The sequence below is a fragment of the Acinetobacter sp. ANC 4973 genome (assembly GCF_002135275.1).
In the GTDB taxonomy this organism is placed as follows: domain Bacteria; phylum Pseudomonadota; class Gammaproteobacteria; order Pseudomonadales; family Moraxellaceae; genus Acinetobacter; species Acinetobacter kyonggiensis.
On sequence record NZ_NEGM01000006.1, the window covers coordinates 115,343 to 214,249 of the forward strand.

Here is a 98,907-nt window from a genome sequence, read left to right on the forward strand (position 1 = left end):
AAAACGTACCGCAATTATTGGCTCAGGTTATATCGCGGTTGAACTCGCGGGCGTTTTAAATTCTTTAGGTTCCGATGTTCAACTTTTTATACGCAAACATTTGCCATTACGCAGTCTAGACCAGTTTTTAGGTGAAACCTTATTAGAAAGCATGCGCAGTGATCACATTCAAGTTCACACACAAGCGACTCCAGTTAAAGTGTCCAAACTCGAAGATCAGTCTTTGCTTTTACAGCTTGAGGATGGCACGCAGCATATAATTGATTGTCTGATCTGGGCGATAGGAAGAGAGCCCAATACGAAAGCGCTTAAATTAGAGCGCACCAATATTCAATTGAATGATTCAGGCTACATTCAAGTTGATCAATTTCAAAATACCACCCAATTCGGTCTTTATGCGGTAGGAGATATTACTGGAAAAGCAGAATTAACGCCTGTTGCCGTTGCTGCTGGTCGCAAGCTTTCAGAGCGCTTGTTCAATGGCAAATCTGAAGAATATCTAAATTACGAAAATATACCGACAGTTGTGTTTAGTCATCCCCCTATTGGGACTGTTGGTTTAACCGAAGAACAAGCCATTGCCCAATTTGGTCAAGATCAAATTAAAGTCTATAGCTCGTCTTTTACTTCTATGTATACGGCAGTCACGCAGCATCGACAAGTGTCAAAAATGAAATTGATTTGCTCTGGCACAGAGGAAAAAGTTATTGGTATTCATGGTATTGGTTATGGGATGGATGAAATCCTGCAAGGTTTTGCCGTCGCCCTGAAAATGGGTGCCACCAAAAAAGACTTTGACGATACAGTCGCCATACACCCTACTTCAGCCGAAGAATTCGTCACCATGCGTTAGTTTATCTTGGATCATAATATGGCTGATCTCGTATAGCGGATGCTAGGCATTTTAACTGGTTTCGAACAATTTCGGTTTTGTCTTCAGTCAAATTAACGCCTACATCAGATGCAACTTTTGCATCATGGATTATCCTAGCAATTGTTATACATTTAATGAAATTTGTATGGGGACTATAATTAGTCAGCATTGGACAAGTCAAAGCGGGAAGTAAATTCAGTTTGGTCATTGAATTTTACTTCCCGCTATTTTTAAATAACAAAGGTCAACAGATGCTTGCTAATTCTCAACAGACCCTAGTTATTCTCGTGAAATTCCTCAGGTTCTATACGTTTGCCATGAGTCAAAATCCATGAACGTTGCACGTATTTTTTACTCTTGTAGCGATAAGCAATAAAGAGTCCGATGAACCACAAAGGTGAAAAAGCCAAAGAAATCATGGTGTCATGATCTAATGCCAAAATCGCAACCACAAAAATCAGAAAAGCCAAGGTAATCCACGCCATAAAGACCCCACCCGGCATTTTATAAGCAGATTGTTGATGTAATTCTGGTGCTTTTTTGCGATATGCCAAATAAGACAAAATAATCATCGCAAAGGTGAAAATACACAAAATGGAGGTAAAGGCAGAGATAATAATAAAGGCCGTCATCACATTCGGTACAACAAATAAAATGGATGTACCAATCACCACACACAACATCGAAAACAACAAACTAAGCACAGGCACTTTGCTTTTTGACAAGCGACCAAAGCTTTTAGGTGCATCTTTTTCAACCGCCAAACCATATAACATACGACTGGTGGCAAAGACGCCGCTGTTTGCCGAAGACATTGCTGAAGTTGCGACAACAAAGTTGACAATACTGGCCGCAGCAGGCAAGCCAATGAGGGTAAACATTTCCACGAACGGGCTTTTATCTGGAGCAATATTCGCCCAAGACGTTACCGCAATAATACATACCAGTGCGCCAACGTAGAATAATAAAATTCGTAAAGGAATAGAGTTAATCGCACGTGGTAAAGCCGTATGCGGATCTTTGGTTTCTGCTGCCGTTGTCCCAACCAATTCAATACCGACAAAAGCAAAAACAGCAATCTGGAAGCCCGCTAAGAAACCACTGACACCATAGGGAAACATGGATTGCCGATCTACAACATGTGCCAAAGAAGCCTTAACACCATCTGGAGAGACAAAACCAACGGTAACCAAATAAATCCCCACCATCAGAAGCAAGATAATCGCGAGAATCTTAATCAGGGCAAACCAGAATTCGACTTCACCAAACAATTTCACCGCAACAAAATTGAGCAAGGTTAAAATAACAATGGAGCTAAAAGCCGGTATCCATGCGGGTAAATCGGGATACCAGAACTGGGCATAGCCACCTATCACAATCACATCCGCAATTGCAGTCACAATCCAGCTTAGCCAATATGACCAGCCTAAGAAAAAGCCTGCCCAAGGCCCTAAATAAGCCGTGGCAAAATCAGCAAAAGACTTATAGTTGGTATTGGAAAGCAGAAGCTCTCCCATCGCGCGCATGACGAAGAAGAAGAAAAAGCCAATAATTAAATAGGTCAAAATAATCGAGGTGCCCGACACAGCCAGTGTCTTGCCCGATCCCATAAATAGACCCGTGCCAATGGCGCCGCCAATGGCGATCATCTGAATATGACGGTTCGTTAGTGACCGCTCTAATTTTTCTTCTTCAACCGACTCATAATGATGCCCGCCCAGCAAATCACCTTCCAGCGCTTCATTTGATCGATTGTTCTTGTTGCCATTCATCATGTTTATTACTCCAATTTACAACACATCAGGTTGTAAATATGGGATTACGCAGAAATCAATCATTGATTTTTTGCAATCCAATATTCAGCCACACATATTTTTAATACACTTATTCTGCATATTATTCAGGCACAAGATTCCATATCCTTAAAATCTAGAGTTGCCTGATATAATTGTCGCAAGATGCAACATACATGCTAAAATAAAATTATTTTCTATTAAAAAACATGAGCTTAAATAAAACACGATATAAACCTTCCCGCTGAAGATTAATATAAGAATCATCTTCGCGTGAATATATTAAATTTATATTGTTAACAATATCCATATATTTAATTCCATTTAAAAAGTTAACCAAAACTATGCAGCCTAAAACTATAATTTCACCATTTTAAAATATGACACTTAAAAATAAATTAATTGACTTCAGTTAAAATGAGGCCTGCCCTGAGACCTTTTTTCACCTGAGGATTGGGAAATAAAATCCAGATCTGCTGCTGCGCCACCACATAAGGTTTACCCTGCTGTGTGGCAATCACTGCACCAGACTGGAACACTGAAAAATTAGGTGCGGAATCTGCAACATTAAGCTGAAAATCATCTTCCGTTTTAATGATGGAATCTGCGACCTGAAAGGTTTGCATCGCCTTTTTCTTACGCATTGGCAAATCTTGTGCGCTCAGTACAGTCCGCAACACCTGATCGATGGCGGAGAATGCCGATAAATCATTTTGACCAAAAGGCTTGGCATGTCCCAGTTCCAAGGTGGCACTTGCCGCCTGAAATTTTGAACTGGTGAAATGTGTGAAGGTTTTTCCTACGGCATTGTGATACACAACAGCATCAAGCTCCGCCGCATTCAGGCTGGCAAGCAATGCAGCATCATAGGCATGAGTTTGATACGGAAATAAAGCAAAGGTTGGCAGCAATGATGGGCGAATAGCCGTATGCAGGTCATAATGGTAAAGCTGCGCTTGCGCATGGCTATCCGTGAAGAAATCCGTCACGATTTGCTCCAGTTCTACCACGCGCTGTGCTTCTGTCGTTGCCACAAATTGCTGCTGCACACCGCAAAACATGCGGTTCATGTCATTTTCAATATAGCGTTGACCTGAACGAATCGCTTCAGGGTTGCCTAAGATCAACAGCAAGCGAACCTTCAGCTCCAACTGTCCCGTAAAAATATCCTGACTCAACCGTGCCAATAATTCGATTGGCGCAGTTTCATTGCCATGTACACCTGCTGAAAGCACCACAACTTTTTCATAGGCCTGTTTCGGGGTCAAAGATAAAACCCCTTCAGCCAGCCATTCCCATGTAAAACTGTCTAGCACTCCCCGCGATAACGCGGGTTGTTTTGCTTCTAAAACCAGACCTAAGAAATCAATCATGCGCTTTCAACTCGTGTGCTGAACTATTGCTGGAAGTGGTAAACTGAACCCAATCCAAGGATTTGGGTTAATTCATCCAATGCCGTACGGCTTTCGATCAGCAACATTGGGTCGGCCAAATCTTGCTGAGTCATTGCATCACGGTAATGTTGATCTACCCACACATTTAAGCGATTGAACAAATTGTCATTCATCAACACATTCGGGTTGATGGCTTGCAGTTCTGCTTCATTTACCGCAACACGCAGACGTAAACAAGCTGGCCCACCGCCATTGCGCATACTTTCTCGCAAGTCGAAGACTTTAATGTCATCAATCGGTGTACCCATCTGGATCATGTCACTCAGATAGTCCCACACCGCTTTATTTTGACGCGATTCTTCTGGTACAACGATGCTCATACCGCCATCTGGACGAGTCAACAACTGACTGTTAAACAAATAGGTATTCACCGCATCTTGCACCGACACACGCTGCTCAGGCACTTCTATCGAAATAAAGTCCTGTTCTAAATGCGCCATCTTTTGGCGGATTTCAGATAACGCTTCGGTCTGATTTAAGAAGGCTTGCTGGTGATGGAATAAGACCTGTTGGTTGCTCACCGCAATCACATCATTGTGGAAGACACCTTGGTCAATCACATCGGGATGCTGCTGTACAAATACAGTTTGTGCAGGATTAAGCTGGTGTAGGCGTGCAACGGCTTCACTGGCTTCAAGCGACTGACGCGCAGGATAATGTTTCGGGCCAATACCGCCACCCAAAAATTGCTGCCCATAAACAAACACTTGTACGCTGGCTTGATCATAAGCACCGCCTAAACGGTTATGATTGGCAGCACCTTCGTCACCAAATAATGAAACAGGTGGCAGTGCAGCATGATGAGCAAAATGACGTTCATCATTAAACATCGCAGCCATAACACGTGACGTGGTTTCATGTTCAATCGAACGATGGAATTTATTATTCAAATTGGCCGCAGTAAAATGCACACGTCCATCCGCACTGTCTGCCGAAGGAGAAACCGTTGCCGCATTTGCTGTCCACATACATGACGCTGAACTCAGTGCAGACAACAACGCAGGAGAGGTACGCATCGCCTGTTCAATCACACTGTGATCATCACCGCGAAAGCCTAACTTACGTAAAGTCGGGACATGTGGACGTTCTTGAGGTGCAAATACGCCTTGCTTCAAGCCCATATCCGACAAAGCCTTCATTTTTAAAAGGCCTTGCTTGGCAGCAAGTTTTGGATTGGAAACATTATTTCGGTTTTTGGTCGATGCTTCGTTCCCGAACGACAATCCCGCATAATGATGCGTTGGCCCAACTAAACCATCAAAATTAATTTCATAGCCTGACATTTTAAACTCCCTATCCTTGAACTACAGCACAATGCCTGGCGATAATTTCTCAGGTAAATTCACCTGATCACTTTCAAGCGATGCCATTGGCCATGCACAATAATCTGCCGCATAGAAGGCACTTGCACGATGGTTGCCCGATGCACCAACGCCACCAAAAGGTGCTGCACTTGAAGCGCCAGTTAAGGGTTTGTTCCAGTTGACAATGCCTGCACGTGCTTCAATTAACAAACGCTCAAACAAGTCACGATCTGGAGAAACTAAGCCAACAGACAAACCAAAACGTGTTGCGTTGGCAATTTTCAGTGCTTCATCAAAGCTGTCATAGCGATAAATACAGCTCAGTGGTCCAAAGTATTCTTCATCAGGCACATTGCTGACACCGGTCACTTCAAGAATTCCAGCGCTTAATAGACTGCTATTCGCATCTGGCTGCGTCACTGACAATAACGGGGTTGCACCTAAATCAATCAAACGCTGCTGTGCTTGCAAAATTTGTTGCGCAGCAGTTAAGGAAATCACACCGCCCATGAAAGGTTGTGGCTGTGCATCCCATTGACCGACCACTAGATCTCGCGTCACTTCAAGCAAACGCTGGATAAAGGCATCGCCTTCTGTACCGTTTTTAATAATTAAACGGCGTGCACAAGTACAACGCTGTCCCGCAGAAACAAAAGCCGATTGAATGGTCAAATTCACTACAGCATCAATATCGGTAATTTCATCGATAATCAGCGCGTTATTGCCACCCATTTCAAGGGCCAAAATCTTTTCAGGCGCACCTGCTAACTGCTGGTGTAAGTGATAGCCAGTATTGGCGCTGCCCGTAAACAATAAGCCATCAATTTCACTTGATTGTGCCAAGGCTTCGCCTGTGCTACGCCCACCTTGAACCAAGTTCAACACACCATCAGGTAAGCCCGCGGCTTGCCATAACTTCACGGTTTCTTCTGCCGTCCACGGTGTCAACTCACTCGGCTTAAACACCACGGTATTGCCTGCGATCAAGGCAGGAACAATATGACCATTGGGTAAATGACCCGGAAAATTGTACGGCCCAAATACAGCCAATACGCCATGTGGGCGGTGGCGCAATGATGCAGCCCCATCCGCCATTTCAGTCAGGCTTTCCCCAGTACGCTCATGATAAGCACGAATTGAAATCGCTACTTTACCCATCATCGCCTGAACTTCAGTGAGCGTTTCCCAAAGTGGTTTGCTGGTTTCACGACTAATCACCGTCGCTAACTGCTGTTTGTTCTGTTCCAATAAAGTGGCAAAGCGTTGAATAATTTCAAGACGTTCTGCCAAAGGACGACGTGCCCATGCTGCAAAAGCGTTACGTGCAGACTGACAAGCCTGCTCTACTTCGTCCGCAGTTGCTTCAGCACCTTGCCAAATTGGTTGTTGAGTCACCGGATCAAGCTTGTTCCATACTGCGCCATGCGCAGGAAACCATGCTCCGTTAATATATAAATTTCCTTGTGACATTATTATTTCTCCATGATATCTAAAGGCAGCAGACGAACGCACTGCCCAGCCTGTACACCCAAGGCCTCGGCCTGTGCGACAGTTAAAGGCAAGCTTGCGTGATCCGCCTGATTGCTGACAAGAATGGCGCGGTAATGCTGATAGCAGTCATTGGCAACCAGATAGCGGATGGTTCCTTCTGGTACTTCAGGCACCACCTTCACCTTACAGACGTGGCTGTTCTGAACAGCGCGCAAATCTTTAATTTCAGCTTCCAGTGTCGGGCCAGCATCAAAAATATCGACATAGCCCTGATAGCGTAGCCCTTCAGTTTCCAACACATGCGCTGCTGGCAAAGTCTGTGGATGCACTTGCGCAATCACTTGCTGTGCAGCGGAAGGAAGCAGGTCGATATACACTGGAAAACGCGGCATCAGTTCTGCAATAAAGACTTTTTGCCCGATACCACTTAAATAGTCTGCGGTGGCAAAGTCCATATCAAAGAAATGATGACCTAGCGCATCCCAGAATGGCGAACGCCCATTTTCATCTGAGTAACCACGCATTTCAGCAATCAGCGTATTTTTAAAGCAGTCCTGAAAAGCCGCCATAAACAGGAAGCGGATTTTGGACAAAAATTTGCCGTTCTGATTTTTGCGGAAATCAGGGTCAAGAAATAAAGTGCATAGTTCGCTGCAACCCGTATGGTCATTGCTTAGAAACAGCGTATTCAATGTCTGATAGACATTCAGCGCTTGTGATGCATGTACTTGCTTGCCCACGTGATAATTATAAAACGGTTCAGTCAGACCGACAGAAACCTCTATTGCGCTGACCCCCACCACACGTTGTAATTCGGTATCTTCCAAGACAAAAAGATAGCCCTGTTCACTTTGGGCAGCTTGGCCTTGCAAGGTATTTTGGGTGCGTAAAATACGGGCAGACAAAATTTCTTTATTTTGCGGAAGAGAGGTCAGGCCAATGCCTGACTTCCCTGCCAAAATATAGATATCGTCGAGGTCTTTATGCTCTGCATGTCTAACAATCATCATAGCGAGAAGCCTATTTCTCGTTAACGAAACGCGCTAAAGCACGGTCAAAGCGCTGTAAGCCTTCTTTAATCTGCTCTTCAGCAATGATTAATGACGGTGTAAAGCGCACGACATTCGGGCCAGCCACCAAAGCCAACAAGCCTTCCTGACCCGCAAGGGTAACAATGTCTTTGGCCTTGCCTGCATATTCAGCTTTAAGTACGCAGCCAATTAATAAGCCTTGACCGCGAATTTCTTCAAACAGGCCATAGCGTACATTCAGCTCATTTAAGCCTTCGGCAAAAATCTGTGCACGAGTACGTACACCATTCAAAACTTCAGGGGTATTAATAAACTCAAATACCGCGCTTGCCACCGCAGACGCCAGCGGGTTACCGCCATAAGTCGTACCGTGATCACCCACCACAAACATATTGGCGTATTTGTCTGTAGCAATCATCGCGCCAATGGGGAAACCACCGCCCAAAGCTTTCGCTGTGGTTAAAATATCTGGTGTCACTTCAGTATTCATGTAGGCATACAGTGAACCTGTACGACCCACACCTGTTTGCACTTCATCAAAAATCAGTACAGCACCATGTTGATCACACAATTCACGCAAGCCTTTCAAGAACTCAGGCGTTGCGGTAATCACACCACCTTCGCCCTGAATCGGCTCGACAATCACTGCGCAAGTTTCTGCGTCAATGGCAGCGCGTGCAGCATCTAAATCATTAAATGGCAGGTGCTGGATACCTTCAGGTAGTGGTGCAAAATCCTGTGAATATTTTGGCTGACCACCCGCAGTCACAGTAAATAATGTGCGACCATGAAAGGCATTTTGAAAAGCGATAATTTTATTTTTATTGGCAGAACCTGAAAGCAAGCCCACCTTACGCGCTAATTTCAATGCCGCTTCATTGGCTTCTGCGCCTGAATTACAGAAAAAGACTTTATCGGCAAAGGTACTTTCGACCAATTGTTTTGCCAAATTCAAAACTGGTTCATTGGTATAGCCATTGCCAATATGCCAAAGCTTTTGCCCTTGTTCGACCAAGGCTTTAACCGCTACAGGATGTGCATGCCCCAAAGCATTAACGGCAATACCACCAGCAAAATCGATATATTCTTTACCTGCCTGATCCCACAGACGAGAACCTTCGCCTCGTACAGGAATAAATTGTGCAGGTGCAAAAACAGGGACCATATACTGATTGAAGTCTTGGCGATTCGGATGAATATTTTGGCTCATGAGATCCTCTTCCTTACATAAATAAGGCTTTATTTTTACTTAAACTAAATGGTGAACAGTGGCGAAGCGACGATTAGCCCGGGAAAATTCCGCGTTCTTTACGTGCTTTCAAGATGCGTTCACATGCCAAAATGTAAGCTGCGGTACGCAAGCTGCATTGTTTTTCCTGCGCTTTACTCCAAACATCTTCAACCGCTGACATCATGAGCTTGTCCAAACGTTGATTAATTTCATCTTCCGTCCAGAAATAGCTCGCCATGTCCTGTACCCATTCGAAGTAACTGACCGTTACCCCGCCAGCGTTGCACAATACATCGGGTACAATACTGATCTGACGCTGTAATAAAATCTCTTCAGCTTCTGGATAAGTTGGGCCGTTGGCACCTTCCAAGATCAGTTTCGCAGTAAGATTTTGCGCACGTTCTGCGGTAATCTGACCTTCCAAAGCAGCAGGAATCAGGATATCCATCTCGATAGTCCAAAATTCTTGATCATCAATCATGCTTGCTTCTGGGAAACCCGCGACACCTTGATGCTTCGCTACATGCTCTTGCAATTGTTTAACATCTAAACCTTGCTCGCTATAGATCGTGCCTGTATGGTCTTGTACACAAACCACTTTGGCATTGGCTTTATGGAATAAGTAAGCCGCTTCACTGCCGACATTACCAAAGCCTTGAATTGCCACACGGCTGCCTTCAATTGACAAATTTATTTTTTTGGCAACTTCTAGGCCTGTCACAAACACGCCACGACCCGTTGCACGAACACGACCCAATGAACCACCCAAGTGCACTGGCTTACCCGTCACTACGCCAGTTACGGTATGACCTTTAATGCTGGAATAGGTATCCATCATCCAACCCATAATGTCGGCATTGGTGCCTACATCCGGTGCTGGAATATCAGTTTGTGGGCCAATAATCGGGCTAATTTCGCTGGTAAAGCGACGCGTCAAACGCTCTAACTCACGAGGAGACAATTTACGTGGATCGACGCGGACTCCGCCTTTGGCACCACCATAAGGTAAATTCAGTACTGCCGTCTTGATGGTCATCCAAGCAGCCAATGCCATAACTTCATTCAGCTCAACATCTGGATGATAGCGAATCCCGCCTTTACCCGGGCCACGCGATAGATTGTGTTGAACACGGTAGCCTTCAAAATGCTGAATAGAGCCATCATCCATCACAATCGGTACATCTACGATAAGCGCACGTTTTGGTCGCTTTAACGTATTCACAAAAGGAATTAAATCTTCTTCTAAATAAGGAGTAACCTGATTAATCTGCGCAAGATAAGTCTGCCATGCTCGGCTATTTTCCATTTCATACGACAAAGACATAGATATTTTCCCTTGTAAAATTCGTTTGATCAAATCCATTAAAAAAACAGGTGACACCATACAACATGGTCTTTATCTATCCAGACAAGCTTCCAAATGTCATGTATGCGTCCATAGACATAGTATGAAAAATCAAATTGACTCAAAAAAGTTGTTATTTTAATTAAAATGAAATAAATTTTATCAATTTGCTAAGTGACAAAATCAAAATGAATGATACCGACAGCCAAATCCTTGGTTTACTGCGTGACAATGCCCGAATGTCGATTACCGATTTAGCCAATAAAATTCGTGTTTCACGCGCCACCGTTCAAAAACGAATTGAATATATGGAAATGAATGGCATCATCATGGGCTATACCATCCGCATTAAGCCCAGTGCCAACCAAAATACCATTCGGGCTTGGATGAATATTATGGTCGAAGGCACCCAAACACGTGCTGTTGTTAAAGCATTACGCCTAGATTCGGCAGTACAGACTTTACATACGACCAATGGCAAGTGGGATCTACTGGTAGAATTAGAGTCAGATAGCTTAGAAAGTTTTGATAAAATATTAGAAAGAATACGAAATATATCAGGAATTTATAACACCGAAACCAGTATTTTATTGTCCACCTATAAAGCATAAATTCTGATTCAATAAAAATAATGAAATAAAAATTAAGCCTTAGCGCATTGTGCATAGCAGACCTGATCATCTCGAGTCAGGTTTGCCTTTTATTCTTCATCTGACACATTCCATCTATGCTTCAAGATAACGCTGTAACAACGCAACATGGTTATTCTTTTACTGATACAGCAGAAGCCTCTTTACCTAAAAATCTTAACCCCACACCAGGTTCCGTCGCAATATATTGAGGATGAATGGCATCATCCTGTAATTTACTTCGCAATTTCGCCACTAAAATACGTAAATAATGCGTATCGTGCTGATGTGTCGGCCCCCATAACTCTTTTAAAATTTGGGGTTGGGTAATCAATTGCCCACGATGTTGAGCAAGTAACATCAAGAGTTGAAACTCTTTACGGGTTAAAGATAATAGCGCGTTGGATAAAAACACCTGCCGCTGGGCAAAATCAATTTTTAATACCCCATCATCAAACATAGCGGATTCTGTTGGTTGTACAACCTGATTCCTCAGCATGACCCGTATACGCGCCATCAACTCTTGTACACTAAAAGGCTTGGTCACATAATCATTCGCCCCAGCATCCAACAAGGCAACTTTTTCAGTCTCATCCGCACGTACTGAAAGTATAATCACCGGGACTTGTGACCAAACTCGAAGCTCTGTTAAAACCTCTTGCCCATCTAAATCAGGTAGACCCAAATCCAAAATGACCAAATCGGCACCTTGTAAGGCAAGTATTTCCAGTCCCCTCTGGCCAGTTTCTGCCAAAAATGTTTTATAGCCCTGCGCACGTAAAGCAATATCCAAAAACTTACGGATTTGTGGTTCATCATCAATGATTAATACATTCACGGCATTGCTTGGAATATTTAAATCATTCATTTTCATTCATTTCTCATTTATGCCATGTTGTATCGGCAATACAATGCGAATACAGGTTCCGCGCTGATTTTTTGCTTCAGTGGCTGAAATCTGTCCCATATGTGCCCCAATAATGGCTTTTACAATGGTCAATCCCAAACCAGTGCCGTATTGTCCACGATCGCCACGTTGCATGGTATAGAACATATCAAAAATACGATTGCGTTCATCTTCAGGTATCCCTAAACCCTGATCACTTATCGCAATTTGTACCTGCTCATCATTCACCTTTTTAATTTCAATTTCAACGGCTTCATCTTCAGGTGAAAACTTCGCTGCATTTTCCAAGACATTAAAAATGGCTTGTTCAATTAAAGCAGCATGTACAAATAAACTCACCACCTCTTCAGGCATGCTAATGCGTACCTGAACTTTCGGTAAATATCGGTTTAAACGACGCACGGCTGACCCAACCAATTCATCAATTCCAATCCAGTCCCGTTTTAAACTTAAGCCTTCATGTCCTAAACGAGTCATATCCAATAAATTTTGGATATAACGATCTAAGCGTTCACCTTCCAAATGAATCGCCTCTAGTAGACTGTCTTGATCTGCCTCATCCATCGCGTGTCGATAATGACTTAGCGTCTCTGCGGCTCCAATCATTGAAGCTAAAGGTGAACGTAAATCATGCGATACGGAAGATAACAAGGCTGAACGTAGCTTTTCAGTTTCAGACGTCACATTGGCAATTTCCAAGTCTTTGCTCAGTTGGGTTCGTGAAATGGCCTGCGCAATATATTCAATCATGGTTTCCGCTAAACGCTTTTGTTCAACACTCAGCATTTGCATATCATGGGTAAACTTCAAGCCAACCACACCCAAACATTGTTTCGATGCCAAAAGCGGTAAAAACCACCATTCATTTTCTGTCAAAGTCTGGGTAAAACGCCCCGAAGGTTGCTGATTAGAAATGCTCCATTCTGCCGATATTTTCTCTTTATCTGAAAGTGCCGAGTCAGCATGATCATTACCCATCAAGTCTTGGTAAGGACAATAGAGTAGGACATCTGCTGTAAGATTTTTTTCTAAACTTTGTGTTGCAATTTCATTGACCTGTTCACTATTTACAGCAGTCGATAACTTCTGTCCTAAATCCTGCATAATGCTGTTATAGCTATTGGCTGCTTTTAATGCGGTCACTTGCTCACGTAAACGAGATGCCAAACGACTTGCAATCAGTGCCGCAGCTAAAAATGCCACAACGGTAATCACCCCCTGATGTGCCGAAATCTGGAAAGTATATTTAGGTGCAATAAAGAAAAAATTATACGCAAGGAAGAAAATAATCGCTGAGCATGCGGCTGCAATCATGCGGGTTTTAGATGCAACAAACACAACAGCAGTAATAAAAATGACGGAAAGTTCTTCAATCCCTAGATATCTCTCCCCCAAACTTGCCATGATAATACTGACAATGGTGGTGAACAAAACCAATATTGATTCTTTAACGCTGAGAAATAAACGGATTTGAGTGACAGGATGCAGCGTTTTTTGTTTCGATTGAATCGGAACAATACTCAGCTCAAAATGCGGATGATGTTTTAAAATCTGCGCAATTAAATTGGATTTAAAGTTGAAGCTATATTTTTTAGGTTGTGCCTGCGCCAGCACCAAAGTTGAAATGCCCCGTTCAAGCGCAAATTCTGACAGTATTTTGGCATGTTGCTGACCGTATAAAATTTCGGTCATCCCACCAAGTTGCCGACATAAATTCAAAGCCCGTTCTATTTCCCTGCTTTGTGCATCTGTTTGATGGGTCTGTGGATTATCTTTTTGCTGCTGATACTGATCATCCATAAAAGCAACCACCGTCCAAGTGGCTAAACGGTTTTCAGCAAGACGGCATCCCGCCCGTACCAAAGCTTCCGATTGTCCTAAACCATTAATCATAATCAGCAGATGATTTTTGAGCGGAATCGGGGTCAGCCCTTGCAAGGCAAAATTTTCACGCACATCGCTATCGACATGACTGGCAACTGTTTGCATAGCCAGTTCACGTAAAGCGGTTAAATTTGAACTATTAAAAAAACCCTGTAGCGCATGTTGAACTTGCTCGGGAATATACACTTTACCCTGATTTAAACGCTCTAATAATTCATTAACAGGCAAGTCAATTAAGCGAATATCTCGAATACGTTCAAACACTCGATCAGGCACGGTTTCTTTCACCCGAATCCCTGTAATTTGATAGACCACATCATTCAAGCTTTCCAAATGCTGAATATTCATGGTGGTAAAAACATCTATGCCAGCATCAAGCAGTTCATTAATGTCTTGCCAACGTTTTTCATGCCGACTGCCGGGCATATTGGTATGGGCAAATTCATCGACCAAAACAATTTGTGCTTTCTGTTCTAAAACAGCATCTAAATCCATTTCCTCAAGCTGATGCCCTTGATAGTGCATTTTTTTTCGGGGAATACAGGGTAAACCTTCTATTAAACCTTCGGTTTCCGCACGACCATGTGTCTCGATATAAGCAATAACAATATTTTGCCCTTGCTGAAATAAATCACGTGCTCGAACCAGCATGGCATAGGTTTTTCCGACCCCCGGAGCAGCACCTAAAAAGATGGTTAAGCGCCCCGATTGATAGCGCTTGGCATGTTGCAATAAAACATCTACTTTATTCTTTCTATTTTCAGTCATAGATTAATCTTTAATTAATAAAACCATTAAACTTAACCAGTATAGTTTAATGATTTATCTTGATTTTTATTGGAACGACGGAGTCGTACCGTTTAAGTTTTAATGGAAGGAGCTCAAATGTCACTTTTCTTTCGGGATGAGTAACGATGTTACGCAAGAGCAAAACCATTTGTCATGGCAAAACTAATAAACGGATCCCTACCATAAACTTTATATGATAGGACTCCGTCGTAAAAAGATATGACCAATAATTTTTGAAATATACAGAAATTACTCTCTAATCTGATCTAAAGCCAAATTTAACTCAAGCACATTAATACGCTGTTGCCCCAACACGCCAAAGGTTGGCTTTAAGGTATATTGCTGAATCAGCTCAATCACCTGCTGATCAGATAAATGTCTAGCCGCTGCAACACGTTGCACCTGAATCATGGCCGATTTCAAACTAATTTCAGGGTCAATTCCACTGCCGGAAGCAGTCACCAAATCACTCGGAATTTGACGACCATCAATATGGTCCCTAGCTTCAATATCCGCTATACGTTGCTCAATGATTTTCGTCAATTCAGGATTGGTTCTCGCCATATTACTGCCTGCCATGGCCATCGGATCATAATTGGCTGCCGAAGGTCGAGCCTGAAAATACTTCGGATCAGTAAAGGGCTGCGCCACTAAACTGGAACCTAAAATTTTTCCATCCAATTCAATCAAACTGCCATTGGCTTGAGCTGGAAATAAAAGCTGTCCCAGTCCTGTCGCCGTGGCACTATATAAAAAACCACATAAACCCAAACCGACGATAGTCAGCCCAATTGAAGCACGAAGCAATGAGGCATATGAAGGTTGTAATAAATGTTCTGTATGTACAGTATTCATGTTTCGCTCCTTAAACGACCAATATTTGACTGATCACCAGATCAATGGCTTTGATTGCAACGAAAGGTAATATCACGCCCCCAACACCATAAATCAGCATGTTACGGCGTAATAATTGTGTCGATGTTGACGGTTTAAATTTCACACCACGTAAAGCAATGGGAATGAGTAATGGAATAATAATGGCATTAAAAATTAGTGCAGAAAGGATGGCGCTTTCTGAACTACCCAACTGCATAACATTGAGCACACTCATTTGTGGGATGGCTGCAACAAAAAGTGCAGGTAAGATTGCAAAATATTTTGAAATATCATTGGCTAAAGAGAATGTGGTCAATGCACCACGGGTAATCAATTGTTGTTTTCCAATTTCAACCACCGCCAATAATTTAGTCGGATCAGAATCTAAATCCACCATATTGCCTGCTTCTTTGGCCGCTTGCGTACCCGAGTTCATCGCCAAGCCTATATCTGCCTGAGCAAGTGCTGGTGCATCATTGGTGCCATCACCCACCATTGCCACTAAATGCCCTTTGTTTTGTTCATCACGAATACAGTTCAATTTATCTTCAGGTCTGGCTTCGGCAATATAGTCATCCACACCTGCTTCTGCCGCAATGGCAGCAGCAGTCAGCGGATTGTCCCCTGTCACCATGACCGTTTTAATCCCCATTTCACGTAAACGAGCAAACTTTTCTTTAATGCCCGATTTAATCACATCTGACAGTTCAATCACGCCCAATAGGTTTTGACCATAAGCAACTACTAAAGGCGTTGCCCCTTTTGATGCCACTTGCTCAACACGGGTTCTGAGTTCGCTATGACGGGAAATATCCTGTGAGGTAAATTTTAAAATCGCATCCAAAGCACCCTTACGAATTTGCTGACCATTGAGCAGATTCAAACCTGAAATACGGGTTGAAGCATTAAATGGAATAAATTCAGCTTGTTCAGGTTCATGAATTTTTTCGCCCTGTTCTTTCGCCAGAGCAACCACAGATTTTCCCTCAGGCGTAGGATCTGCAAGTGAGGTCAATACCGCGGCTTGACGAAGTTCCGATTCTGATACACCAGCTAATGGATAAAATGCCGTCGCCTGACGATCACCATAGGTAATGGTTCCTGTTTTATCCAAAAGTAAAACATCAATATCCCCTGCAACTTCAACTGCTTTACCTGATTTTGCAATCACGTTGGCTTTTAACGCACGGTTCATTCCCGCAATACCAATGGCAGGCAATAAACCGCCAATCGTGGTTGGAATCAAGCACACCAATAAAGCCACCAACAGAATCGGATTGATGGAAATATTCAGAAAATGACCAATAATCGGCAAACTAATCACAACAATGATAAAAGTCACCGTCATCACGGTCAGTAAAATACCCAGTGCAATTTCATTCGGTGTTTTTTGACGATTTGAACCTTCGACTAAGGCAATCATGCGGTCTAAAAAGCTATTGCCTACTTCTGCGGTCACTTGCACGATAATACGATCGGTTAAAACTTTGGTTCCGCCAATCACACCTGAACGATCCGTTCCTGCCTCACGTAACACAGGTGCAGACTCGCCTGTCACCGCAGCTTCATTGATGGTGGCAAAACCATGAACAATTTCACCATCTGAAGGAATCAGTTCACCTGCACGCACCTCGATCAAATCATTGAGCTTTAATGCAGCCGCAGCAATTTGCACACCATCAGTATCGTGTAAATTTACAATACGTCTTGCGATTAAGTTTTGACGTGCCTGTCTCAGTGAGGAGGCTTGACCTCGTCCTTTGGCTTCGGCAATGGCTTCTGCATAATTGGCAAATAAAACCGTAATAAATAAAATTAGGGTCACAAGCAAACCAAAAACAAAGTTCGCTTTGCCTAAAATCGTACTGATTAAAGTAATAATTGTACCGAGCCACACAATTGCCATAACAGGATTTTGCATGGCATGTTGTGGAAGCAATTTAATAAAAGCATTTTTCCATGCTTCAGCTTGAAAAAGCGTTGAAGTATTTTGTTCAGACTGTACTGAATTATTCATGAATTTCACTCCTTAGCCTTGAACCAAGAACAAATGATCAGCGATTGGCCCTAAAACTAAGACAGGCATAAATTGTAATAGGGTCAACATCACCACAATGGCAATTAGAGTTAAAGCAAAGGTAGGCGTTTCTACTTTTAAGCTACCGTGACTTTCAGGTGCCTGACGTTTAGCGGCTAAACGTGTCGCAATAATGAGGGGAATAATTAAAGTTGGAAAACGTCCCAGCAATAAGGCAATGCTACAGGTGACATTCCACCATACGGTGTTATCTGCTAAACCTTCAAAACCTGAACCGTTATTGGCAAATGCCGAAACATATTCATATAAAACCTGCGTAACGCCATGATATGCAGGGTTACTGTTACCTGTGAGTTCAGGAAAAAATAAGGCAATTGAGGTCAATCCCAAAATCACAATCGGCTGAATCAGAATCACCACAGCAAGCAGCTTGATTTCACCCGCTTCAATTTTTCGACCAAAAAGCTCAGGGGTACGCCCAGTCATTAAACCTGCAATAAACACAGCCAAAAATAGATAGATAATGAATTGCTGTAAGCCGCAACCGATCCCTCCCCAAATGGCATTAATCAGCATATCGGACAGCGCAACCAATCCAGTGAGTGGCGATGCAGAATCATGCATCATATTGACTGAACCATTATTCACTTGTGTGGTTAATGCGGCCCACAGCGCAGAAGATGATTCACCAAAACGCATTTCTTTACCTTCCATCGCAGAAATTTGCGATGCAGTTTGAGAAAGACTTTCAGACCAGATTGCACTTGATGCTGAAATCACCGACATCAACAACATTGAGCCAAAAACAAAGGCTGCAAATTTTGCACGTTTGGTGAAAAACCCCAACATGAAAATTACACTGATTGGAATCAATAAAATTGCCAGCATTTCCATAAAGTTAGAAAATGGCGTTGGATTTTCTAAAGGTACAGCACTGTTTGGGCCATACCATCCGCCACCATTACTGCCCAGTTGCTTAATGGCAACCATCGGTGCAACGGGGCCGAGCGGGATTTTTTGTACTTTTAATTCCGCAGTCTGATCAACAACTTGAACTTCAGGCCCACCCTGAAATGTGGCTGGTACACCTTGGCTGTTTAAAAATAATGACCAAACCATACACAGCGGGATCAAGAAGCGAAAGGTTGGACGAATCACATCTGCCCAATAGTTTCCAACATTGATACTTTTAACTTTTTCAGTAAAGCTTTGATTCGATAAAGATGATGCTGCTGTAGTTTGATCATTTGAGCGCTCAAAAAATAAAGCACGAACAGTTGCAACCACCATTGCCAAGCCCATCATTGGGGTAATGACTTGTAACCCAACAATTGCAACCATTTGTGATAAATAAGAAAGCTGTGCCTGACCTGAATAATGTTGCTGATTGGTATTGGTCAAAAAGGAAATCATGCTATGTAAAGCCAGATCCCATGACATATTAGGTGCATGATTTGGATTGAACGGCAACCATGCCTGCACCATAAACAAGCTCCATACCGCAAAACCGATGACGATGCAGCTGAACACAAAACTCAATATATACGTTTTAACATTCATGCCTTGCTTAGGATTGGTTCCCAAAATTGCATAAATTGGTTTCTCGATCCAATTGAATAGTGGATCAATTTTCATTGCACGGTTATGCATAATGGCAGCAAGATATTTTCCGAGCGGAAAAGCCAAAAGCGTGACAATCACTAAAAGTAGAATGAGCTCTAACATGACATTTCTCCTCTCGATGAAATGCCTCTGTTCGTCAATGTTATATTTTTAAATGTCTTGCATTGTAAGCATCTAATTTGCTGCTTTACGTGTTGATGAGCTATGTTTTTAGCGTCCATCATTTCCATCCTAAACATCGGGGATATTCCAGAATGTAGTATGAAAAACAACAACGTAAACTCTCTATCATGGAAATGATCTTAGGCGTAAAATTTGCGTAAAATTCTCAATCAAAATAGCAACGTGATCATGCTCTGAACGTTTAAAATTTTGAACAGCAAGTCAGCTTTTCAAAGCTTAAATATTCACACTCCATTCACGTCCATCGCTCTAAAGTATCAATATAAGATTCAAGATGGATAATGATCATGAAATACCGTAAAACAATAGTAAGTTCTTTGCTGGCATTACTGTGTTTATCTGGATGTAAAAGTATCCCCAGTTATTCCGCTGATTATCATAGCGCCAAGAATAATATGACTGGCATCATGCTAAATGACGCACAAGCCTTAGCGATTGGTACACGTTTTACCTCGACTTTTAATACCTTGGGCACGCCCGAATTTGTAAATCAAGCCAGTGCGCTGTATGCAGAGCAGCTTTTCATTAATGACACATTGTCTCAGTTTTCATCACGACAAAATTTAGTTGAGCATTTCAAAGGCATGAATAAACGTGTCAGTAATGTTACGGTCAAATTATTAAGCACAAGTTATCATCAAGACTCCGCGTATGTGCATTGGTATATGGCTTATGACTTCAAATTTTTAGGGACTCATCAAAAGATGGCTTCACACGGAATAAGTGAAATTAAAGTGAATGCTGCCCAACAAATTATTTTCCAGCAAGATTTTTGGGATCCAGCAAATGGTTTATATCGTTCACTCCCCTATGTTGGAGGTGTTTACTCATGGTTATTACCATTCAAAAAATCGTCTTAAGCCTTATTTGCCTGACCAGTTTATCGGTCAATGCCTTAACGCTCGACACACCTGTACAACAATGTGCAACAGCACCGCTTTTAATTGGCAAAAAACAGGTCGGTCAAGCCAGCTATTTTGCCCAGTCTTGTAAGAAACCTTGGGATAGTCAAAGTATTCAGCTGAATTTTGCTTATACTCAAGATATTCCAGAATGGGCATTTAAACGTGCAGCCACGCATTTTTTAAAGAAAAATATTGCCGATTTTCAAGAGAACTCGGCTCTGAATCATATTACACAGCTCTATAAACCAGTCAGAAATGGCGATTTATACGCTTTGCTATATACACATCCATCAAAAACATTAACCCTGTCACTGAATCAAAAAAAATTAGGTCATATTCAAAATGATCAAGCCAATCAGTATTTTAAAATTTGGCTAGGCCCACAGCCTTTTAATGCTAAATTGAAGCAACAACTCTTAAACTAAAAATCAGAATTAATTGTTATGACCAAACATTTTATCCTCATCGTCGAAGACCATTACGAGCTTGCCTCTACCCTGTGTGAGTTTCTAGAAGAGCATGGTTTTGTCATAGATCATGCACGTAATTTAGATGTCGCACGCAATTTATTAAGCCAGCATCCGTATCATATTCTGTTATTGGATATTAATTTGCCAGACGGCTCAGGTTACGATCTTTGTGCATGGTTAAGGACAGAACAAAGCTTAGACCTGCCTGTACTGATGCTGACCGCACGCGATACCTTAGACGATAAATTAAAAGGTTTTGCTTCAGGCACCGATGATTACCTAGTCAAACCTTTCGACTTTAATGAGCTGGTAGTACGTGTTCGAGCTTTAATTAAAAGATCATTGGGTGAGGTTTCAAATAGCCAATTGCAAATTCATGACCTCATTTTAGATAGCGCTCGTCAAAGTCTAAGCCGTGCAGGTCAAAGCATCGAACTCCCTCCAATTCAATTTAAACTCTTAAAGCTGTTAATGCGCAACTCACCCAAAGTGATGAGTAAACAAGAAATTGTCATGGCTTTATGGGGAGATGCCGAACCTGAAAGTGATGCGCTACGCAGTCATATTTATAATCTACGTAAAATGGTCGACAAACCTTTCAATCAGAAACTGATTCATACCGTGTCTGGGGTGGGCTTAAAAATTGCAATTGAAACAGATTTACCCTAACTTAAACTAACTAAGATACACCACCACAATCAATCCCGTTGAAGGCTTTAAATCAAGATCGCTCTGGAGCGTTAAATAATATTGACGATCAAACAACTCCACACGCCAGCCCAATTGCATACACAGTTTTTGTACCAATTGCAGTCCAATACCATGCCCTTTGGTTTCTAGTTTGAGTTGCCGACTCGACAATTCCTGTACTTTCACATCGTTGGGTAAATTGATGCCAATGCCGTTATCGGCAATTAACACTTTATTTTTTTGCAAAATAATATCAATTTCTGAACCTTGCGAATAATTTAAGGCATTACGCAAAATATTGCCAAAGACCATTTTGGTCATAGAGGGATAAAGTTGACGCATCTGTTCATCCCCATGCTGTTGAAGATGGATCTGTATGCCTTTGACCTGCCCCACACTGTCTAAATCAACTTGTAATTCCTGTAAAATATTGAATAGTGATTGATATTCTGGGGTCAGTGTATTGGTGGTATTACGTGCAATTGCCAACAAGGTATCGACCAATAACTGCATATCTTCAATGGTATTGCCCAAACGCGTAAAAGCTTTGTTATCACCATAACGTGCTTGGCAAAGTTGCACATTGCCTTTTAAAATCGTCAACGGTGTCCGAAGCTCATGACTGACATCACCACTAAACTCGCGTTCACGACGAATAAACTCACTTAACACCTGATGATATTTCTCTAGTGCTTGTTTTAAATATTCCGCTTCCATGTTGGCATCCGTGCTGATGCCCTGAAACGGTGACGCTTCTGTATTCTGATGTTCCCAGTCGATATTTTCTAAAGCATTGGCCAGTCGGGTAATTGGAGAAAAATATCGCCGCGCACGACGATTCCACCACCACAGCACACTATAAAGGATAAATAAACTAAACATTAATGGTGCCAAACCAAACAACCAAACCAGCTTATTGACGTTACTCTCACCAAAAACTAAAAGTACATGCTGTCCATTGCGTTCCCCATAAACGGTCATGCGCTCTTTGCCATCAATAAAATGACGGTCAATGCCTGATTTTAACTGCATATTTTGAAACTTGCTTGGTCTAACCCCGTTCCATCGGTAACCATACAAATTTTTCGTATCGGGTAAATCTGCCTTTGGATTACGCTCAACACGCATCCAATAATGTTCCATTTCCTGTTCAAGCGCCGTTTTCAGCAATGTGCCTTTAATCACCCATGCACTGCATGAAATACCAATCACAATCGATAACGCAATCAGTCCAATTTGCAACCAATAGTAACGATTAAAGACTTCACCCAAGGGATGAGCGCGGTTGCCCTTAAATAGCTTCAACATAGACTCATCCCTTACCTGACCAACGACATGTCAAATTCAATTTAGATTATAGGACTTTCTTCTTAAACAAAAAGTGACCAATCACCCATTCTTGCCCCTGCTCAAAACCAAACAATTCAGCACAGGCCATAAAGAAAATCCTCCAGCGTTGCCACCACGCTGCGGCAGCTTTACCATAGGTTTTTTCAAATAAAGGTTTTAAGCGTTGCTCATGCCGATCCATATTTTCCAGCCAAGCATTCGCAGTCCGTTCATACTGTGTCCCTGACCACTGCCAATGCTGCTCTAACTGTAAATGATCTTGAAAATGCAAGAAAGTTGAAGCCGATGGCATGAGTCCACCGCTAAAGAAATATTTTGACATCCAATCATATTCATTCTTAATTTCAAATGGATAATGTAAAAAACGATGACAAAAAATATGACACCAGAGTAATCCTTCAGGCTTCAGCCAAGTATTTATTTTTTCAAATAGTTTTTGATAATTACGTACATGTTCAAACATTTCCACCGATACAACTCGATCAAATGTACTACTTTCAAGTTCCAGCACATTCACATCACAAGTGATTACACTCAAATTGTTAAACTGTCGTAATTTGGCTTGTTGTTGAATATATTTACGTTGCGTTGCAGAATTCGATACCACGGTGATGCTTGCATTTGGATAGTGCTCCGCCATCCATAAACTTAAAGATCCCCAACCACAACCGATCTCTAAAATATGTTGACCATCTTGTAATTGCGCACGTTGACAATAGCTCGCTAAAGCCAAGTCTTCAGCTTCATCTAACGTAGTTTGAGCATCGGCAAATAAACTTGCACTGTACTTTAAGCGTTTCCCCAGCACAGCCTGAAAAAACTCAGTCGGTAACTCATAATGCTGTTCATTGGCCTTATCGGTTTCGATGGCAATTTCACTGTGTTTAAGCATGTTCAGTACGTCCATATAACGCTGGGCGCCCTGTTCAGGATCATAACGTCCTTCTTGAATTAAGCGTTTTTTACTTAAGCCCCGTATTGCAGCACGAATCGCCTGATCTGGAAGCAATCCACTTTCGACAATTCTTAGCGACTGTTGAATAATAAAATCCATAGGTTGTCCTACTCTTTAGGTTGCCAGGGAATAAACATTGACGTGCGTTGTTGATAATCTCGGTAGTTTTGACCGCGATGCCGTAATGCTTGTTGTTCACTAAACGGAATACCGGTGATGTAGTACAAAAACAACCACATCAATACGGGATAAATCCATAACACATACAGCCCAGCCGCAAGACCTAAAATGGGATAGGCAAACCAGTGCAGCCATTCAAAGAAATAATTTGGATGCCGTGAATATTTCCATAAACCTTGATCCATGGTTTTACCCTGATGGGCAGGATCTTGTTTAAACCGATACAGTTGATGATCGGCCAGACTTTCCCCCATAAATGCCACCAACATAATCAGTGCGGCAGCGCTCAGTGCCCAACTGCTCCAGTCATTCCACTGCATCTGTGTGGCACTCAGTAGCGACAGCATCGGATATGAAAATAGAATCGCAAGACCCGCTTGAAAAATAAAAAAAGCTAAAAAACCAAGATGCTGGAATGCCCCCATAGCACGGCGCATATTGGCATAACGCCGATCTTCTTCGGTTTCATGCCAATAACGACGCAATAAATGCCAACTCAGGCGTAAGAACCAAATACTGCTTGCAAGACCAATGAAAATTCGTACTGCTATAGGCGCAGTATCAAGCACACATGCTGCCCAGATGACATTGAGGGCAATACTAAAACTCCATGCAACATCGACTAAACCTGCACGGTGGTTATAAGTCACAATGACCCAGCAAAACAGCATAATGAAAACGTCAAGCAACAATACATCTAGCAGCATTTCGACTCTCCTTGACAGGTTCATGCAGAAGATTCAAATTTAATATGCACTGACCTCAAACAACATATGCACATCACTAATCACGCCTTCCTTAAAACCACCTTCGCAATAGCACAAATAAAAATCCCACATACGGATAAAGTTTTCGTCAAAACCCAGTGCAAGGACTTGTTCACGTGCAGCTAAAAAGTTTTTTCGCCAACAATGCAAAGTTTGTGCATAACTTTGTCCAATATCTTCTAAATGTTTTAAACGTAATTGTTGTTCTGATGCCGTTTGAGTTAAGACACTAATACACGGAATGAAACTGCCGGGGAAAATATAACGCTTAATATAATCCACCGTATTCAACGCTTTTTTATAGCGTGCATCTTCAATGGTAATGGCTTGAATCAAAGCCAAACCCTTCGGTTTTAATAAATTGTGGCACTGTTTAAAATAGGTCGATAAATATGCTTCACCCACGGCTTCAATCATTTCAATGGAAACCAGTTTGTCGAATTTTCCTTCAAGCAAACGATAATCTTTCAACTGTACATCGACACGATGCGCCAAACCAGCAGCCTCTACACGTGCTACGGCTTCATCATATTGCGCTTGTGAAATGGTAATGGTGGTGACTTTACAACCATAATTTTGTGCTGCATAAATTGCAAACCCGCCCCAACCACTGCCAATTTCCACCAAATGATCCATCGGCTTAAGCTGTAATTTTTGACAAATCAGCTCTTTTTTATAATTTGAAGCTTGTTCTAAACTCATGCTTGGCTCTTGAAATACAGCACTGGAATACATCAGTGATGGATCAAGAAACAACTTAAAGAACTCATTACTCAGGTCATAATGATCAGCAATATTTTTTCGACTCCCGTCGATTGAGTTTTTACGGGTTTTGTACCATGCCTTTAAAAAGATTTGGCTGGCTTGAGAAATGATATTTTGATTAAGTTTATCTAAGACATCTCGATTACGCGCCAAAATTTGGATCAGTTCGACCAAATGATCCGTGCTCCAATAGCCGCGAATATAGCCTTCGGCTGCACCCAATACACCATTTTTAAAAATCAACTCCATCAGTTGTTTATTATGAACTCGGACAACAACACTTAACTCAATACTGTCTCCGACAAAACCATTCCAAACCCCTTGAAATATAATTTGACCGTGACGCAACTTCAATAAACTACGTAAAACCAAAGGTAGAGAATCTTGTTCACTGGAAATGAGTGTTTTCATAATATTGTATTTCCCTTGTTTTTCTTGGGATGCCGATAAAATGGAACTTTTTTCGTCCATAAACGAAAAGCGTTCCAATAAATACCCGCCATCATTTTAAAAGGTTCAAAGACAGAGGAAATAGCATAGCGATAGTGTTGTGAAGGAACTGTGATGGGACGCAGTGAAAAGCGCATTGTGGCATCAAATTGCAGTACATCCTGTTGAAACAACTGCATATGGATGACATTTTGCTGTTCTGAAAAATTAAAGCGCCAACAATAATCCATATCCATCGGCATAAAAGGTGAGACATGAAATGATTTTTCAAACTCGAACGAATAGCTTTGAAAATGTGAATGCTGAACTACTTTATCCCGACAATCGTGGATATAAACCTGACGTTCATTCCAAGGAGTATTGGTGATTTCACTCAGAATAAAGATCGGATGTTCAGTGCTATCCAAAATAAAATAAAAGACCACCGAGTTAAAATAAAAACCCAAAGTGCGTGGTAGTGCCAACACACGAATTTGTGTATCTGAAGCCAAGATAATATTGGCTTGTTTAAGGAGTATTTTTTTAATTTTTTCCCGAATTGAACCATGCTCTGCAATTAAAAAATCATCTGAATCTAAGCGCAGAACACTCCAATGCTTCAATGACCACAACCATGATTGCTGCGTAATGGAATCCACCTGATCGGGGTCAAACCATAAGTAGCTTAATTGCGCGTCAAATTCATGCGACTTCGGTAAATAGCGACGATGCCTGATCATGGCAGGCGCAACCGCAAGTGAGGTCATCAACATACCATGCTCCTAAGCAGGCTCGGCTACAAACTGCGCCAATTGATCCACCACTTTCGCCGCACTGCGCGCACCATCTTCATGAAATCCCCAACCCCAATAAGCCCCACAATAGGAAGTACGATTTTGTCCATTAATTTCTGCCCAACGCGCCTGCGCCGCAATGGCTGCTGCATTAAAAACAGGATGTCGATACTCACGTTCAACCCAAATATACTTGGAGTTAATAGGGAAATTGGGATTCAGCGTGGCAAAAATTTGGGTTTTACAGGATAAATTTTGCAGCTTGTTCATCCAGTAGCTAAAACCATAATGAAGCTTTGCATGCTGAAATACGGCTTCAACATCAGATTCAGATTCGGTGACATGCACATGCCAGCTCGCCCATTGAGACTTGCGTTTCGGCATGATACTGAGGTCGCTATGTACCACCATTCGGTTATCTTGATAAGAAAACTTTGCCAGTACATTTTGTTCAAGCGCTGTCGCATCCGCTAAAAGTTTTAAACTATCATCGGCATGGTTGGCAAAAATCACCCAGTCGAACTGCTGGGTATCCACTTCTGTTTGAACAATTACCTGATCGGATAAGCGTGACACGCTGGTGACAGCCAATTGCTTAAACTTAATGTTGGGGGACTGTTGCTGAATGGCTTGAACATAACGCGCAGAACCGCCTTTGACTGTTTGCCATTGTGGTCGGTCTTTGAGCTGTAACATTCGATGGTGCTGAAAAAAACTGACCACAAATTTATAAGGAATTTGTCCCACTTGCTCAAGTGGGCATGACCAGAGTGCACCGCACATCGGATATAAATGCTCTTGGCGGAAGGCCTCTGAATAGCCATTTTGGTCTAAATAATCTTCTATACTTAATGTGGTCTCACAATCATCGACCATAACTTCTTTATTGGCTGCATAAAATCTAAATAGATCGGCTAACATTACTCTAAAATTAGATTTCAAAAAATTCTGTGGTCGGCACAGTAATGATATTTTTTTCGATGGATTATATTGTAGCCCCGTCACCTGATTATTCACAGAAAAGCCCATATCACTGCTTTGAGCTTTGACCCCAAGTTCCGTAAGCATTTGACTAAAGAGAGGATAGTTATAGTCGTTAAATACGATAAAACCACTATCGACAGCAAGCATCTGCCCCTCTATTTCTAGATCATGCGTATCTGTATGACCGCCAAAATAATTATTTTTCTCAAAAACAGTTACTTGATGTTGCTTTGAAAGTTTCCATGCCGCATATAACCCAGAAATACCCGAACCAATAATGGCAATTTTCATGAAGACTCCCCAGTTTGAATATTTTTTGTGTTGGTCTTAATTAATTTTTTTGCTGGTACGGATGATTGCGCTATTTTACTCACCTCATAAACCCGTGCTGGAATCGGTTTGAATCCCCAGACCAAGCCAAACCAAGACATTATTTTTAAAAGGTAATAAGTAATATCAATTTGCCACCAATAAAAGCCTTGCCGTGTACTGCCTGCATAAAAATGATGGTTATTATGCCAACCTTCACCTAACGTAATAATGGATAAAAATAAATTATTACGGCTTTGATCTTGGGTTTCAAAGTCACGACTGCCGTAGAGATGGGCAAGTGAGTTAATACACAAAGTCGCATGAATCAGTAATACAGTTGAAACGACAAATCCCCAGACCAATAGTTGTACACCCGATGTTCCAATTTGAGGATGTGCAATAGCCAACCATTCCCCTAATGTATAAATTGCCCCAGCAGTCATGAATACAACGATAAGGCTAAATCGGTCAAGCCAAATAAGTTCAGGATATTTCAACCAATCTTTAATCACTTCTTTGCGTGTAGCAAAGTTATATTCATTTAAAAACCACCCTACATGGCTATACCAAAAGCCGTGGCTAGATGAATGTGGATCTTGCTCTGTATCAGTAAATCGATGGTGATAACGATGGTGCGCTGCCCACCACAAAGGTCCGCGCTGAGCACTCATCGTGCCAAGCAAGACAAAAATAAATTGCACCATTCTTGAAGTCTGAAAAGTCTTATGTGACAAATAACGATGGAAAAATGCAGTAATCGAAAACATACGAATCAAATAAAAAATCAGCATGAAGGCAACTGCAAACCATGACACCCCCACCCAAAATACGGCAAGACAAGCAATATGCAGAATGATAAAGGGTAAAATCCGCAACCATTGAATTTTCTTTTTCTCAGATAAAATGGTCTCTGCCTGAACAGTTATGGACCAACTATCTACCCATCGCATAAGACTTTTGAACATGGGCTAATCCTAATCTCAAAATTATTAGATTTTGTTTGAATGAGTTTAATCGAGCCGACATGAAATTTATGTGAAGCAGATGATTTTTAGCAGAGTCGTGAAAATAAACCGATATGCCATAAATTTCGCGTTAAAAATATAGATCACTTATTTAATCTTTACTGAAATGGCCTATTTGGACATTTCCCATATGGCCAGAACCTGCAGAAGTCATAGCTTAAACAATCAATATTGTCTGCAATATCGACCACCGCAAGCTAAAACACACTGCACACAGGCATTCATTTTCACAGCTCAGTCTGAATTTGTTGCTGGCTTATTATTTAAGTACAAGCTTGGAGCATTATGGCAATCCTGCTTTGCACACTTTTCCATTTGTCTTAACCATTTTTCACGTTTCAGTTCACTTGAACCACGAACAGAACCGATATACACCGTTTTGATCTTTTTGACACCGCAAAACGCTAAGGTCGTTTTTTTCAGCTGCCGAGTACTCGGTTCAGCAAAATACCACTTATAGACCCAGCCTGGTTGATCCAATGTGGTAATTATTCTGGCTGTTTTATTTAATAAATGGCCTTTAATACGATTACTGTTTTCATAATAACTAAAGGCCATACTTGGTAAAAATACACGATCAATAAAACCTTTAGTCACTGCTGGCAGTCCGCCCCACCATACAGGAAAAATCCAGACCAAATGATCCGCAAGTTCAATTTTTTTCCAAGCTGCAATTAAATCTGGCTCTAGCTCCATTCTCTTTTCATAGCCATTTTTGAGATTAGGGTCAAAATGCAATTGCCCCACTTCAATCAAATCGACCTGAACGTTGTACTGGGCGGCGTAAGTCATATAGGCATCGACCAATGCAGCATTAAAGCTGCTTTTTGAAGGATGCCCATTGATAACAACTATTCGTTTATATGCACTCTGGCTCATAATCATCTCTAAAATTAAAATATTTATTCTTTCAGATTACAATTGATATTTGAAAAATAAGTAGCAAAGTTATCTCATAAAATTTAAGATATCAATTGTTATCTCATTTATTTTACTTTCATGAATTCAAAAAAATTATCACGTGATGAAAAACAGCTTAAAACCCGCCTAGCCCTTATTGAGTCTGGATTTTCTTTAATTTCCAATCACGGTTATGGTGCTGTTTCTATTAGAAATATTTCTAAACATGCCAACTACACTCAAGGTGCTTTTTATTCAAATTTCAGTAATAAAGAAGATTTTTTATTAGAATTAATGCGACTGCAATTTGAGAAAGAAAATCTTCAGCTGCAAAATATAATATCCAAAGAAGACTTAAATATTAATCATTCAATTGAAAAACTCCGTGTCTGGCTAAGCGATTTTTTTAATAACGTTGAATGGTTAAAAATATCAATTGAACTTCAATTATATGCAGCGCGTGACGAATCTTTTGCATTGGAATATCAAAAAGTTTGGCAGACGCATAAAGATGAAGTAGCCAAAATTTTAATCTGCCTCATTCCAGCAGTACAACCTGTAGATCAAAACCAGATTGAGACGATTACTGCTGAGTTAATTTCATTAAGTTATGGCTTAGCATTGCAATATATGATTTTTAAAGATGATGTTGAAAAATATATCAATATTATTATTCAAAGTTTAAATCATAGGATTGAAACAGTAAGCACGGTCATACCATAAGTTGCAGTGACATCCAAGCTATGCGGGTTTTGATACTAAACAAAATTATAAAATTTATGGAATGATGCTCCCTCATCCCTCATCCCTCTAAACTCTTAAAGATTTCTGCTCAACATTTTTAGGGCTTAAACAATTCTTTGCAGAATACTGTGTTACCCGAATTATAGTAAATTTCAATCTATTCAAATCAGACAGCATTCGCTTCTTTTTGAGTAGAAAACACGCGGTTATATACACAAAGTTTTATTCTGACTAGAATTATCAACACCTAATTTGTAGATCTATACCAGTTCAATCAATGAGCCAAAAAGAGGAAACCAATGGTTTAATACTGCATCTGGAGCATTGCTCCGCAAGGCCAAAATCGTCATGATCCAATGCACTAAAACATTATCTTGATGCCACCAGGATACTTACTATTAAATAGTGTGATCAAAACTACAAATAAACATTCTATTCCTCATAATAAACGATTATTTTATAACCAAATAAAAAACAAAACCAAGTACCATTGGTTTTTATTTATTTAATTAATTTTCAATAACTTAAAACAAAAAAATTAATAAATTTTAGACAGAAAAATCAAATACATAGTTTTTTACCCTTAATTTGTTTTTCTAGAGCATTTACTCTTTTTTTTATTGTGCTATTTTTGTCACATGGAGTAACAAATCATATCAGGTTTAAAAACCGATGTTGCCAAAAATGAATACTGAACATAAATAACAGCAATTTCAGTAATAAAATTTGTACCTCAAGGAAAGATACAGCATGAAATTAAAAACACTTACCACAGCCATTATCCTTGCAACCGTACCAATGACAGGTGCATTCGCAGCAGCTTTAGACCGTTCAGGTCAATCAATCGCGGCATTTTTACAGCCAGGCAACTATTTTGAAGCAGGTCTTTCTGTATTAGACCCAACTGTTTCAGGTAAAACCAACGTTACAGCTACCAATGCTACTAGCCAAGAGACAGGTGACATGGCGGGAGACTATTACTTCCCAAGTGCTGCTTTAAAATTACAGTTAAATGATAATTTTTCAGTTGGTTTAATTTATGACCAACCATTTGGTGCAGATGCTGAATACACTTCTTCAAATATGTTTACAAGCCCGTTGGGCAATACAAGTGTTGAAGTCGACACACAAAGTTTATCTTTAATTTTTGGTTTCCAGCCGACTGTAAACTGGAATATTTATGGTGGTGGTGTATACCAAACTGTTAAAGGAAGTGTAGAGCTACAAGGTACAGCATATAGTGGTACTGCTTCACCTAGTACAGGATTTGCAGGTTACAAAGCCAATATTGACGAAGATGGTGCGGCAGGTTGGCTAGCAGGTGTTGCTTACCAAATTCCTGAAATTGCTTTAAAAGCATCTCTTACTTATCGTTCTGAAATTGAGCATACTATAGATGTTAAAGAATCATCTATTGGCACAAATTTAGCAGCTCTACCAGTACCAGGTCTAATTAACCTTAATGCAAACAAAGGTTCAACTGACATTACAACACCTCAGTCTGTCAACTTAGATTTCCAAACTGGCATCATGGCAAATACCGTTGCATTTGCTAACGTTCGTTGGGTTGAATGGTCTAAATTCGCAATTCGTCCATATGCTTTTGGTAAAGCAAGTGCTGCTATTGGTCCTGCAGTTGGACAACCGAATGGCTTTGACTTAGTTGCATATTCTGATGATCAAATTTCAGCAACTGTAGGCGTTGGACGTAAACTTAGCGAACAATGGGCTGGTAACGTATCAGTAGGCTGGGACTCTGGTGCAGGCAACCCTATTTCTACATTAGGTCCAACTGAAGGTTATTGGAACCTTGGTTTAGGTGCTCAATTCAGCCCAACACCACAAACTTTCATTGCTGGTGGTGTAAAATACTTCTGGTTAGGTGATGCAGATGCTCAGTCAGGTGCTCAATTCAATACTCCAAACTCGGTGGCTAAATTTGAAGACAACCATGCTATCGCATACGGTCTAAAAATGGGTTACAAATTCTAATTTAAGCCATTCAATATTTAAAAAAAGACCATAGTTTGCTATGGTCTTTTTACATTATGCCTATTGTTTTTTAAACTTAGCCATCTATATGTTTCAAATTTAATCAAAAAGAACCCCTTATATTACTTTCATTTTTTAAAATGATTACTCTATTTTTTTACTTATAAATCATTTACATACTAAACCATTATTAGTACTTTTACTCTATTCAAGTTCATTTTTTGAATTACACAGTTCATTTCCCAATCAGAGCTGAGCATTTACTCTTTTTTTATTTATGTTATTTTCCCGTAACTTTTAAATAACGATTAAGCGGCTCAAGGAAAAGAATTCATGAAGCTTACAGCGATTCATTCAGCAATTTTACTTAGTTTAATTCCGACTACAGCAACATTTGCCGCTGGACTTGATCGTTCAGGACAATCGATTTCAGCCTTTTTACAACCGGGAAACTACGCAGAAGCGGGTATTTCAGTTTTAGATCCAGAAGTTCAAGGTAAAGACATTGCTGGCAATAAAGTCAGCGATATGGGCGAAGACTACTACTTCCCTGCTGCTGCTATAAAAATTCAAGCAACAGATAAAATTTCTTTGGGTTTGCTTTATGATCAACCATTTGGGGCTGACTCTCAATACGCGCCTGAATCTAATGCTTTTGGTTTCGCTGGAGAAGGCACAGGCGTTGAAGTTAAAACCAATAATATTACAGCTTTAATTGGTTACCAACCGACTGAAAACTGGAATATTTATGCAGGTCCTGTATATCAAACTGTAAAGGCAAACGTATCTTTACGTGGTGCTGCTTATGGTGGTCCAGCTGCTGTCGGTGGTTATGATATTGCGCTTAAAGAAGATGATGCTTATGGCTGGTTAGCAGGTTTTGCCTACGTAATTCCAGAGATTGCACTTAAAGCTGCAGTGACTTACCGCTCAGAAATCAAACATGATGTCGAAACATTTGAGACATTTGGTCTAGGCAAGTTAGTATTTCCTAGTAGCACAACTGAAATAACTACGCCACAATCTGTGAATCTTGATCTACAATCAGGTATTGCTAAAGACACTTTAGCATTTGCTAATATCCGTTGGGTGCATTGGAGCCAGTTTGCAGTTACACCAAATGTTCTTAAAGAAAAATCAAAAAATAATTTGATTGATTATTCTGATGATCAATGGTCTGCAACAGTAGGTTTAGGCCATAAATTTAACGCTAAATGGTCTGGTACAGCCGCTGTTGGCTGGGACTCAGGTGCTGGTAACCCAGTAACGACTTTAGGTCCAGTTGAAGGTTATTGGAGTGTTGGCTTAGGTGGTCAATATAGTCCTGCTGAAAATTATTTCATCCAAGCGGGTGTAAAATATTTCTGGTTAGGTGATGCTCAAGCCCAAACGGGTGGAAGAGTTGCTGGTAGCTTTGAAGACAATACTGCTCTTGGTTATGGTATGAAAATCGGCTACCGCTTCTAATAGCGTTATGCGTTAAATTAGCATTCAATAAGAAAGGGCACCATTGGTGCCCTTCTCTATTACAACTTTCTTATCAAATTAAGCGGGAATATCACGTACAGAAGCATTACGAATCGCTTCTTTTAATGCCTCATAACCATTAATCGCTGGGAATTGTGGAAATTCAGCAATCACATTTTCAGGTGCATCAAATAAGAAGCCATGATCAGCCTCACCCAACATAGTCGTATCATTATAGGAATCGCCCGCAGCAATCACACGAAAGTTCAAACCATGCAATGCTTTAACCGCTTGACGTTTCTGATCTGGTTGGCGAAGTTTATACGCTGCAATCATGCCATTTTCATCAGTTTCTAATTTATGACAAAAAATAGTTGGCCAATCCAACTGTTTCATCAATGGATGAGCAAACTCATAAAATGTATCTGAAAGAATAATCAATTGAAAATGAGTACTGACCCATTTCACAAACTCTTTTGCACCAGGGAAAGGCCCCATATCTGCAATTACATCCTGAATATCATTTAAGCCTAATCCGTGCTCTTTTAAGATATTCAAGCGTTGCGTCATCAACACATCGTAGTCTGGAATATCACGCGTAGTTGCTTCTAATGCTTTAATACCGGTTTTTTTTGCGAAGTTAATCCAAATTTCTGGAACTAACACACCCTCAAGATCAAGACATACGATTTCCATGGGTTCTCCTCATGCCAGTGAAAAAAATTTGCGCTATCATAGCTTAAAAAATGATTTCTTAGGTGCTGTTTTTTAAATCTATTTAATTCATAAGCATTTATTTTTTATTGCTAAGCAGATTATTTCAATTCTATTAAAATCATTGTGAATTAAATTAATATAGGTTTTTAAGTGTCCAAGCCTATAGCCAGGAACTGTCATGACGATTATCCCTACCATTGACCTTGTCGATGCCCTTGCATCTGAATATACCGATAAATCCCCAAGTGAGATTTTAGAACTTGCTTTAAGCCAAGAAGGTGAAATTGCCATTTCATTTTCAGGTGCTGAAGATGTGGTTTTGATTGATATGGCATCTCATCTCGGTAAACCCTTTCGTGTCTTTAGTTTAGATACGGGGCGTTTACATGCAGAAACCTATCAATTTATCGAAACAGTGCGTAAACACTATAATATTGAGATTGAAATTTGCTTTCCTGAGTCCGAAGCAATCGAAAGCTTGGTCAAACAAAAAGGTTTCTTTAGCTTTTTTGAAGATGGCCATCAAGAATGTTGTGGTATTCGTAAAGTAAAACCACTACGTAAAAAACTGGCCACATTAGATGGCTGGATTACAGGTCAACGTAAAGATCAAAGTCCGGGCACACGTAATGAAATTCCTGTTATTCAAGCAGATGCTGGTTTTTCAGGTCCAGATAAGCAATTGATCAAATATAATCCTTTAGCAAACTGGTCAAGTGCCGACGTATGGAACTATATTCGTATGATGGAAATCCCTTATAATCCACTGCATGAACGTGGTTTCATCTCAATTGGCTGTGAACCTTGTACCCGTCCCGTCCTTCCAAATCAACATGAACGTGAAGGTCGCTGGTGGTGGGAAGAAGCAACCCATAAAGAGTGCGGATTGCATTCCGGCAACTTAAAAAAATAGCTTTTTTCAAAAAAACCACTGTATATCAGTGGTTTTTCTTATACTCATCATTATACAGAAATAAGTTTTTTTATATTTGAAAAGCGATATACTAAAAAGACGGTTTTTATAATTCTAACAAACCTGTTCAGAGTTTAGACATGAACAGCCAATAAAATTGCAGTGAGGCATCCAACGCTATGCGTCCTTTACACCCAATTGATTTTATTTTCTTGTCACTAGAAAAGCGACAGCAACCGATGCATGTTGGTGGACTCTTTCTATTCCAAATTCCCGATCATGCACCTAAAACCTTTATCCAAGATCTTGTTGCAGATATTCGTAGTTCAAAATCAATCCCCGTCCCACCTTTTAATAATAAACTCAATGGTCTGTTTTGGGATGAAGACCAAGAATTCGATTTAGACCATCATTTCCGTCATATTGCGCTTCCACACCCCGGTCGAATCCGTGAATTATTAACCTATATTTCACAAGAACACAGTGCCCTAATTGATCGTGCTAAGCCACTTTGGACCTGTAATATTATTGAAGGCATTGAGGGTAATCGCTTTGCCATGTACTTTAAAATTCACCATGCGATGGTGGATGGCATTGCAGGCATGCGCCTCGTTGAAAAATCGCTCTCACAGGATCCAAACGCGAAAAGTATTGTGCCGCCTTGGTGTGTTGAAGGCCCACGTGCTAAACGCTTGAAAGAACCAACGTCAAGCAGATTTAAAAAAATTATGGGCGGAATCAAACAACAATTTGAAGCCACCCCTACCGTATTGCGTGAGCTATCTCAAACCATTATGAAGGATATGGGGCGTAATCCAGATTATGTATCCAGCTTTCAAGCGCCTAGCAGTATTTTAAATCAACGAGTAAGTTCTTCTCGTCGTTTTGCAGCACAATCCTTTGAACTGGAGCGCTTAAGCAAAATTGCTAAAGCGCTGGGTGTCACGATTAATGATGTGGTCTTGGCTATTTGCTCAGGGGCTTTACGTGAGTACCTAATTAGTCAACAGGCTTTACCGAAAAAACCACTGATTGCAATGGTTCCAGCATCGATTCGTGATGATGATTCTGAGGTATCGAATCGTATTACCATGATTTTGGCCAACTTAGGGACCAATAAAGAAACACCATTAGAACGCCTACAAATTATTCGCCGTAGTGTGCTAAACGCAAAACAGCGTTTTAAGCGCATGAACTCAAATCAGATTTTAAACTATAGTGCATTGGTTTATGGTGCAGCTGGCTTCAATATCGTTTCAGGCATGATGCCTAAGCGCCAAGCTTTTAATATTGTTATTTCTAATGTACCGGGACCACGCGAACCGCTGTATTGGAATGGTGCCAAACTAGATGCGCTCTACCCTGCATCTATTGTGCTAGATGGGCAAGCACTCAATATCACGATGACCAGCTATTTAGACAAATTGGAAGTCGGTTTAACGGGCTGCCGCAATGCATTACCTAAAATACAAAACTTACTGGCGCACTTAGAAGATGAAATTCAACGATTTGAACAAATCATAGGTCAAGAAAACCCAAAGTTACAGGCGGTGAGTTAACCGCAATTTCTGAAAAATAAATCTGAAATAAATTAAGGGGCTTAAAATTAGCCCCTTAATTTTTAATAGTTCGGCATCGATTTAATAATTGGTGGCAGACTGAACGAACCATAGCAGTGGTAATTTGAACTTCTTTACCTTGTTCATCCACAATATAACCACTATTAGTGGCAGGTTTATGATCTAAGACTTTCGAACTTTGTTTAATAATTACTTGGCTTATACTCATGTCATACCTCTTTTTTGCTAAGCCAAAAGGAGAAATTTGGCTTTGGCTACTGTGTATGCCTAGTATTAAAAATTACACTTCGAAAGTAAAATTTCAGATGTAACAAGTGTTTAACGATATTCTGTTACAATTTCAACTCAGAATGATATCGTATTGCTCTTGCGTATATAAATTTTCCACCTGAAACTTAATCACACGCCCTATAAAATGCTCTAAATCAGCTACTGCGGGTGCTTCGGCTGTTAACAATCGGTCAATCACCAACGGATGAGCAATCACAGTAAAGCCACTTTTTGATTCAAAAGCACGTGCATATCTTAAAATTTCTCGAAAAATTTCGTAACACACTGTCTCTGCCGTTTTCACATAACCACGACCCTGACATGTTGGGCAGGATTCACAGAGTAAATGTTCCAAAGATTCACGGGTACGCTTACGGGTCATTTCAACCAAACCCAGTTCCGAAACTTGTGTAATCTTGGTTTTTGCATGATCACGTTCAAGCATACGCTCGAACTGACTCATCACCTCTTCACGATGCTGTGCTTCTTGCATATCAATGAAGTCAATAATAATAATGCCGCCCAAGTTACGTAAGCGGAGTTGACGTGCAATGACTTGCGTTGCCTCCATATTGGTTTTAAACACCGTATCTTCTAGTGTTCGCCCTCCCACATATGAACCCGTATTGACATCAATGGTGGTCATAGCTTCAGTCTGATCAATCATCAAATATCCACCAGACTTAAGCGCTACACGCGTTTGTAGTGCCTTTTGGATATCTTCTTCGACATTATATAAGTCGAAAATAGGACGTTCACCCGGATAATGAATCAGTCTTGTTTGCATACTGGGTACAAATTCAGCGACAAATTCTTGTAATTTGGCATGAATTTCACGTGAATCAACTGAAATTTTAGAGGTCGCTTCGTTGGCTAAATCTCGAATCACACGTTGCGGAAGAGGTAACTCTTCAAAAATAAGTGAAGGCACCACAATACTTTTTTGTTTACGTTGAATAAATTCCCAAAGCTTGGCCAAATATGCCATATCTTGGGCAATTTCTGATTCGGGAATCCCTTCAGCAGCCGTACGAACAATCACACTGCCCGGTAGCTGATGTGTGGTTTGAATAGGCTCAATCATCGAACGTAAGCGATTACGTTCCTCTTCAGACTCAATGCGCTGTGAAACACCAATATGATGACCATACGGCATGAGGACTAAATAACGCGAAGGAATTGACAGGTCTGTACTTAAACGAGCACCTTTGGTTCCAAGCATGTCTTTCATCACTTGAACCGTAAGAATTTGCCCCGGTTGCAGCAATTCAAATACATTGGGTGTGGGCTGATTACGTGGCCAAATCATATCATTGATATGTAAAAAGGCTGTACGAGATAAACCAATATCGACAAATGCCGCTTGCATACCCGGCAAAACGCGAACCACTTTGCCTTTATAAATATTGCCCACTAAACCACGTTTAACCGTGCGTTCTACAAATAATTCATTGACCGTACCATTTTGGATTAAAGCCACCCGACATTCCATAGGGGTGACGTTAATCAGTAGCTCGTCAGACATAATAAGACTCAAAACATTATAAAAATTCTTGTTCAGCAGTTAATTTAGTGCCTTAACTACTTTTAATAACTGTACTGTTTCGTATAAAGGTAAGCCCACCACATTACTATAACTTCCTTCGATACGAGGAATATAACGTGCTGCAATCCCCTGAATGGCATAAGCACCAGCTTTACCTAAAGGCTCACCTGTCGCCCAATAATCTTCCATATCATTGCGGCTTAATGCTTGAAACTCAACCTGCGTTCGTACCACTATACTTGATTTTTCGCGACTTGTACGCACGCAAATACCTGAAAATACATCATGTTTACGTCCTGAAATGGATTGCCACATTTCAAAAGCATGCTGCTTAGATTCAGGCTTACCTAAAATTTGATCATCCACCCCAACACTGGTGTCAGCAGCCAGAATAATGGCATCTGGGAATTGCTCTAAAACCGCTTGAGCTTTCGCACATGCCAGTCGTTCAACATAGGCTGCAACGCTCTCGCCCACTAAAACAGACTCATCAATCTCTGGACTAAAAATGTCGAAGTCGAGTCCCAGTTGTTGCAGTAACTCACGGCGACGTGGAGAACTTGAAGCAAGAATTAAATGCGCCATTTTTTCAGTACAAAATAAATCAGTGGGAAAACTAAAATGCTGCTCAACAAAGGCTGCCAGTGCCTTGCAATCGAAAACTGCAACCCACCCATAATTTGCGCAATCCAAGTGATAAATAAATGTGCCAATACAGCTAAAAAGCTAATTACCCACAGATTAGCAAAAGTCAAAATACGGCGTTCACGGGTTAAAAATCTTGCCACAAAGGTAATGACGACAAAACTGAAGGCATTCATGCCTAAAGGCGCATCAACCAAAAGATCGGTAAAAATCCCTGTCCCAAAAGCAAACCAAATACCACACCAAGTGGGCTGACACATGACCCAAAACAGCACCACCAACAACATGAATAATGGACGCGCACCTGAAACAGCATAAGACAACGGATAAACAATGAGTACTGAACAAATAATTACGGAAAGCACAATCGCAACTAACGGATCACGATTTTTTTCAGAACGCAGTTTAGCGATTAGCATAAGGTTGCTCCATCGCTAAAGAATCGGAAAATAGAACAGCCACATGATGCCCACCGGCCAACTGTGCTGCTGGAATCACATCAATTTTGGAAAACTCACCTGAATTATGTCGATTCACCTTAGACACCGTTCCGACCAAATAACCCGCAGGAAAATGTGCACCCAGTCCAGAACTATAGACTTTTTCACCCACTTTAATATTGGCACTGGTTGGAACATATTCCATTTTCAAATGACCTAAATCACCAGTACCCGAAACAATGGCACGCATTCCAGTATGTTCTAAACGCACAGATAAAGAATGCTCTTTATCCGACAACAACATCACGCGACTACTATGTGGATAGACATTAATGATCTGCCCCATAATGCCTTTGTCATCCAGTACCGTTTGACCCACTTTCAGTTGGCTACTGGCACCGCGATTAATCACAATAATATGACGAAGTGGATCTGCATCTGTACCAATCACTTCTGCAATTTCCATACGACCATCAATAATCAGTGGAGTATCGAGTAAGCCTCTTAGACGAGTATTTTCAGCAGAAAGTTCAGATAGTTTTTGCAGACGAACTTGCGCCTGTAAAAGTTCGGCATGCATCGCGGTATTTTCACGACGTAACTGTGCCTCGGACTTGGTTTGTTGATTGAGCCATTCTCGCGATAACACTGGATAACTTGCTAAGGCATAAATGGGATTATATGCCGCATACAAGACATCACGTGCGGGTTGAATCACATGCGGCATACGCCAATTAAAAAATAGCACAACCCAACAAGTGATGACCGCAATGATAAATGAGCGAAAAGATGGCGGTTGTCTAGAAAACAGATTTGTTTGCACCCGCCTCGTCCTTAACTTAGCCTACAAATAGCATGTCATGATTTGGATTATCAAAGAATTCTAAGACTTTACCACCACCACGAGTCACACACGTCAATGGATCTTCAGCAACAACCACAGGTAAGCCCGTTTCTTGTGCAAGGAGTTTGTCTAGATTACGTAATAATGCACCGCCACCCGTCAATACAATGCCACGCTCTGCAATGTCAGAAGACAATTCAGGTGGGGTTTGTTCAAGTGCCGACTTCACCGCAGAAACAATATTTTGTAATGGATCAGAAATCGCTTGGGCAATTTCAACAGAAGTCACGGTAATTGCACGAGGCACACCTTCTGCCAAGTTACGACCACGTACTTCAATTTCAAGTATTTTTGAGTCAGGATCAAGCAAAGCCATACCGACTTCTTTTTTAATCACTTCAGCGGTCGTTTCACCAATCACACAACCGTGTGCTTTACGTACGTAGTTAATGATTTGCTCATCAAACACATCACCACCGATACGTAATGAATCAGCGTAGACACAACCTTGTAATGAAATAATTGCGATTTCAGTCGTACCACCACCAACATCGACCACCATTGAACCACATGCTTGCTCAACTGGCATACCTGCACCAATTGCCGCAGCCATTGGTTCTTCAATTAAACGAACATCACGTGCACCAGCATTAAAAACGGCTTCACGGATAGCACGGCGTTCTACCAAGGTCGATTTGCATGGCACACATACAACAACACGCGGTGCAGGTGGAAATAGACGTTTCTCATGCACTTTACTGATAAATTGATGCAGCATGGTTTCTGTGACTTCAAAATCGGCAATCACACCATCTTTCATTGGACGAATTGCAGAAATATTCGCAGGCGTACGACCCAGCATTTGCTTTGCATCCAGACCAACCGCGGCAACAATTTTTTGTGAACCACTATGACGAATTGCCACAACAGTCGGTTCATTTAATATAATGCCTCGTCCTGGTGCATAAATAAGTGTATTTGCTGTACCTAAATCAATGGCTAGATCGGGCGAAAACAAGCCAATTAGTCTTTTTAGAATCACGGAGACGTTCTCGATTAAACTTTATGTGGACGCAAGGTGGCAACTTTAACTAAATGTGATGATTTGAACAAGTCAATCGCTTATTATAACGCACGATATTTTGAATTTTTTTAATACTGACTCAGGTGATGTTATGTCTACATCGGATGCACAGCATTCTGCGGATTTAAATGCACAAACAGTTTCGGCAATCGCCAATCTTGCTCGATTGTCGCTAGATGACACGCAATCTACTGAATATGCTCAAAGTCTAAATAAAATTTTAGGCATGATGGACACCTTAAAAGGGATCGACACTGATGGTGTTGAACCACTTAAAAGCCCATTTGATCATCCACAACCTTTACGCGAAGACGTGGTTTCTGAAGAGAATCATCGTGAAGAATATCAAGCTGTTGCACCTGCAACACAGGATGGCTTGTACTTAGTTCCTCGCGTGATTGAATAATTTTTATTCAGTTAAACCCATTAAATCAAATTTAAGGTAAAGAATTTTTTCTCATGACTGATTTACATCGCTTATCGATTCGTGAAATCACTGAGGGTTTAAGCCAAGCTAAATTCTCATCTCGCGAACTGACTGAACATTATTTAAAACGCATTGATAAAATTGATGCTCAAGTGCAAAGTTTTGTAACCGTGACCCCAGAACAGGCATTGGCTCAAGCGGATGCTGCGGATGCTGCAATCAAAGCAGGTACTGCAACTGTACTGACTGGTGTACCGATTGCCCACAAAGATATTTTTTGTACCCAAGGGATTAAGACCACTGCGGGTTCTAAAATGTTGGATAACTTTATCTCGCCTTACGACGCAACTGTTGTAGCGAAAGGTAAATTTGCGGGTCTGGTGACTTTGGGTAAAGTGAACATGGACGAATTCGCCATGGGTTCAACCTCGGAGTCATCTTACTTTGGCGCAACCAAAAATCCGTGGGCACTGGATCATGTTCCAGGTGGTTCATCGGGTGGTTCTGCTGCTGCTGTTGCGGCTGACCTTGCACCGTTTGCTACAGGTACAGATACAGGTGGCTCAATTCGTCAGCCTGCATCCTTCTGTGGCCTTACAGGGCTTAAACCGACTTATGGTCGTGTATCACGTTTCGGTATGATCGCGTATGCATCTTCCTTAGACCAAGGCGGCCCAATGGCGCGCTCGGCTGAAGACTGTGCATACCTGATGAACGTGATGGTAGGTCATGACGCAAAAGATTCAACCTCAATTGAAAAAGACGTTGATGATTATGTTTCAAACCTAAATAACACAGCGGTAAAAGGTTTACGCATTGGTATTCCTAAACAATACTTTAATGTTGCTGGTTTAGATGCTGACGTTAAAGCGCGTGTTGAAGAATCATTGAAAAAGTTAGAAGAAATGGGCGCAACCTTGGTTGAGATTGATCTCAACATGACTGAAGCTTATGTTCCAACGTATTACTTGATTGCCCCTGCCGAAGCATCGTCAAACTTACAGCGCTATGATGGCGTGCGTTATGGCTACCGTTGTGAAAATCCAGTTGATTTGATGGATTTATACAAACGCTCACGTTCAGAAGGTTTTGGTGCTGAAGTGCAACGTCGTATCTTGATTGGTACTTATGCGTTGTCTGCTGGTTATTACGATGCTTACTATGTCAAAGCACAAAAAGTACGTCGTTTGATCCAACAGGATTTCTTAAAAGCTTTTGAATCTGTTGATGTGATTGCTGCTCCTTCTGCACCAACCACAGCATATAAAATTGGTGCTTCTTTAGACCCAGTTGAAATGTACTTGGGTGACATCTACACCATCGCGGTCAATCTTGCTGGTCTTCCTGCAATCAATGCACCGGTTGGTTTTGACAAAGACCAATTGCCTGTTGGCTTACAACTGATTGGTAACTATTGGTCTGAATCGCAATTGTTGTCTGTGGTACATCAGTATCAACAAGCAACCGATTGGCATACTCAACGTGCGGCAATTGCTGAGGAGAATGCATAAATGACTAGTATCTCAAAAACAGCTCAAAAGAAAGCTAAATCACTGTTGATTGATGGTTGGGAAGTGGTGATCGGGATTGAGATTCATACTCAACTCGCAACAAACTCTAAAATCTTCTCGGGTTCTTCAACCACTTTTGGACAAGACCCAAATACACAGGCTAGCCTTGTTGATTTGGCGATGCCGGGCGTGTTGCCTGTATTAAACAAAGCAGTGGTTGATCTTGCCATTCGCTTTGGTTTGGGAATTGATGCTTATATCGACAAAGCATCGGTATTTGCACGTAAAAACTATTTCTACCCCGACTCGCCTAAAGGCTACCAAATTAGCCAAATGGACAATCCCATTGTCGGTTTAGGTCACATCGACATTCAACTTGAAGATGGCACAGTAAAACGCATTGGCGTGACACGTGCGCATTTAGAGGAAGATGCAGGTAAGTCAATTCACGATCAGTTTGAAGGTATGTCGGGCATTGACTTAAACCGTGCTGGTACACCTTTACTTGAAATTGTGTCTGAACCCGATATGCGTTCGGTTGAAGAAGCGGTTGCCTATATTAAAGCGATTCACACTTTAGTGCGTTGGTTGGGTATTTCTGACGGCAACATGGCGGAAGGTTCATTCCGTTGTGACTGTAACGTGTCGTTGCGTCGTCCGGGCAATGAATTTGGTACACGTTGTGAGCTGAAAAACCTCAACTCATTCCGTTTCATTGAACAAGCGATCAATGTTGAAATTGAACGTCAAATGGAAATTTTGGAATGGGATGGCAAAATTGACCAAGAAACGCGTCTTTTTGATCCTGTGAAAATGGAAACCCGTTCAATGCGCTCGAAAGAGGAAGCGAACGATTACCGTTATTTCCCTGATCCTGATTTGTTGCCTGTGATTATTTCTGATGCGCAAATTGAAGCAGCACGTGCGACTTTGCCTGAGTTACCTGCGACACGTCGTGAGCGTTTTGTGGCTGACTTTGCTGTGACTGAATACGATGCTCATGTATTAACGCTTTCACGCGAAATGGCAGACTTTTATGAAGCTGTTGTGGCGGCTTCTGGCGGTGCGGCTCAAGGTAAAGTGTCTGCAAACTGGGTGATGGGCGAATTCTCAGGCGCTTTAAATAAAGCGAGCCTAGACCTTGCTGAATCCCCTGTTTCGGCTGAACAATTGGGTGGCATGATTGCGCGTATAGTGGATAACACCATTAGCGGTAAGATTGCGAAGCAAGTCTTTGGCTTTATGTGGGATGAAGGCAAATCTGCGGACGAAATTATTGCGGAAAAAGGCTTGAAGCAAGAAACCGATACAGGTGCAATTGAAGCAATTATTAAAGACGTACTTGCAGCCAATGAAAAAATGGTTGAAGAATTCAAAGCGGGTAAAGAGAAGGCATTTAATGGTCTTGTCGGTCAAGTGATGAAAGCGTCTAAGGGTAAAGCTAACCCTGCTCAGGTGAATGAGTTGATGAAGAAGTTGATTGGTTGATTGACCATTTAATTTCACTAGAAAGCCTCGATTTATCGGGGCTTTTTCTAATATATAATTTTAAATGAGTCACAACTATGATAATAAAAGAAATGTAAGATCAAGAAGTTGTAGAAATAGATGAACCAACGATTTTAATTTCAATTAATAAAACAGTAGATGAACGTAGTATTTATGATGCTGTGCGTTTTGCTTGGAAAATTAAATTAGAAGAAGCAGAAAAAGCAGATCTAATCTTTGCAGTATCTCAAGGAACTATTAGAGGTATTTTCATTGCTAATCAGTGGTTACCTGCAACTGAAGAAAATTTTCCTAACTTTAGACTCCTAGGCGAAGAAATCTATACTCCATCTTTAAGAGAAAAGAGGTTTGGATTTATTGGTGAGCCTGCACCAAATAATTTTCAAGAAAAATATTTAGGCAAAAAAATTCCTGAGAAATTTAGAAAGCGTGGGGCAAGTAATCCTATTAAATACTCATGGAAAGTAAAAGACTAAAACTCTAAATGGTCTGGTGATCAAGTGATGAAAGTGTCTAAGGGTAAAGCCAACCCTGCGCAAGTGAATGAATTGATGAAGAAATTTATTGGTTGATTTATTCGCTAATTAATTGATTTTATGCTATAAAAAATCTCGCTAAATGCGGTTTTTTTTATAGGAAAAAAGATGTTAGATAATCCAAAACTGTGGCGTTACATGGATTTGACCAAGTTTCTAACTTTAATAATAAATAGTGAATTATATTTAAATAGAGCAGATAACTACGAAGATATATATGAAGGTCTTCTCACTAAAAAAGATGAAGAAATTTTAAATACAAACTCTGACCTAGCAATGATATGTCAAAGAAATTCAATTTTTATAAATTGTTGGCATCAAAATGACTATGAATCTGCTGCTATGTGGAAACTGTATGGGGTCATAGATGATTCTGTAGCTATTGAAACTGATTTAAAGACCTTAAGCGAATTATTACCGCCTCGAATCGAAGTCCAAAAAGTTGAATATATTGACTATAATACAGATTCTATACTTAAACTATGTTCTCAAAAAACAGGTAGTTTGAATGTGCATCATATTCTAGCTTATAAAAGAAAATCTTTTATACATGAACAGGAATATCGTGCCATATATTGGCATATTCCGGTAGAAAATGAACCCCTGCAACCTAATATGTCATGGGTGCATAAAAAAGGGATTAATTTGAAAATAGATATATCCAAACTAATTAAACATATTCATATTTCACCCTATGCATCGCCCTTAATATTATCGATCATTCAATCTATTTTAGAAAAGTTTGAACTTACTGATATTCCAATAACTAAATCAAACCTCTATTTAATTCAATAGACTAATATTAAAAATATTCTTATGACCATCAAAAAAGTATCCTCTATCGCCAAACTTGAAGACCTGGGACGCATTCAGCTTTCAAAGTCTTTCTTTATTGGATTCATAACAATTTGAACTACAGCCATCTACAATTTTTCCCAAAACTGTGTGCATTTAATATTGGTTGGCATGAACAGCCATCTAAAGAAATTAATAGCTATGTCACAGGATCGAAAGGGAAACTTAAAGTCACCCCTGAACCGAATCCAGATTATGAGAAGTTTTATCCAGATTTATTGTAATCCCTCTCCTTGCGAAGCTTCGCTTCTCACCGTTAGAAAAGGGAGACTCTGTCATGTGATTTATTTGATACGTGGTGTCCCTTCTCCTGAGCAAGTTTTAAAGCACTGCTTTAAAACGAAGCGCAAGAAAGGAGAGGGCTAGGGAGAGGATTTAAACTAACGAATCACACCCAACTTATTCCAAACATCAGGTGTTAAAAACGTCATCACTAATTTGTTCAAATCCAAATAACGCACCACACCTTTTAATTGCTGCTTTACTTCAGGGTTTTTAATAATTTCTTCACCTGTAATACTGCCTAACTCTTGAAAGCTATCACCGACCGCCTGTAAACCTTCCGCCTGAATCACCGCTTTAGTCTGCACAGAACATTGTTCAACTAAAATACGCTGTAATACTTGAGCCAAGTTTTTATCGAGTTGTTCTTTTTGTACATCTGTCACATTGCTAAAACTTTTTAAGTCAGGATGGGTCGATAGTGCTGCAAACGTCCATTGCAACACCGCAGTTTTATCCGTTGCAGTCGTGGCTTTCACTAAACAAGCACTGAGTTGATCGACTGTTTGTGCAGGTGCAGCCATCGTAATTTGTGTCGTACCGAACAAAGCCACTGCCATCAACACAGAACGGCTGAAAGAAGAAAATTTACGACGGGCAGAAGTATAAAGACGTGACATAAACTGATTTCCAAATAATCATCTGTTTCTTTGTACCACAGCGCCAATGCTATCCCCAGTTATGACTTTGTAAATTGTGCACATCAAAATGATTCAAGCTTTAGTAAAATGTGCAGCGCTTAAATCCGTTTTCTGCTCTTTATTCCATGCCCGCATAATTCCATGTTTCAGGAATATTCGGTTGTTTAGGTGCTTTATTTAAATCAATATTCAGGTTTCGGCTGCCTTGATATGATTTCTCGCCTGAATCCGATGCTGGGGATACACTCAAATGATAACGGTAGCGGAATTGCCACAGCATCGGCTTAATGGGACGAATATCTAAACTTAAAGCATCTTCATCATGGCAATTGCCTTGTGAGCTTTCATAATCTTGTTCGGAAAAACAAGCACGAATCATTCGATTCAAACTAAACGGATAGTTTTTAATAAATGGATAGTTTTTAATAAATGGATAGTTTTTAATAAATGGATAGTTTTTAATAAATGGATGCGTATTGCTTGAGTCCTTTAATTCATAAAAACTCGCACGTTCGACCCCAGCTCCACCACCCGAATACATTTCAGAAAAAGTATCAATCACTGCAATGGCATAACGGTTTTGTGTCATAGGAAAGAGCTTGGGAAAGACAAATTTCCTAGTCGATGTCCCATCTTCTTGACTGGAAATATCGATATGCCATTGTTTCGATAATTTAAGCCCCGTTGTAGATGCGCTAAACTGAACAATATCTCCATCAGATAACAACCATAAATGCTGATCTGCGGTTTTTAGGCTACGCCATTGATCACGATGCTGACAAAGCTCTTTCACTTGTGCGCATAATTGGTTCTGCTCCTGTTGACTGAACTGTGCTTTTTTAAACGCCAAAATATCTAAAGGTGCAGCCAAGGCCACAGAACTCAGCGCAGTGAAACAGCAAGCAAAAAGTATATTTTTCATTGGTTTCATTTCTTTATTTCATCTATTTATTTTCAAGTAATAAAGCAGTTTAAATGTTTTAAGCGCATTTCGTTATATGCGTTTGGATCAAAGAATATGGTGTTGCACTTCAAATGCTAATCTAAGTCTTAAAAAAGCGGATGATATATCGGAAAGTATTAAATTTATTAAGCTTATTGAAAATTCACAATCTATGAATGAAACGACTAGTAATAGGATAGAAGAAACAGAATTAACAACTCTTTAGGCCAAATAATGAAAATCTAAGGGTAAAGCGAATCCTGCACAAGTCAAAATATTCTAATAAACTACTTTATCAAATCACATGACAACGTCATTCGCAGTTGTTCGAAGCCTGACTTCATTATTTAATAAAGTTTCTGCGAACAACTTAATAAGAGATGGTATTTGACGAGTTCTGCGGATGACAAAAAATCGTTGGTTACTTTGGATTTTCCCCAAAGTAACCAACGAACTCCTAACATTGAATGACTATCGGGAGGACTCTGTCGTGAAATTACATATCCAAAGAGTATGACCTTTTCAAAGAAAGACTTTAGACCTCATCAATCCTACGACTAAAGAAAACAATACCCTACTTAAAACAGCCATCTTATTCTGCTATGGTGAAACAAAACCTTATATAAATCATATCTAAGAAAAGAAAGAGGGAAATATGTCAAAACAAATCTTAATGCTGGTTGGTGACTATGCCGAAGACTACGAAACCATGGTGCCTTTTCAGTTCCTCACAGGTTTAGGTTATAGCGTACATGCCGTTTGCCCAGACAAAAAAGCAGGTGACAGTATTGCGACTGCCATTCATGACTTTGAAGGGGAACAAACCTATAGTGAAAAACGTGGGCATAATTTTGCCATTAATTATGACTTCAGTGCTGTCCATACTCAGGACTATGTCGGACTGGTCATTCCGGGTGGACGTGCCCCAGAATACTTACGCATGAATGCACGCGTCATTGAAATTGTGCGTGAATTTGATGCAGCACAAAAACCCATTGCTTCTGTCTGTCATGGTGCGCAACTTCTTGCTGCCGCTGATGTACTGAAAGGTCGTTTATGCTCGGCTTACCCTGCCTGTGCTGCGGAAGTTAAACTTGCAGGCGGTCAGTATGCAGACATCGCAGTGACTGAAGCGGTAACGGATGGGCATCTGATCACTGCCCCTGCTTGGCCGGCTCACCCTGCTTGGTTAGCACAGTTTGTTAAAGCATTAGGTGCGACCATTACCCTTTAATACGGGTCAAAAAACAGTCAAATAAAATATGCTTTGCTCATTCCACTACAATGCAGTGGAATGAGCCTTAACTAAATGAGACCCAAATAGCAGCTACATTAAATCGTATCAATAAGCCCACTATTCAAGAATTACCCCACAGATAAAGTTATTTCAACTGTTTCAGCATGTGCTTCGCCCCAGCATGATTATGATTATTCGCTAAGTTCTGCAAAATATTTTTAGCTTGAGCCTTTGAGTTGGAAAAACGACTACTATAACTCGGCACACTGGTAAAACAACGTGCAACCAACATCCCCGACTCCGCATAAACATTTGTACCATTGGCATTGGGTAATTTGCCAAAATTATACGCACGCTGCGCATTATTACAGGCATTCAATTGGTTTTGCCCTTTATTCAAATCACGACGCGCAGCAACAAAAGCTTTAAGCTGCTGCTGTTGAGGTGTATCAACCGCCTTCTCGACTGGTTTAACAGGTGATTCAACCACAGGCTTGTCTTCTTTTTTAATTTCGCTTTCTTTCGCAATAGCCGCTTTGCTGGTTGTGGTTTTCACGGTCTGATTATTTACAGCGCTCTTTTTAACCACAGCATCGGTTGATATATTTTTATAAAATTTCTGACTTTCTTGAACCGTCATTACCTTACTTTGTAAGCTAACCACACGCGTTTCGCTGCCATCCGTGAACTTACGTTCAGCCGTGGGTTCAATTGAAACGATCCAGCTTTGCCCATTACTTTGCACACACTTATATGCACCAATTCCTTGTTTAACATGACTATTGCTAGATAAGCGTTTTTTCGCTGATGCATCCTTAACTAAAGACATGCTACTTTTGTACAAAAGTGCAAACTTGCCCCCTTTTGCGGAGCAATAATGGGTTAAATACTTTCTTGGATATAAGGATTGTGCTTCATTATTGCTTTGCTTCGCCCCCCAATCATAAACATATTCCTTTGCTTGACCATTTGCATGATTAATATTTTTTTGAGCAATTAATTCCTGAGGTGAAGTAAAATTTTTAACTGAATCTGAGCTTAAACTGTCCATGCTGGTACAGCCATGTAAAGCGATGCCAACTCCCCCCATCAAGATTAATGTTCTGAAATTCACGTATCAATGCCCAATTATGCTGTATAAAAGAAAATATAGGAAAAGACAAAAAATAACAAACACAAAACTTTGATTTTATTATCAATTTAACTTAATCTGGTTTTTACTTTTCACTCAAAATAGACTATAAATTGCCAACTTCAAAAGGTTTTAAAGTTAAAATAATAACCAGATAACACTTCATTCCCCCTTTTTAATCTTTCATCATTGGTTAAGGGTAAATAATCCCTTACGCCATTTGTCATTTTCTGTTATGAGCAAATTCAGCTCTATTCTCTTTATGATGAATGGATCTCGACATGATTCAAAAATAAATATTTAACCCATTACCTCACCACACTTTCAATCAAATCTAAATTCCAAACCCCACCAGCCGCCACTCCTTTACACATGCCCGACCAACGATCTATGCTCTGAACGAAAGTTTTGCCATCCCAAATCCATTCACTCATCGACCAACAATCACCAATGCCACGACCTTTTTGTGAGCTACTGATCTCACCCTCGGCAAAATCTGAGGCAGATTCAGTCACAAAGGTCGCTTTACCCTTTAAAGAACCATCTATGACCCACGCGCCAAAACCTTCGTTATATGCGCCGCGCCAACATAACGTGGTTGCTAAAACTTTTTGATTGCTGAGTTTATAGAGCTCTATTTTTTGCGATTGCACACCATTTTCCGTATAAATACCTTCACAAAAGCCATGACCATCTTGCAATTTAGGTTGTGCTGCCATCAAAGTTGTATATAAGGCTTTGTAGGGTTTGGTATCTGGTTTAAGGACTAAATAAGGCTTAGATGTGGTTTTAATTTTCTTCAGCATCAGCTTTGGCTGTGCAACCAAAACCTTCGATTCATCGGCTGTGCCCTTTTTGACTAAAGCCCCAACAGTACCAACACGTTTTTGAAAATCATCCATTTTTAATAAAGTAGCGGTCATTCCTGCATCTGAGATTTTCCATGAGTAATGGGCATTCTTAAACACAATATTCACACTCTTCTGTGTTTGTTGTAATAGTCCATTGACTTGTGCTGTATTCAGTACGCCCAATAACGGTGATTCTGAACCATCGACAGTGACAGCACCAAAGTCTTTTGCATTGACATAAAAGTGAATATTTTTAAGGTTTTTTTTATCTAGGGCCTGATCATATTCCGATAATGCAAATCTCATCTGAACAGCCTGTTTTTCGCCCGTTTTACGGATGATTAATAGCGATGCTGGCATATTTTCTATACGCTCATCCTGATACCCTGCTGCCCGACAAGTCCCTGTATTACTACAATAGATTTCCCAATCTTGATGAGCAAAAGACATGCATTGAATGGCTTTGGCATAACCCACAGAACTGGTTACAGTAAAACAAACTAAAACAAAGAGATGCTGAAAAGCTTTCATATTGTTCTTATCCTCATTTTTTAATTCATTATAGCGAGAATATCACCCTTTTAAATGTCATTTAATGACTTAAAATAAGGCCTAAATACTACAACTTCCTGCACTATTTTATGCACTTATCTTTTAGAATTAAAAAATGCCAATCAACTTCCAAACTGACTGGCATTCATTTTTTCAGGGCTTTTTATACTTGAAACTTAATGATCTAAAGTCGATTCAAATGCTCTTAAACGCTTATAAATTGAAAGCAATTCAATAATCGTTGGCCATGACTCAATTAAATATTGGAATGACTGACGTACATTGCCAAATACATTTAGAATTTGCATCATTAGACCGAGTGTAATGGCCCCTGCGGCAATACTGGGAAATAACACAAATAAACCGTACAGATTGTCCAATTGCATATACCAAATACGCACCATATTAAAATAGGCATAATGGAAATATAAACGGAAATAATTAAAACGAACTTTACTAAACAGCTCTTTTAAAGTCAGTGGATCAGCTCGATCAGCATAATCTTCCCCATATACCAACTCTTTACGATATGCAGCTTCCACTTTTTGGTTATTGAATTCTAAGCCGGGTAATTTATAACCGACCAACATCAATATAACCGTACCCAGTACAGCCCAACTAATGGCTGCCCAAACCAAAGCATACGGAATCTCACCAATCACAGGTAATTGTTTCACATGCGAAGACAACTGTAATAGCACCGGTAAAAAGGCCATTAAAGTCATTACGGCTTGGATCAAACTGACCCCTAAACTTTCAGTGGTTTTGGCAAAGCGCATGGTATCTTCCTGAATACGCTGCGATGCCCCTTCAATATGCCGTAATTGCTCCCAATGTGCGGTGTAATAGTCATTCATGGCTGTACGCCAACGAAAGATATAATGACTGACAAAGAATAGGTTAAATACGGCAATGGTGACATAAACCATAGCCACATATAGAAACGTCATTGTTTCACTATAAAGTAAATTGACATTACCACCGCCACTACCCAGCATCTTCTGAATTAAGTCATAAAATGGGCTATACCAAGCATTAACCACAACATTGACTTGTACTGAAAACCAAATATTAAACAAAATAAAAGCCGATCCCCAAACAGACCACCCTTGCCATGGATTACTCGATTTAAACCGCCAGAACAAAGCAAAAATTACAGTAGAGACAAAGAACCACAGATAAAACCATAAAAATGAAGGTGCCCAAAAACGACTTACACCAATCGGCAATTCAGCATCGTTATAGCCTGATGCAAAGCCTAAAAATGTGCCCCAAGCACTGCCACCGGAATACCATAAACTGATATTAATGACAAACCACAGCAGCAACGACAAAAAGAACCATTTCGGATTCGGAAAAAAAGATTTAAACATTCTGTTTGGGGATTCCTTTATTTTTCATTGGCAACTTCGCCCATCACTCAAAACCTAACAGGCTTTAAGACAAATGGCGATATCGGCTATTATTCTAGTCTTTTCATCTTTGTAGCAACTTATTCACTGTTTGTGAAATGTTTTTCGCGTGTAATATTTTTAATCTAGCGCCACATCAAGCAACAAAAGCTATCTTTTAACTCACAGATTGTTGGCTGCCTCTAGCACTCAGCATATCAATATCTTCTGCAATAAAAAATGTGATTGATCGCATCCAAAAAATATACTGATGCGGCACAGCAAAAAATCATCACAAACTTAAAAAACATAAATTTGACTATCCTTTTTCTGAAATTTAATTTACATTTCAAATCCAAATAGACGATCTCTAGTCGTTTGTTACTATACTATTCGCCTTTAATTAAAAAGATCTTAAAAAAATAATCGAATAATATTCAAATTTAAGCATCTTAAAAAGGCTCAAAATCAAAATTATTTAGGGTCACGTCATGCAATAACATCATGCTATAAGCTGCATATTGATTGCCAAAACTTATGCTAATTTTTTTGATCTATATCTCAATCTTGGTAAAATTGGTTAAACAAACAGCAAATCATGTTATTATTGCAACACATTCTGGCCACTGCTGGGGAAGCGATATGGAAAAAATCATTATTGAATTATTAAAACCAATCACGCTAAAAAAAGAAAATTGTCATCCTTTAATTTTTGAAGAAGGTACTATTTTAAAAGTACTGATGCACACACCTAAAGGTTTATTGGTCTGTGATGATTCAAATTTTAATTTTACTGTTTCTTTAAATGACAAAAATAAAATATGGCGTGAGCTATAAATTTAATTAAATTGTATCAAGTTAAAGCGATATTGTATGATTTCAATTTGAGTGCAATTTCCCCCAACTTTAAGTTGAAGTCATACAATGATGCAATTTATGACCATAATTTAAACACTTTTCCAAAATGATGATTTCAACGGCGCTAGAGATTGGGCATGATTGTTCAAGTGTTAAACTTTTTAGCATTAGGCCTTTAAATAACCCAGTTTTTAACTGCACATCACTTGGATTATGCTTTCTTGCGTCTTAAAAATGCAAAATCAAGAAATGAATTAAGAATTTAGTCTGTGAGCCCATTAATGCAACCGCAGCTACGCGACAAAATCATTCAAGTCTGCAATGAAAAAATTGCAAAAAAAGGCAGTAATGTCGGACTGTCTTTTTATGCTTTTTTCGCCAACAAAAATGACAATCCTGAACTTCTAATGCAAGCGGCTGAATGGTGGATTAAAACGCATCAACTCGATCATTTTGAAAAAGCAATCAAGATCAAGCAACTGATTGAAACAGAAAAGTAAGCTTATGCTTTTTTAAGCAGCTGTTCAAAACTTTGCATATGAGTAAAAACAGCCTGTTTTCGTTGATATTGATCAATTTGCGCAACAAGGCGCTGAAAGTGTTCAGATTGGACATGTGCATCTAAAGCAGCACGGTCAACCCACTCCTCGACAAAGACAAAATGTCCTTGATCTCGCAGATCATGATAAAGGTCGTAAGCGATACAACCTTGTTCCAATTTGGTCTTTACCACCAACTCTTGATACAAAGGCAAAACTAAATCAATTTTATCGACTTGAATAAAATCTTCTGCGAGAAGTTTAAGCATATTACTGATCCAACTTTATAATGCTATCAATCACACTACAAATAGCATAAAACATAAATATTAAAAGTCTGTGCTTAGAAAACTCAAATTAAGTGAAGTACAAATCAAGTTCACTCTTGCCCGACCACTTTATTATCTCACTGTACCCATAAAACTCACCACCGAGAACAACCAAATAAACAGCATAAAACTACGTTCCTGGGTAAAATGGGCAACATCTGTCCCATGTACAATATTATGACGGGTCATGGTCACGGTTGAACTACTATCCATTTTATAAGCGTCTAATTCAGCAAAATAAACATTCAACTCGCAGGCAATTTTCGACTTATGCCATAAACTCTTTATTTCATGTCCCTTTAAACCGGGAACAATTTTATAAACATCTATAAACTTGGTATGGTTCTGTTTTAAATAACCTTTGGCAATCAGGACATCGGTCAACAAACCTTCCAATTGTGCATATAAAACTGGAATACAACCTGCAAAGCATTGCATCTTATACAGTTTAAAAGCTTCTTCAATCACCAAACGACGTTGAGCTTTATTTTCACCAATTTCAAGTGCATCAAAAGCTTCAAGCAATTCAGCTTGGAAATAGTCCGTGTGAATGACATCAAGAATATTAAAATCGACATCGTTTTCATGTTGATTAATCAACGTCCAAATATGCACTAAATTCAACGCATCATTGGCAACTTTACTGTCAACAGGCTGATCTAACTGATTCGCCAAAATATTAAAATAAGGTTCATTGGCTGCAAGTACTTTTAGCATTTGAATGAGGTGTTTATGTTCAGCGGCAGACATCGATTGTAGATATTGATCGGCATCTTTTAAAATGCTTTGTCCGAGTTGTTTGCCCTTTTCATGTTGCGGAATTCGGGTCACTTCTTGTTGTTCAAAATCTTCAAAATCGTCATCAATCATTTATATCTAACTCTGTAGCATCACTTTAGCTCAACATTATCCCTGTTATTGAGCCTGCAATATATAAAAAAATAGGGTTTAACGACTTCTACTCTTGAAGATTTAAACCTCAACAATACACTCAGCTTATTTTCAACAGAGAATTCAATCGATTTGATACACACTAAACAGGAGTTTTTCCTTTTCAGCAATCGCCCAATAATCATGAGCATTTTCTTTTGTAGCGCTCAACCTGAAAAAGTTCTGTTGTGAACATGCCTGCTCTACAATCTTAATATGCTTTTCTGAACCAGAAACAATAAAAGAATCATGGGCTTTGTAATCATTATGATCTTTTAGCCATTCAGCAGGCTGTACATAATGAATATTCGAATGCCAACTTTTCCAGCGTTTTTTAATGGTCGGTTGAATACATTCAATCTGATTGCTTTGTTGTTTATTTTCGTGATTTCGATATTGAAGTAAAAATTCTTTTTTAGTTAGTTCGTCTAAAGGATAAACCACAACCCAATTGCCACTATCACCCACATGCATCCGCTGATAAAAAATATGGATTCGGCTAAATGTGGAAAAGCTTGATAATCATGCTGTTGGCTCGTGACAATTCTTTCTGCATTTGTCTTATCTCTCATATTTCCAAGCCAAATCAAAAATGCAAGATATAAGCTAATGATCACAACCAACATCAATATAAACGTATAACCGACCAGCTTTAAAACTCCAGCTAAAATTTTATTAGAAAGATCAGCAAACTGTTTCATGCTTTTTTTAGACAAAGTATTTCCTATTGATTTTTCTTTTTCAGTATCTTACTCAAATTGGCTATAAATACTCAATCAGACGGATCAGTTCATACTGGCTCAAGCACCTTTTGAAAACATTTCACCTATTCCTTTGTGCATCTTGCTATTAACTCAGGTAAAATCATTGACCTTGCAACGCTTTGCATAACGACGAACGAGAGAGTTATATCCGTGCGAAATATTTTAGTCACCAATGCCCTTCCTTACGCCAATGGTCCCATCCATATGGGTCACTTACTCGGTTATATCCAAGCTGATATTTGGGTTCGTGCCATGCGTGCAATGGGACATAACGTGACTTATGTATGTGCGGATGATGCTCACGGTACAGCAATTATGTTGCGTGCTGAAGCCAATGGCATTACACCAGAAGCACAAATTGCCAATGTTCAAAAAGAACATATCCGTGATTTTGATGGTTTTGGCGTACATTTTGACCATTATGACTCGACCAATAGCGAAGAAAACAAAGTACGCTCGGAAGAGATTTATATTAAAAACCGTGAAGCAGGCAACATTGCAATTCGTCCTGTAAATCAGCTTTTTGATCCTGAAAAAGGCATGTTCCTATCAGATCGTTTCATTAAAGGCACATGCCCGAAATGTAAAGCAGAAGATCAATACGGCGATGCCTGTGAAGTTTGCGGTACAACCTATAATGCAACTGAACTATTAGACCCGCGTTCAACCTTAAGCGGTGCAACGCCTGTTGAAAAATCGTCTGATCATTACTTCTTTAAACTGCCAAATTTTGCTGAATATCTACAAAAATGGACACGTGATGAAGGTCGTTTGCCTGTTTCAATTGCCAACAAACTGGATGAATGGTTTGAAAATGGCTTGAACGATTGGGATATTTCCCGTGATGCACCGTATTTTGGTTTTGAAATTCCAGATGCGCCAAACAAATATTTCTATGTTTGGGTCGATGCACCAATTGGTTATATGTCGAGTTTTGAAAACTACATTAAAACCAAACGTCCAGATTTAGACTTTAACGACTATTGGAAAAAAGATTCTCAAAATGAGGTCTATCACTTCATTGGTAAAGACATCGTTTATTTCCACGCGCTGTTCTGGCCTGCAATGCTTGAAGGTGCAAACTATCGCACGCCATCAGGCTTATTTGTAAATGGTTTCTTGACTGTAAACGGTCAAAAAATGTCAAAATCACGTGGCACATTTATTAAAGCAGAAACTTATTTAGAACATTTAAATCCTGAATATTTACGTTATTACTTTGCCTCTAAACTGTCTGATAAAGTCGAAGATTCTGACCTAAACTTAGATGATTTCGTGCAAAAAGTGAATTCAGACTTGGTCGGTAAAGTGGTCAACATTGCCAGCCGTTGTGCGAAGTTCATTAATACAAGTTTTGATAATAAATTGTCTGCAACGTGCGCAGAACCAGAATTGGTGCAAAGCTTTATTGATGCGGGTGATTCTATTGCGCAAGCCTATGAAGCACGTGAATTCTCTGCTGCAATTCGTGAAATTATGGCACTTGCGGATAAAGCCAATCAGTATATTGATGAGAAAAAACCTTGGGCACTTGCAAAGCAAGAAGGTCAAGAACAACAAGTTCATGACGTGTGTTCTGTCGGGATTAACTTGTTCCGTCAATTGGCCGTTTACTTGTCCCCTGTGCTGCCAACTTTGGCAGTGCAAGTGCAAGACTTCTTAAAACTGGAAAACTTTGATTTTGCTTCAGGTAAAACGGTTCTAGTGAATCATGAAATTGCATTGTTCCAACCGTTAATGCAGCGTGTAGACCCGAAAGCGGTTGCGGCAATGGTCGATGCATCTAAAGACTCTTTAGCGGCTGCGGCTGAACCTGTAAAAGTTGAAAAGAAAAAAGAGAAGAAAGCTACCCCTGCCAAAGTTGAGCCTAAAGTCGGCGAAGCAGAGATTATTGGCATTGAAGACTTTATGAAGGTTGACCTCCGTGTTGCTGAAGTTTTAGATGCGGCTCACGTTGAAAGCTCTGACAAATTGCTTCAATTGACTTTAAATGTCGGTGAAGCTGAGCCACGCAATGTATTTAGTGGTATTCGTGAGTTCTATGCACCTGAAGACCTTAAAGGCAAATTGGTGGTCATGGTCTCTAACCTTGCGCCACGTAAAATGCGTTTTGGTATTTCAAACGGTATGGTGCTCGCTGCGGGCAATGGCGAAGGTGTTTGGGTGATTTCAGCTGAGTCTGGTGCTAAACCGGGTGATAAAGTGTCTTAAGATTTCGGTCTGAGATTGAAAAAGCCTCTACGTTGTAGGGGCTTTTTCTTTTAAGACTGATTCAGAAATCTAGGAATATTTATAACCTGAGTACTTATTTCTAAATGCTCATAGATTACTTCACTCTTATCAAAGAGTCTTTCATCATTAGTAATAAAATAATCACAATAACTTGCATAAGCTACATGTGAAATATCTGTTTGAGCACTTACAAATTTCTTTTCATTTTTAACTTTTTTCTCAGGTCTAAATCCTATGATATTCAGATTGGTATATATCGCATGTATTTTTTCAAACTTGTGTACACAGTTATTTATCTGTAAGAAATCATTGAGTTCTTTATCTCTCAGTGATTCATTATCTTCTTGAAGTTTATTCCAAATTTTTAATAGAATATTTGGCTGTTCAATCTTATTTATTTGATCAATATTAATTTTAAGTTCATTTCTGTATGCTAAGTGTGCGTCAGTTTCACTGTTAGCTTGTTTTATGTGTTCCACATTGTTCCTGACAACTGCCTCAAACTCAGGCATCTTAACTTTCATTTGATTGAGTTCATTTTCTTTTTGTCTAATAAACAAATCTGCTAATGAATAGTTAATACTCTCATTTTTCAATGCAATTATTTGATGTTCTAAAAAATTTAATAATTTATACTGTGCTTTGATCTGCTCACGTGCCATTTCATCATAATTTTTCACACCACCGTAAACTGCAAAAACATTCTTTTGGAGAGGTGCTAAAAATTGGTCATATTTAGTGATCTCATTAATATATTCTTCGTAATAACTAAACACAGAACCACAGGTTAGCCTCATTTGACCTGTGAATTTAAAATTTCCGTCAAGTATTGGTTTTATATACAAAGCATTTAAGTTTTCTAACAACTCTAAAAAGTTATCAGAATAATATTGTTCCTTTAAACCTGATCTATGGATTTCTTGAAATGTACTATCAGAATAAACAACTTGAACATGCTGCATAAAACCTTCAATAAAATCTGAATCATGATTCTGGCAATTTAAAAACCCATCTAAAATATTTTGATCTAGATAAGCTAAGGGTTTTCCCGAATATTCTTGTTTTTCACTCATTACATAACACTCAAATTTTAATCTCTATCCAAATTAACTCTAATTGTAATAGAAAAACAATACTGCCCTCATCCTAACCTTCTCCCAGAGGGAGAAGGAACTTCCATTTGAGATAAATATAAAATCAGTAATATTCTCTCTCCTTTTACGAGAAGGCTAGGGAGAGGTTTCAAATATTAAAATCTAGTGGAGCCAGTCAAAAGTAAATTTTCAAATAATCATATTTTCCACAGACACATTCATTTACGCCCACCAAAAACTAGATGAAAAAAATCACCCCACATGCTAAAAAATAGATAATTCAACAAATTCGTGAAACTTTATAAATGAATAAATTACTTGCTTCCGCATTATTTTCCTCCAGCCTCATCAGTATTTCAGCCTTTGCTGTTTCACCTCCTGTTCCAATTCCACAACAAAAACAGGTTTCAGGCTATTACCAATACCAAGCGGGTGATGTACAAATCACTGCCCTGCTAGACGGCACAAATTTTATGTCACCTAAGCTATTTCAAAATATTCCAGAAAAAGAAGTACATGAAATTTTAAAGAAATACGCTGCCGACCAAGCCAAAGGCGTACAAACCTCTGTAAATGCCTTCCTCGTGAATACAGGTCATTCACTAGTTTTGGTGGATAGTGGCGCTGCGAGTTGTTTTGGCTCACATTTAGGTTCAGTGTTGAGCAACTTAAAAGCATCTGGCTATCAACCGGAACAAGTCGATACCATTTTACTGACACATCTACACCCAGACCATGTGTGTGGTATTAGCCAAAATGGTGTGGCGAACTTTCCCAATGCAACGGTTTATGTATCGAACGATGAAACGAACTATTGGCTAAACCCGAAAAAACTCGACCAACTCCCGAAAGAAAAACAAGCAGGCTACTTAGGAACTGTTGAAAAAATTAAACAAGCCATTGCGCCCTATCAAGCCAAAAACCGCTTCAAAACCTACAAATTGGGTGATCAAGTTAAGGGCTTTAAAGTGATTAATACCGCGGGGCATACTCCGGGGCATTTTAGCTATGAGCTAAAAACTAAGGATGAAACAGTCGTATTTATTGGCGATATTGTGCATTCACATACCGTGCAATTCGACAAACCTGAAACAGCTATTGATTATGATATCGACCCGAAAAAAGCAGTTGAAACACGTTTAAAACAATTCGCTGAATATGCAAAAGGCGGGCAAACTATTGCAGCTCCACACCTGCCTTTCCCTGCGATTGGACATATTTATTCAGCAGATGGTAAGCGTTATCAATGGATTCCTGTGCATTTCAAAGATTAGTCTAAGACTCATACAATATTATATGAGTTTAAAAATTGTTTTAGATCGGCACAGCATTATTTAAAATTAAATCGCAATATTTTTATCCTTTAAATACCCCATAACCATCCCTCGGCGAGTGTGGTTATGGGGCAAAAAAGTAGATTATTCTTTTAAATTCTCAAAAGTATCAACATAGTCCGCTTGATAGCAATTGCGCCCTTGTTGTTTAGCCTGATATAAATTCTGATCGACCTGCTCTAAGAAGCTCATTTGATCGCACTGTTCCGTTGGGATAATGGTTTTCACACCCATACTACAGGTGACAAATTCTGAAATTGTGGATGTACAATGCGGTAATTTGGCATTTTTTAAAGCCTGCATTAAGTTTTCAGCAACTTGAATAGCCGCTTCAGCATTGGTTTCTGGTAACACAACCGCAAATTCTTCGCCACCAAAACGTGAAACCAAATCACGTGGACGACTACAGCAATTCGACCATAATTGAGCAATCTCACGCAAACACTGATCACCGTTAATATGACCATGTCCATCGTTATATTGTTTAAAATAATCAAGATCAATTAAGAGGACTGACAGCGGCTTTTGCAACCGCATGGCGCTTTGCCATTCACGTGCAAAAAATTCATCAAATAAACGGCGATTCGCAATGCCCGTCAAACCATCTTTATAAGAAAACTCTTCCAACTGACGCTGTAATATTTCTAATTGCTCTTCTTGTTTTTTACGTTCCGAAATATCAAACATAAACCCCACTAAAGAATCCACTTCGCCATTTTCTGTACGGATCACATGAACTACATCTCGAATCCAAATATATGATCCATCTGCTTTTAAAGCGCGATAATCCGCTTCATGGTCAATACCAGCAAGCGATTGTGCAACACACAGATTAAATGTTTTTTCACGGTCTAATTCATGCATACGATCGACCCAATCTTGCACTGTTTTCCAAGACGCTTGTTGCCAACCCAACAATTTTTCAATTTGTGGACCAATATAACTGAACTGTTTACTTTCCCAGTCAATACTCCACGGAATAGCAAGGGTCGACTCAATTAACGTTTTATAAACGACTTCATTATATAATTGATTATTTTTAAATGGACTATTTGACATAAACTGACTCACTTTGATTTCAATCAGCACAGTTGTATAAGTCACTTTTACAGCATACACAACACTGATTTTACATTTCGAATATGTACCTCAGCCTAATCAGCATAAGGCATCCTTACCTCAATCCGTACTTATTACTCCCTGTAGCACAGTTAATTTTATAGCTTACTTCTAAGTATATTTTTTAATCTAAAATATTAAAAGTGAAGCTTGATTTATCATCTAAAATTTTAAATTCCAACTGATAATGTAGGTTATAAATCACAATTGAGCTAGCTTTACAGCCATTTATTTACCTATAGTATAGAGGCAATTTTTCATGGGTTTCAAAAAAACATGGCTGTTCATTTTTTTCATACATCAGACTGGCATTTAGGTCAGTTCTTCTATAATCACTCACGTCAGTATGAACATGAACAGTTTTTAACTTGGTTACTTGAGCAAATTAAACAAAAACAACCCAATGCCTTACTCATTGCAGGTGATATTTTTGATGTCATCAATCCTGCATCTGCGGCCCAAAAACAACTATACCAATTTTTAGCCGATGCTCACGCGCTTGCCCCCCATATGCAAATCCTGATGATTGCAGGAAATCATGATTCTGGTTATCGCATTGAACAAGTTGAACCATTACTGGAAAAATATAATGCCAAAACCGTGGGCGTTATTCGTTGGAATGAAGACAAAACCTTAGATATAGAGAGGTTACTGCAACCAATTTATGATGTAGATCAAAAAATTGTTGCTTGGTGCTTAAGCCTGCCCTTTTTACGTAGTGCAGAAATTACTGGTTTTAATGAACACACCAGCAATAGTCAAAATGCCATTAGCTACCTACATCAACAATTAATTAGCGAAGCGAAAAAACGTAAAACAGATGATCAAGCCCTCATTTTAATGTCGCATGCCCACATGCAAGGCGGTGAAACATCTGACTCTGAACGCCCGATTATTATTGGCAATGAAGAAGCACTTTCAACCGCACTGTTTGATGAGGTGATTGATTACGTGGCACTAGGACATTTACATAAACCGCAAAAAGTTCAGCACTCGCATATCCGTTATAGTGGCTCGCCCATTCCTTTGTCTTTTAGTGAAATTAATTATAAACACCAAGTGCTTGAAGTCATCATTGACCCTGCAAAACCAGATGAATCACAGCTTCAGTTTGAAGCACTGCACATCCCTCGCAGTATTCAATTACACCGCATTCGTGGTGAACTCAATGAGGTCTTTGCCCAGCTCAAAGCCTTAGCAAGTGGCAAAATAGACAGTATTGATCAACGTGAATATATCGATATTGAATATCATACCGATACCCCGCCACAGCCTAATTTAAGACAACAGTTTGAAGATGTATTGCCTAAAGAACGCTATCGTCTGGTTAAAATTTCACGCCAGTATAAAAATAATGACCAGCAAAATCATGCTGCAAAAATTCAGCTCGAGCCACCAACGCCAGAACAATTATTTGAGCAAATCTGGCAAAAAAAAGGCTATGCACAAGATGCTGCGGTAGCCAAAGATTTTCAGACTTTGGTTCAAGAAGCGCGTCATTCACTTGAAGATAAAAACAGCATTTAAGGATCTGTCATGAAAATTTTATCAATACGTATAAAAAATCTGGCATCACTTGCTGGTGAACATTTTATTGATTTTGAAAGTGAACCTTTAGCCAGTGCAGGCTTAATTGCCATTATTGGAAAAACAGGTGCAGGCAAATCGACCATTTTAGATGCCATGTGTCTTGCGCTATTTAATCAAGTGCCCCGTCTAAAAGGCAGTGACGGTAAATTGCTTGATGTCGATGGTTCTGAACTGGCTAGCAATTCTCCTTTAACCGTACTACGTCGGGGTACAGGACATGGCTTTGCAGAACTTTGTTTTGTCGCGCAAGATCAAAAACATTATCTGGCACGTTGGGAAATTAAACGTGCGCGTGAAAATGCCGCGGGTAAATTACAAAACGTGCAACGCTCTTTAACCTGTCTGACGGATGGCGTAGTGGTTGCAGACAAAACCAAAGCTGTCGAAACCCATATTCAACAGATTACCCAGCTCAGTTTTGAGCAATTTACCCGTGCAGTCCTGTTGGCTCAGTCTGAAGTGACTGCATTTTTAAAAGCACGTGACAATGAACGCGGTGCTTTACTTGAATATTTAACCAACTCCAACATCTTTGCCAAAATTGGTGAAATCGCCTTTAGAAAAACCGCTGACATTGAAAAAGAACGTAAAAAACTCGAAGACGTTCTCGGTCATATTGAAATTCTATCTGATGAAGCAATTGCGGAACTGAATCAGCAATTTATAAACATCAATACCGAATACAAGACATTAGAAACTGAAAAAAAGCTTTTAGAACAGCAACAACAATGGTTTGAACACAAGCAAAAATTAGACACGGATATACACCTTCGTCAGCAACAACTGTTAGTGCAACAACAGCAGTTTGAACAACTTGCACCGCAGCGCATACAACTGAAACAGCTTGAAGCCTTTGCCTCTATTCGACCAAGTGTGATTCAACAACATAAAGTTCGCGCTGAATTACACGCGCTTCAACCACAACTTCAAAGTAGTGAACAACAATTCATTGTCATTGAACATGCTTTTCAGGCTGAAGAAAAACAGTTTAAACAGATTGATGAGCAACTCAAAATACAACAAGCTTTTGAACAAACCCATCATCAAGCCATTGAACAAGTCAGAACCTGTATTCAAGAACGTGAATTTATTGGTCAGCAATTTAAAAAGACACAAGCAAACTTGCAACAGCTCAACCAAGAGCAACACCCCTTATTACAACAACAAATTCAACTCCATACAGATATAAAAAAACTCAAAGGCCAACAACAAGTACAAACCGAACAACTCCATCAATCTACACATTTCGTCAGTTTGGATACGGGTTTATCGGCACATTTGACCCAGCTACAACGCTTTATTCAGCAATACCAAAACGTTGAACAGCAGTTTGGCAATATTACCACTGCGACCACTGCTTTAAATGAAAAACAGCAACAACTAAAAGCACTACAACAGCAATTTGGTCATGAGGATCAAATCAGTATCAAACTTGCCGATCAGCGTCAAAAGCGTGAGCAAACATTACAGCAAGTACACCATATTGGTTTAATTCAAACTCAATTCAAACAATTCAGCCAAGTCTGTGCAGAGCAGGAAAAAGTTAAAAGCTCGAACAGTGAGTTGACCCAAAAACTTGAGCAAGCGACACAACAGCAACAACAGACTGAACAAAAATATCTAACGCAGAAACAAGAACGCGAAAGCTTACAACGTGTATTACAGCAACAACAATTGTTACATACCGAGAATATCGAAAAGCTTCGTGAACAATTGCTCGAAGGTCAGGCTTGTTTGGTCTGTGGCAGTACACAACATCCATTTAAACAAGATCATTCTGCCCTCTCACAAGAACTTTTAAACTTACAAGAACAGCAAGAGCAACAGGCGATTCAGCTTGAAAATCAATCTTTTAATATTTGGCAAAAAGCACAACAGCTTTTCACCCAGCAACATACAGCTTTAACGCAAAATACAATGCGTTTAAATGAGTTACAACAGCAAAGTGCGCAACTCGAACAACAGTTAAAATCCGCTTTGGATACGATGAACATCCCACTCAATTTCAATCCAATGCATAAAAATACTGATCAACAATTACTTCAGTTATCAGAAAAACTTCAGCAAGATATTCAACAGCTTAATCACACTTTAGAGCAACTCAATCAAGCACAAAAAAATCAACGTGAGCAATTACAAAGCATTCAACACATTCAGCAACATTTGTCGACCATCCAACACGCGGAACAGAATATTCAACACCTGATTGATCTACTTTCAGCCGAGCAAAAAAACGCTTGGAAAACCCAGACCGCTACCATAGCTAAAAACATTGAACAGCAACTAATTCAACGCTTACAACTTCTGCAAACTACGGATACTCTAAACAAACAACTGGATGAAAAACTTCAAGTCCTCAAGCAACTTGAACAAAACATTGCTTTTAAAAATGAGCAGATTCAAGCCACTGCAACAGAAAAATTAGACTTTGAACGCCAAGGACAAAATAATAAAGAATTGGCCATGACACTTATTTTTGAGATGTCACAGACTCAGGTTGAAAAACCACATGAATGGTTAATGCAATATGACGAACAGCGCAAAAATCTACACTTACAATTCAACCAAGCGCGTCAAAACATCGATCAATCGCGTCAACAGTTTGAAGAACAGAAACGCCAACGTGATCAGCTCAAAATGCAACTGACACAACTTGAAATCCAACAAACGGCTTCTGCACTGGAAATCCAACAATGGCTCAATCTGCATGCTGATTTTGATGCCCTCTTGATTGAACAACTGCGTCAAATTCCCAATGAACAGCAACAACAGATCCGTTTAAATATTCAAACTGCCGAACGTAGTCTAAATGATGTTCAATCTGCGTTAAAAACCATTCAGGAACAACTGCAACAGTATGCCACACAACAGCCCAATATTGAATTTGAACAACTACAAACTCAAATGACCAACTTGGTCGAAAATCTGCAAAGTACCTTAGACATGCGAGATGGTTGCAAACTCAAATTGGAAGTTCATCAACGTAATATAAATAAACAAAAACAATTCGCCAATCAAATTCAAGCGATTCAACAAGAAGAACATCGTTGGGGCAAAATTTCTGGCTTAATTGGGGATGCTAAAGGTAAAGACTTCCGTGATTATGCTCAGCAATATCATTTAGATATTCTGCTTGAACATGCCAATCAACAATTGGCTATGCTTTCTCAACGTTACACGTTAAAGCGCTTGGAAAACTCATTGAGTTTAGCCATTGTCGATCATGATATGGATGGTGAAACCCGTTCAGTCTCTTCCCTTTCAGGCGGCGAATCATTTTTGACTGCGCTTGCTTTATCGCTCGCGATTGCCAATATGGCATCGGGTTCAATGAAAATTGAATCGCTGTTTATTGATGAAGGTTTTGGGACTTTAGATGCCTCATCGTTATACATGGTCATGAACGCGTTAGATCAACTGCAAAACCAAGGGCGTAAAGTTGTGCTGATCTCGCATATTCAAGACATGCATGAACGCATTCCTGTACAAATTCAGGTCAAACCATTGGGTGCAGGCGCAAGTACTATTCAAGTGGTCGGTTAAGCAAAAACAAACAAGGCTGTAACGTCTCAGCCTTGTTTTATCTGAATTTTATACTTTATTGGAATAATCTCGTGCACCGAAAAGTGCCGTACCGACACGAACCATCGTTGAACCTGCCGCAATGGCCTCAACCATATCACCTGACATGCCCATACTTAAAGTATCCCAATCGTCAGGCTGTGCATGCTCTTGTTTAACTGCATCAAAAAGTTGCTTTGCATCTACAAAAGCATGGCTATTATTGGGTGCTGGAATCACCATTAAGCCACGTAATTTTAAATTTGGGAGTTGGCTAATGTGCTTCACCAACTCCGCCACTTCATTGGGTTGACATCCATCTTTAGTTTCTTGGGCATCAATATTGACTTGTAAACAAATATTCAGTGCTGCTTGATCGGCTTCGCGCTGCTTGGATAAACGCTCAGCAATCATTAAACGATCCACGCCATGCACCCATGCAAAATTTGCAGCCAAATGTTTGGTTTTATTGCGCTGAACATGCCCGATAAAATGCCATTCAATGGCTAAATCATTTAGGTTTTCAATCTTATCCAAAGCCTCTTGTAAATAATTTTCACCAAATGCGCGCTGCCCTGTTTGGTACATCTCACGCAAGGACTCACTCGGGTGAGTCTTTGAAACAGCCAATAACTGTAAGGTTTCTGGCTCGCGTTGGGCTTGTTTACAGGCATCTGCTATATGCTGTAAAACTTGATTTCGTGATGCTTGAAGACTATTCATTGACGAGGTTCTCATTTCATTCAGCTTTTTTTCACTTTCCCTTTAAACTAACTGTTGGTTAAGCTCTGGGAAAGCCTTATTATTCTAACAAAATAAATAACATTTAAATGATCTCGGGGAAATTATGGACATTACTGAACTGCTGGCCTTTTCTGCTAAAAATGGGGCATCAGACTTACACTTATCAGCGGGTATGCCACCACTTATCCGTGTCGATGGTGAAGTTCGTCGTATCAATTTACCAGCTTTAGAACATAAAGAAGTACACAAATTGGTGTACGACATTATGAATGATAAACAGCGCCGCGATTTTGAAGAAAAACTTGAAACTGACTTTTCTTTTGAAGTACCGGGTGTGGCTCGTTTCCGTGTCAACGCATTCAACCAAAACCGCGGTGCAGGTGCGGTATTCCGTACCATTCCATCAAAAGTTTTAACCATTGAAGACCTAGGCATGGGGCAAATTTTCAAAGATATTTGTAATTTTCCACGCGGTATCGTTTTGGTTACAGGGCCAACGGGTTCGGGGAAATCAACCACCCTTGCCGCAATGGTCGATTATATTAACGACCAGCGTTATGACCATATTTTAACCGTCGAAGACCCAATCGAATTTGTCCACGAATCGAAAAAATGTCTGGTCAACCAACGTGAAGTCCATCGTGACACACATGGCTTTAACGAAGCACTACGCTCGGCACTTCGTGAAGACCCTGACATTATTCTGGTCGGTGAGATGCGTGACCTTGAAACCATTCGTTTGGCGCTGACTGCCGCGGAAACAGGTCACTTGGTCTTTGGTACACTACATACCACTTCTGCGGCAAAAACCATTGACCGTGTAATTGACGTATTCCCTGCTGAAGAAAAAGACATGGTTCGTGCCATGCTTTCTGAATCATTACAGGCTGTTATTTCTCAAACACTACTTAAGAAAAATGGCGGTGGTCGTGTCGCAGCGCATGAAATCATGATTGGTATTCCAGCAATTCGAAACCTCATTCGTGAAAACAAAGTCGCTCAAATGTATTCTGCCATTCAAACGGGTGCCAACTACGGCATGACCACGCTGGATCAAAGCCTAAAAACTTTAGTTTCTAAAGGCATTATCAGCCCGCAAACTGCGCGTACTATGGCGAAACAACCAGAAGCATTCTTATAAGTTTAAATGGATTTAGGATCTTATTATGGATTTTAACGACTTACTGAATTTGATGATCCAACAAAAAGCATCAGACTTGTTTATTACGGCTGATGTTGAACCATCAATGAAAATTAATGGTCAAATTTTACCCATTGCTAAAACCAAGCTAACGGGTGAAATTACCGGGCAACTTTTAAACTCCATCATGAGCGAGAAACAGCGCAAGGAATTTGCTGAAACGCGTGAATGTAACTTTGCCATCAGTAATCGTGACAAAACTGCACGTTTTCGTGTCAGCGCATTTCAACAACGTGATCAACCCGGTATGGTGTTACGTCGTATCGAAACTGTCATTCCAACCATGGATGAGCTGAAGTTACCGCCTATTTTAAAAGAATTAGCGATGACCAAACGTGGCATCATTATTTTCGTGGGTGCAACGGGTACAGGTAAATCAACCTCTTTAGCCTCGATTATTGGTTATCGTAACCATAATTCTAAAGGTCATATCATTACCATTGAAGACCCAATTGAATTTATTCACCAGCATGCAGGTTGTATCATCACCCAGCGTGAAGTTGGTATTGATACCGACTCATTTGAAATCGCACTAAAAAATACCTTACGTCAAGCACCCGATGTGATTTTGATTGGTGAGATTCGCTCACGTGAAACCATGGATTATGCGATTGCCTTTGCTGAAACAGGTCACTTAGTGTTTGCAACACTACACGCCAACAATGCCAACCAAGCAATTGACCGTATTATTCACTTCTTTGATGCAGACCGTCATAACCAGTTATTTATGGATTTATCGCTTAATTTAAGGGCAATGGTGGCTCAACAACTGATTCCAAGTGTTGATGGTAAATCACGTCGTGCTGCGATTGAAATTTTAATCAATTCACCGTTAATTTCAGATTTGATCCGTAAAGGTGAAGTACATGAAATTAAAGAATTGATGAAGCGTTCGCGTGAGCTTGGCATGCAAACCTTTGACCAAGCTTTGTTTGACCTCTATAAAGCCAAACAAATTACCTATAAAGATGCATTGAAACATGCCGATTCACCCAATGACCTTCGTCTACAAATTAAATTGTCTGAAGAAGGCGCTGAACGCTTAATGCATGCAAATTCGAATATCACTTTCGATGGTCAAGCTTAAAAGCAAAAAAAACAGGCTTCATTTGAAGCCTGTTTTTTTATACTAAGATTACACCGTATTATTTTTTACGGTATGCATCTTGGCATTCTTGTGAATCACAATAACCGTAAAGATTTAACGAGTGACCCGTTAAAGTAAAACCATATTTTTCAGCTACTTCATGCTGTTGATGCTCAATCACATCATTGGTGAATTCAACCACTTTATTACAGTTTTGACAAACAATATGATCATGATGATCTTCTTGCATAATTTCAAAAACTGAATGATTATTTTCAAAATGATGACGTTGGATAATACCAGCAGCTTCAAATTGTGTTAACACACGATACACAGTTGCTAAACCGACATCTTCACCCTGTTCGAGTAAAGTTTTATAAATGTCTTCTGCGCTTAAATGGTGTTGTCTTGAATTTTCTAATAATTCCAATATTTTAATTCGTGGAAGCGTAACTTTAAGTCCAGCTTTGCGTAAATCTTGATTTGAAATAGGCATGTAAAAAGGTCTCTCAACAAATTTAAAGTTGGAATATGCAACAAAGTTTAGATGCAGTATGATCTATCCGTGGATCAAATGCATCATAATTAATTTGGGATAGTGTAGCAAAATGCAAAAAATCATGTTGACGTTGTTCGTCACTTCACTGCTCGCAGGCTGTTCGACCTTGGGCGTTTATAAAGTTGATATTCCTCAAGGAACACCCTTAACTCAAGCACAAGCTTCAAAAATCCAAGTCGGTATGAGCCACCAACAAGTTCGCTTTTTGCTCGGTAGCCCTACAGTATCAGATCCAATGAATCCTTTACGTTGGGACTACATCTACAACTATATACCAGGAACGTATGCTAAAAAAGCCAAAATCCCTGCAGCACACGGTCAACACTTAAGAATTTACTTCGATCAAACCGGTACGGTACAAAAGATTGAAGGCTTGGAAACAATCCCAGAATCTCAACCCGGCTTACCAGGATCAAAAGAAGCGATTCTAAATGCGCCTCCACTATAGACGCTTTAAAATAAAAATAAACCCCTCTATGAGGGGTTTTTCTTATCACTTCAATTGTTTAAAGCGATTTCCGCGGCAATAACGTCCGACTGGATTTTCAGCAGCACGTTTTCGACGAATATCCTGTGGATTAATGGTCAATGCTCGATAAATCTCGACACGATCGCCGACCTGTAATCTTTGATCTGGATCTTGCAATCGCACCCCAAAGATTCCCAAAGCAAGCGGTTCAGGTAAATCCGTCTGCGCCCGAATACCACTTTGCTCAATGGCATCGAAGGCAGTCATGCCCTGTTGAAAAGGAACAGCGATAAGAAACTGCTGATCTTGAGCGGCATATGCCACCCAAACCTGTGGTATCTCATTCATTAGAGCAATTGCCCAATAATCGAGATGATCGCCAAGATAATTGATACAGGCAGCACCACACGCACCGCAATACGCCACAAATTATAAAATAACTCATTACTGAAATTCATCGACTTACGTAGATGACTAATTTTCATAATCCATCCTGCAAAAACAGCATAGATTAAACAAATGACCAAGCCCCAAAGCATCAATAGTGTATTAAAAATGGGACTGATTGCAGGAATCGCCCAAATAAATACCGCAGCTAATATCACCAGCCATTGAATCGCAATATTTAATTGACGCTGTAAGAGTTGCTCACGTGCCATATTCAGTAACAGTGCCGATACACTCACCACAGCGACTACAAAAGTAAAACTTGGAATTTCAGCATTTGCTGCAAAGAAAGCAAATGCAATCACGGCGCATAATTGCGCAATCCAAATAGGTAATGCAGTTTGAGTTGCAACCTCTTGTTGTTTAAGCACAGGCAAACTACTTTGCCAGTACAAGCCCATTCCGAGTCCACTGGCAACCAATGCTAAGACTGTAGCACTGCCCCATTCGCTAAATACAACAGCTGTCACATGCCAAGCAGGTAATGCCGTTCCCAAAATATTGGCGAGTATCAAAGAAGCCAACACCGCAACAACACTTAACCCAACAATAATCTGTCTAGGTGCAAAGGAAAGTGCAAGAGCAACAATGGCCAAGCCTACGAATAATAAATTGGGCGCAATCCCATTGAAGGCAAAATGCCCCAATAATTGACTTGCATTAGACAGCATCCCCCCTGCTAAAAAAGGGATAAAAACAACAGCCAACCAACCAACTAAACGCCATTTTTGAGAAGCATCCGCATCACGCGTTAAACTTGACAATGCATTTAGAGCCGTGGTTTTTGAACGCTTGGCTAAGGCAATTTCTAAATAACAGATAGGTAACGCTAAAATAAGCATCGTCCCTAACCATAACAACCAAAAATCCAGTTGACGATCAACCTGAATTCCAACAATCGGTGCTAACGTGGCAATGATGATAAAAGATAAACAAAATGCCATCAGCGGCGATAGCCATCGTGACATAGCATTGTCCTGCATGATGCGATCCTAAAAAAAGTCTTCCGCTATTTTGCCTTTGTCATGGGGGAAAATCAAAAAGAAAAAGCAAACCATTATTGCTAATGATTTGCAGCGCAAAATTATGCTTACTTTTAATTATTTTTAGCTCTTTCTCTTTTTATGAAAAGAAACGAGAAAACCAGTTTTTACCTTTTTTCTGTTCTTTTTCTTTAATAATCCCCATCATATTTTCTTTTACCGCCCCGACATAATCGGCATCATCGTGCTGAATATGGTTAATTAACCATTTTGATAGCACTTCATGTAATTCACCTTCAATCGCCTGTCCCATTTCAAAACGGTCACGATAAGATTCAATTTTTTTAATAAATAAATCATGTACACGTTTATGCGGTACGCGATATTTATAACCCGCTTCTTCTTGTAAAGATTCTTCAAAGGTAAAATGTGATTGAGTATAGTCAATGATATTATCAAGAATTTGTTTAATACGCTCACGATTGGTATGATGAGAAAAATCATCAATCTCATTGATATAATCAAGAATTCGTTTGTGTTGATCGTCAATCACATCGATACCAGTATTATATTCTGGAACCCATTTCATTTTCATTACGACCCCTATAAAATATATACGACTAATCACATAAATATATAATATATTGATTTTAAACAAATAAAAATGAACCAAAATGGTTGGTTTTAAGCTTTAAGCTCTAAAAACAAGATAACCACATGATATGTATTATTTTTATAATTAATACCAATTAAAAAGATCAAGTATTTTTTAACCAATATCGCCCCGAATAATCCAGTAAAACTGCGGTTATTATTGAATAAATCACAGTAATGATTAAACAGAATGGGTAAAAAAATAATCCATTTCCATGTACTTTAAAATAAAAAATTATAACTCTTTTATATTTTAATAAAAATAATTTTAAAATATTTTGCCCATTAAAAAAGCGATAAAAATATTAAACCAGTATTGCCACAAATCCACAACGATTAATTTTATGCTCTAATAGACTTCTTTCATAATGCATTTTTTAAACAATAATAAATTCACAATGGATATTCCCTCTCCTTTTTAAGGAGACTTGCGCGGAATACCGCTCAGGGTGAGAATTTTATTAAAAAAATCCCCTCATCCTAACCTTCTCCCTGAGCCATATATGGCGCAAGAGAAGGAACTTTCAATATTAATTTCACTGCCAATTGATGATTATTTGTTGATTTATGAAAGAGATACCGTCTCAAACATCAAGAGGATTATTGAGAATTGATGCAATAATTTTCTTGATAAGGCCGTTGGTGTTTGAGTACACCATAACACAGATGAACTAACTTCCTCATTGCAGCTCCAATCGCCATCATCTTGGTTTTCCCATTGGCCAATAACCTTTCATTCATCTCTTTAATGTGGGGATTATGCCGAGTTGCGACAATTGCTGCCATATATAAACCAGCACGTATTTTGGAAGAGCCAGCTTTGGATAAACGGCTTTTGCCATGAATAGAGCTACCCGATTGCCTTTGAATGGGGACCAAGCCAACAAAGGCAGCCGCTTGACTAGCCCTTTCAAAATTATGGCTGCGCAAGAAACTGAGCATTAATAAACTGGTTCGATCTGCAATGGCTGGAATACTGCTGAGCAATTCTTTATCATTTTTTAAATCAGGGTTTTGATCAATGTGATCATCAATTTGCTGATCAATATCCTGAATGTGTTTGTTTAACTGTTTAATACTTTTATGGATAGACTGAAGTACAGGTTCTATCGTGAAGGTAGACTCTGCTTTTTCCAAACGATTTTTTTCACGTTGTAAATCTTCACAAAGTACAGCTCTTCTATCTAGCAAAGCATTCAGCAATTGAATATGTTCGGGTAAAGGCTGCCAAAAATGCAGATCCGCAGTCATCGCAAATCGAGCTAAAACTTCACTGTCAGCCTTGTCTGTTTTATTCAGCTTAGACATGCTTTGAGCAAAATATCGGGCTCTAGCAGGATTAGTTACACAGACTTGATAGCCTGCATCAAATAAATATTTAGCCAAACGTTCATGATAAATAGAGGTAGCTTCCATTAAGATAATGGTCTGCGTAGAAGTTGCAGCATGATGATTTAGCTAAGTTTGAAGTTGCTCAAAACCTTTTGGCATGTTCGAAAAAGTTTTGGTTTTCTTTTTACTTGCAGAATTTTCTAAAATTAAACAGCAATCAATTTTAGCTTTAGCAACATCAATACCAAGATAAAACATAATCTTTACCTGCTTTATTTATTCAATTATTGTTTTAGCATAACCACCGTCTTTTCTTGTGAATACAGCATCAAAGTGCTTAGTTACCGTCCAAAGTTGTGCAAGTGGTTAGAGCAAATAGTAGGTTTTATCTCTTTCACAGACTAGAAGTCTTAGGTCTATTACAAACTCTACAATTTGCATATAGTGGAAGCTAATCACTACAAGCTCCAAGATACAAGGTCTAATATTGATCTGCTTTGGTTATACGTTTTAATGCTGGATTTAATTTTTCACGTTCTAAGCGTTCAACATGGGTTTGCTGTTTCAAAATTGGCTGTCCATACTGAAATAAAATCATCTCGCCAGGTGCAAAGGCTGTCCAAAGTTCATTTTGGGTTAAAGGCTCAGTGGTAATCACAGCGACCCTATCCTCAGGCGTAGTGACTTGACTAAAATCGACTTCGACATCAAGATCAATCAATTGCGCAGGTTTAAATGGATACTCTCGTACCAACCAATGCAATTTTGTAATCGCATAAGTAAATAAGGCCTGACCATTGGACAAACAAAAATTAAAAGTACCGTGTTCTGCTATTTTTGGAGAGACTTCTGCCAACAAAGCAAAAATTTGATCAAGCTTCGGTTCATGATAACCAAACTTGTTGACCAATTGATCGAGTAAAAAACAGAAAGCACGTTCACTATCGGTATTGCCAACGGGCGTGAAACGTCCTGATAAAGAGGGATTGAAGCCATGCAAATCGCCATTGTGGGCAAAAATCCATTGCCTTCCCCAAAGTTCACGGCTAAATGGATGCGAATTTTCTAGGCTAATTTTGCCTTGCGTTGCTTTGCGGATATGTGCAATCACATTACGCGACTTAATCGGATAATTACGAACCAATTCCGCAATCGGAGATTCAACTGCCGATTGATTATCAACAAAAAGTCGACAGGCTTTATCTTCAAAAAAGGCTATACCAAAACCATCACAATGGTCTGAGGTAATACCTGCACGTTGAGAAAAACCACGAAATGAGAAAGTTACATCTGTTGGCGTAGCACAATTCATTCCGAGCAACTGGCACATAGTCTTCATCAAACGGTAAATATATGATTTTTCTATTTTGCATGACTCGAGATAGGGTTGCAAATCTCAATTTAGAATACCCATAACTATTTTATGTATTAATTCAATAATCAGCGTCAAATATGCAGCTTTATTTCAGGGCGGGACACTATAGGCAAATAAAAAGCCTCATAAAGAGGCTTTTTAATCATTTATTTATTGCTTGGCACGATTGGTAATTAACGTCCCTACACCATGATCAGTGAAAATCTCAAGCAATGTTGCATGAGGAACACGACCATCGACAATGTGCGCACTCACTACACCACCTTTCACCGCATCAAGCGCACATCCAACTTTAGGAATCATGCCGCCGTAAATCACACCTGTTTCAATCAAGCGATCAACTTCTTGCGTGGTTAAGCCTGTGAGCAAATTTTTATTCTCATCTAGCACACCCGTAATATTGGTCAATAGAATCAGTTTTTCCGCACCGAGTGCTTCTGCAACCTTACCTGCAACCAAATCTGCATTGATGTTGTAGGTATTTCCCTCATCATCCACTCCCAATGGTGCAATCACAGGGATAAAATCGCTATTGGTAAACATTTCTAAAACATCAGTTTTAACACCCACCACTTCACCGACTAAACCAAGATCAATTTGTTGTACGGTGCCATCTTCAGCAACTTTTTCCATCAACAGTTTTTGTGCGCGAAGCAAGTTACCATCTTTACCGGTTAAACCAATCGCACGACCGCCATGTTGATTAATCAGGTTCACAATCGATTTATTGACGCTACCACCCAAAACCATTTCAACCACTTCCATGGTCGCAGGATCAGTTACGCGCATCCCATCGATACGATCAGATTCACGACCCAATTGTTTTAAAAAGGAATCGACTTGTGGGCCACCACCATGCACCACAATGGGATTTAAACCCACAGTCTTCAACAAGACAATGTCACGTGCAAAAGAGCTTTCAAGCTCTGGATCGGTCATTGCGTTGCCACCATATTTCACTACTAGCGTCTTACCTGCAAAACGTTGAATGTACGGCAAAGCTTCAGTCAAAATTTGTGCTTTGCCGATGCCAGTGTGTTGATGTGGCATTCGCCTCTCCTTATTGAGCATCTAAAATGTCTTGTGCGATTTTTGGATATCGGTCACTTAACATGGAAACAAATGTATCTCGAATCGCGCTTAATCTTACAGGATTGTCTGCATCAAAGCGTACTGTAAAATATTCACCAGTATTCGATGCTCGAATAATGCCAAAACCATCTTCAAAATCAAGTCGTATACCATCAATTTTACTTAATTGTGCGCCAAAATCATGACTTTTAAGCTCAACATCATGCAATACAGCAGCAGGTATTTCACTATGGGTACTAATATAAGTATCTTCGGTACAATAGCGTTCAGGATAAATTTTTAATGCCTTTGATAAGGTTAAATCAGGCTGTTGACTCAAATATTCAAGCACACGTAAACCTGCATATAAGCCATCATCATAGCCAAAACCGCGTCCGTCATTAAACACATAATGACCCGAGTATTCTCCTCCAAAAATGGCACGACCTTTGGACTGCGCGATGTAAGTTCTTAAAAAAGAACTCCCCGTACGAATCATTTTTGCCTGTCCACCCAAGCGACAAACCGTGTTTTTCACCATCGTCGAACATTTCACATCAAAGACAACCTCGTGCCCTGGATGGGTTTTTAAACATATTTCAGCAAATAAAGACAGTAAGCGATCTGCTGAAATAATGGTTCCACATTCATCAATCAAAACCAAACGGTCGCCATCACCATCGAGTGCAATCCCAATATCTGCCTGTTGCTCAAGCACCGTTTTTCTTAATTCAACCAAATGCTTTTCTTGGGATGGATCTGGTGCATGATCTGGAAAATGACCATCCGCGTTACAACGGATTTCGATGACATCACAGCCCATTTTTTTTAACACTAAAGCTGCACAACGCCCAGCCGAACCATTTAATCCATCCAATACCACTTTAAACGGACGTTTTAACTGAATATCTTGCAATAGCGCATGTTGATACTCGAGACAATATTGAACAACAATTTCATGTTGCATAGGCTTGATGGTTACTTTTTGCGCTGGATCAAAAACATGAGTCGCACTGATCGCAACGTGTTGGATCATGTCTGGACTTGGTGGTTCATGCTGAATAATCCATTTAATCCCATTGTCCCCTTTTGGGTTATGACTTGCAGTCAGCATAATTCCATTACCATCAAATTGACGGGCAATAAAATATAATAATGGTGTCGAACAACAGCCTAAAATGGTTGCCTGAATTTGATTTTCTTCACACACCTGTCTGATTATTTCTGCATACTCAGGACTGGTTAAACGTGCATCATAACCAATTGCAAGTTGAGTCTGTCCTGCTTGCTGATATTGAGCAACCAACCCATAAGCAATCGCTTTCACAAGTTCTGGGGTCAAAAGAGAGATATTTCCACGAATATCATAGGCACGAAAAATTTGTGATGGAAATTTTTTATTTTTAAAATTCATAATTATTTCTTCTACTTACCGTAGCCCATAAAATAAATAAAATATGGAATGCTTTATTTAGGTCAAAGTTCACAAGCAGTAAATCATTTAAAATGAGAAGAGCAACATTTTAAAAGCATTCCATGCTTTTTATCAATGGTAAAAATATTTATAAAACTTTAAAAAGTTATATTTACTTGAAAAATAAATCATTTGTTTTTATTTTCAAATCAAAAAATAAATATCCTTTTAAATCAAAATAATGATTTACAATCAGATAAAAAACTACACAATTAATACCATGAATGACAATATTTTAAATCCCTGCTTACAGTGATTTTTATTATTAAATTTATTTTAAATCAAAGTACATCAAGCCTCGAACCTGATAAAAAAATAATCGGGTTATTTATTTATCAGGTCATTCATTTTTAAAGTAAATCTAATTTTTAGCCTTGACCCGTGTGACCAAAACCACCAGCACCACGTTCCGTTGCAGCAAACTCTTGCACTTGTTCAAATTCAGCATGGACTACAGGAACAAGAACATATTGAGCCAAACGCTCACCTGGTTCTAAAGTAAATGCTGTTTGACTGCGATTCCAAACCGATACCATCAACTCACCTTGGTAATCTGAGTCAATTAAGCCCACCAAATTACCTAAAACAATCCCATGTTTATGACCTAAACCTGAACGCGGTAAAATCAAGCCTGCAAAGTGAGTATCTTCAATATAAATCGCTAAACCTGTTTTAACCAATACCGTTTGACCAGGTTCAATGACAGTCGCTTCATCTACACAAGCACGCAAGTCTAAACCTGCTGAACCCGAAGTCGCATAGGTTGGCATAGGCCATTCATTACCTAAACGTGTATCGAGTACTTTCACTTGAACTTTCATCTGTTCTTTCCTAATTGCATGGTTTAAAGAGTAAATTAACGCTTAATCAGCGCACGTAAATTTTCGAGATAATGCTGTGCTTGCAATTTGGGATCAATATTGCCTGCCAATTTTTTCTTACGACCTAGCCAGTCCAAATCATCTTGGGGTAACTCATCAAGGAAACGACTGGGTGTCATTTGCTTCATTTGACCACCATTTTTACGCTGCTCTGCCAGCGTCATGGTTAAGCCTTGTCGTGCACGCGTAATCCCCACGTACATTAAACGGCGTTCTTCTTCAACCGTTTCTGCGGCAATCGAATTCTTATGCGGTAACAGTTCTTCTTCCAAACCAATCATGTACACATAAGGAAACTCAAGCCCTTTCGCTGCATGTAGCGTCAATAGATTGACCTTATCGGTATCTTCTTCTTCTTGTTGTTGCTCCAGCATATCCAGCAACACCATCTTACGAATCACACTTTCAATGTTTTTTTCATCGACATCTTCAGCGCGATTAATCAAACTTTGAATACTGCTATAGAGCACTTCAATGTTATCCAGTTTGGTTTTCTCTTGCGCAGGTGTTGCGGCTTGCTCTTTGATGTAATCGATATAGCCTGCTTCATGCATCATCTGACGGATGATCGGAACAGGTTCATCATCTTCAGTTAAGTTACGGGTAAAATTACCAATAAAATCGGCAAACTCAGCAAGTTGAGTAGTCGCCTTTTTAGGCATCACCATCGTCAAGCGCTGATCACCGGCTGCCGTTAACAATGACAAATGATTTTCTTGTGCAAATAATCCTAACTTTTCTAAAGTCACAGGGCCAATCGCACGTTTTGGTGTATTGATAATCCGTAAAAATGCACTGTCATCTTCTGGATTAATGATAATGCGCAAATAACTCATGATGTCTTTAATTTCGGCACGACCAAAGAACGACTGACCACCTGACAATTTATACGGAATTTGCATTTGACGTAGCTGGGTTTCTAAAACCCGTGCTTGGAAATTACCCCGATATAAAATCGCATAATCTTTCCAATTTTTACCATTCATCAGTTTATGGGTAATCAGATCTTTGACCACACGTTCCGCTTCATCATCGTCATTACGACAGGTAATCACGCGAATCACATCACCATGCCCCTTATCTGACCATAATTTTTTATCAAAAAGATGCGGATTATTACCAATAACCGTATTGGCCGCTTTAAGAATACGACTGGTTGAACGATAATTTTGCTCAAGCTTAACCACTTTTAAATTCGGAAAATCGTCTTTTAACAGCGCCATATTTTCAGGCTTAGCACCACGCCACGCATAAATCGATTGGTCATCATCGCCTACGGCAGTGAATTGTCCCATCACACCGACCAGCAATTTCACCAAAATATACTGGGCCGTATTGGTATCTTGATATTCATCGACCAGTAGATAACGCACACGGTTTTGCCATTTGTCGCGCACTTCGGCATTGTCTTGTAATAAACGGGTTGGCATGACAATCAAATCATCGAAATCTACCGCATTATAAGCACGTAAATTACGCTCATACAGTTGATACAAATGCGCAAATTTTACATCGTCTGCTGTTTCACACGTGGTATGTGCTTGTTCGGGTGGAATCAAATCATTTTTCCAATCCGAAATCATTTTCATTGCCTTAGCAATCAACTCTTTGCTTTCTGCCCCAGATAAATTATCGCGGTGCATTAAGTCCATCAAAATGCGCTTACAATCATCGGCATCTAAAATGGAAAAATTATTTTTTAACGGCGTATGTTTAAGTTCTAAACGCAGTAAATTCAAACCAAAAGTATGGAAAGTCGAAACTGAAAGACCTTTTGCTTCTTCACGAGACAATAACTTTCCGACACGTTCTTTCATTTCACGTGCAGCTTTATTGGTAAAGGTCATGGCCGTAATACGATGCGCAGGAATACCGCAGTTCTGAACCAAATGCGCGACCTTTCGTGTAATCACGGACGTTTTACCTGAACCTGCCCCCGCAAGTACTAACAAGGGTCCTTGAGTATATTTCATGGCTTCAAGTTGCTTGTCATTGAGTTGACTTGCCGACGACATAGTATTTCCTCGTTTTGATTCGAGCTAGATTATAGTCATCTGAATCACACTTGCATAACCTGAAATACAAATTTGACATTCATAAAAAAACCACCCGAAGGTGGTTTTTATGAGTAAACGAAACTTATTTAGTTTCGTAAACAGAAATTTCTACGCGACGGTTTTGTTCACGACCAGCAGCTGTTGAGTTATCAGCAATTGGAGAAGATGAACCATAACCACGTGCAGTCATACGTGAACTTGAAATACCTTGTGAAGCTAAGTAGTTTTTCACAGAGTTAGCACGGTTTTGAGACAATGGATTATTGATTGCATCACTACCCGTATTGTCTGTATGACCATGAATAACCAAAGCCAGTTTGCTTGAAGTACCATCTTCACGAAGAACTTTAGCAACGTCATTTAAAGCAGATTGGAACTGTGCTTGAATTGTAGACGAATTGGTCGCAAATGTTACGCTTGGCATAACAAGATTAATTGAACCATCTGGATTACGGCCTACATCAACACCAGTACCAGCCAACTCTTGACGAAGACGTTTTTCTTTCTTATCAAGAAGTAAACCCGCACCACCGCCCACAACTGCACCAATCGCTGCTGCTTGACCCATTTTATCTTTGTCGGCATTAGAATATGCAAGTCCTGCACCCAATAAAGCACCAATACCAGTACCAATGGCAGCTTTGTCATATTCCATATTTTGACAACCCGAAAGTGCCAAGGCCCCAACTACAGCTGAAATAACTAGTGCACGCATCGCATGCCTCCTTCTTGTGTTTTGTTGTATGGTGGAATCATGAATTAAAAAAAATAGGCATACCATTGATTTTTTGTAAATAACACAATCATTAGTTACATTTTGTAATATTTTATGTGAGTGTAGCAGGTTACTTAATCACAATTTCTTCATAGTTGCATGAATAGACTTTTTTATTTCAAATTCTACAATTATATTAAAAGATGAAAAAAGATTAAGCGACTTTATTTTAGGACTGTTTTATATGTCATCGCAAATTAAGAAACAACCTCTATTAAAAAAAATATCTCGAGGACTAACTGTTGGGTCGGTCATTACAGGAAGTACCTTTTTTCATGGCCCGCCTGTTCTTGCACTCGGCTTAACAAAATTCGTCAAAAAATCGCGTAAAGTTGATGAAACCAATATTCAAATTACCAACAGTTGGTTAAGTGTCAACAATTGGCTAATTGATCATGTGTTACCCCATTTGAAATGGGACATTAGCATTGATGATGATTTAGAGCTGAGTATGCAAGGGCGTTACCTGATGACCTGTAATCATCAAAGTTGGGTCGATACGACAGTCAATCAATATTTTGGCTTAACGCGTATGCCTCTGACACGTTTCTTTACGAAGTGGGAACTGATCTTTATTCCTTTCATTGGACCCGCCTTTAAAATTTTAGGCTTTCCAATGATGAAACGTCACTCCAAAGAACAGATTGCAGCCAATCCTGAACTTAAAACGCGCGATCTGGAAGAATCACGCAAAGCCTGTGAACAATTACTCAGTCAACCTTTTACCCTACTGAATTATTTAGAAGGTACGCGCTTTACCCCAGAAAAACATGCCAAGCAGCAATCCCCGTATAAACATCTACTTAAAGCCAAAGCAGGCGGCTTAGCTTTAGCTTTAAATATTTTGGGTGACAAAATTGATGCTTTGGTTGATATGACCATTGTTTATCCTGATGGCGCACCCGGTTATGGTGATTTCTGGTTAGGCGATGTCAATCGTATTGCAGTCAATCTGCGTAAAATTAACATTCCAACTTGGGTATTAGCCGGTAATTATGAAGATGATGCTGCATACCGTGAACGCTTTCAACACTGGGTCGATGAATTATGGGCTGAAAAAGATCAACTGATTGAACGTATGAAACAGCAATATCAAACCACTCAAGCCTAAATTGACAAAGCCTTAATCTATGATGCAGAACAATATGAAAACTAAGTCTAAATATCACCATCTAGATCCAAATAGTCTGTCCTTCAAACTATTTCTGATTTACGACATCTTTATGGTGTTTATTATTATTTTCAATCTGTTCTGCTTATGTGCCAATCTGTTCTTGATGAGCAATATTGGCATCTGGTTTTTCCAAAGCATTCATTTAATTGATGTACTGAACTTTTATCGTACGCATTTACACCCTTGGGTGATCAGCACAGAAGCTTGGTTTATCGTATTTTTGATTGCCGAATTACTGATTCGTTGGGGCCTTGCCATTGTGCAACGCCATCATCAGCGCTGGTTTTTCTTTCCTTTCATTCATTGGTATGAAGTTCTCGCCATTATTCCGTATCTGCGCTTTTTACGTTTATTCCGTGCTGGCATTATTGCTTACCGTTTACATGAAATGGGTTATAAAATCATACCCAAGTCACTGCAAATCAAAGGGCAATTTTATTACAGTGTAATTATGGAAGAGCTTTCCGATCGAATTGTCATTAATGTACTCGATGGCATTAAACACGAACTACAAACCAGCTCAAGTCATAAAGTCATCATTCATGATTTGGTCGAACATCATCGTGTGCTATTTGCCACTGCCCTTGCCGATATTTTGCAGGACGCCCTGAGCACGGAATTACAGGCTCAACGTCATGTGATTGCTAAAAATGTCGGTCATATTGTCAACCAAGCGATTGAAGACACACCTGAACTCACTCAACTGCTTCGCCTCATTCCTTTGGTCGGTAGTCGCATTGAACAGCAAATTCAAAGCATTGGACAACGTTTGGGGGAAAATATCACGCAGGGCTTGATTGATCCTTTCACGCCCAATGTTGCTCAAAAAGAAAATGACCAGAAAAGTGAACCCAATATTTATCAATATATTGCGGACAAAATCAGCACACTGGAAATTGAAGATAATCCACATTTGGAAAAACTGGTCGAGTCCGCAGTTTTTGAAAGTCTGGCGGCAATCCGTAAACAAGTTAAAGTCAAACAGTGGCTGATCCAGATGCAACAACAAGATCAAGTTAAAGAATGATCATGAGATAAAAATATTAAAAACACAGCTAGAGAAAACATTCAATTTGTTCTAGGATTTGCTCTATTTACAACATTACTTCGACATAAAATGAATGAGTCAGAAGTCTTAAGGAATAATTATGGCTGATATACGGATTACAGGCAGAATGGTTAATTTTACCCGATTAACTTTTGACACCAATGATCACCATGCAATCCGCCAGCAATTGACTCAAATGCTTCAAGAGACTGCCTCTCACGGCACTCTGGTCATTATTGACAGTACAGTAGAACAAGAACTGATTGCGCTTATTCAATTGTTGATCAGCCTCGATTTACAACCTATGGGCGTGATTGATGGCCTACTGACCGATGAAGCACATGCGATTCAATTCCCTGTTCTACCCGCAGACAATAAATCCTTGCAGCGTATTAAAGCCACGAAAGAGCAAGTGGCTGAGGTCAAACCTGAATATTCTGATGAGCAAGCAGCCACGCCTGCAAAAGAAGAGCCAAAACCATCTCGTGTCGTTAACCATGTGACTTCTTATCACGATGAAATTTTACGCACAGGTCAATGTCTGGTACAAGATCATGGCGATATCATTCTTAATGCAGGGATTAATAGTGGTTCTGAAGTAATTGCTTCAGGAAATATACATATTTATGGTAGCGTCCGTGGTAGAGTCATTGCCGGCGCAGGCGGGAACCATGCAGCACGCATTTTCTGCCACTCCCTAGAAGCAGAATTGGTCTCTATTGCAGGCACATATTGTGTAGCAGACGACATTCCACAGCATGTCTTAAAAAAATCTGTACATATTTACCTGAATGACCAGCAAGAGCTTGTATTTGAAGTTCTAGAATTTTAATGTATAAATAAACACCAGAAGCCCCATATCAAAAAGGGGATTTGAACCATAACAGGAGTGGATTCGGTGGCGAAAATTGTTGTCGTAACATCAGGCAAAGGTGGTGTAGGTAAAACTACGACTAGTGCATCTTTTGCAACAGGTTTAGCCCTTCGTGGTCACAAAACTGTTGTGATCGATTTTGACGTGGGTTTACGTAACCTTGACTTAATTATGGGTTGTGAACGTCGCGTTGTTTATGATTTTGTGAATGTATTAAATAATGAAGCTCGACTTCAACAAGCCCTTATTCGCGATAAAGATATTGAAAATTTATACATCTTGCCTGCATCACAAACCCGTGATAAAGATGCCTTGACCGATGAAGGTGTTGCACGTGTGATGGATGAACTTTCACAAGAGTTTGACTACATCATTTGTGATTCACCAGCGGGCATTGAACGCGGTGCAATTCTGGCGATGTATCATGCTGATGAAGCCATCATTGTGACGAACCCTGAAATTTCTTCAGTCCGTGACTCTGACCGAATTATTGGTATGCTAGATAGCAAAACCAAAAAAGTGGAACAAAACGAAGGGCGTATCCGTAAGCATTTGTGTATTACACGATTCAATCCAGAACGTGCTGATAAACAAGAAATGTTAACCATTGACGATATTTCTAAAGATATTTTACGCGTACCAACTTTGGGTGTCATTCCTGAATGCAAAAGCGTATTACAAGCGTCTAACGAAGGTAAACCCGTGATTCTTTTCACTGAAGAAACAGCGGGTCAGTCTTATGATGATCTTGTGGCGCGCTTTTTGGGAGAAGAACGTCCTTACCGTCATATTACGGTAAAACCTAAAGGTTGGTTAGCACGATTATTTGGAGCGTAAAAAATGGCAGGATTCTGGAGTAAATTATTCAGCAACGATGATAAACCTTCAAGCGCACAAACTGCTAAAGATCGCTTAAAAGTAATTGTTGCCTCTGAACAAGGTTTAGGTAAACGCTTAAGCCAAGATAAAATTGACCAAATGAAGAAAGAAATCATGCAGGTGGTCAATCGTTATGTTCGCGGTGTAGATGAACAACATATTCAAATGTCTGTTCGTTCTGAAGCCAATATCGAAATGTTAGAAATGAATATCAATTTGCCTGAAGAGCGATAATCTGAATTCTGATTAGTCAAGCAAATTGAATCAAGGCAAAATATGAGGCTGGATTAGCAAAGTATTACTTTGCCCAGTCGCAAGATGAGAAGCTAGGCTTCGAGTGGACTGGATTAGCAAACTTAAAGCACTGCTTTAAGGATTTGCCCAGCCGCAAGACAAGAAGCTATGCTTCGAGTTGGCAGAAGAAAGTGCTACTTTCCTCAATCTGCCGCATATTTTGCCTTTTTATTTTATTCATACCAAGGAGATTGCGATGGCATTATCTCAGCCAGCAACGTTCAACGAAGAATGGTCAGACGAGCGTGTATTTGCCTATTTAACTCAGCTTCCTCCTGCAAGCGTGAATGGTGATTTTCACGTGCTCTACCACGCATTCAAACATATGCGTCCAAATGACTACGAGCGCTTATTAACTCAATTCGTGGCTGATGGCCGTGATGTCAATGCTACCAATCCTGAAGGCCAACGCATTCATGATGTGATTGCGGAATATCCTCGTCAACGGGATGAATTTTTAGAAGTTCTTGCAAAATTTGCATAATTTTTAAAAGCATATTTCGGAAATAAAAAAAGCCCATCTATTTTATTAAAATAGATGGGCTTTTTTTATGCTGTAATTTAAGCATCACATTAAGTCAGCAAGATCATCAACACAGGAAAAGTAAATGCAAAGCATAAGGTTTGCAAACTAATCACCCCCGCCATAAGTTGACTATCTCCATTAAAATAGCGCGTTAAAATATAAGCCGCAGATGCCGTGGGCAAAGAACAGAACACCACCAAAATAATCGTTTCAAAATCATTTAAATTCAGCATAGAACAAATTAAATAAGCCAAACATGGCACCACGATTAAACGCCCCAAGGTATTCAATAATAGTCGTATATAATCATGTTTAAGCTGAGCAAACTGTAAAGCAGCACCAACAGAAATCAAGCCCAAAGGTAAACTCATACTGGCTAAAAATTTAAGCAATTGCTCCACGCCAGAAAATAAAGACAGTTGTAGTAAGTTAAAAATAATACCCACCACACAGCCTAAAATTAATGGATTTTTCATCACAGAAAATAAAATTTGCCTCGGTTTTAACCCCTGTCCTTGTGAAAAAGCCAACACCGAAATTACATTCACCAACGGAATCGCCAAAGCAATCATCATGGCGAACATTTGCATGCCTTGAGCGCCGAACAACAACGACATAATGGATAAGCCAATATAAGTATTAAAGCGAATCTGGCTTTGTACATACACGCCAAAACGCGCTACTGGAATATGAAAAAATGCCCTCGCTATCCATAAAATCAAACTACTACTGAGAATAATGATCACGAGTGCCAATAACACTTGAGTCAGCGTTAGCCATTCAAACTTCACATAAGCAAGATTATTAAAAAGTAATACGGGAAACAGAATCAAATAATTGAGTTTTTCAGCACCGCGCCAAAATTCATCGCTTAAAAACTGAGTTCGTTTAAAAATATACCCCATTGCAATTAGGGCCACCAAGGGAAATAGAGCGATGATAATATTCACGAATACATCCATTTACACATAATATGCACTTTCACTTTGTCTAAGTGCACAATATAATACTCATTTATATTCATAACAAAATGAGTAAACACTCATATCAAAATGACTTTCACACAACTAGAAATTTTTGTTTTAGTGGCTCAATATCAAAGTTTTACTTTAGCCGCTCAACATCTAAACATTACCCAATCGGCTGTTTCACATGCTTTAAAATCTTTAGAAAAGCACTGGGCCGTTCGTTTAATGATTCGTGAGCAAAATCAAATAGAACTAACTCAAATTGGTCAGCAATTACTGCTACATGCCAAAGAGGTGTTAAATACTGCACAAATGATGCAACAACAAATAAAAGCCTCGCATGGTATTCAGCAAGGAACCTTGCGAATTGGCTCCTTTGGTGCATCGGCATCCATTCATTTACTGCCTGAATTACTCAAAGCTTACCGAATACGCTATCCTCATATTGAAATATTTATTGAGGAAGGCACCGACCTTGAAGTATCCCAGTGGATTCAAGAACGACAAATTGATGTTGGATTTGCAGTATTGCCTCGCCCCCATTTAATAACTTACCCCTTACTGCAAGATATTTTTATCGCGCTCATCCCCAAAAGCTATCCTGTCTCAGAAAAAATCGCTTTAAATATTCAAGATTTGCAAGACTATCCTTTTATTATGACCAAGGCAGGCAGTCAAACCCATGTAGAGCAGTTGTTACACCAATATCATGTTCAGCCAAAAATTCAATATCAATTGTCCCAATTATTGACCATTTTAAATATGGTCAATTTGCAGGAAGGCATTGCCATTGTTGCAGATATGTCGATGAGCTCCGAACTACTACGGTTACATCCGAATGTAGTGAAACGTCCCCTTATTCCAAACACTCAGCGCCAAATTGGGCTTGCAGTTAAAGATGAGAAATCCATCAGCCCCGCAACGAAAGCATTTATTCAATTAGCGCAAGAAATGTTCTATTTTAAGCAATAAATATCATAAGGGCATTGATCACTAATTTGTATTTTGGGGTAACGTCATCTAGCTAAAGTTATTGATTTAAAAGTAAATGGTGTTGCACTTCAAATACTAATCTAAGTATTAAAAAATAAACCCCAAATAATAATGATCATGCAAAATCTAGAAAACACAGAAACTGAAGTCCAAATACTGAATATTGGCATCGAAGAACAAAAAATCATGAGCCTAAAATGGTTCATTTTCTTATCTATTATTTCTTTTGGCCTCTACCCCATTTGGTGGATCTTTGAAGCTTGGCGATTTTTTAGGCAGAAAGATGAATTAAATATCATGCCTGCCATGCGGACAATACTCGCTTATTTCTTTATCTATTCGCTCTTTAATAAAATTCAAACGTATGCTGAAAGGCAAGGCTATTCACAAAAAAATTCATCGCTCATGATGTGCATAGGATTTATCCTGTCATCCTTGCTATCAAGTCTGCCTGATCCTTACTGGCTCATTTCAGTATTCAATTTTGTTTTTCTCATTCCAGCATTTCAGGCGCTGAATTATGCAAAATTGAACTCGCAAGGGCTTCATACAGTCCAAATGAAAAAATTCAGTCTGCCGCAAAAATTCTTGATTGCATTTGGGATTATTTTTTGGATTTTGATTTTAATGGCTTTATTTATTTTAGAAACGCCACAATAGACCTTTGCCTATTGTGGCGCCTTAATCATAGGGCGTGCTATTAAACTAAAATATCACGTTTACCATTTGCACCCATGCCGCTGACGATGCCATTTTCTTCCATTTGGTCAATGATACGTGCGGCACGGTTATAGCCGAGACTAAACTTACGTTGTAACGATGAAGTTGAAGCCTTACGCGTTTCTAAAACAAAGGATACGCATTGATCATATAAAGCATCACGTTCCGAACCGCCATCACCATCTTCAAAACCACGTGAAGTGGGTTCTTCATCGTAAGGGGTCAAAATTTCATCGACATAGTTTGGAGCAGCACGTTCACGCCATGCATCACAGATGTTGTTCACTTCATCATCTGAAATAAATGCCCCATGCACACGCTCAGGCTCAATTTTACCCGGCCCAAGAAACAGCATATCACCATGACCGAGCAGGTCTTCTGCACCACCCGCATCCAAAATGGTACGCGAGTCAATTTTACTATTTACGCGTAACGCCACACGGGTTGGAATATTGGCTTTAATCAAACCGGTAATCACATCCACCGATGGACGCTGTGTGGCAAGCAATAAGTGAATCCCCGCAGCACGAGATTTTTGTGCCAAACGAGTAATCATCTCTTCAGCCTTTTTACCTACCTGCATAATCATGTCGGCAAACTCATCGGCCACAATCACGATTGAAGGTAAAGGCGTTAAACGTGGCGCACGCTCTCCTACAACCGAGTCACTGGCTTTCCACGTTGGATCAATGAGATCTTCACCATTGGCAATTGCTTCTTCAACCTTACGATTGTAATCTGCAAGTTTACGAATTTTCAAATAAGACATCAGCTTATAGCGACGTTCCATTTCATTGACACACCAATTCAAGGCATTGACGGCATCTTTCATGTCCGTAACCACAGGGGTGAGCAAATGTGGAATATCGTTATAGTTGGCAAGCTCTAACTGTTTCGGGTCAATCAAAATTAAACGCAACTCATTCGGCGTATATTTCAACAACATCGATAAAATCATCGAGTTCACTGCCACTGATTTACCTGAACCTGTTGTACCTGCGACCAGCATATGCGGCGCTTTACCTAAGTCAGCAATGACTGGATTACCCGAAATATCTTTCCCCATTGCCATCGAAAGAATGCTATTGGGATCGGTAAAAGCAGGAATGGTCAATAATTCGATTAGACGCACCATTTCACGTGTGCTATTCGGCACTTCAATCCCGATATACGGTTTGCCCGGAATGACTTCAACCACACGTACAGATGCCATCGACATTGAACGTGCAAGGTCACGAGAAATATTGGTGACTTTGGATGCTTTAACACCCGGCGCTAAATCCAGCTCAAACCGAGTCACCACTGGGCCCGGCTGTGCTTCTATGACTTTGGCTTTGACATTAAACTCTTGCAGTTTAATCTCTAAAAGCTCAGATAAACGCGCCAATTGTTCGGCAGTAAAATTGACTTTTTTATTCGGATCAACAGAATCAAGCAACTCTAAACCTGGCAAGGTCGGTAAATCGCGACGTCTTTGTGCCACTTGCATGGAAAGCGACATTGGTCGCCCCATTGAATCGGTCAAAGGTGCATCTAAGTCAAAATCATCTTCATCCGATGCCACAATATCTACAGGTTTACCCGCTGTCTCCTGCCAAACTTCACGAAACACATCTTTATTGGAGGAAATTAATGCTTTTTCATCTTCTGAAATAATCGGTTGTGGTGGTTGAGTATTAATTTCTGCACGTACAAATGCGGATGACTGGGCATAACTACTGCTTGTACGTACTGGAGCGGCTGGCTCTTTATCCTCAATTAATAAATCATCAACCAACAAATCATCTAGTTCGTCAAATTCATCGTCTAATGCAGTATTTTTAGGTGTTGTATGCACTAAAGGCGAAGCTGCGATTGTCGATGATGCCAGTACAATCTTTTCTGTGGTAATTGATGGTGCAGATTCAACCTCTATAGAATTAAAAGGTGTGTGAACATCTGTTGCCGTTTTTCCACTTGGCACTGCTGCAAGCAATTCATCAAAGATTTCATCATCATCCCAATCTAAATTTTGCTTAGTATCAGATGCGACAGTTGATGCAGGCTCATCATGTACAACCGCTTTAAAATGTTCATTCGGTGTATGCAGTTCAGATTCTTCTGCTGCTGCTTTTAACAACGCATCAATATCTTGTTTATGCGTTTGGTTTTCATCTGAATTTAATGCACGCCAAACTTCACCCGTCTGTACAACACGTTGAGTCTTTTGTTCTAAACGATGGGCTTTTTCTAAAACTTGGTTGAATTCTTCTTCATCTTCTTCATCATCAATAATAAGCTGTTGCTGAGCATGCTGTTCTTTTTCAACCATATCATCAAACAAGCGCTCCGCAGCCTGATCTCGCACCATAGAGGATACGATTTTCACGTCGCCATGTTCTGGCACAGCTGTGATATTTTCGGTAACTTTTGCTGGAGTACTTGCCACTGATTTTTTCACTTCAGGGGTTGTACGATCAAATGCAGATTCCGTTTCAGGCACATTTTTATAAAATAAATCTTGTAAATACGCAGGCGTTGCCTTAAGTGTCGCCCATGTTTTATTCCACTTCACCCCAAATGCGAGAGTAAAAAGCACAAACCAAAAGACCACCAGAAAAATGGTTGCACCATAAATGGTTAAAATCTGTGAAAGACTTTCACCCAATTCATAACCAATAATCCCGCCCGATGAATTATCCAAAGTATCGGCAGGAACTTGCCAATACAAATACAATAAACTCGATGTTGCCAATAAAATAAAAAATTGCGCTGCATAGCGAAATGGTTTATTTAAAAAACTATAGGGCCACCAGACTTGAATGGCTTCAACGAATAAAAAGATGGGAATAAGTAAGCTTGCCCAACCTAAAAAACCAAACAATAAATCTGCTATCCATGCGCCTGCGACACCACTGGCATTTGACACCTGTTGAGTATCACTGGAAATATGCATCCAGCCCGGATCAAAAGGCGTGTAAGTCACTGTTGCTAGGAATAAATAAATTCCAAATGAGACTAAAAATAATGTCATTATTAAGCGCTGTGCATAAACACTCGACACCGCAGTCATATACTGTCCTGTAACCAATTTTTCATTCATGTTTTTGTAAGAAACTAAGACAAAATAGTTTCACAATTAAACTCGATATTATGCACCTGTTCCAAGAAAAAAGATGCAATATTATGTAGAGGCTGTTGTTAACAAATCTTATGAATTAAGTATCTAGTACCGCGCTCTTCTTGTATATAGCTCAAATCGATTTCAATGATCAATAATATCGACATTGAACGTCCACAACTGCTATCGAGTTTCACGTATAATTCCACAAATTTCTAAATAAAAAAAGGATGCCACGAATGAGCGCTCGTCACTCACGTTTGATTATTCTAGGTTCAGGCCCTGCGGGTTATAGCGCAGCAGTTTATGCTGCACGTGCCAACTTAAAGCCAACGCTGATTGCAGGCATACAGCTGGGTGGGCAATTAACCACTACAACTGAAGTTGACAACTGGCCAGGCGACCCAGAAGGTTTAACAGGTCCAGCACTCATGGAACGTATGCAAGCACATGCCGAACGCTTTGGTACAGAGATTGTGTACGACCACATCAACGAAGTTGATTTAAGCGTTCGTCCATTCGTTCTAAAGGGTGATATGGAAGAATTCACCTGTGATGCACTGATTATTGCAACAGGTGCTACAGCGCAATATTTGGGTTTGGAATCTGAAACTAAATTCATGGGTCAAGGTGTAAGCGCATGTGCAACCTGTGATGGTTTCTTCTATAAAAACCAAAAAGTTATGGTTGTCGGTGGTGGTAATACTGCGGTTGAAGAAGCGCTCTATCTATCCAATATTGCAGCGCACGTGACGCTCGTTCACCGCCGTGACTCTTTACGTTCAGAAAAAATCTTACAAGATCATTTATTTGAAAAAGTAAAAGAAGGCAAAATCAGCATTCTTTGGAATAACCAAGTCGATGAAGTTTTGGGTGATAAAACGGGCGTAACCGCAGTTCGTTTGCAGTCAACCGCAGATAACACGACCCAAGATATAGATGTTCAAGGCTTATTTGTAGCCATTGGTCACAAACCAAACAGCAGCATGTTTGAAGGTCAATTGAACTTGCGTGATGGTTATATTCAAGTGCAAAGTGGTACATCGGGTAATGCAACCGCAGCTTCTGTTGCTGGGGTATTTGCAGCAGGTGACATCGCAGACAGCGTTTATCGTCAAGCCATTACTTCAGCAGGTTCAGGTTGTATGGCTGCATTGGATGCAGAAAAATATCTCGATGCTTTAGCTGACTGATTGAAATAAATCAATTCAATGCAACAAAAACCGTCCTCTCTGGGCGGTTTTTTTATATGATAAAAACCACAACCAGTTTTACCGCACCTTAATTTTTACTCAGGCTAAATTTTATGCATACCTTAGCACCATCAGAATTCATTTTTCCAGACCCGATTGAGTCTGATCCCGATGGACAGGGACTGATTTGCATAGGTGCCGACCTCTCCCCTGCGACCTTATTTGAAGCCTATACGCATGGTTTGTTCCCGTGGTTTTCTGAAGATGAACCTATTTGCTGGTGGAGTCCTGAACCACGTTGCATTATTCGTCCTGCTGCTTATCGCCCAAGTAAGTCTTTAATACGTAATATGAAAAAGTTTGATTACAAAATTACGATCAACCATGCTTTTGAACATGTAGTTCGCTCCTGTTCACTGCCACGCAGCTATTCTGAAGATACTTGGATCTCTGAAGAGATTATTGACGGTTATTGCCAATTATTTGATGCTGGTTATGGCTATAGTATTGAAGTATGGGATGAAAATAGAATCGTTGGCGGTTTATATGGAGTCACCATTGGACATGGCTGTTTTGGCGAATCCATGTTTAGCACCCAAACCGATGTTTCAAAAATGGCTTTTTATACGTTAATGCGCATTGGTCAGGAAAATCACCTGCCTTGGATTGACTGCCAATTGGTTAATGATCACCTTTTAAGCTTGGGCGCTTGTACACTTTCTCGCCAAGCGTACCTTAATTCGTTACAAGATGTTGTTAAACAACCCCCTATCGATTGGAAAAGATATCAAGAAGGTGTATTTTCAAGTAAAACAATAGTGCAGCAAGCACGATTAATTGAATGACAATAATAGAGGGATCTTGCTATGAATTCGTATCACCCAAAGTCCCGATTAAATGATTTACAGTATTATATTACCCCACCCCACAGCTGTAGCTACTTAGAAAATAAGTCTGCACGGATGGTTTTTTTAGATCCTGCACATCGGATTGACGTAGTCACTCTGTCTGAATTATCACGTACTGGCTTTCGTCGCAGTGGTGATTTTGTCTATCGTCCTGAATGCCACTTATGTCGACAATGCTTATCTTGTCGTGTACCTGTAACTGAATTTCAAATGAATAGTTCGCAAAAAAAGGCATGGAAGCGCAACCAAGACCTCACGGTTAAAATCACACGTGCTGCCGATGCCTCCGAAATTCATTACAACTTATATGAACGCTATATTAATGAACGCCATGCAGATGGCGATATGTTTCCACCCAGTCTAGATCAATTTGAAAAATTTTTAGTGCATAGCTGCACAGAGAGTTTTTTTCTAGAATTTTGGAAAGATGATCAATTAATTAGTGTATCTAGCTGCGACACTCTAGATGATGGTATTTCTGCGGTTTATACTTTTTTTGATCCAAATGAAAATCGTCGCTCTTTAGGTGTCTTTGCCGTACTTAAACAAATTGAATATGCCAAAGCCTTAAAATTACCCTATGTCTATTTAGGCTATTGGGTTCCTCATTCCGATAAAATGAATTATAAATCGCAATATGTGCCTTTAGAATTATTGATTGATGGGCAATGGCGACGTTTAAATCGCATGCTAAATCCAGAAGAAATTCAACAATTGGGAAACTCACTCATGACAACATTGCCCTCTGGATGGAATAACCCAATTATTAAATAACCATTTCTTTATTATTTAAACAGTTGTGAAAAATCATCACTGCATGATTTGACCATAATAATGGCATGCTCACGCGTACCATTAGGGGCGGGATAATAATTTTTACGTAAATCGATTTGATGAAAACCTGATTTCTCATACAGCGCGATCGCCGCTTGATTACTTTCTCGCACTTCTAAAAAAATTTGCAGCGGATCATTTTTCAATTGCGCAATCGAAGCTTCAAGTAATTGATAACCCAATCCTTTGCCTTGTTGACTCGGATGAATAGCCATCAACAAAAGATTTGCTTCATCTAGCACGGGTTGTAAGATACAAAAACCAACCACGTTCCCTTGCTGTTCAATCACAGTACTTTGATAAGAATCTATCGATTCTTTAAATTGTTGTTCCTTCCAAGGATGGGTTTGAACCAGTTGTTCAATTGCGGTGACTGCCGCGAGATCAGAGATGTGCATTGAACGTATCATGTGTAGAAACAACTTTTTAATTCAGTCATTTATATTATAAAGCATCAGCTCACAACACAAATACAAAAAAGGGCAATTTTGTTTGCCCTTTTAAATATAAGAACGCGAATCAGAATCCCAATTTTAGCTTCCAGTCTGCCAATAACTGATCTGTATTGCTATCATTTGGATGGAAATTAGGGCGGAAGAAATCTAACAGCTCAGGAATTTGGCGAGTAATAAAACCTTTACGACCATACATAAATTTCAACATATATTTACTGTCTTTCAATGTCAATTTTCGGTCAGTTTTCATTAATTGAGCGGTAAAATAAGATTGCGTTATAAAAATGAGCGTCATAGCAAGAATCATTGCTGTTGCACGCATTCCGTATGCTTTCAGACCACGCCCATACATTGCTGTATAAACATCAAACACAACCGCTTTATGTTCATTTTCTTCAATTGCATGCCACATCCACAACTGATACATCGTTTTATTATTAAAGATGGCCTGAACATCTTTATTTTGTAACAATTCGGAGGCAATGACTGCGGTAAAATGTTCTAAAGCACAAGTCCCTGTTAAATCAATCATTTCCTTGCTAAATCCAAATGGTTTTAGTAATTGAGCAACGACTTTTGTGCCTGTTTTAATGACTTTTGCGGTCTGATTTTCCATGGTTCTCACATCATAACCATATGCTTGGGCAGAAGAGTTAAAAGCCAAATGCTCTTTAGAATGCATAGCCTCTTGACCAATAAAGGCACTAATTTCCCTTTGTAAATCAGGATCACTGAGTTTTGGATTTTTACGTACTGCACGTGTACTATCAACAAAAAACTGTTCACCTTCAGGAAACAAAGCAGATAATGCAGTCATAAAATGGGTCAGTCCCGCATCATCCCCTGCCCAATAACGTGCCACTTCACCAAACTCAAAATCCATACGACGAACAGGAAAACTTGCACCCGCACGATTTGAAATATTTACTTTAGCATTCATGCCTATTACTCCTAATCTTCTTTTTATTACCACTCTTGATTCATCATACGAGTTTAAATTGAGAGAATAAGGGCAGATCAGGTCAGAGAAATATCACCTAAGGACAGCTTTAGAATAAATTGTTAGACAATGATTACGTTTATAATTTTAAGGCAATAAAAAAAGCGCCCCAAAGGAGCGCTTTTTTCACACAATCAATACTTATGCAGTTACTTTCGCAACAACACCAGCACCAACTGTACGACCACCTTCACGAATCGCAAAACGTAGACCTGGGTCCATTGCGATTGGGTGAATTAGTTCTACTGACATTTCTACGTTGTCACCAGGCATAACCATTTCCACGCCTTCTTGTAATTGGATTGCGCCAGTTACGTCAGTTGTACGGAAATAGAATTGTGGACGGTAACCGTTAAGGAATGGTGTATGACGACCACCCTCTTCTTTAGAAAGTA

Annotated in this window: 90 protein-coding genes and 3 pseudogenes (1 of these 93 running past the window's edge); 38 read left to right on the plus strand and 55 right to left on the minus strand. The window is 39.7% G+C overall.

Features of this window, described 5'->3' with window-relative positions; translation table 11 throughout:
* Positions 1-853 carry the 3' portion of a glutathione-disulfide reductase gene (gorA, locus tag B9T30_RS09755; RefSeq protein ID WP_086184803.1) on the plus strand. 500 nt of this gene lie to the left of the window's left edge, so only the last 853 of its 1,353 coding nucleotides appear in the window; its start codon lies off the left edge, out of view; the stop codon is at positions 851-853.
* Positions 854-1,149: 296 nt separating this feature from the next.
* On the opposite strand, the gene B9T30_RS09765 is transcribed toward gorA, so the two are convergent.
* From B9T30_RS09765 to B9T30_RS09795, 7 genes are all read right to left on the minus strand, one after another.
* Positions 1,150-2,649 carry an amino acid permease gene (locus tag B9T30_RS09765; protein WP_086184805.1) on the minus strand — a complete coding sequence of 500 codons (1,500 nt, stop codon included), beginning with the start codon at positions 2,647-2,649 and terminating at the stop codon, positions 1,150-1,152.
* 416 nt (positions 2,650-3,065) lie between these two features.
* Positions 3,066-4,040 carry a succinylglutamate desuccinylase gene (gene astE / locus B9T30_RS09770; RefSeq protein ID WP_086184806.1) on the minus strand — a complete coding sequence of 325 codons (975 nt, stop codon included), beginning with the start codon at positions 4,038-4,040 and terminating at the stop codon, positions 3,066-3,068.
* A 23-nt stretch (positions 4,041-4,063) separates the two neighbouring features.
* Positions 4,064-5,404 (minus strand): N-succinylarginine dihydrolase, encoded by a 1,341-nt coding sequence (astB, locus tag B9T30_RS09775; RefSeq protein WP_086184807.1) that lies wholly within the window; start codon positions 5,402-5,404, stop codon positions 4,064-4,066.
* A 21-nt stretch (positions 5,405-5,425) separates the two neighbouring features.
* Positions 5,426-6,895 carry a succinylglutamate-semialdehyde dehydrogenase gene (gene astD / locus B9T30_RS09780; protein ID WP_086184808.1) on the minus strand — a complete coding sequence of 490 codons (1,470 nt, stop codon included), beginning with the start codon at positions 6,893-6,895 and terminating at the stop codon, positions 5,426-5,428.
* A gap of 2 nt (positions 6,896-6,897) precedes the next feature.
* On the minus strand, positions 6,898-7,926 hold the full coding sequence (gene astA, locus B9T30_RS09785; protein WP_086184809.1) for an arginine N-succinyltransferase: 1,029 nt from the start codon (positions 7,924-7,926) through the stop codon (positions 6,898-6,900).
* Between the two features lie 10 nt (positions 7,927-7,936).
* Positions 7,937-9,157: an aspartate aminotransferase family protein gene (locus B9T30_RS09790; protein ID WP_086184810.1), complete on the minus strand. Its 1,221-nt coding sequence runs from the start codon at positions 9,155-9,157 to the stop codon at positions 7,937-7,939.
* Between the two features lie 73 nt (positions 9,158-9,230).
* Positions 9,231-10,502: a Glu/Leu/Phe/Val family dehydrogenase gene (locus tag B9T30_RS09795; RefSeq protein WP_086184880.1), complete on the minus strand. Its 1,272-nt coding sequence runs from the start codon at positions 10,500-10,502 to the stop codon at positions 9,231-9,233.
* Positions 10,503-10,711: 209 nt separating this feature from the next.
* On the opposite strand from B9T30_RS09795, the gene B9T30_RS09800 reads away from it, so the two are divergent.
* The gene (locus B9T30_RS09800) at positions 10,712-11,134 is read left to right on the plus strand and encodes an Lrp/AsnC family transcriptional regulator (RefSeq protein WP_004648109.1); all 423 of its coding nucleotides are present in this window, start codon (positions 10,712-10,714) and stop codon (positions 11,132-11,134) included.
* Positions 11,135-11,285: 151 nt separating this feature from the next.
* On the opposite strand, the gene B9T30_RS09805 is transcribed toward B9T30_RS09800, so the two are convergent.
* The 5 genes from B9T30_RS09805 to kdpA form a co-directional block, all read right to left on the minus strand.
* Positions 11,286-12,020: a response regulator gene (locus tag B9T30_RS09805; protein WP_086184881.1), complete on the minus strand. Its 735-nt coding sequence runs from the start codon at positions 12,018-12,020 to the stop codon at positions 11,286-11,288.
* A gap of 6 nt (positions 12,021-12,026) precedes the next feature.
* Positions 12,027-14,711 (minus strand): sensor histidine kinase, encoded by a 2,685-nt coding sequence (locus tag B9T30_RS09810; RefSeq protein WP_086184811.1) that lies wholly within the window; start codon positions 14,709-14,711, stop codon positions 12,027-12,029.
* A 270-nt stretch (positions 14,712-14,981) separates the two neighbouring features.
* Positions 14,982-15,587, minus strand: a complete 606-nt coding sequence (gene kdpC, locus B9T30_RS09815) for a potassium-transporting ATPase subunit KdpC (RefSeq protein ID WP_086184812.1) — start codon at positions 15,585-15,587, stop codon at positions 14,982-14,984.
* Positions 15,588-15,597: 10 nt separating this feature from the next.
* The gene (gene kdpB / locus B9T30_RS09820; protein ID WP_086184813.1) at positions 15,598-17,625 is read right to left on the minus strand and encodes a potassium-transporting ATPase subunit KdpB; all 2,028 of its coding nucleotides are present in this window, start codon (positions 17,623-17,625) and stop codon (positions 15,598-15,600) included.
* Positions 17,626-17,637: 12 nt separating this feature from the next.
* A complete protein-coding gene (kdpA, locus tag B9T30_RS09825) occupies positions 17,638-19,371 on the minus strand; it encodes a potassium-transporting ATPase subunit KdpA (protein WP_086184814.1) in 1,734 nt (577 codons plus the stop codon).
* A 368-nt stretch (positions 19,372-19,739) separates the two neighbouring features.
* Here kdpA and B9T30_RS09830 point away from each other — a divergent pair, with 368 nt between their 5' ends.
* Genes B9T30_RS09830 through B9T30_RS09840 form a run of 3 tightly spaced genes read left to right on the plus strand, consistent with a single transcriptional unit; the run spans position 19,740 to position 21,496 of the window.
* On the plus strand, positions 19,740-20,312 hold the full coding sequence (locus B9T30_RS09830; protein WP_086184815.1) for a DUF2358 domain-containing protein: 573 nt from the start codon (positions 19,740-19,742) through the stop codon (positions 20,310-20,312).
* The gene (locus tag B9T30_RS09835; RefSeq protein WP_086184816.1) at positions 20,282-20,782 is read left to right on the plus strand and encodes a chalcone isomerase family protein; all 501 of its coding nucleotides are present in this window, start codon (positions 20,282-20,284) and stop codon (positions 20,780-20,782) included. The genes B9T30_RS09830 and B9T30_RS09835 overlap by 31 nt, the downstream gene beginning before the upstream one ends.
* Positions 20,783-20,800: 18 nt before the next feature.
* On the plus strand, positions 20,801-21,496 hold the full coding sequence (locus B9T30_RS09840; protein WP_086184817.1) for a response regulator transcription factor: 696 nt from the start codon (positions 20,801-20,803) through the stop codon (positions 21,494-21,496).
* A gap of 6 nt (positions 21,497-21,502) precedes the next feature.
* On the opposite strand, the gene B9T30_RS09845 is transcribed toward B9T30_RS09840, so the two are convergent.
* From B9T30_RS09845 to B9T30_RS09880, 8 genes are all read right to left on the minus strand, one after another.
* Entirely contained in the window at positions 21,503-22,825 is a 1,323-nt protein-coding gene (locus B9T30_RS09845; RefSeq protein WP_086184818.1) for a sensor histidine kinase, read from the minus strand.
* A 46-nt stretch (positions 22,826-22,871) separates the two neighbouring features.
* Positions 22,872-23,921, minus strand: a complete 1,050-nt coding sequence (locus tag B9T30_RS09850; protein ID WP_086184819.1) for an SAM-dependent methyltransferase — start codon at positions 23,919-23,921, stop codon at positions 22,872-22,874.
* An 8-nt stretch (positions 23,922-23,929) separates the two neighbouring features.
* Positions 23,930-24,709: a DUF1295 domain-containing protein gene (locus B9T30_RS09855; protein ID WP_086184820.1), complete on the minus strand. Its 780-nt coding sequence runs from the start codon at positions 24,707-24,709 to the stop codon at positions 23,930-23,932.
* Between the two features lie 39 nt (positions 24,710-24,748).
* On the minus strand, positions 24,749-25,945 hold the full coding sequence (locus B9T30_RS09860) for an SAM-dependent methyltransferase (protein WP_086184821.1): 1,197 nt from the start codon (positions 25,943-25,945) through the stop codon (positions 24,749-24,751).
* Positions 25,942-26,736 carry a DUF1365 domain-containing protein gene (locus tag B9T30_RS09865; RefSeq protein ID WP_086184822.1) on the minus strand — a complete coding sequence of 265 codons (795 nt, stop codon included), beginning with the start codon at positions 26,734-26,736 and terminating at the stop codon, positions 25,942-25,944. The genes B9T30_RS09860 and B9T30_RS09865 overlap by 4 nt, the downstream gene beginning before the upstream one ends.
* Before the next feature lie 9 nt (positions 26,737-26,745).
* Positions 26,746-28,032, minus strand: a complete 1,287-nt coding sequence (locus tag B9T30_RS09870) for an NAD(P)/FAD-dependent oxidoreductase (protein WP_086184823.1) — start codon at positions 28,030-28,032, stop codon at positions 26,746-26,748.
* Positions 28,029-29,018 carry an acyl-CoA desaturase gene (locus tag B9T30_RS09875; RefSeq protein ID WP_086184824.1) on the minus strand — a complete coding sequence of 330 codons (990 nt, stop codon included), beginning with the start codon at positions 29,016-29,018 and terminating at the stop codon, positions 28,029-28,031. Before B9T30_RS09875 ends, B9T30_RS09870 begins: the two co-directional genes overlap by 4 nt.
* Positions 29,019-29,312: 294 nt before the next feature.
* On the minus strand, positions 29,313-29,957 hold the full coding sequence (locus B9T30_RS09880) for an NAD(P)H-dependent oxidoreductase (RefSeq protein WP_086184825.1): 645 nt from the start codon (positions 29,955-29,957) through the stop codon (positions 29,313-29,315).
* Positions 29,958-30,077: 120 nt separating this feature from the next.
* Here B9T30_RS09880 and B9T30_RS09885 point away from each other — a divergent pair, with 120 nt between their 5' ends.
* The 3 genes from B9T30_RS09885 (at position 30,078) to B9T30_RS09895 (ending at position 34,181) form a co-directional block, all read left to right on the plus strand.
* Positions 30,078-30,701, plus strand: a complete 624-nt coding sequence (locus B9T30_RS09885; RefSeq protein ID WP_086184826.1) for a TetR/AcrR family transcriptional regulator — start codon at positions 30,078-30,080, stop codon at positions 30,699-30,701.
* Positions 30,702-31,472: 771 nt separating this feature from the next.
* Positions 31,473-32,714, plus strand: a complete 1,242-nt coding sequence (locus B9T30_RS09890) for an OmpP1/FadL family transporter (RefSeq protein ID WP_086184827.1) — start codon at positions 31,473-31,475, stop codon at positions 32,712-32,714.
* A 333-nt stretch (positions 32,715-33,047) separates the two neighbouring features.
* Positions 33,048-34,181, plus strand: coding sequence for an OmpP1/FadL family transporter (locus B9T30_RS09895; RefSeq protein ID WP_086184828.1), 1,134 nt, complete (start codon positions 33,048-33,050; stop codon positions 34,179-34,181).
* A gap of 78 nt (positions 34,182-34,259) precedes the next feature.
* Here the strand turns inward: B9T30_RS09895 and thrH are convergent, their stop codons facing one another.
* Positions 34,260-34,877, minus strand: a complete 618-nt coding sequence (thrH, locus tag B9T30_RS09900) for a bifunctional phosphoserine phosphatase/homoserine phosphotransferase ThrH (protein ID WP_086165549.1) — start codon at positions 34,875-34,877, stop codon at positions 34,260-34,262.
* Positions 34,878-35,076: 199 nt separating this feature from the next.
* On the opposite strand from thrH, the gene B9T30_RS09905 reads away from it, so the two are divergent.
* Together B9T30_RS09905 and B9T30_RS09910 are read left to right on the plus strand one after the other, a co-directional pair.
* A complete protein-coding gene (locus B9T30_RS09905) occupies positions 35,077-35,811 on the plus strand; it encodes a phosphoadenylyl-sulfate reductase (RefSeq protein WP_004648083.1) in 735 nt (244 codons plus the stop codon).
* A gap of 179 nt (positions 35,812-35,990) precedes the next feature.
* Positions 35,991-37,370, plus strand: a complete 1,380-nt coding sequence (locus tag B9T30_RS09910; protein WP_086184829.1) for a WS/DGAT/MGAT family O-acyltransferase — start codon at positions 35,991-35,993, stop codon at positions 37,368-37,370.
* Positions 37,371-37,425: 55 nt separating this feature from the next.
* On the opposite strand, the gene B9T30_RS16500 is transcribed toward B9T30_RS09910, so the two are convergent.
* The 6 genes from B9T30_RS16500 to B9T30_RS09940 form a co-directional block, all read right to left on the minus strand.
* Positions 37,426-37,599, minus strand: a complete 174-nt coding sequence (locus B9T30_RS16500) for a PA1571 family protein (protein WP_086165551.1) — start codon at positions 37,597-37,599, stop codon at positions 37,426-37,428.
* 132 nt (positions 37,600-37,731) lie between these two features.
* On the minus strand, positions 37,732-39,186 hold the full coding sequence (rng, locus tag B9T30_RS09920; protein WP_086165552.1) for a ribonuclease G: 1,455 nt from the start codon (positions 39,184-39,186) through the stop codon (positions 37,732-37,734).
* 39 nt (positions 39,187-39,225) lie between these two features.
* A complete protein-coding gene (locus B9T30_RS09925; RefSeq protein WP_086184830.1) occupies positions 39,226-39,792 on the minus strand; it encodes a Maf-like protein in 567 nt (188 codons plus the stop codon).
* Entirely contained in the window at positions 39,780-40,271 is a 492-nt protein-coding gene (mreD, locus tag B9T30_RS09930) for a rod shape-determining protein MreD (RefSeq protein WP_086184831.1), read from the minus strand. Before mreD ends, B9T30_RS09925 begins: the two co-directional genes overlap by 13 nt.
* On the minus strand, positions 40,258-41,115 hold the full coding sequence (gene mreC / locus B9T30_RS09935) for a rod shape-determining protein MreC (RefSeq protein WP_086184832.1): 858 nt from the start codon (positions 41,113-41,115) through the stop codon (positions 40,258-40,260). Before mreC ends, mreD begins: the two co-directional genes overlap by 14 nt.
* A gap of 16 nt (positions 41,116-41,131) precedes the next feature.
* Complete coding sequence (locus B9T30_RS09940) at positions 41,132-42,178, minus strand: rod shape-determining protein (protein ID WP_086184833.1); 1,047 nt, start codon at positions 42,176-42,178, stop codon at positions 41,132-41,134.
* A gap of 133 nt (positions 42,179-42,311) precedes the next feature.
* Between B9T30_RS09940 and gatC the strand changes: the two genes are divergently transcribed.
* The 7 genes and pseudogenes from gatC (at position 42,312) to B9T30_RS09975 (ending at position 47,282) form a co-directional block, all read left to right on the plus strand.
* Positions 42,312-42,626, plus strand: coding sequence for an Asp-tRNA(Asn)/Glu-tRNA(Gln) amidotransferase subunit GatC (gatC, locus tag B9T30_RS09945; RefSeq protein WP_086184834.1), 315 nt, complete (start codon positions 42,312-42,314; stop codon positions 42,624-42,626).
* A 53-nt stretch (positions 42,627-42,679) separates the two neighbouring features.
* Positions 42,680-44,158, plus strand: coding sequence for an Asp-tRNA(Asn)/Glu-tRNA(Gln) amidotransferase subunit GatA (gatA, locus tag B9T30_RS09950; RefSeq protein ID WP_086184835.1), 1,479 nt, complete (start codon positions 42,680-42,682; stop codon positions 44,156-44,158).
* Positions 44,159-45,646, plus strand: a complete 1,488-nt coding sequence (gene gatB / locus B9T30_RS09955) for an Asp-tRNA(Asn)/Glu-tRNA(Gln) amidotransferase subunit GatB (protein ID WP_086184836.1) — start codon at positions 44,159-44,161, stop codon at positions 45,644-45,646.
* A 182-nt stretch (positions 45,647-45,828) separates the two neighbouring features.
* Positions 45,829-46,143: a hypothetical protein gene (locus B9T30_RS09960; RefSeq protein WP_086184837.1), complete on the plus strand. Its 315-nt coding sequence runs from the start codon at positions 45,829-45,831 to the stop codon at positions 46,141-46,143.
* Positions 46,136-46,239, plus strand: a pseudogene (locus B9T30_RS16855) (hypothetical protein); the annotation flags it as partial. The gene B9T30_RS09960 and the pseudogene B9T30_RS16855, both read left to right, overlap by 8 nt.
* Positions 46,240-46,311: 72 nt before the next feature.
* Complete coding sequence (locus tag B9T30_RS09970) at positions 46,312-46,998, plus strand: DUF2971 domain-containing protein (RefSeq protein WP_086184838.1); 687 nt, start codon at positions 46,312-46,314, stop codon at positions 46,996-46,998.
* Positions 46,999-47,111: 113 nt separating this feature from the next.
* Positions 47,112-47,282, plus strand: coding sequence for a hypothetical protein (locus tag B9T30_RS09975; RefSeq protein WP_264754379.1), 171 nt, complete (start codon positions 47,112-47,114; stop codon positions 47,280-47,282).
* 156 nt (positions 47,283-47,438) lie between these two features.
* Here B9T30_RS09975 and B9T30_RS09980 read toward each other — a convergent pair whose 3' ends face one another.
* Positions 47,439-47,960 carry a hypothetical protein gene (locus B9T30_RS09980; protein ID WP_086184839.1) on the minus strand — a complete coding sequence of 174 codons (522 nt, stop codon included), beginning with the start codon at positions 47,958-47,960 and terminating at the stop codon, positions 47,439-47,441.
* 139 nt (positions 47,961-48,099) lie between these two features.
* Positions 48,100-48,903: a hypothetical protein gene (locus B9T30_RS09985; RefSeq protein WP_086184883.1), complete on the minus strand. Its 804-nt coding sequence runs from the start codon at positions 48,901-48,903 to the stop codon at positions 48,100-48,102.
* 676 nt (positions 48,904-49,579) lie between these two features.
* On the opposite strand from B9T30_RS09985, the gene B9T30_RS09990 reads away from it, so the two are divergent.
* Entirely contained in the window at positions 49,580-50,158 is a 579-nt protein-coding gene (locus B9T30_RS09990) for a DJ-1/PfpI family protein (protein ID WP_086184840.1), read from the plus strand.
* A 148-nt stretch (positions 50,159-50,306) separates the two neighbouring features.
* On the opposite strand, the gene B9T30_RS09995 is transcribed toward B9T30_RS09990, so the two are convergent.
* The 3 genes from B9T30_RS09995 to sbmA all read right to left on the minus strand — a co-directional run bounded on the left by B9T30_RS09995 (position 50,307) and on the right by sbmA (position 54,069).
* Positions 50,307-51,275 (minus strand): hypothetical protein, encoded by a 969-nt coding sequence (locus tag B9T30_RS09995; protein ID WP_227518961.1) that lies wholly within the window; start codon positions 51,273-51,275, stop codon positions 50,307-50,309.
* A gap of 326 nt (positions 51,276-51,601) precedes the next feature.
* Positions 51,602-52,675, minus strand: coding sequence for a DUF1176 domain-containing protein (locus tag B9T30_RS10000; RefSeq protein ID WP_086184842.1), 1,074 nt, complete (start codon positions 52,673-52,675; stop codon positions 51,602-51,604).
* Positions 52,676-52,872: 197 nt separating this feature from the next.
* A complete protein-coding gene (gene sbmA, locus B9T30_RS10005) occupies positions 52,873-54,069 on the minus strand; it encodes a peptide antibiotic transporter SbmA (RefSeq protein WP_086184843.1) in 1,197 nt (398 codons plus the stop codon).
* 660 nt (positions 54,070-54,729) lie between these two features.
* Here sbmA and B9T30_RS10010 point away from each other — a divergent pair.
* Complete coding sequence (locus B9T30_RS10010) at positions 54,730-54,924, plus strand: hypothetical protein (RefSeq protein ID WP_086165614.1); 195 nt, start codon at positions 54,730-54,732, stop codon at positions 54,922-54,924.
* Positions 54,925-55,226: 302 nt separating this feature from the next.
* Complete coding sequence (locus tag B9T30_RS10015; protein ID WP_086184844.1) at positions 55,227-55,445, plus strand: DUF6500 family protein; 219 nt, start codon at positions 55,227-55,229, stop codon at positions 55,443-55,445.
* 2 nt (positions 55,446-55,447) lie between these two features.
* Here the strand turns inward: B9T30_RS10015 and B9T30_RS10020 are convergent, their stop codons facing one another.
* The 4 genes from B9T30_RS10020 to B9T30_RS16680 form a co-directional block, all read right to left on the minus strand.
* A complete protein-coding gene (locus B9T30_RS10020) occupies positions 55,448-55,753 on the minus strand; it encodes a putative quinol monooxygenase (RefSeq protein WP_086184845.1) in 306 nt (101 codons plus the stop codon).
* A gap of 132 nt (positions 55,754-55,885) precedes the next feature.
* Positions 55,886-56,683: a hypothetical protein gene (locus B9T30_RS10025; RefSeq protein WP_086184846.1), complete on the minus strand. Its 798-nt coding sequence runs from the start codon at positions 56,681-56,683 to the stop codon at positions 55,886-55,888.
* Between the two features lie 144 nt (positions 56,684-56,827).
* Positions 56,828-57,211: a hypothetical protein gene (locus B9T30_RS16675; protein ID WP_227518962.1), complete on the minus strand. Its 384-nt coding sequence runs from the start codon at positions 57,209-57,211 to the stop codon at positions 56,828-56,830.
* On the minus strand, positions 57,172-57,459 hold the full coding sequence (locus B9T30_RS16680; protein WP_227518963.1) for a hypothetical protein: 288 nt from the start codon (positions 57,457-57,459) through the stop codon (positions 57,172-57,174). The genes B9T30_RS16675 and B9T30_RS16680 overlap by 40 nt, the downstream gene beginning before the upstream one ends.
* A gap of 198 nt (positions 57,460-57,657) precedes the next feature.
* Here B9T30_RS16680 and metG point away from each other — a divergent pair, with 198 nt between their 5' ends.
* Entirely contained in the window at positions 57,658-59,718 is a 2,061-nt protein-coding gene (gene metG, locus B9T30_RS10040; RefSeq protein ID WP_086184849.1) for a methionine--tRNA ligase, read from the plus strand.
* A gap of 50 nt (positions 59,719-59,768) precedes the next feature.
* Here metG and B9T30_RS10045 read toward each other — a convergent pair whose 3' ends face one another.
* The gene (locus tag B9T30_RS10045; RefSeq protein WP_086184850.1) at positions 59,769-60,812 is read right to left on the minus strand and encodes a hypothetical protein; all 1,044 of its coding nucleotides are present in this window, start codon (positions 60,810-60,812) and stop codon (positions 59,769-59,771) included.
* Positions 60,813-61,138: 326 nt separating this feature from the next.
* Between B9T30_RS10045 and B9T30_RS10050 the strand changes: the two genes are divergently transcribed.
* The gene (locus tag B9T30_RS10050; protein WP_086184851.1) at positions 61,139-62,107 is read left to right on the plus strand and encodes an MBL fold metallo-hydrolase; all 969 of its coding nucleotides are present in this window, start codon (positions 61,139-61,141) and stop codon (positions 62,105-62,107) included.
* 144 nt (positions 62,108-62,251) lie between these two features.
* Here B9T30_RS10050 and B9T30_RS10055 read toward each other — a convergent pair whose 3' ends face one another.
* Entirely contained in the window at positions 62,252-63,226 is a 975-nt protein-coding gene (locus B9T30_RS10055) for a GGDEF domain-containing protein (protein ID WP_086184884.1), read from the minus strand.
* A 336-nt stretch (positions 63,227-63,562) separates the two neighbouring features.
* Here B9T30_RS10055 and B9T30_RS10060 point away from each other — a divergent pair, with 336 nt between their 5' ends.
* Together B9T30_RS10060 and B9T30_RS10065 are read left to right on the plus strand one after the other, a co-directional pair.
* The gene (locus tag B9T30_RS10060; protein WP_086184852.1) at positions 63,563-64,813 is read left to right on the plus strand and encodes an exonuclease SbcCD subunit D C-terminal domain-containing protein; all 1,251 of its coding nucleotides are present in this window, start codon (positions 63,563-63,565) and stop codon (positions 64,811-64,813) included.
* Positions 64,814-64,822: 9 nt separating this feature from the next.
* The gene (locus tag B9T30_RS10065) at positions 64,823-68,419 is read left to right on the plus strand and encodes an AAA family ATPase (protein WP_086184853.1); all 3,597 of its coding nucleotides are present in this window, start codon (positions 64,823-64,825) and stop codon (positions 68,417-68,419) included.
* Positions 68,420-68,467: 48 nt separating this feature from the next.
* Here the strand turns inward: B9T30_RS10065 and B9T30_RS10070 are convergent, their stop codons facing one another.
* Positions 68,468-69,160, minus strand: coding sequence for a YggS family pyridoxal phosphate-dependent enzyme (locus B9T30_RS10070; RefSeq protein ID WP_086184854.1), 693 nt, complete (start codon positions 69,158-69,160; stop codon positions 68,468-68,470).
* A 124-nt stretch (positions 69,161-69,284) separates the two neighbouring features.
* On the opposite strand from B9T30_RS10070, the gene B9T30_RS10075 reads away from it, so the two are divergent.
* Both B9T30_RS10075 and B9T30_RS10080 read left to right on the plus strand, forming a co-directional pair.
* Positions 69,285-70,322, plus strand: coding sequence for a type IV pilus twitching motility protein PilT (locus B9T30_RS10075; protein ID WP_004648049.1), 1,038 nt, complete (start codon positions 69,285-69,287; stop codon positions 70,320-70,322).
* Positions 70,323-70,347: 25 nt separating this feature from the next.
* The gene (locus B9T30_RS10080; RefSeq protein ID WP_086184855.1) at positions 70,348-71,469 is read left to right on the plus strand and encodes a PilT/PilU family type 4a pilus ATPase; all 1,122 of its coding nucleotides are present in this window, start codon (positions 70,348-70,350) and stop codon (positions 71,467-71,469) included.
* Positions 71,470-71,527: 58 nt separating this feature from the next.
* Here the strand turns inward: B9T30_RS10080 and fur are convergent, their stop codons facing one another.
* Positions 71,528-71,965: a ferric iron uptake transcriptional regulator gene (fur, locus tag B9T30_RS10085; RefSeq protein WP_004648046.1), complete on the minus strand. Its 438-nt coding sequence runs from the start codon at positions 71,963-71,965 to the stop codon at positions 71,528-71,530.
* 112 nt (positions 71,966-72,077) lie between these two features.
* On the opposite strand from fur, the gene B9T30_RS10090 reads away from it, so the two are divergent.
* Positions 72,078-72,476 (plus strand): outer membrane protein assembly factor BamE, encoded by a 399-nt coding sequence (locus B9T30_RS10090; protein ID WP_004648045.1) that lies wholly within the window; start codon positions 72,078-72,080, stop codon positions 72,474-72,476.
* Positions 72,477-72,521: 45 nt separating this feature from the next.
* On the opposite strand, the gene B9T30_RS10095 is transcribed toward B9T30_RS10090, so the two are convergent.
* From B9T30_RS10095 to B9T30_RS10140, 10 genes and pseudogenes are all read right to left on the minus strand, one after another.
* The gene (locus B9T30_RS10095; protein ID WP_086184856.1) at positions 72,522-72,845 is read right to left on the minus strand and encodes an RnfH family protein; all 324 of its coding nucleotides are present in this window, start codon (positions 72,843-72,845) and stop codon (positions 72,522-72,524) included.
* Positions 72,845-73,927 (minus strand): hypothetical protein, encoded by a 1,083-nt coding sequence (locus B9T30_RS10100; RefSeq protein ID WP_086184857.1) that lies wholly within the window; start codon positions 73,925-73,927, stop codon positions 72,845-72,847. The genes B9T30_RS10095 and B9T30_RS10100 overlap by 1 nt, the downstream gene beginning before the upstream one ends.
* Before the next feature lie 139 nt (positions 73,928-74,066).
* Positions 74,067-74,522, minus strand: coding sequence for a bacteriohemerythrin (locus B9T30_RS10105; protein WP_004648042.1), 456 nt, complete (start codon positions 74,520-74,522; stop codon positions 74,067-74,069).
* Positions 74,523-75,181: 659 nt separating this feature from the next.
* A pseudogene (locus B9T30_RS10110) lies at positions 75,182-76,171 on the minus strand (IS110 family transposase).
* A 223-nt stretch (positions 76,172-76,394) separates the two neighbouring features.
* A complete protein-coding gene (locus tag B9T30_RS10115) occupies positions 76,395-77,243 on the minus strand; it encodes a class II glutamine amidotransferase (RefSeq protein ID WP_086184858.1) in 849 nt (282 codons plus the stop codon).
* Between the two features lie 195 nt (positions 77,244-77,438).
* Positions 77,439-78,338, minus strand: a complete 900-nt coding sequence (gene argB / locus B9T30_RS10120; RefSeq protein WP_086184859.1) for an acetylglutamate kinase — start codon at positions 78,336-78,338, stop codon at positions 77,439-77,441.
* A gap of 10 nt (positions 78,339-78,348) precedes the next feature.
* The gene (locus B9T30_RS10125) at positions 78,349-79,773 is read right to left on the minus strand and encodes a phosphomannomutase/phosphoglucomutase (RefSeq protein WP_086184860.1); all 1,425 of its coding nucleotides are present in this window, start codon (positions 79,771-79,773) and stop codon (positions 78,349-78,351) included.
* Between the two features lie 428 nt (positions 79,774-80,201).
* Positions 80,202-80,654 (minus strand): dUTP diphosphatase, encoded by a 453-nt coding sequence (gene dut / locus B9T30_RS10130; RefSeq protein ID WP_086184861.1) that lies wholly within the window; start codon positions 80,652-80,654, stop codon positions 80,202-80,204.
* A 35-nt stretch (positions 80,655-80,689) separates the two neighbouring features.
* Positions 80,690-82,729: a UvrD-helicase domain-containing protein gene (locus tag B9T30_RS10135; protein WP_086184862.1), complete on the minus strand. Its 2,040-nt coding sequence runs from the start codon at positions 82,727-82,729 to the stop codon at positions 80,690-80,692.
* A 124-nt stretch (positions 82,730-82,853) separates the two neighbouring features.
* On the minus strand, positions 82,854-83,486 hold the full coding sequence (locus B9T30_RS10140; RefSeq protein ID WP_086184863.1) for an OmpA family protein: 633 nt from the start codon (positions 83,484-83,486) through the stop codon (positions 82,854-82,856).
* A 244-nt stretch (positions 83,487-83,730) separates the two neighbouring features.
* On the opposite strand from B9T30_RS10140, the gene B9T30_RS10145 reads away from it, so the two are divergent.
* The 6 genes from B9T30_RS10145 (at position 83,731) to B9T30_RS10170 (ending at position 88,299) form a co-directional block, all read left to right on the plus strand.
* Entirely contained in the window at positions 83,731-84,657 is a 927-nt protein-coding gene (locus B9T30_RS10145) for an acyltransferase (RefSeq protein ID WP_086184864.1), read from the plus strand.
* Positions 84,658-84,676: 19 nt separating this feature from the next.
* Complete coding sequence (locus B9T30_RS10150; protein WP_413772567.1) at positions 84,677-85,747, plus strand: preprotein translocase subunit SecA; 1,071 nt, start codon at positions 84,677-84,679, stop codon at positions 85,745-85,747.
* Positions 85,748-85,868: 121 nt separating this feature from the next.
* Entirely contained in the window at positions 85,869-86,600 is a 732-nt protein-coding gene (minC, locus tag B9T30_RS10155) for a septum site-determining protein MinC (protein ID WP_086184865.1), read from the plus strand.
* Between the two features lie 66 nt (positions 86,601-86,666).
* Positions 86,667-87,479: a septum site-determining protein MinD gene (gene minD / locus B9T30_RS10160; RefSeq protein ID WP_004648030.1), complete on the plus strand. Its 813-nt coding sequence runs from the start codon at positions 86,667-86,669 to the stop codon at positions 87,477-87,479.
* Between the two features lie 3 nt (positions 87,480-87,482).
* Positions 87,483-87,755 (plus strand): cell division topological specificity factor MinE, encoded by a 273-nt coding sequence (minE, locus tag B9T30_RS10165; protein ID WP_004648029.1) that lies wholly within the window; start codon positions 87,483-87,485, stop codon positions 87,753-87,755.
* 256 nt (positions 87,756-88,011) lie between these two features.
* The gene (locus B9T30_RS10170) at positions 88,012-88,299 is read left to right on the plus strand and encodes a PA4642 family protein (RefSeq protein ID WP_086184866.1); all 288 of its coding nucleotides are present in this window, start codon (positions 88,012-88,014) and stop codon (positions 88,297-88,299) included.
* Positions 88,300-88,388: 89 nt separating this feature from the next.
* On the opposite strand, the gene B9T30_RS10175 is transcribed toward B9T30_RS10170, so the two are convergent.
* Entirely contained in the window at positions 88,389-89,303 is a 915-nt protein-coding gene (locus B9T30_RS10175) for an AEC family transporter (protein ID WP_086184867.1), read from the minus strand.
* A 90-nt stretch (positions 89,304-89,393) separates the two neighbouring features.
* On the opposite strand from B9T30_RS10175, the gene B9T30_RS10180 reads away from it, so the two are divergent.
* Both B9T30_RS10180 and B9T30_RS10185 read left to right on the plus strand, forming a co-directional pair.
* Positions 89,394-90,281 (plus strand): LysR family transcriptional regulator, encoded by an 888-nt coding sequence (locus B9T30_RS10180; RefSeq protein WP_086184868.1) that lies wholly within the window; start codon positions 89,394-89,396, stop codon positions 90,279-90,281.
* A 138-nt stretch (positions 90,282-90,419) separates the two neighbouring features.
* Positions 90,420-90,962: a hypothetical protein gene (locus tag B9T30_RS10185; protein ID WP_227518964.1), complete on the plus strand. Its 543-nt coding sequence runs from the start codon at positions 90,420-90,422 to the stop codon at positions 90,960-90,962.
* 40 nt (positions 90,963-91,002) lie between these two features.
* On the opposite strand, the gene B9T30_RS10190 is transcribed toward B9T30_RS10185, so the two are convergent.
* Complete coding sequence (locus tag B9T30_RS10190) at positions 91,003-94,074, minus strand: DNA translocase FtsK (protein ID WP_086184886.1); 3,072 nt, start codon at positions 94,072-94,074, stop codon at positions 91,003-91,005.
* Between the two features lie 287 nt (positions 94,075-94,361).
* Here B9T30_RS10190 and trxB point away from each other — a divergent pair, with 287 nt between their 5' ends.
* The 3 genes from trxB to B9T30_RS10205 all read left to right on the plus strand — a co-directional run bounded on the left by trxB (position 94,362) and on the right by B9T30_RS10205 (position 96,997).
* Positions 94,362-95,315, plus strand: coding sequence for a thioredoxin-disulfide reductase (gene trxB / locus B9T30_RS10195; RefSeq protein WP_086184870.1), 954 nt, complete (start codon positions 94,362-94,364; stop codon positions 95,313-95,315).
* Between the two features lie 113 nt (positions 95,316-95,428).
* A complete protein-coding gene (aat, locus tag B9T30_RS10200) occupies positions 95,429-96,160 on the plus strand; it encodes a leucyl/phenylalanyl-tRNA--protein transferase (protein ID WP_086184871.1) in 732 nt (243 codons plus the stop codon).
* A 21-nt stretch (positions 96,161-96,181) separates the two neighbouring features.
* Positions 96,182-96,997, plus strand: coding sequence for an arginyltransferase (locus B9T30_RS10205; protein WP_086184872.1), 816 nt, complete (start codon positions 96,182-96,184; stop codon positions 96,995-96,997).
* An 11-nt stretch (positions 96,998-97,008) separates the two neighbouring features.
* Here the strand turns inward: B9T30_RS10205 and rimI are convergent, their stop codons facing one another.
* The 3 genes and pseudogenes from rimI to B9T30_RS10220 all read right to left on the minus strand — a co-directional run.
* Positions 97,009-97,467 (minus strand): ribosomal protein S18-alanine N-acetyltransferase, encoded by a 459-nt coding sequence (gene rimI / locus B9T30_RS10210; RefSeq protein ID WP_086184873.1) that lies wholly within the window; start codon positions 97,465-97,467, stop codon positions 97,009-97,011.
* 109 nt (positions 97,468-97,576) lie between these two features.
* Positions 97,577-98,452, minus strand: a complete 876-nt coding sequence (locus tag B9T30_RS10215) for a metal-dependent hydrolase (RefSeq protein WP_086184874.1) — start codon at positions 98,450-98,452, stop codon at positions 97,577-97,579.
* Positions 98,453-98,653: 201 nt separating this feature from the next.
* A pseudogene (locus tag B9T30_RS10220) lies at positions 98,654-98,907 on the minus strand (elongation factor Tu); the annotation flags it as partial.

What these genes read in the sequence shown, in the direction of transcription:
- B9T30_RS09905 (WP_004648083.1), top strand. Translation starts at nt 35,077, where the DNA reads ATGACGATTATCCCTACCATTGACCTTGTCGATGCCCTTGCATCTGAA.
- trxB (WP_086184870.1), top strand. Translation starts at nt 94,362, where the DNA reads ATGAGCGCTCGTCACTCACGTTTGATTATTCTAGGTTCAGGCCCTGCG.
- B9T30_RS10180 (WP_086184868.1), top strand. Translation starts at nt 89,394, where the DNA reads ATGACTTTCACACAACTAGAAATTTTTGTTTTAGTGGCTCAATATCAA.
- astD (WP_086184808.1), bottom strand. Translation starts at nt 6,895, where the DNA reads ATGTCACAAGGAAATTTATATATTAACGGAGCATGGTTTCCTGCGCAT.
- B9T30_RS10190 (WP_086184886.1), bottom strand. Translation starts at nt 94,074, where the DNA reads ATGACTGCGGTGTCGAGTGTTTATGCACAGCGCTTAATAATGACATTA.
- B9T30_RS09870 (WP_086184823.1), bottom strand. Translation starts at nt 28,032, where the DNA reads ATGAAAATTGCCATTATTGGTTCGGGTATTTCTGGGTTATATGCGGCA.
- B9T30_RS10010 (WP_086165614.1), top strand. Translation starts at nt 54,730, where the DNA reads ATGGAAAAAATCATTATTGAATTATTAAAACCAATCACGCTAAAAAAA.
- B9T30_RS10020 (WP_086184845.1), bottom strand. Translation starts at nt 55,753, where the DNA reads ATGCTTAAACTTCTCGCAGAAGATTTTATTCAAGTCGATAAAATTGAT.
- B9T30_RS10185 (WP_227518964.1), top strand. Translation starts at nt 90,420, where the DNA reads ATGCAAAATCTAGAAAACACAGAAACTGAAGTCCAAATACTGAATATT.
- B9T30_RS09880 (WP_086184825.1), bottom strand. Translation starts at nt 29,957, where the DNA reads ATGAGCCAGAGTGCATATAAACGAATAGTTGTTATCAATGGGCATCCT.
- B9T30_RS09810 (WP_086184811.1), bottom strand. Translation starts at nt 14,711, where the DNA reads ATGACTGAAAATAGAAAGAATAAAGTAGATGTTTTATTGCAACATGCC.
- B9T30_RS16500 (WP_086165551.1), bottom strand. Translation starts at nt 37,599, where the DNA reads ATGAGTATAAGCCAAGTAATTATTAAACAAAGTTCGAAAGTCTTAGAT.
- B9T30_RS09840 (WP_086184817.1), top strand. Translation starts at nt 20,801, where the DNA reads ATGACCAAACATTTTATCCTCATCGTCGAAGACCATTACGAGCTTGCC.
- B9T30_RS10170 (WP_086184866.1), top strand. Translation starts at nt 88,012, where the DNA reads ATGGCATTATCTCAGCCAGCAACGTTCAACGAAGAATGGTCAGACGAG.
- B9T30_RS10150 (WP_413772567.1), top strand. Translation starts at nt 84,677, where the DNA reads ATGATGCAGAACAATATGAAAACTAAGTCTAAATATCACCATCTAGAT.
- dut (WP_086184861.1), bottom strand. Translation starts at nt 80,654, where the DNA reads ATGAAAGTTCAAGTGAAAGTACTCGATACACGTTTAGGTAATGAATGG.
- argB (WP_086184859.1), bottom strand. Translation starts at nt 78,338, where the DNA reads ATGCCACATCAACACACTGGCATCGGCAAAGCACAAATTTTGACTGAA.
- B9T30_RS10075 (WP_004648049.1), top strand. Translation starts at nt 69,285, where the DNA reads ATGGACATTACTGAACTGCTGGCCTTTTCTGCTAAAAATGGGGCATCA.
- B9T30_RS10065 (WP_086184853.1), top strand. Translation starts at nt 64,823, where the DNA reads ATGAAAATTTTATCAATACGTATAAAAAATCTGGCATCACTTGCTGGT.
- B9T30_RS09835 (WP_086184816.1), top strand. Translation starts at nt 20,282, where the DNA reads ATGGTTATTACCATTCAAAAAATCGTCTTAAGCCTTATTTGCCTGACC.
- gatA (WP_086184835.1), top strand. Translation starts at nt 42,680, where the DNA reads ATGACTGATTTACATCGCTTATCGATTCGTGAAATCACTGAGGGTTTA.
- B9T30_RS09795 (WP_086184880.1), bottom strand. Translation starts at nt 10,502, where the DNA reads ATGTCTTTGTCGTATGAAATGGAAAATAGCCGAGCATGGCAGACTTAT.
- gatB (WP_086184836.1), top strand. Translation starts at nt 44,159, where the DNA reads ATGACTAGTATCTCAAAAACAGCTCAAAAGAAAGCTAAATCACTGTTG.
- B9T30_RS10140 (WP_086184863.1), bottom strand. Translation starts at nt 83,486, where the DNA reads ATGCGTGCACTAGTTATTTCAGCTGTAGTTGGGGCCTTGGCACTTTCG.
- B9T30_RS09980 (WP_086184839.1), bottom strand. Translation starts at nt 47,960, where the DNA reads ATGTCACGTCTTTATACTTCTGCCCGTCGTAAATTTTCTTCTTTCAGC.
- mreD (WP_086184831.1), bottom strand. Translation starts at nt 40,271, where the DNA reads ATGCTAATCGCTAAACTGCGTTCTGAAAAAAATCGTGATCCGTTAGTT.
- B9T30_RS10060 (WP_086184852.1), top strand. Translation starts at nt 63,563, where the DNA reads ATGGCTGTTCATTTTTTTCATACATCAGACTGGCATTTAGGTCAGTTC.
- B9T30_RS09790 (WP_086184810.1), bottom strand. Translation starts at nt 9,157, where the DNA reads ATGAGCCAAAATATTCATCCGAATCGCCAAGACTTCAATCAGTATATG.
- B9T30_RS10015 (WP_086184844.1), top strand. Translation starts at nt 55,227, where the DNA reads ATGCAACCGCAGCTACGCGACAAAATCATTCAAGTCTGCAATGAAAAA.
- B9T30_RS10145 (WP_086184864.1), top strand. Translation starts at nt 83,731, where the DNA reads ATGTCATCGCAAATTAAGAAACAACCTCTATTAAAAAAAATATCTCGA.
- kdpC (WP_086184812.1), bottom strand. Translation starts at nt 15,587, where the DNA reads ATGAATACTGTACATACAGAACATTTATTACAACCTTCATATGCCTCA.
- B9T30_RS09875 (WP_086184824.1), bottom strand. Translation starts at nt 29,018, where the DNA reads ATGTTCAAAAGTCTTATGCGATGGGTAGATAGTTGGTCCATAACTGTT.
- B9T30_RS10045 (WP_086184850.1), bottom strand. Translation starts at nt 60,812, where the DNA reads ATGAGTGAAAAACAAGAATATTCGGGAAAACCCTTAGCTTATCTAGAT.
- B9T30_RS09830 (WP_086184815.1), top strand. Translation starts at nt 19,740, where the DNA reads ATGAAATACCGTAAAACAATAGTAAGTTCTTTGCTGGCATTACTGTGT.
- B9T30_RS10125 (WP_086184860.1), bottom strand. Translation starts at nt 79,773, where the DNA reads ATGAATTTTAAAAATAAAAAATTTCCATCACAAATTTTTCGTGCCTAT.
- B9T30_RS10080 (WP_086184855.1), top strand. Translation starts at nt 70,348, where the DNA reads ATGGATTTTAACGACTTACTGAATTTGATGATCCAACAAAAAGCATCA.
- aat (WP_086184871.1), top strand. Translation starts at nt 95,429, where the DNA reads ATGCATACCTTAGCACCATCAGAATTCATTTTTCCAGACCCGATTGAG.
- B9T30_RS10050 (WP_086184851.1), top strand. Translation starts at nt 61,139, where the DNA reads ATGAATAAATTACTTGCTTCCGCATTATTTTCCTCCAGCCTCATCAGT.
- kdpA (WP_086184814.1), bottom strand. Translation starts at nt 19,371, where the DNA reads ATGTTAGAGCTCATTCTACTTTTAGTGATTGTCACGCTTTTGGCTTTT.
- minE (WP_004648029.1), top strand. Translation starts at nt 87,483, where the DNA reads ATGGCAGGATTCTGGAGTAAATTATTCAGCAACGATGATAAACCTTCA.
- B9T30_RS10095 (WP_086184856.1), bottom strand. Translation starts at nt 72,845, where the DNA reads ATGAATGAGATACCACAGGTTTGGGTGGCATATGCCGCTCAAGATCAG.
- B9T30_RS10115 (WP_086184858.1), bottom strand. Translation starts at nt 77,243, where the DNA reads ATGTGCCAGTTGCTCGGAATGAATTGTGCTACGCCAACAGATGTAACT.
- B9T30_RS09850 (WP_086184819.1), bottom strand. Translation starts at nt 23,921, where the DNA reads ATGGATTTTATTATTCAACAGTCGCTAAGAATTGTCGAAAGTGGATTG.
- B9T30_RS09855 (WP_086184820.1), bottom strand. Translation starts at nt 24,709, where the DNA reads ATGCTGCTAGATGTATTGTTGCTTGACGTTTTCATTATGCTGTTTTGC.
- B9T30_RS09845 (WP_086184818.1), bottom strand. Translation starts at nt 22,825, where the DNA reads ATGTTGAAGCTATTTAAGGGCAACCGCGCTCATCCCTTGGGTGAAGTC.
- B9T30_RS10105 (WP_004648042.1), bottom strand. Translation starts at nt 74,522, where the DNA reads ATGAAAATGAAATGGGTTCCAGAATATAATACTGGTATCGATGTGATT.
- B9T30_RS09885 (WP_086184826.1), top strand. Translation starts at nt 30,078, where the DNA reads ATGAATTCAAAAAAATTATCACGTGATGAAAAACAGCTTAAAACCCGC.
- rng (WP_086165552.1), bottom strand. Translation starts at nt 39,186, where the DNA reads ATGTCTGACGAGCTACTGATTAACGTCACCCCTATGGAATGTCGGGTG.
- B9T30_RS10100 (WP_086184857.1), bottom strand. Translation starts at nt 73,927, where the DNA reads ATGCAGGACAATGCTATGTCACGATGGCTATCGCCGCTGATGGCATTT.
- B9T30_RS09925 (WP_086184830.1), bottom strand. Translation starts at nt 39,792, where the DNA reads ATGGCGCATTTAATTCTTGCTTCAAGTTCTCCACGTCGCCGTGAGTTA.
- B9T30_RS09910 (WP_086184829.1), top strand. Translation starts at nt 35,991, where the DNA reads ATGCGTCCTTTACACCCAATTGATTTTATTTTCTTGTCACTAGAAAAG.
- B9T30_RS09865 (WP_086184822.1), bottom strand. Translation starts at nt 26,736, where the DNA reads ATGTTGATGACCTCACTTGCGGTTGCGCCTGCCATGATCAGGCATCGT.
- B9T30_RS10090 (WP_004648045.1), top strand. Translation starts at nt 72,078, where the DNA reads ATGCAAAAAATCATGTTGACGTTGTTCGTCACTTCACTGCTCGCAGGC.
- B9T30_RS10070 (WP_086184854.1), bottom strand. Translation starts at nt 69,160, where the DNA reads ATGAATAGTCTTCAAGCATCACGAAATCAAGTTTTACAGCATATAGCA.
- B9T30_RS09805 (WP_086184881.1), bottom strand. Translation starts at nt 12,020, where the DNA reads ATGAATGATTTAAATATTCCAAGCAATGCCGTGAATGTATTAATCATT.
- B9T30_RS09990 (WP_086184840.1), top strand. Translation starts at nt 49,580, where the DNA reads ATGTCAAAACAAATCTTAATGCTGGTTGGTGACTATGCCGAAGACTAC.
- thrH (WP_086165549.1), bottom strand. Translation starts at nt 34,877, where the DNA reads ATGGAAATCGTATGTCTTGATCTTGAGGGTGTGTTAGTTCCAGAAATT.
- B9T30_RS10000 (WP_086184842.1), bottom strand. Translation starts at nt 52,675, where the DNA reads ATGAAAGCTTTTCAGCATCTCTTTGTTTTAGTTTGTTTTACTGTAACC.
- astE (WP_086184806.1), bottom strand. Translation starts at nt 4,040, where the DNA reads ATGATTGATTTCTTAGGTCTGGTTTTAGAAGCAAAACAACCCGCGTTA.
- B9T30_RS09970 (WP_086184838.1), top strand. Translation starts at nt 46,312, where the DNA reads ATGTTAGATAATCCAAAACTGTGGCGTTACATGGATTTGACCAAGTTT.
- B9T30_RS10215 (WP_086184874.1), bottom strand. Translation starts at nt 98,452, where the DNA reads ATGAATGCTAAAGTAAATATTTCAAATCGTGCGGGTGCAAGTTTTCCT.
- minC (WP_086184865.1), top strand. Translation starts at nt 85,869, where the DNA reads ATGGCTGATATACGGATTACAGGCAGAATGGTTAATTTTACCCGATTA.
- B9T30_RS10055 (WP_086184884.1), bottom strand. Translation starts at nt 63,226, where the DNA reads ATGTCAAATAGTCCATTTAAAAATAATCAATTATATAATGAAGTCGTT.
- kdpB (WP_086184813.1), bottom strand. Translation starts at nt 17,625, where the DNA reads ATGAATAATTCAGTACAGTCTGAACAAAATACTTCAACGCTTTTTCAA.
- sbmA (WP_086184843.1), bottom strand. Translation starts at nt 54,069, where the DNA reads ATGTTTAAATCTTTTTTTCCGAATCCGAAATGGTTCTTTTTGTCGTTG.
- B9T30_RS09985 (WP_086184883.1), bottom strand. Translation starts at nt 48,903, where the DNA reads ATGAAAAATATACTTTTTGCTTGCTGTTTCACTGCGCTGAGTTCTGTG.
- B9T30_RS10025 (WP_086184846.1), bottom strand. Translation starts at nt 56,683, where the DNA reads ATGATTGATGACGATTTTGAAGATTTTGAACAACAAGAAGTGACCCGA.
- B9T30_RS10135 (WP_086184862.1), bottom strand. Translation starts at nt 82,729, where the DNA reads ATGTCGTCGGCAAGTCAACTCAATGACAAGCAACTTGAAGCCATGAAA.
- astA (WP_086184809.1), bottom strand. Translation starts at nt 7,926, where the DNA reads ATGATGATTGTTAGACATGCAGAGCATAAAGACCTCGACGATATCTAT.
- B9T30_RS09765 (WP_086184805.1), bottom strand. Translation starts at nt 2,649, where the DNA reads ATGATGAATGGCAACAAGAACAATCGATCAAATGAAGCGCTGGAAGGT.
- B9T30_RS09860 (WP_086184821.1), bottom strand. Translation starts at nt 25,945, where the DNA reads ATGAAAACACTCATTTCCAGTGAACAAGATTCTCTACCTTTGGTTTTA.
- B9T30_RS10205 (WP_086184872.1), top strand. Translation starts at nt 96,182, where the DNA reads ATGAATTCGTATCACCCAAAGTCCCGATTAAATGATTTACAGTATTAT.
- astB (WP_086184807.1), bottom strand. Translation starts at nt 5,404, where the DNA reads ATGTCAGGCTATGAAATTAATTTTGATGGTTTAGTTGGGCCAACGCAT.
- gatC (WP_086184834.1), top strand. Translation starts at nt 42,312, where the DNA reads ATGTCTACATCGGATGCACAGCATTCTGCGGATTTAAATGCACAAACA.
- B9T30_RS09890 (WP_086184827.1), top strand. Translation starts at nt 31,473, where the DNA reads ATGAAATTAAAAACACTTACCACAGCCATTATCCTTGCAACCGTACCA.
- rimI (WP_086184873.1), bottom strand. Translation starts at nt 97,467, where the DNA reads ATGATACGTTCAATGCACATCTCTGATCTCGCGGCAGTCACCGCAATT.
- B9T30_RS09800 (WP_004648109.1), top strand. Translation starts at nt 10,712, where the DNA reads ATGAATGATACCGACAGCCAAATCCTTGGTTTACTGCGTGACAATGCC.
- B9T30_RS09895 (WP_086184828.1), top strand. Translation starts at nt 33,048, where the DNA reads ATGAAGCTTACAGCGATTCATTCAGCAATTTTACTTAGTTTAATTCCG.
- B9T30_RS10175 (WP_086184867.1), bottom strand. Translation starts at nt 89,303, where the DNA reads ATGGATGTATTCGTGAATATTATCATCGCTCTATTTCCCTTGGTGGCC.
- fur (WP_004648046.1), bottom strand. Translation starts at nt 71,965, where the DNA reads ATGCCTATTTCAAATCAAGATTTACGCAAAGCTGGACTTAAAGTTACG.